Source organism: Varibaculum sp. C0165D1 (assembly GCF_056590355.1).
On record NZ_JBWPVY010000004.1, the window covers coordinates 57672 to 173014 of the forward strand.

General features: G+C 53.0%; 101 protein-coding genes, 5 tRNA genes and 1 pseudogene (2 of these 107 cut by a window edge). 74 read left to right on the forward strand and 33 right to left on the reverse strand.

Annotation, left to right across the window (positions count from 1 at the left end; genetic code table 11):
• From AC1EKS_RS06650 to amrS, 4 genes are all read left to right on the forward strand, one after another.
• Positions 1-753: the 3' portion of a hypothetical protein gene (locus AC1EKS_RS06650; RefSeq protein ID WP_481008655.1), read on the forward strand. Its footprint begins 399 nt before the window's first position; the window shows 753 of its 1152 coding nt (coding positions 400-1152); the start codon falls outside the window, past its left edge; it ends in the stop codon at positions 751-753.
• A gap of 136 nt (positions 754-889) precedes the next feature.
• Positions 890-1732, forward strand: coding sequence for an AmmeMemoRadiSam system protein B (amrB, locus tag AC1EKS_RS06655; RefSeq protein WP_481008654.1), 843 nt, complete (start codon positions 890-892; stop codon positions 1730-1732).
• Positions 1733-1734: 2 nt separating this feature from the next.
• Positions 1735-2289, forward strand: coding sequence for an AmmeMemoRadiSam system protein A (amrA, locus tag AC1EKS_RS06660; protein WP_481008653.1), 555 nt, complete (start codon positions 1735-1737; stop codon positions 2287-2289).
• Positions 2289-3374, forward strand: coding sequence for an AmmeMemoRadiSam system radical SAM enzyme (amrS, locus tag AC1EKS_RS06665; protein ID WP_481008652.1), 1086 nt, complete (start codon positions 2289-2291; stop codon positions 3372-3374). The genes amrA and amrS overlap by 1 nt, the downstream gene beginning before the upstream one ends.
• Before the next feature lie 128 nt (positions 3375-3502).
• Here amrS and AC1EKS_RS06670 read toward each other — a convergent pair whose 3' ends face one another.
• The 4 genes from AC1EKS_RS06670 to AC1EKS_RS06685 all read right to left on the reverse strand — a co-directional run bounded on the left by AC1EKS_RS06670 (position 3503) and on the right by AC1EKS_RS06685 (position 7288).
• On the reverse strand, positions 3503-4186 hold the full coding sequence (locus AC1EKS_RS06670; protein WP_481008651.1) for a YPYG domain-containing protein: 684 nt from the start codon (positions 4184-4186) through the stop codon (positions 3503-3505).
• A gap of 358 nt (positions 4187-4544) precedes the next feature.
• Positions 4545-5390 carry an amino acid ABC transporter ATP-binding protein gene (locus AC1EKS_RS06675; RefSeq protein ID WP_481008650.1) on the reverse strand — a complete coding sequence of 282 codons (846 nt, stop codon included), beginning with the start codon at positions 5388-5390 and terminating at the stop codon, positions 4545-4547.
• Entirely contained in the window at positions 5387-6343 is a 957-nt protein-coding gene (locus AC1EKS_RS06680) for an amino acid ABC transporter permease (protein WP_481008649.1), read from the reverse strand. Before AC1EKS_RS06680 ends, AC1EKS_RS06675 begins: the two co-directional genes overlap by 4 nt.
• 24 nt (positions 6344-6367) lie before the next feature.
• On the reverse strand, positions 6368-7288 hold the full coding sequence (locus AC1EKS_RS06685) for an ABC transporter substrate-binding protein (protein WP_481008648.1): 921 nt from the start codon (positions 7286-7288) through the stop codon (positions 6368-6370).
• A 195-nt stretch (positions 7289-7483) separates the two neighbouring features.
• Between AC1EKS_RS06685 and AC1EKS_RS06690 the strand changes: the two genes are divergently transcribed.
• From AC1EKS_RS06690 to rpmG, 5 genes are all read left to right on the forward strand, one after another.
• Complete coding sequence (locus tag AC1EKS_RS06690; RefSeq protein ID WP_481008647.1) at positions 7484-9775, forward strand: hypothetical protein; 2292 nt, start codon at positions 7484-7486, stop codon at positions 9773-9775.
• 102 nt (positions 9776-9877) lie between these two features.
• Positions 9878-9959 (forward strand) — tRNA-Tyr (locus AC1EKS_RS06695).
• Between the two features lie 94 nt (positions 9960-10053).
• Positions 10054-10126, forward strand: a tRNA-Thr gene (locus tag AC1EKS_RS06700).
• Between the two features lie 29 nt (positions 10127-10155).
• Positions 10156-10229 (forward strand) — tRNA-Met (locus tag AC1EKS_RS06705).
• A gap of 68 nt (positions 10230-10297) precedes the next feature.
• Positions 10298-10468 (forward strand): 50S ribosomal protein L33, encoded by a 171-nt coding sequence (rpmG, locus tag AC1EKS_RS06710; protein WP_481008646.1) that lies wholly within the window; start codon positions 10298-10300, stop codon positions 10466-10468.
• Positions 10469-10880: 412 nt separating this feature from the next.
• Here rpmG and AC1EKS_RS06715 read toward each other — a convergent pair whose 3' ends face one another.
• Entirely contained in the window at positions 10881-11150 is a 270-nt protein-coding gene (locus AC1EKS_RS06715) for a cell division protein CrgA (protein ID WP_481008645.1), read from the reverse strand.
• Positions 11151-11303: 153 nt separating this feature from the next.
• Here AC1EKS_RS06715 and AC1EKS_RS06720 point away from each other — a divergent pair, with 153 nt between their 5' ends.
• Complete coding sequence (locus AC1EKS_RS06720; protein WP_481008644.1) at positions 11304-12056, forward strand: class E sortase; 753 nt, start codon at positions 11304-11306, stop codon at positions 12054-12056.
• Positions 12044-12238 (forward strand): hypothetical protein, encoded by a 195-nt coding sequence (locus tag AC1EKS_RS06725; RefSeq protein WP_481008643.1) that lies wholly within the window; start codon positions 12044-12046, stop codon positions 12236-12238. Before AC1EKS_RS06720 ends, AC1EKS_RS06725 begins: the two co-directional genes overlap by 13 nt.
• An 87-nt stretch (positions 12239-12325) precedes the next feature.
• On the opposite strand, the gene pknB is transcribed toward AC1EKS_RS06725, so the two are convergent.
• The 7 genes from pknB to AC1EKS_RS06760 form a co-directional block, all read right to left on the reverse strand.
• Positions 12326-14137 (reverse strand): Stk1 family PASTA domain-containing Ser/Thr kinase, encoded by a 1812-nt coding sequence (pknB, locus tag AC1EKS_RS06730; RefSeq protein WP_481008642.1) that lies wholly within the window; start codon positions 14135-14137, stop codon positions 12326-12328.
• Entirely contained in the window at positions 14113-16038 is a 1926-nt protein-coding gene (locus AC1EKS_RS06735; RefSeq protein WP_481008641.1) for a serine/threonine-protein kinase, read from the reverse strand. Before AC1EKS_RS06735 ends, pknB begins: the two co-directional genes overlap by 25 nt.
• Positions 16031-17503, reverse strand: coding sequence for a penicillin-binding transpeptidase domain-containing protein (locus tag AC1EKS_RS06740; protein ID WP_481010333.1), 1473 nt, complete (start codon positions 17501-17503; stop codon positions 16031-16033). The genes AC1EKS_RS06735 and AC1EKS_RS06740 overlap by 8 nt, the downstream gene beginning before the upstream one ends.
• Positions 17487-18956: an FtsW/RodA/SpoVE family cell cycle protein gene (locus AC1EKS_RS06745; RefSeq protein WP_481008639.1), complete on the reverse strand. Its 1470-nt coding sequence runs from the start codon at positions 18954-18956 to the stop codon at positions 17487-17489. The genes AC1EKS_RS06740 and AC1EKS_RS06745 overlap by 17 nt, the downstream gene beginning before the upstream one ends.
• 75 nt (positions 18957-19031) lie before the next feature.
• Positions 19032-20216, reverse strand: coding sequence for a PP2C family protein-serine/threonine phosphatase (locus AC1EKS_RS06750; RefSeq protein WP_481008638.1), 1185 nt, complete (start codon positions 20214-20216; stop codon positions 19032-19034).
• The gene (locus tag AC1EKS_RS06755) at positions 20213-20704 is read right to left on the reverse strand and encodes an FHA domain-containing protein FhaB/FipA (protein ID WP_481008637.1); all 492 of its coding nucleotides are present in this window, start codon (positions 20702-20704) and stop codon (positions 20213-20215) included. The genes AC1EKS_RS06750 and AC1EKS_RS06755 overlap by 4 nt, the downstream gene beginning before the upstream one ends.
• Before the next feature lie 12 nt (positions 20705-20716).
• On the reverse strand, positions 20717-21412 hold the full coding sequence (locus AC1EKS_RS06760; protein WP_481008636.1) for an FhaA domain-containing protein: 696 nt from the start codon (positions 21410-21412) through the stop codon (positions 20717-20719).
• Positions 21413-21767: 355 nt separating this feature from the next.
• Here AC1EKS_RS06760 and AC1EKS_RS06765 point away from each other — a divergent pair.
• A tRNA-Leu gene (locus tag AC1EKS_RS06765) sits at positions 21768-21856 on the forward strand.
• 967 nt (positions 21857-22823) lie between these two features.
• Here AC1EKS_RS06765 and AC1EKS_RS06770 read toward each other — a convergent pair.
• The 8 genes from AC1EKS_RS06770 to AC1EKS_RS06805 form a co-directional block, all read right to left on the reverse strand.
• Positions 22824-23258, reverse strand: coding sequence for a hypothetical protein (locus tag AC1EKS_RS06770; RefSeq protein ID WP_481008635.1), 435 nt, complete (start codon positions 23256-23258; stop codon positions 22824-22826).
• A 105-nt stretch (positions 23259-23363) separates the two neighbouring features.
• Positions 23364-23630 carry a hypothetical protein gene (locus AC1EKS_RS06775; protein WP_481008634.1) on the reverse strand — a complete coding sequence of 89 codons (267 nt, stop codon included), beginning with the start codon at positions 23628-23630 and terminating at the stop codon, positions 23364-23366.
• A gap of 16 nt (positions 23631-23646) precedes the next feature.
• Complete coding sequence (locus AC1EKS_RS06780) at positions 23647-26142, reverse strand: AAA family ATPase (protein WP_481008633.1); 2496 nt, start codon at positions 26140-26142, stop codon at positions 23647-23649.
• On the reverse strand, positions 26143-26472 hold the full coding sequence (locus tag AC1EKS_RS06785) for a hypothetical protein (protein ID WP_481008632.1): 330 nt from the start codon (positions 26470-26472) through the stop codon (positions 26143-26145).
• A gap of 1 nt (position 26473) precedes the next feature.
• Positions 26474-26680 (reverse strand): helix-turn-helix domain-containing protein, encoded by a 207-nt coding sequence (locus tag AC1EKS_RS06790; protein WP_481008631.1) that lies wholly within the window; start codon positions 26678-26680, stop codon positions 26474-26476.
• 165 nt (positions 26681-26845) lie between these two features.
• Positions 26846-27370, reverse strand: a complete 525-nt coding sequence (locus tag AC1EKS_RS06795; protein ID WP_481008630.1) for a hypothetical protein — start codon at positions 27368-27370, stop codon at positions 26846-26848.
• 2 nt (positions 27371-27372) lie between these two features.
• Complete coding sequence (locus AC1EKS_RS06800; RefSeq protein WP_481008629.1) at positions 27373-28611, reverse strand: tyrosine-type recombinase/integrase; 1239 nt, start codon at positions 28609-28611, stop codon at positions 27373-27375.
• Between the two features lie 491 nt (positions 28612-29102).
• Positions 29103-29258, reverse strand: coding sequence for a hypothetical protein (locus AC1EKS_RS06805; RefSeq protein WP_481008628.1), 156 nt, complete (start codon positions 29256-29258; stop codon positions 29103-29105).
• A gap of 112 nt (positions 29259-29370) precedes the next feature.
• On the opposite strand from AC1EKS_RS06805, the gene AC1EKS_RS06810 reads away from it, so the two are divergent.
• Positions 29371-29805 (forward strand): hypothetical protein, encoded by a 435-nt coding sequence (locus AC1EKS_RS06810; protein WP_481008627.1) that lies wholly within the window; start codon positions 29371-29373, stop codon positions 29803-29805.
• A 380-nt stretch (positions 29806-30185) separates the two neighbouring features.
• Here AC1EKS_RS06810 and AC1EKS_RS06815 read toward each other — a convergent pair whose 3' ends face one another.
• On the reverse strand, positions 30186-31700 hold the full coding sequence (locus AC1EKS_RS06815) for a PucR family transcriptional regulator (protein WP_481008626.1): 1515 nt from the start codon (positions 31698-31700) through the stop codon (positions 30186-30188).
• Positions 31701-31794: 94 nt separating this feature from the next.
• On the opposite strand from AC1EKS_RS06815, the gene AC1EKS_RS06820 reads away from it, so the two are divergent.
• From AC1EKS_RS06820 to AC1EKS_RS06845, 6 genes are read left to right on the forward strand one after another with little or no spacing between them, the layout of a single operon-like run.
• Complete coding sequence (locus tag AC1EKS_RS06820) at positions 31795-32562, forward strand: oxamate carbamoyltransferase subunit AllH family protein (RefSeq protein WP_481008625.1); 768 nt, start codon at positions 31795-31797, stop codon at positions 32560-32562.
• Positions 32552-33988, forward strand: coding sequence for a hypothetical protein (locus AC1EKS_RS06825; RefSeq protein ID WP_481008624.1), 1437 nt, complete (start codon positions 32552-32554; stop codon positions 33986-33988). Before AC1EKS_RS06820 ends, AC1EKS_RS06825 begins: the two co-directional genes overlap by 11 nt.
• Positions 33989-33993: 5 nt before the next feature.
• Positions 33994-35367, forward strand: coding sequence for a YlbE family protein (locus tag AC1EKS_RS06830; RefSeq protein ID WP_481008623.1), 1374 nt, complete (start codon positions 33994-33996; stop codon positions 35365-35367).
• On the forward strand, positions 35364-36299 hold the full coding sequence (locus AC1EKS_RS06835) for an amino acid kinase family protein (RefSeq protein WP_481008622.1): 936 nt from the start codon (positions 35364-35366) through the stop codon (positions 36297-36299). Before AC1EKS_RS06830 ends, AC1EKS_RS06835 begins: the two co-directional genes overlap by 4 nt.
• Positions 36300-36301: 2 nt before the next feature.
• Complete coding sequence (locus AC1EKS_RS06840; RefSeq protein ID WP_481008621.1) at positions 36302-36973, forward strand: cysteine hydrolase family protein; 672 nt, start codon at positions 36302-36304, stop codon at positions 36971-36973.
• Positions 36974-36975: 2 nt separating this feature from the next.
• Complete coding sequence (locus AC1EKS_RS06845) at positions 36976-38925, forward strand: allophanate hydrolase-related protein (RefSeq protein ID WP_481008620.1); 1950 nt, start codon at positions 36976-36978, stop codon at positions 38923-38925.
• 398 nt (positions 38926-39323) lie between these two features.
• Here the strand turns inward: AC1EKS_RS06845 and AC1EKS_RS06850 are convergent, their stop codons facing one another.
• A complete protein-coding gene (locus AC1EKS_RS06850; protein WP_481008619.1) occupies positions 39324-39818 on the reverse strand; it encodes a PaaI family thioesterase in 495 nt (164 codons plus the stop codon).
• 161 nt (positions 39819-39979) lie between these two features.
• Between AC1EKS_RS06850 and AC1EKS_RS06855 the strand changes: the two genes are divergently transcribed.
• The gene (locus tag AC1EKS_RS06855) at positions 39980-41392 is read left to right on the forward strand and encodes a uracil-xanthine permease family protein (protein WP_481008618.1); all 1413 of its coding nucleotides are present in this window, start codon (positions 39980-39982) and stop codon (positions 41390-41392) included.
• Between the two features lie 42 nt (positions 41393-41434).
• On the opposite strand, the gene AC1EKS_RS06860 is transcribed toward AC1EKS_RS06855, so the two are convergent.
• Complete coding sequence (locus AC1EKS_RS06860) at positions 41435-42097, reverse strand: LytR C-terminal domain-containing protein (protein WP_481008617.1); 663 nt, start codon at positions 42095-42097, stop codon at positions 41435-41437.
• 105 nt (positions 42098-42202) lie between these two features.
• Between AC1EKS_RS06860 and AC1EKS_RS06865 the strand changes: the two genes are divergently transcribed.
• From AC1EKS_RS06865 to AC1EKS_RS06885, 5 genes are all read left to right on the forward strand, one after another.
• Complete coding sequence (locus tag AC1EKS_RS06865; protein ID WP_481008616.1) at positions 42203-44035, forward strand: ATP-binding cassette domain-containing protein; 1833 nt, start codon at positions 42203-42205, stop codon at positions 44033-44035.
• Entirely contained in the window at positions 44032-45945 is a 1914-nt protein-coding gene (cydC, locus tag AC1EKS_RS06870; RefSeq protein WP_481008615.1) for a thiol reductant ABC exporter subunit CydC, read from the forward strand. The genes AC1EKS_RS06865 and cydC overlap by 4 nt, the downstream gene beginning before the upstream one ends.
• A 350-nt stretch (positions 45946-46295) precedes the next feature.
• A complete protein-coding gene (gene rpoB, locus AC1EKS_RS06875) occupies positions 46296-49718 on the forward strand; it encodes a DNA-directed RNA polymerase subunit beta (protein WP_481010344.1) in 3423 nt (1140 codons plus the stop codon).
• Between the two features lie 27 nt (positions 49719-49745).
• Positions 49746-53645 carry a DNA-directed RNA polymerase subunit beta' gene (locus AC1EKS_RS06880; RefSeq protein WP_481008702.1) on the forward strand — a complete coding sequence of 1300 codons (3900 nt, stop codon included), beginning with the start codon at positions 49746-49748 and terminating at the stop codon, positions 53643-53645.
• Between the two features lie 178 nt (positions 53646-53823).
• Positions 53824-54939 (forward strand): hypothetical protein, encoded by a 1116-nt coding sequence (locus tag AC1EKS_RS06885; RefSeq protein ID WP_481008613.1) that lies wholly within the window; start codon positions 53824-53826, stop codon positions 54937-54939.
• A 58-nt stretch (positions 54940-54997) separates the two neighbouring features.
• Here AC1EKS_RS06885 and AC1EKS_RS06890 read toward each other — a convergent pair whose 3' ends face one another.
• The 3 genes from AC1EKS_RS06890 to AC1EKS_RS06900 all read right to left on the reverse strand — a co-directional run bounded on the left by AC1EKS_RS06890 (position 54998) and on the right by AC1EKS_RS06900 (position 58448).
• Entirely contained in the window at positions 54998-56770 is a 1773-nt protein-coding gene (locus AC1EKS_RS06890) for a S1C family serine protease (protein ID WP_481008612.1), read from the reverse strand.
• 155 nt (positions 56771-56925) lie between these two features.
• Positions 56926-57474 carry a hypothetical protein gene (locus AC1EKS_RS06895; protein ID WP_481008611.1) on the reverse strand — a complete coding sequence of 183 codons (549 nt, stop codon included), beginning with the start codon at positions 57472-57474 and terminating at the stop codon, positions 56926-56928.
• A 113-nt stretch (positions 57475-57587) separates the two neighbouring features.
• A complete protein-coding gene (locus tag AC1EKS_RS06900) occupies positions 57588-58448 on the reverse strand; it encodes a fructosamine kinase family protein (RefSeq protein ID WP_481008610.1) in 861 nt (286 codons plus the stop codon).
• Between the two features lie 84 nt (positions 58449-58532).
• On the opposite strand from AC1EKS_RS06900, the gene argS reads away from it, so the two are divergent.
• From argS to AC1EKS_RS06915, 3 genes are all read left to right on the forward strand, one after another.
• Positions 58533-60203: an arginine--tRNA ligase gene (gene argS / locus AC1EKS_RS06905; RefSeq protein ID WP_481008609.1), complete on the forward strand. Its 1671-nt coding sequence runs from the start codon at positions 58533-58535 to the stop codon at positions 60201-60203.
• A 15-nt stretch (positions 60204-60218) separates the two neighbouring features.
• Positions 60219-60713, forward strand: a complete 495-nt coding sequence (locus AC1EKS_RS06910) for an arginine repressor (protein ID WP_481008608.1) — start codon at positions 60219-60221, stop codon at positions 60711-60713.
• A gap of 232 nt (positions 60714-60945) precedes the next feature.
• Positions 60946-61021: transfer RNA gene (locus AC1EKS_RS06915), tRNA-Arg, on the forward strand.
• A gap of 120 nt (positions 61022-61141) precedes the next feature.
• On the opposite strand, the gene lepB is transcribed toward AC1EKS_RS06915, so the two are convergent.
• Positions 61142-62059, reverse strand: coding sequence for a signal peptidase I (lepB, locus tag AC1EKS_RS06920; RefSeq protein ID WP_481008607.1), 918 nt, complete (start codon positions 62057-62059; stop codon positions 61142-61144).
• A 382-nt stretch (positions 62060-62441) separates the two neighbouring features.
• Here lepB and AC1EKS_RS06925 point away from each other — a divergent pair, with 382 nt between their 5' ends.
• From AC1EKS_RS06925 to AC1EKS_RS07080, 32 genes are all read left to right on the forward strand, one after another.
• Positions 62442-64127 (forward strand): isopeptide-forming domain-containing fimbrial protein, encoded by a 1686-nt coding sequence (locus AC1EKS_RS06925; protein WP_481008606.1) that lies wholly within the window; start codon positions 62442-62444, stop codon positions 64125-64127.
• 135 nt (positions 64128-64262) lie between these two features.
• Complete coding sequence (locus AC1EKS_RS06930; RefSeq protein WP_481008605.1) at positions 64263-65261, forward strand: class C sortase; 999 nt, start codon at positions 64263-64265, stop codon at positions 65259-65261.
• Complete coding sequence (locus AC1EKS_RS06935; RefSeq protein WP_481008604.1) at positions 65258-66403, forward strand: Cna B-type domain-containing protein; 1146 nt, start codon at positions 65258-65260, stop codon at positions 66401-66403. The genes AC1EKS_RS06930 and AC1EKS_RS06935 overlap by 4 nt, the downstream gene beginning before the upstream one ends.
• Entirely contained in the window at positions 66403-73092 is a 6690-nt protein-coding gene (locus AC1EKS_RS06940; protein ID WP_481008603.1) for a SpaA isopeptide-forming pilin-related protein, read from the forward strand. The genes AC1EKS_RS06935 and AC1EKS_RS06940 overlap by 1 nt, the downstream gene beginning before the upstream one ends.
• 82 nt (positions 73093-73174) lie before the next feature.
• Positions 73175-74014, forward strand: a complete 840-nt coding sequence (locus AC1EKS_RS06945; RefSeq protein ID WP_481008602.1) for a sortase — start codon at positions 73175-73177, stop codon at positions 74012-74014.
• Positions 74015-74284: 270 nt separating this feature from the next.
• Complete coding sequence (gene rplN / locus AC1EKS_RS06950; RefSeq protein WP_022864701.1) at positions 74285-74653, forward strand: 50S ribosomal protein L14; 369 nt, start codon at positions 74285-74287, stop codon at positions 74651-74653.
• The gene (gene rplX, locus AC1EKS_RS06955) at positions 74654-75073 is read left to right on the forward strand and encodes a 50S ribosomal protein L24 (RefSeq protein WP_481008601.1); all 420 of its coding nucleotides are present in this window, start codon (positions 74654-74656) and stop codon (positions 75071-75073) included. It begins immediately after the preceding gene.
• The gene (gene rplE / locus AC1EKS_RS06960; protein ID WP_481008600.1) at positions 75073-75639 is read left to right on the forward strand and encodes a 50S ribosomal protein L5; all 567 of its coding nucleotides are present in this window, start codon (positions 75073-75075) and stop codon (positions 75637-75639) included. Before rplX ends, rplE begins: the two co-directional genes overlap by 1 nt.
• Complete coding sequence (locus AC1EKS_RS06965; RefSeq protein ID WP_022864704.1) at positions 75639-75824, forward strand: type Z 30S ribosomal protein S14; 186 nt, start codon at positions 75639-75641, stop codon at positions 75822-75824. Before rplE ends, AC1EKS_RS06965 begins: the two co-directional genes overlap by 1 nt.
• 59 nt (positions 75825-75883) lie before the next feature.
• On the forward strand, positions 75884-76282 hold the full coding sequence (gene rpsH, locus AC1EKS_RS06970; protein ID WP_481008599.1) for a 30S ribosomal protein S8: 399 nt from the start codon (positions 75884-75886) through the stop codon (positions 76280-76282).
• A gap of 13 nt (positions 76283-76295) precedes the next feature.
• Positions 76296-76832, forward strand: coding sequence for a 50S ribosomal protein L6 (gene rplF, locus AC1EKS_RS06975; RefSeq protein ID WP_481008598.1), 537 nt, complete (start codon positions 76296-76298; stop codon positions 76830-76832).
• Positions 76833-77204 carry a 50S ribosomal protein L18 gene (gene rplR / locus AC1EKS_RS06980; protein ID WP_022864707.1) on the forward strand — a complete coding sequence of 124 codons (372 nt, stop codon included), beginning with the start codon at positions 76833-76835 and terminating at the stop codon, positions 77202-77204.
• Positions 77205-77219: 15 nt separating this feature from the next.
• A complete protein-coding gene (gene rpsE / locus AC1EKS_RS06985; RefSeq protein WP_481008597.1) occupies positions 77220-77909 on the forward strand; it encodes a 30S ribosomal protein S5 in 690 nt (229 codons plus the stop codon).
• Complete coding sequence (gene rpmD, locus AC1EKS_RS06990; RefSeq protein WP_022864709.1) at positions 77909-78091, forward strand: 50S ribosomal protein L30; 183 nt, start codon at positions 77909-77911, stop codon at positions 78089-78091. The genes rpsE and rpmD overlap by 1 nt, the downstream gene beginning before the upstream one ends.
• Entirely contained in the window at positions 78091-78588 is a 498-nt protein-coding gene (rplO, locus tag AC1EKS_RS06995) for a 50S ribosomal protein L15 (protein ID WP_481008596.1), read from the forward strand. The genes rpmD and rplO overlap by 1 nt, the downstream gene beginning before the upstream one ends.
• Positions 78589-78869: 281 nt before the next feature.
• Positions 78870-79502, forward strand: coding sequence for a VldE C-terminal domain-containing protein (locus AC1EKS_RS07000; protein ID WP_481008595.1), 633 nt, complete (start codon positions 78870-78872; stop codon positions 79500-79502).
• 289 nt (positions 79503-79791) lie between these two features.
• Positions 79792-81084, forward strand: a complete 1293-nt coding sequence (gene secY / locus AC1EKS_RS07005) for a preprotein translocase subunit SecY (protein ID WP_481008594.1) — start codon at positions 79792-79794, stop codon at positions 81082-81084.
• Positions 81081-81647 (forward strand): adenylate kinase, encoded by a 567-nt coding sequence (locus AC1EKS_RS07010; RefSeq protein WP_481008593.1) that lies wholly within the window; start codon positions 81081-81083, stop codon positions 81645-81647. The genes secY and AC1EKS_RS07010 overlap by 4 nt, the downstream gene beginning before the upstream one ends.
• 34 nt (positions 81648-81681) lie before the next feature.
• Positions 81682-82575 carry a type I methionyl aminopeptidase gene (gene map / locus AC1EKS_RS07015; protein WP_481008592.1) on the forward strand — a complete coding sequence of 298 codons (894 nt, stop codon included), beginning with the start codon at positions 81682-81684 and terminating at the stop codon, positions 82573-82575.
• Between the two features lie 128 nt (positions 82576-82703).
• On the forward strand, positions 82704-83246 hold the full coding sequence (locus AC1EKS_RS07020) for a type II toxin-antitoxin system PemK/MazF family toxin (protein ID WP_481008591.1): 543 nt from the start codon (positions 82704-82706) through the stop codon (positions 83244-83246).
• A gap of 233 nt (positions 83247-83479) precedes the next feature.
• Positions 83480-83701, forward strand: a complete 222-nt coding sequence (infA, locus tag AC1EKS_RS07025; protein ID WP_072510294.1) for a translation initiation factor IF-1 — start codon at positions 83480-83482, stop codon at positions 83699-83701.
• Positions 83702-83746: 45 nt separating this feature from the next.
• Positions 83747-83860 (forward strand): 50S ribosomal protein L36, encoded by a 114-nt coding sequence (rpmJ, locus tag AC1EKS_RS07030; RefSeq protein ID WP_481008590.1) that lies wholly within the window; start codon positions 83747-83749, stop codon positions 83858-83860.
• 128 nt (positions 83861-83988) lie between these two features.
• Positions 83989-84366: a 30S ribosomal protein S13 gene (rpsM, locus tag AC1EKS_RS07035; RefSeq protein WP_481008701.1), complete on the forward strand. Its 378-nt coding sequence runs from the start codon at positions 83989-83991 to the stop codon at positions 84364-84366.
• 46 nt (positions 84367-84412) lie between these two features.
• Complete coding sequence (gene rpsK / locus AC1EKS_RS07040; protein ID WP_481008589.1) at positions 84413-84811, forward strand: 30S ribosomal protein S11; 399 nt, start codon at positions 84413-84415, stop codon at positions 84809-84811.
• 162 nt (positions 84812-84973) lie between these two features.
• Positions 84974-85975, forward strand: a complete 1002-nt coding sequence (locus AC1EKS_RS07045) for a DNA-directed RNA polymerase subunit alpha (protein WP_481008588.1) — start codon at positions 84974-84976, stop codon at positions 85973-85975.
• Positions 85976-86032: 57 nt separating this feature from the next.
• A complete protein-coding gene (gene rplQ, locus AC1EKS_RS07050; RefSeq protein WP_481008587.1) occupies positions 86033-86611 on the forward strand; it encodes a 50S ribosomal protein L17 in 579 nt (192 codons plus the stop codon).
• 208 nt (positions 86612-86819) lie between these two features.
• Complete coding sequence (locus AC1EKS_RS07055; RefSeq protein ID WP_481008700.1) at positions 86820-87578, forward strand: ROK family protein; 759 nt, start codon at positions 86820-86822, stop codon at positions 87576-87578.
• Positions 87575-88447: a tRNA pseudouridine(38-40) synthase TruA gene (truA, locus tag AC1EKS_RS07060; RefSeq protein WP_481008586.1), complete on the forward strand. Its 873-nt coding sequence runs from the start codon at positions 87575-87577 to the stop codon at positions 88445-88447. Before AC1EKS_RS07055 ends, truA begins: the two co-directional genes overlap by 4 nt.
• A 301-nt stretch (positions 88448-88748) precedes the next feature.
• On the forward strand, positions 88749-89195 hold the full coding sequence (rplM, locus tag AC1EKS_RS07065) for a 50S ribosomal protein L13 (RefSeq protein WP_481008585.1): 447 nt from the start codon (positions 88749-88751) through the stop codon (positions 89193-89195).
• A 27-nt stretch (positions 89196-89222) separates the two neighbouring features.
• Entirely contained in the window at positions 89223-89714 is a 492-nt protein-coding gene (gene rpsI / locus AC1EKS_RS07070) for a 30S ribosomal protein S9 (RefSeq protein ID WP_481008584.1), read from the forward strand.
• A gap of 198 nt (positions 89715-89912) precedes the next feature.
• Complete coding sequence (locus tag AC1EKS_RS07075) at positions 89913-90218, forward strand: type II toxin-antitoxin system RelB/DinJ family antitoxin (RefSeq protein WP_481008583.1); 306 nt, start codon at positions 89913-89915, stop codon at positions 90216-90218.
• Positions 90218-90547, forward strand: coding sequence for a type II toxin-antitoxin system RelE/ParE family toxin (locus AC1EKS_RS07080; protein ID WP_481008582.1), 330 nt, complete (start codon positions 90218-90220; stop codon positions 90545-90547). Before AC1EKS_RS07075 ends, AC1EKS_RS07080 begins: the two co-directional genes overlap by 1 nt.
• Position 90548: 1 nt before the next feature.
• Here the strand turns inward: AC1EKS_RS07080 and coaA are convergent, their stop codons facing one another.
• Together coaA and glmM are read right to left on the reverse strand one after the other, a co-directional pair.
• Positions 90549-91553, reverse strand: a complete 1005-nt coding sequence (coaA, locus tag AC1EKS_RS07085; protein ID WP_481008581.1) for a type I pantothenate kinase — start codon at positions 91551-91553, stop codon at positions 90549-90551.
• A gap of 109 nt (positions 91554-91662) precedes the next feature.
• Entirely contained in the window at positions 91663-93003 is a 1341-nt protein-coding gene (gene glmM / locus AC1EKS_RS07090) for a phosphoglucosamine mutase (protein WP_481008579.1), read from the reverse strand.
• 158 nt (positions 93004-93161) lie between these two features.
• On the opposite strand from glmM, the gene glmS reads away from it, so the two are divergent.
• The 10 genes and pseudogenes from glmS to tsaD all read left to right on the forward strand — a co-directional run.
• Complete coding sequence (gene glmS, locus AC1EKS_RS07095) at positions 93162-95126, forward strand: glutamine--fructose-6-phosphate transaminase (isomerizing) (protein WP_481008578.1); 1965 nt, start codon at positions 93162-93164, stop codon at positions 95124-95126.
• Between the two features lie 27 nt (positions 95127-95153).
• Entirely contained in the window at positions 95154-96776 is a 1623-nt protein-coding gene (locus AC1EKS_RS07100; protein ID WP_481008577.1) for a bifunctional ADP-dependent NAD(P)H-hydrate dehydratase/NAD(P)H-hydrate epimerase, read from the forward strand.
• 18 nt (positions 96777-96794) lie between these two features.
• Positions 96795-97952, forward strand: coding sequence for an alanine racemase (gene alr / locus AC1EKS_RS07105; RefSeq protein ID WP_481008576.1), 1158 nt, complete (start codon positions 96795-96797; stop codon positions 97950-97952).
• Positions 97953-97960: 8 nt separating this feature from the next.
• A complete protein-coding gene (gene tsaE / locus AC1EKS_RS07110) occupies positions 97961-98503 on the forward strand; it encodes a tRNA (adenosine(37)-N6)-threonylcarbamoyltransferase complex ATPase subunit type 1 TsaE (protein WP_481008575.1) in 543 nt (180 codons plus the stop codon).
• An 8-nt stretch (positions 98504-98511) separates the two neighbouring features.
• Positions 98512-99207, forward strand: a complete 696-nt coding sequence (gene tsaB / locus AC1EKS_RS07115; RefSeq protein ID WP_481008574.1) for a tRNA (adenosine(37)-N6)-threonylcarbamoyltransferase complex dimerization subunit type 1 TsaB — start codon at positions 98512-98514, stop codon at positions 99205-99207.
• 7 nt (positions 99208-99214) lie between these two features.
• On the forward strand, positions 99215-99709 hold the full coding sequence (gene rimI, locus AC1EKS_RS07120) for a ribosomal protein S18-alanine N-acetyltransferase (protein WP_481008573.1): 495 nt from the start codon (positions 99215-99217) through the stop codon (positions 99707-99709).
• 233 nt (positions 99710-99942) lie between these two features.
• A complete protein-coding gene (locus tag AC1EKS_RS07125) occupies positions 99943-100704 on the forward strand; it encodes a succinate dehydrogenase cytochrome b subunit (RefSeq protein ID WP_481008572.1) in 762 nt (253 codons plus the stop codon).
• 15 nt (positions 100705-100719) lie between these two features.
• Complete coding sequence (locus AC1EKS_RS07130) at positions 100720-102705, forward strand: fumarate reductase/succinate dehydrogenase flavoprotein subunit (RefSeq protein ID WP_481008571.1); 1986 nt, start codon at positions 100720-100722, stop codon at positions 102703-102705.
• The gene (locus tag AC1EKS_RS07135; RefSeq protein WP_481008570.1) at positions 102702-103463 is read left to right on the forward strand and encodes a succinate dehydrogenase/fumarate reductase iron-sulfur subunit; all 762 of its coding nucleotides are present in this window, start codon (positions 102702-102704) and stop codon (positions 103461-103463) included. Before AC1EKS_RS07130 ends, AC1EKS_RS07135 begins: the two co-directional genes overlap by 4 nt.
• Before the next feature lie 159 nt (positions 103464-103622).
• Positions 103623-104669 (forward strand): annotated as a pseudogene (tsaD, locus tag AC1EKS_RS07140) (tRNA (adenosine(37)-N6)-threonylcarbamoyltransferase complex transferase subunit TsaD); the annotation flags it as partial.
• 569 nt (positions 104670-105238) lie between these two features.
• Here the strand turns inward: tsaD and AC1EKS_RS07145 are convergent.
• Positions 105239-106528, reverse strand: a complete 1290-nt coding sequence (locus AC1EKS_RS07145) for a class I SAM-dependent methyltransferase (RefSeq protein WP_481008569.1) — start codon at positions 106526-106528, stop codon at positions 105239-105241.
• 405 nt (positions 106529-106933) lie between these two features.
• Here AC1EKS_RS07145 and groES point away from each other — a divergent pair, with 405 nt between their 5' ends.
• Both groES and AC1EKS_RS07155 read left to right on the forward strand, forming a co-directional pair.
• A complete protein-coding gene (gene groES / locus AC1EKS_RS07150; RefSeq protein ID WP_122820632.1) occupies positions 106934-107230 on the forward strand; it encodes a co-chaperone GroES in 297 nt (98 codons plus the stop codon).
• Between the two features lie 276 nt (positions 107231-107506).
• Entirely contained in the window at positions 107507-108580 is a 1074-nt protein-coding gene (locus tag AC1EKS_RS07155; RefSeq protein ID WP_481008568.1) for a glycosyltransferase, read from the forward strand.
• Between the two features lie 49 nt (positions 108581-108629).
• Here the strand turns inward: AC1EKS_RS07155 and AC1EKS_RS07160 are convergent, their stop codons facing one another.
• From AC1EKS_RS07160 to AC1EKS_RS07170, 3 genes are all read right to left on the reverse strand, one after another.
• Complete coding sequence (locus AC1EKS_RS07160) at positions 108630-110657, reverse strand: acyltransferase family protein (protein ID WP_481008567.1); 2028 nt, start codon at positions 110655-110657, stop codon at positions 108630-108632.
• A 98-nt stretch (positions 110658-110755) separates the two neighbouring features.
• A complete protein-coding gene (locus tag AC1EKS_RS07165) occupies positions 110756-111697 on the reverse strand; it encodes an aldo/keto reductase (protein ID WP_481008566.1) in 942 nt (313 codons plus the stop codon).
• 120 nt (positions 111698-111817) lie between these two features.
• Positions 111818-112960 carry a glycosyltransferase gene (locus tag AC1EKS_RS07170; RefSeq protein WP_481008565.1) on the reverse strand — a complete coding sequence of 381 codons (1143 nt, stop codon included), beginning with the start codon at positions 112958-112960 and terminating at the stop codon, positions 111818-111820.
• A gap of 93 nt (positions 112961-113053) precedes the next feature.
• Here AC1EKS_RS07170 and AC1EKS_RS07175 point away from each other — a divergent pair, with 93 nt between their 5' ends.
• Both AC1EKS_RS07175 and AC1EKS_RS07180 read left to right on the forward strand, forming a co-directional pair.
• Complete coding sequence (locus AC1EKS_RS07175) at positions 113054-114292, forward strand: hypothetical protein (protein ID WP_481008564.1); 1239 nt, start codon at positions 113054-113056, stop codon at positions 114290-114292.
• A gap of 539 nt (positions 114293-114831) precedes the next feature.
• A protein-coding gene (locus AC1EKS_RS07180; protein ID WP_481008563.1) for a glycosyltransferase family 2 protein crosses the window boundary here: on the forward strand, positions 114832-115343 show its 5' portion. Its footprint extends 589 nt past the window's final position; only the first 512 of its 1101 coding nucleotides appear in the window; it begins with the start codon at positions 114832-114834; its stop codon lies off the right edge, out of view.

Here is a 115343-nt window from a genome sequence, read left to right on the forward strand (position 1 = left end):
CCTGGTAAAACTAATCTGAAGTTATTGGCTGGTAGTTATCGGTTGCTGCTGGAGGCGTCTCCGATTTTGGATGATGGCCGGATTTTTGTGGTGCCGAAGGATCCGGTTCCGTTGCAGGTTGCGGTTCCGGCTAAGAAGGCTGCTGGTGGTAAGCAGGCGGGTGAAGGTGCGAAGTCTGGTAAATCGGGTAAGAGTGGTGAAGCTGTTGGTAGTGGCGCTAGCAGTTCTGCTTCGACAACGGTTTTTAAGTTGGATCCCATCAGTCCGGAAAATGTTAGTGATGAGCAGATTGCCCAGTTAAGAAAGATTTATAAAGAGTACGGTATGGATGATGCTCAGATTGAGCAGTGTATTAAGAAAGTGACCGACGCGCGTGAGGCGAAGAAAGCTGAGATCGCTAAGGCCAAAGCCGAAGCTGAGGCCAAAAAAGCCGAAGAAGCCAAAAAAGCGCAAGAAGCCAAAGGTTACAGCGATAGCCAATTGACGCAAGCAGCCAGGGCACTTGAGTTGAAATACGTTGGTGGTGAAGAAGGATTAAAGGGCACTGGCGAGGTTTTAAAGGTTACTATCTACCAGCAACAAGGGGATCAGGTAGCTATCAGGCTCGACTGGTACAAACCGTCGGAAGATACTCAAAACCACACTTATTACACCGTTGATAGAAAAACTGGCGTGGGCTACGTAGGCGACAGGGCATCCCCATTTGAGAGATTACAAGGGGGGCCATCGGTAGATCTTCGCCCATATCTATAACTTTTATCCTGATAACGCCGGGCAGGAGGAAAAATCTGGCCTCCGTGCCGAATACCGGGGTACTCGATAAAAGCAGAACGGTAACCCGGATTACCAGCTAAAATAGAGGTAATCTACCTGCGATGAGGGAGGGATTATGGGCGAGCATCTGCGACGGAAACCGGCGGTGGCCGGGATGTTTTATCCGCAAGCGGCCACGGCAATCAAGGCAGAGGCACGTACTCTCAATGAAGCTGCTGCGAAATACCTACAGGTACGCTCGGATTTACCACCCGATGATCCCCAAGTAAGTGGGCAGGTCAAGGCAATTGTGGCACCTCATGCCGGGTGGGTATTTTCCGGAATGCTAGCTGCCGCTGCCTGGCGCCGAGCGGCTTTAGGGCGCAAAGCGACCAAACGGATACTGCTACTGGGACCCACTCACCGGGTAGCGATTCGGGGAGTGGCTTTACCTGGTTGTGACCAGTTCGGAACTCCGGCGGGGATGCTGGCGGTACCCACTCAAAAGGTGCTGGAGCAAACCCAGGATTTGCCGCTAAAAGTAACTGTCCATCCACTTACCCACCGGGAAGAACATGCTTTGGAAGTGCAGGTTCCGCTGATAATCGAGAACTTTGGTGAGGATGTGGAACTGATTCCGCTCAATGTGGGGGAGGCAGCCCCCAAGGAGGTAGCCGCAATCATCTCCGCCCTCGCCGATGAACAAACCTTAGTGGCGGTCAGTTCTGACCTTTCCCACTATCACCCCTATGAGCAGGCAGAACTCATAGATGAGGCAACGATTACGCAGATAAAAAATCTGGAGCTTCCGCTCACTTCAGAGCAAGCCTGCGGGGTGCGTCCGCTCAATGGGCTGTTAGAACTGTGTAAGCAGTGGGAGGTCTATCCGTGTCTAATCGGAAACTACAACTCGGGTAACACCCCCTATGCGGGCAGGGATCGGGTAGTGGGGTACGCCGCCTTCGAGGTAAGGAGCTAGCCATGACAGTTCCCGCAGATGCCGGAAAAATATTATTACCCCTGGCACGCGACGCTATCCAGACCGCGCTATTAGAGCAGGCAGACCCGGTAATTACAGATGCGCCCTCCTGGTTGCAGGAAGAAGGTGCCAGTTTCGTTACCCTCACCGAAAACGCGAATCTGCGCGGGTGTATCGGCAGCCTGGAAGAATACCGTCCCCTGGGGCGCGACGTGATAGCAAACGCGCGCGCTGCCGCCTTTCAAGACCCTCGTTTTCCCGCGGTGACTCGGGCGGAGCTGTCCGATATCAAGATTGAAGTCTCCGTATTAAGCCCCCGGGTAACTTTGCAGGCAGGCAGCGAGGCAGAAGTAATTGCCCAACTAAAACCCCAGGTGAGCGGGGTAGTGCTTAATGCCGGATATGCCCGCGCTACCTTCCTACCCCAAGTGTGGGAACAATTGCCCGAACCTAAAGAATTCCTGGCGCACCTGAAAATGAAAGCGGGGCTACCTCCTTCGTGGTGGGATCCGCGTGCGCAAGTGCAAACCTATACGGTGACTGCCTGGAGCGAATAATGGGTACCTCGGCTATAGCGGAAGAAACCGATCTTCCGGGAAAATGGTTTCACCGGCTAGAGGACGGCAGAATCCAATGCAACCTGTGTCCGCGAAACTGTCGCTTACGGGAGGGACAAAAGGGATACTGTTTTGTGCGGGAGCGGCGCGGGGAGCGAATCGTGCTTGCCACCTGGGGCAGGTCGAGTGGATTTTGCATTGATCCGGTGGAAAAGAAACCGCTAAATCACTTTTACCCGGGAACGCCCGTGCTTTCCTTCGGCACCGCCGGGTGCAACCTGGGCTGTAAGTTCTGTCAAAACCATGAAATCTCGGCGGCGCGGCAATGGGATCGCCTGGCGCAATCCGCATCCCCGACGCAAATTGCGACGGCTGCGCAAGAAATGTCGGTGCGGGCAGTGGCTTTTACCTACAACGATCCGGTAATTTACGCGGAATATGCCATTGATACCGCCCGCGCCTGCCGCGCCCTGGGGATTCACCCCATTGCGGTAACTGCCGGTTATATTTCCCCCGAGGCTCGAGACGAATTCTTTTCCGTCATGGACGCCGCAAATATCGACCTAAAAGGCTTTAACGAGGACTTTTACTGGCATTTAACCGGGGCACACCTGACCAACATCTTGGACAATATTGCCTGGGTAGTCCATAACACCGCTACCTGGGTGGAGCTGACTACGCTGATTATTCCCGGCTATAACGATGACCGAGCACAGCTGCAGGCAGAATGCGAATGGATAGCGCGCGAGCTAGGCACAGAGATTCCCCTACATTTCACCGCTTTTCACCCCGATCATAAAATGCTAGACACTCCGCCTACGTCTTTGCGGACGCTGCGCACTGCCCGCGAGATTGCCCTCGAGGCCGGATTAAAGCATGTCTACCTGGGTAACGTGCACGATCCGCAGGCCGACACCACCTATTGTGCCGGTTGCGGTAAGGCGCTGATTAGCCGCGACTGGTATCAATTGCGCGAATATAACCTGGTGGCCGGCAAATGCCCTGATTGTGGAAAAGCCCTAGCGGGACATTTTGATTCTCGCCCCGGCACCTGGGGGCTGCGCTCCTACCCGGTGCGGCTTTAGTTGTCGAGGTGATGTGGGCAATCCCGCGCCAAATCCATCAGTCAAATCTAGCCAAATCCATCAGCATGAAAGAAACTTCCCCCACCAGTTTAGGATCGGGAACGAAAGTGGGGCTGCGCGCCTCGGTTTTAATAAACCGCAACCATATCTACCTGCGGGTTGTCACGGTTACCCGATACGGTGCATTCCACGTTAATGGTGCCCCCATTTACGCTGCCCTCTAGCTTAACCTCAAAATTATCGCCCACTTTTTCCGAACGTAGAACCCCAGTTATACTATGAACTTTTACTTTTGATGAGGGGTACTTGAGGCGTAACGCGTTTTTCCATGCTTCCCCGCAGGCTTGATTAGCTCCAATTGAGTCCAGACCAGCGGAGTTAGTGGTTGCCTTTCTTTGCTCTTCTAGTTTTTTGTTTTCGGCTTTCTCTGCGGCCTGTTTTGCTTTTTCTTCTTCCTGCTGCGCCTTTTCAATCCGCTCATGGGATACAGCCAGTTCGATTTCTGTGGCTGGTTTGGTTTTTTCTCCTGCCTTCGGGGACTGTGAAACCACGTCCCAATTATTTTTAGCTATAACGATTTTGCCATCTTCAGATTTTAGTTTTATGTTGGTAAAACCTGCATCTTTAAGAGTTTCTTCGGCTTGGGCTGCAGTTTTTCCGACTACGTTAGGAACCGCCTTAGCAGGGGTTAACGCGTTGACTATTAGTCCCAAAATAAATAGGGCGCCAATAACGATTACCGCAATTCCCCACCAGCGTTTATACCAAGGTTTTTTGTTGTTTTTATCTTTTGTTTGAATATTTTCAGACACAGGAACACTCCTAAGTTAGGTTGTGATGCCAATTTATGAGGGTGGGGAACGTAAAAGCAACTATTAACTTTAAAAACATTAAAATTATCCGTGCTTGAAGAAATAGAAATATTTAGTTGTGATAGCTCATTAAGTTGATACCCATGGGGTGAAGGAAAAGTTTAGGAATTTGACGTTCGCATTCCCACTTTCCGAGAAAAACTCACTTTTGCGTTTATTTGTAAAGCTGGAAAGATCTCCAAACCCGTCAGTGGAACACCGCCAAATCCATCAGAATGGAATATATGTGCTGGTAGTAAGGTTTTCTAATTTGATAGATTTCTACGCTAAAAGTCTAGCAACCGAAGAGTTTTCCCAGCTAAAGCACCTTGGAGAAAAAGTCTTGGGTGCGGGGATTCTGGGGGTTATTAATAACCTGGTCAGGAGTCCCTTGCTCCACGATTTTACCTTCGTCCATGAACACCACATGGTCGGCGACTTCCCGGGCAAAGCCAATCTCGTGGGTGACCACAATCATGGTCATCCCTCCGCGCGCCAGATCTTGCATAACTGAAAGCACTTCCCCCACTAATTCGGGATCGAGGGCGGAAGTAGGCTCGTCGAATAGCATTAACTCCGGTTCCATAGCGAGGGCGCGGGCGATGGCTACTCGTTGTTGCTGTCCACCAGATAGCTGAGCAGGGTAGTGGTCGGCGCGATCTGCCAGCCCGACCCGCTCTAACAGCTCCAGTGCCTTCGCATGTGCCTCATCTTTAACGATTCCCTTCACCTGCATAGGGGCTTCCATCACGTTTTCCAGTGCGGTCTTGTGAGGGAACAGGTTGAAACGCTGGAACACCATTCCTACTTGGGAACGCTGACGCGCGATCTCCTTATCGGTCAGGCGGCGCAATACGGTCCCCTGCTCGGTGAGAGACCCACGGCGACGATCTAAATACGCGCGGATGGGATTTTTCGAGGGCGCGCCCTCTTCCATCCCCAACAGTTCTCCATTGAGGTAAACGCGCCCTCCAGACACCTGTTCCAGCTCGTTTACGCAGCGCAGCAGGGTGGATTTTCCGGAGCCAGAGGGTCCGAGAAGCACGCACACTTCCCCCGGAGCCACTTGCAAAGTTACGTCTCGAAGCACGTGAAGATCGCCAAAGAACTTGTGGACGTGCTGCAAGTCCACCATTAGAGGTTGATTTTCTGGTTGTGAGCTCATGGGGTGTACTCCAAGAAAGGATCGTCTTTAGTAGTGCCAGACTCGGTTATGGCGCGTAACTTACTTGGTCCGGAGGGTTTCTTATCCCCACCGGTACGCTCATCAAAACCGCGACCGAAATAGCTTTCAATATGGCTTTGAACCACCATCAGAATCGAAGTAATAGTCAAATACCAAATCGCTGCCACCAGTAACAACGGAATCGGCAGGAATAGGCGCTGCCCGATGGTTTGCGTTGCGAAAGTAATCTCCAATGTAAAGGGCACTGCCAGGACCAGGGAGGTGGTCTTCAACATGGAAATGGTTTCATTGCCGGTAGGCGGAATGATTACTCGCATCGCTTGCGGAAGAATAATTCGCCGCAGAATCTGACTGCGCCGCATTCCTAGGGCGCGCGCCGCCTCCTCTTGCCCAGCATCCACCGCGTTCAAACCGGAGCGCACGATTTCTGCGAGGTATGCGCCCTCGTTAAGCCCCAGCCCTAAAATAGCGGCCACCGCGGGACTGATTACCGTGTTGGTATCGAAAGTTAGCAGTTCCGGACCGAAAGGCACTCCCAGGGAGAGGGTGGAATAAAGGGTGGGCAGCATTCCCCAAAACAGCAGCTGGGTGTAGATAGGAGTTCCCCTGAAGAACCAAATATAGGTCCAGGACACCCCCTTCATAATCGGGTTAGGGGACTGGCGCATAATCGCCATAGTCACCGCCAGGAATACCCCGATCAGCATGGAAACTACGGTCAGAATCAGTGTCCACATGATGCCGCGCATCACCGTGGGGTGGAACAGATAAATCGCGACCTGATCCCAACGGAACTTTTCATTACTAACCAGGCCATGCACTAGCATGGCGGCCAGAATTAGTACTACAACCGCGCTAACCAGGCGGCCCGGCGAAAACACCGGACGCGGCCTGGTTAGCGTAGCGCCATCTTTAATTTGTTGGCTATTCATAGTTAAAGGTTAAGTCCTTGGATGTTACTCGGAAACTTTCGGGTTAATCTCGGCCTTTTCGAGGACGAAGTTATCGGAACCGTAAACCGCGAAAATCTTCTTCAAAGTACCGTCATCCATCAGCTTCTGCAGTGCTGCCTGTACCGCTTTCGCCAGCTGATCGTTATCTTTGTTAACGACCACGCCATGCTTGGCAGTTTCAAAAGCGTTACCGATAAGCTCCAGTTCCCCGCCGCTCATCTTGACTGCATAACCTACCACTGGGGAATCCGCTAGCACCGCGTCATACTGTCCGCCGGTAACCTTGGGAACAATCTCGGTCTGCATCTTGTGCTCTTTTACAGTGATTGCGGGTTTGCCGTCCGCCTCGCACTGTTTAGAAAGCTCTTTAATGGTGTCCTGCTGGGCGGTCCCGGTCTGTACCCCGACGGTCTTGCCACAGGGGTTCTTAGGATCGAATTTCTTGGGATTGCCTTTGGCTACCCCGTAAGAGAATCCCAGTTCCGCATAGGAAACCATTTGGGTCTCAGCTTCCCGTTCTTTAGTGATGCTGAAACCGGAGACTCCGATATCGTATTTTGTGCCGATTTGGGGGATCAGAGAGTCGAACTCGCCGTGAGTAGTGGTGCCGTCCTTTAGCCCCATAACTTTAGCGATCGCCTTGACCATATCCACGTCGTAACCCGTGGGAGTCTTGTTATCGGATTTCATATATTCGGCGGGGGCGTAGTCCACTGAGGCGCCGTTCTTTAGCACTCCGGCTTTCTTGATGTCTGCCGGTACCAGCTTTTCTACGGCGGGGTCGGCTTTAATAGTTGACACGTCGAAGCCTTTTTCTCCCGGATCAGCTACCGGGTCGGCGGCAGTTCCGCTGCCGGAGCTGCAGGCTGCCAGGCCGAGTGAAGTTAGGGAAATGGCGGCGAGCGCCGCAAGTTTGCGTTTCATGATATCTCCAATCACTAGGTATGTAGAAAGTATGCAACACAATGTATAACTATGCAAAATATTTAGGGGATTTTGTGTTCGGCATCTCTCTGGTTTTCCAGTTTTCCTTAGTTCCCCGGGGTGGGATTTACAAATGTTTGCGGATAGGCAGGGGCTTCGCTGCTCATTCGAGCAAAACCCCGATATGCTAGGGACGTGAACAAACGCTGCTCCCGCAGGTCGCGACGCGCTATCGGCCTATTGGTTTTTTCCTTAGTGGTAGCGCTGTTTTTCCCTTTGCACGCTCAGGCTCGTGCGCACTCCCGCGTGCTGGTGCTGGTCACTTCCGGTCTATCCTGGTCGGATGTCAACCCAGAAGAAAAAGAGGGTAAAGAATTCCTAGACACCCTCGGGGTGGCGAGTGTAGCTAACTTAACTCGCCACAACGCCGCCAAAACTACCTGTCCTTTAGATGGCTATGTCACCTTATCGACAGGGATGCGGGTAACCCCTACCAAGGCTCGCGCCCAGGGGCATTGTCCGGAGATTCCCTCCCTTGTAGACGGAGCTTTCCCCGCCTCTTATCTCAAAGAATGGCGACAGGACGCTGCCCGGCAAAATGAGCAAGCGCTTCCCGGCACTTTAGGGAAAAGTTTGGCTGATAAGGGTAAAAAGGTGGCGGCTATCGGTTCAGGAGCCCGAGTGGCCGCCATGGACACCTCTGGGAAAGTGCTAAACTATCGGCCTCGCGCTGCCACCTCTGCCTTAACTTCGCAGGTTAAAGCGGTTTTGCGCGATGCAGAGGTAACTATCGTCGATGTGGGCTCGATAAGTCCGAATACCTCTATTAAAGTTTCTCCCACTTCCTTGAACGCCACTCCCGCAGATGGTTTACCAGGGGCAGACAGGACGAACAAACCCCGCACTAAACAGGTTTTAGCGTCTCTTACTGCTGCCCTAAAAGCAGCGCAAGACTCCGATATTGTTTTCGGCCTGGACGTTGCCGATCATTCCGCCACCCCCCACTTAGGAATGGCGTTTACTCGCGGCCCCGGCGTAAAAGCAGGGATCATTCGTTCATCCTCTACTCGCCAGCTAGGGCTGGTCTCCACCGTTGATTTCACCAGCCGTATTCTCGCGGCAACCGGTATTACCGGTCCTGATTATTTGGTAGGCGGAACCTTTAGCGTCGATCGCAACTATGGGGTAACGGAAAATCTTGACTGGCTTAGGAATCAGTCTCTGCGTTCCGATCAGGCAAGCATCCTGCAGGCACGGTTTATTGTGCTAACCGGGATTATCTTGCTGGTGGCTGTGGGGCTTTTGGTATTCCTATTGCGGCAAGACAGCCTCCGGTTTTCACGTCGTGGGCGTACCCTAATAGCAGGAATATGTCTAAGTGCCAGCCTGCTGGGGCCGGCCAGTTTTCTAGCTTCAAATATTCCAGCTGGAGCTTTGGGAGGCACCGGGGGCAATTTCACTGCTAACGCGCTAAAAATGTCGGTTCCGCTTCTCACCGTGCAGTTCTTGTTGTTACTAGTCGCGATGGCCCTAGTTTTGGCGGCGTTTTGTATAGCCGCAGCTAGGGTTATTTCTCGGCGCTGGCCATACCTGCGCTTTTCAGCGCCGGTACTGGTAGCTGCGGCCCTGGTGATCTTCTGGTTAATTATCAGCCTGTTAACCGGTTCTCCAGATCAAATCTCTGCCATGTTTTCTTCTGCTGCCACTGCCGCTACCCGTTTTTACGGACTCAACAACAATAAATATTCTTTCTTATTTTCGGCGGTTTTGGCCCTAGAATGCTTGGTTTTGGCCCCCTTAGTGGCACGGTTTCCCGCGCGGCGCCGCCGCTACTTTACCTACGGTTTTGCCTTGCTTGCGCTAGCCGTAATCCTAGACGGCTTCCCTTGGCTAGGAGCCGATGTAGGTGGTCCGCTGGCGATGGTTCTGGGGGTGGGGATCACCTTGAATTGGGTACTAGGCAGGAAAGTGGGGCCGGGGAAAGTAGTAGCTCTAATAGTGTCCGCATTCTTTGCTTCCACGATATTTGTAGTGGTAGACAAGCTAGCTAGCCCCTCCGCACGCACCCATTTTGGGCGTTTTCTTGCCGAGGTCGCAAATGGGGGCGGTGCGATTATTGTTAAACGCAAAGCCGAAGCGATGATAAATACTTTTGGTGGCCCCATCATTTTCACGGTTTTATTAATCCTGGGGATGGGGATAGCTATTTTCTATATTTTCAAACGCAAACGTAAACAAACCGAACATCGTCCTCGCCGCCTGCAGAAATCTGGGGGAGGTTTTACTGCCTGGAGCCGTATTCCGGGAGCCGCCTATTTTGCCCAGGGGGTGCTACTTACCTCCGTATTAGCGGCCCTAACTAATGATTCCGGAGCCCTGATCCTAGTATGTGCGGGATTATTTACCCTTCCCGCTCTGAATGCGATGCTAATCCTCAGTGCCGGGGAGCAAGGGAGTGTTAAAGCGGAAGTGAATCCAGGAAGTTAGGCGCGAAAAAATCCAAATTCGGTGAAGTCGGTAACTTTCTTTCGCAGAGTTTTTGTATGCTCAACTCCGTTTGATAGTCTTTTGGGGTGCCTGAGTGCACGGGGCGGGTTACCCAAGCGGCCAAAGGGATCTGACTGTAAATCAGCCGGCGTAGCCTTCGGGGGTTCGAATCCCTCACCCGCCACGGTGCTAAGTCTTCGGACTTGGCGGCAAAGAGGTAAACTGCTTACTGGCAGAGCGGAGTAAAATCCGTTTAACCAGCAGGTTTGTTTGCTGTTGCCCCGATAGCTCAGTAGGCAGAGCGTCTCCATGGTAAGGAGAAGGTCCAGGGTTCAAATCCCTGTCGGGGCTCTGAGGTTTGTTTTGGCAAATACTCAAGCGGCGGGGTAGCTCAGTTGGTGAGAGCGCACGACTCATAATCGTGAGGTCGCGGGTTCGAACCCCGCCCTCGCTACTTTTCAATTTAGGTTGAAATAGAAAATGCCGCTGATCGGGCGGCCCGAGACATAGAGGTAAATAAGAATGGCCAGCAAGTCGTCCGACGTCCGCCCTAAGATCACCTTGGCGTGCAGCGAGTGCAAAGAGCGTAATTACATCACCAAGAAGAACCGCCGGAACAACCCGGATCGTCTGGAACTGATGAAGTACTGCCCGCGTTGCCGCAAGTCCACTATGCACAAGGAGACTCGTTAAGGTAGGGGCTCGCTGATGGCGGTGACCGTCAGTTGATTGCAGATACTTTCAGTAGTGGTACGTGGTGAGTCAGAAAACCAGATAGGTGCCCGCTGACTTACGCCGAATAGCGGGAAAAAGACTCAGCTTCGACGCCGAAAGTGAAAGCAAAAGTAAAAACTCGATATTAGTAAATGGTTGGGGGTCGCAACTTTCGCGACCCCCAACCATTTATCTTTAGGTATAGACCCGGGTACGTGGGCAAATACTCGAATCTTGCGAATTATTAAGGCACATTTATGGTAGTCAAGGTGCTGCTCAACCTAGGTAGAACTGATAATCAGCGGATCAAATGATCCCAGTTATTTTGGGTTCTCCCGCGGCAGAAGTATTCCTAAGTAGAATACCTGCCGCACCATAACGAAGGTAAAAACTACTTCCAGCGCAGGAGCATCAAAAAACCACCGAAGGCCACGCCCAGGCCCAAAGCCAGGTTCCAGTTCCCGGCGCCTGGAATCGGGTAGCCACCTGAAGTGATGTAATAAACCACTACCAGCACCAGTCCCACGAGCATTAACGCCACCGAAAGTGGTGCCCACCAGCTGGGAGAAGGCTTCATATCAGCAGCCCAAGACTTGTTTAATTCTTCTGGCTGCTGTTCGCGGTGGGGCTTAGCGCCTTTACGCTTACGTGACTCCGGCACGAGGTGACCTCCAAAAGTAGGATTTAACTAGCTAGGTTTATTCTAATGTTAATGCGGCTGCAGACCTAGTTAGATCTGTTTTCCGGTAAATTGAGTCTAGGATAAAACCAGGACCAATCGTCCCAACTTCACATTAGTCGAACTCGGAAGAATATGAGTAGGAAAACCAAGCAAGCGCGGCCCGCGAACAAGAAACGCCGTCACCGCTTTGATCCCATCGCGGCTTTCGGGGAGCTATTAATTATCGTGGGGTTGCTCGCCGGGTTATTCGCCTTCTGGGACGTTTTTGTCACCGACTGGCAAGTAGCCGACTATAACCAGAAGGCCTTGTCCTCGTTCCAGCAAGAAAACAAAGCCTGTCCCAATCGTATTTCCAAGGATGAACGCACCAGTCCTCCCCCCAGTATTGGGATTAAGCAAGAGAACGAAACCCTGGGAGCGCTGCACGTTCCGAAATGGAACTATATGGTAATTCCGGTTAAGGAAGGTACCACGCAAACTATTTTGAATACCGGAGCTGCCGGGCACTATGAAACTACCGCGTTGCCGGGCCAAATCGGAAACTTTTCGGTTGCTGCCCACCGTCGTTCTTTCGGTTCTAACTTCCGCCGCATTGACGTGTTAAAACCCGGGGATACCGTGGTTATGGAAACCGCAAATGAGTGGCTAATCTACAAGGTTAAAGAGCACAAGATTGTGCTGCCTACCCAATCGAATGTGATCTTACCGGTACCAGAAAAACCGGGAGTCCAACCCACCGAACGACTGATGACTATGACCACCTGTAACCCGGAGTACGGTAACTGGGAACGTTACATCGTGCATCTCAACTTCGACCATTGGGTACCTCGAGCTAGCGGTATCCCCAAGGAACTGGCAGAAGGAGGCAACGCATGTGCGGGCTAATCTGGGATTTACTTCCGGGCCCCAAGTGGGTGAAATTCCTGCAGGTGGTGCTGATAATCGCGCTAATCATTATGGCTAGCTTCTGGTGGCTATTTCCCTGGATCTCTCAGACCCTGGATTTAACCGGTACTACGGTCGGCAGCCCCCAAGGCTATAGCGTCAACCCGGCAGGCTGGCTTTAGGGCACTGACTAGTTAGTGCGCTGACAGCGACGGCATACCCTTCTCATGCCCTCCTCGGGGCGGGCATTGCGCGGGATAACGCTATGTTTAAGGGGTAGAAGTCGCCGGGGGAGGCTCTGGGCTCTCAGTATTTCCCCCTGCCGGTGCAGACGGGCTAGCCGGGGAGGGCGCTGTAGGAGTCTTTGCCACTTTTACCGTTACCGAAGTTCCCACCTTTACTCGTCCCGCAGGCTCCACAGAAATGATTTGTCCATTGGGAGCCTGGGTGGTTTCCTCACTGACGGTATTGGTCTGCAAACCTAAACCAGCCAGGTACTGTAATCCCTGTTCCTGTGTTTTACCCACTACCTGCCCGGAATCGATCGACACATAACCAGAAGATAGCACCAGAATAACTTCGTCACCTTTGCTAGCGGCACTACCAGCTTCCGGTGTAGTGCGAATAACTCGATCAGCGGCAACTTTTGAATCGTCCTCGTATTTGACGGAGCCCACCTGCAAGCCCGCATCCTCCAAAGTTTTACGGGCCGCATCTTGTGTCTGTCCCGAAACATCAGGAACGGTAATCTCGGCAGCTCCGGAAGATAGCTGAATAGTTACCGTGGATCCGGGATCCACCTTAGTCCCGGGTTTGGGGTCGGTAGCTGCGACTTTACCTTTTTCTACGGTGTCAGAAGCTATCGTCTGCCCCTGCTCCACATTTAATCCCAAGCCTTCTAGAGTGCGCTGTGCCTCGATAGAGCTCATCCCGATAATATTTTGCGGAATCGCAACTTGCTCCGGTTCTTGAGCCCTATTAGAAGCGATTAACCACCAAACTACAGCGATTAAAGCTATTGCAACTAGTATCCCGATTACTACTGCCCAAATAATCTTCTTCTTTTTCTTCCGGGCAGCCTCTTCGGCCTCATGGTCAGTTTCGGGGTCCTCTTCCATTACCTGTGACCACTGGGCGGGGGCATAAGAAGTCTGTGGGGCAGCAAACCCTTCAGTCGGGGTACTAACCGGCAGGGGAGGCAATACTGGGGCAGAAATTTCAGCTCCAGCAGCCGCCCTCACCATGTCCGAACGCATCGCAGCTGCATCCTGGTAACGATCCTCGGGCCGCTTAGCTAAAGACTTCATCACCATGCGATCAAGTTCGGGACTAATATCGGAGGCAATCGAGGAAGGCAGGGGAGGCATTTCCGCTACGTGTTGGTAGGCGACTGAAACCGCAGAATCACCTTTGAACGGTGCCCTTCCGGTGAGCAGTTCGAAGAGCATACAGCCGCAAGAATACAGATCAGAACGGGTATCGACCGTCTCGCCGCGTGCCTGCTCCGGGGATAAATACTGCGCGGTGCCTACTACCGCATCAGTGCTGGTCATGGTCTGTCCAGAATCTTCTAAGGCACGGGCAATCCCAAAATCCATGACCTTGATTTTCCCGCTGTTGGTTAGCATCACGTTGCCCGGCTTAATATCCCGGTGCACCAGGCCTCGTTTATGGGAATATTCGAGGGCGTTAAGCACCCCCGTCATAATCTCGATGGCTTCGTTAATGGGAACCGGCTGTCCATCGGTAAGCAGCTGATGCACCGTGTGCCCCTCTACCAGCTCCATCACGATATAGGGAACATGTACCTCGGTGCCGTCAGGGGCAGTGACTATCTGCTCTCCAGTGTCATAAACCTGAACAATGTTTTCATGATTTAAGGAAGCAGAAGCCAAAGCCTCCCGCCGAAAACGGGTCAAAAAGACGGTGTCCTTCGCCAGGTCTATACGCAGCATTTTTATCGCTACCACCCGCGAAAGCAGGGTGTCATAGGCTTGGTGTACTTCCGCCATTCCCCCTCTGCCGATGAGGGAACGGATTTCGTAGCGTCCTCCGCCTATGCGGTATGGAGATTCTGCCATGGGTCTTCCTTTTGTTCCGAAACTACCATTATTACAGCTTTTTGGTTACCGGTCGCAGGTGAGGGGGCAGCGGAGTAAACCAGTCCGACTCCCAGGCTCAATGCGGTTACCAGCATCCATAAAATTAGGGTCACTAAAACCAGGTAAAGCGTTGAGCGATGCCCTGCGTTTCCGTGTCGAGCTCGAGAAATATCTTGGTTCCACCATTTCCGGCTCAAGAGGGGGACTCTTTCATAGGGGCGGCGCAATCTAGCGACCTCCGCCGCTAGGGGGTCAGCAGGCCGCAAACCGATCTGGGATTCCAGCCGGCGGCTCCAAGCAGCTAACGGTTCCGTGAGGGAAGGGGAAGGAGCTTGCGAGGATGGGGAGGCCGGGGTGGCATAGCGAGGGGGCGCAGGTGCTTTACGCCAGTTAAATACCTGAGGTAATGACCGTAGTCGTTCAATTTGGGAGCGCGGCCTGGAAGCGGAAACAGGAGGGATGAGCGCCGCGAACTCGCGAGGCCTCTCGCGCAGTCGCACGCGTTGTTGCCAGGCTTCCTCGGGGAGGGGGACCGAATTCGGCAGGATCTGGGGGGCCGGGACAGTTCCTCCAGAAAGATAGAGCATCGGAGAACCATCTTCTTCCGTGGGAGTGGCAGAAGCAGACAGAGGCTGCCAGGCAGCAGACTTTGTGCTCGCGGCAGCTAGCGCGGGTTCATCAGACGGTGCTGAATACGCCTCGGCGGAGGTCGCGTTCGCTTTAGCGAAGGTAGTATCCACTGGGGATTCTGGCGTTTCCTGATCTAGCTGTGCTAGCTCTTCCAGATCTTCTTGCAGATTCTCTAGATCGGCGGCCTCCCCAGCTGCCGGCTCTTTCACTTGTCCCACCAGGGCTTCGGATTCTTCTTGGGCAGCGGGTGCCGCTGGGGCCTTTTGAACGCTAGCTTCCTCAGGGGCGACAGCACCCGACGGGCCGGTGGAGGTAAGGGCCTGCTGTACTTCCTCTAAGCGTTGCATCAAGTCAGTGGCACTGGCGAGACGCTTTTGGGGTTCTTTTTCTAATAGCTGCATTACCAGTTCGCGCAGACCGGGAGAGACCGAATCCGGCAAGGGGGGAACCGGTTTATTGACGTGGGCAAAAGCTATGTCCACCGGCTTTTTACCGCTGAAGGGGCGCCTGCCAGCGAGAGCTTCATAAGCGATAACCCCCAGGGCGTATAGATCGCCAGCGGGAGTAGCCGGCTGCCCCATTGCTTGCTCGGGAGGTAGATATTGGGCGGTACCCATTACCATGCCCGCTTGAGTTAAGTTAGCTTGTCCGGGAGCCTTAGAAATCCCGAAATCAGTTAGTTTTACTTCTCCCGTGGGGGTGACCATAATGTTGCCCGGTTTAATGTCCCGGTGCACAATCCCGGCACCATGCACTGCGCTGAGCGCATCAGCGGTCTGGTGCAAAACCGATAACAGAAAATCGGTTTCTAAAGTGTGTTCGCGATCTAGGATTTCAGTTAAAGAAACCCCGTCAACCAGCTCCATGCTGATCCATCCCAGCCCGGCGTCCTCTCCCGATGCCTGGACAGCTGCCAAATTCGGGTGGTGAACCCGGGAGGCATTGTAGGCTTCAATGCGCAGTCGTGACAGGAAAAGTTTCTTTCCCGCCAGTTCCGGGCGCAGAATTTTCAGCGCTAGTCTTTCCCCAGTTTTCTCGTCTAGCGTCTGCCAAACCTCTCCCATACCCCCGATAGCCAGGCGGGAGAGGAGTAGGTAACGCCCGGAAATCTTCATTCCCACTTTTAGGGCGGCAACCGCTTTTTGCGCATTGGTCGCCTGCCCGCTAGAGGCAGCCACCGGGTCTAGGGGAGTGGACATTTCAGCTTCCCCCGCGCGTGGCGGTACGGGTAGTACGCGACTATCAGCCATGATTCACCGCCGCCTGGATTACCTGTTTTGCGATTGGCCCGGCCACCGGTCCGCCGTGAGGAGCTGGATTGGAACTATCGCCTTCGACTACCACCGCAAAAGCCAGCGGCAGGTTGGGGGTATCTGCCCAGCCCACATACCAGGCATCGGTCCGATTAGCGCCGGTCTGCGCGGTGCCGGTTTTAGCTCCCATCTCAACTCCGGCAACCCGACCAGGCTCCCCGGTTCCGTCTTCAACGGTTTGGATCATCATTTGGCGCAGCTGTGAGGCGACCTCTTTGGAGATCGGTTTACCGAGCTTACCCCCGGAACGATAGGTTCTGGTGACTTTCCCATCTGGCCCCAACTCGGCTGCCACCAAGAAGGGACGTACCTGAGTACCTTGGTTCGCCACTGCTGCGGCCACCGTAGCCATCATTAAAGGTGAAGTGCGCACCTCGTACTGTCCGATCGCGCTCATCATGGTGGAAGCTAGTCCCGGGTCGGAGGAAGGGAAGTGCGACTTTTGTACTGGCAGCGGAATCTTTAATTCGGTTTTGGGGTCAAAACCGAAAGCTGCGGTTTTGTCTTTTAATGCCTGATATCCCAAGTCTTGACCGAGCTTCGCGAAGGGAGTGTTACAAGAATAGGCAAAAGCGTAAGCAAACGTGGGGTGACCGTTTCCGCAGCTAGTGGATTCAATATTGGAGATTCGAGCGCTCGATCCCGGCAGCGGTACCGATACCGGAGCTTCCACTTCCTCCTCGGGAGCACGAGTTTGCTGTTCTAGGGCAGCAGCTGCAGTAATGATTTTAAAGGAGGAACCAGGAGGGTATTCTCCCCGCAAAGCCCGATCTAACATCGGCTTTGACGGCTCTGCCTGTAGCCCCTTTAAGGTCTGTTGCGACTGTTTTTCGGTGCCTGCCGCCAAAGAGTTGGGATTAAAACGCGGGGTAGTAACGGCGGCGAGGATGGCTCCGGTTTGATAGTTGATAGCAACTACCGCGCCCCTACGGTCTCCTAGTGCTTGGGCTGCTGCCTGCTGAATCTGAGGGTCGACAGTAAGTTGGATGCCTCCGCCCTTTTGGTTTTCACCGGCTGCATATTTAAATAGTTGGGATAAAGCCTGGCTGGAAGCCTCTCCCATTAACACCGAATTTTGCAGCCGTTCCATCCCAGTGGCGTTGCCTCCGGGGGACAGGTAACCGGTCAAGTTAGAGTAAAGTGGCGCCTGCTCTGAGTAAACCCGGTGGTAGCGCTTGCGATAACCGGTAGAGTCGTTCGTGGGCTTTGAAGCCGCAACCGCGTTTTCCCCGACCATGATGGGGCCGCGTTCAATGTATTTGGATCGGTAAAAGGCACGTGAGTTCCGCCCGTCCGCGTTCAAAGAATCTGCCCCCAGGAACTGGATATAGGTACACGCCACCATCAGGGATAAAAACATTACAAAAACTATGAAGAAAAGTCTTCTAATCTGTGGATTCACGGCGTTCACCTCCCCGAATGCTCCGAGGCGGGTAAGGAGTGGCAGGGGCCGCGGGCGAGACAGGACGTTTTTCCTGCTGACGGGCAATAACTGCTTCCAGTTCAGCGGTATCAATAACCCCGCTCTCAGTAGTTACCGGCCGGCGTGCCTCATTAGATAGGCGCAGCAGTAAGGCCAGGATCACCCAGTTGGCGACCAGCGACGACCCTCCAGCGGCTACAAAAGGCAAGGTGAGTCCAGTGGAAGGTATTACCCTGGTAAGTCCGCCGACCACGACGAAAACTTGGAATCCGATGGTGAAAGCAAACCCGGTGGCCAAGAGTTTTCCAAAGCTATCGCGCATGATTAGGGCAGTCCGCATCCCCCGCTCCACGAAAATAAAATAGAGCGTTAGCAAAGCGAGTGAGCCGGTTAGTCCCAGTTCTTCTCCGAGGGAAGCAAAAATAAAGTCGGAGTTCGCGAAGGGAGTTAGGGAGGGGGAACCTTGCGCCCAACCGGTACCGAGAATACCGCCATCGGCCATCCCAAATAGCCCGGATACTAGCTGCCCAGAACCCCCAATGGGACGGGAATAGATTTCCGGGTCGAGGGCGTGAAGCCAGACATCGATACGCGCTTGCACATGCGAAAACAGGCGGGAAGCTAAGAATACTGCGGGCGCGAATAGGATTGCTCCGATTAGCAGCCAGGAAGTTTGGTTCGTGGCTACGTAAAGCATGGCAACAAATAAACCGAAGATTAGTAGGGAGGTTCCCAGGTCCCGTTCGAACACCAAAATCAAAATGGAGGCTGCCCATACCACCAGGAGGGGACCGAGATCCCGCAGACGCGGCAGACGCATACCCAATAATGATTTCCCGCCTTGGATTAGTGCTTCCCGGCGGGTGGTCAGATAGCCGGCGAAAAAGATCGCTAAACAAATCTTGGCAACTTCGGAGGGCTGGAAGGAAAAGCCGATATTAATCCAGATGCGAGCACCGTTGATGGTCCGCCCGATAACCGGCATCAAGGGGAGGATTAGCAGCACAATCGCCAGCAGCATCGAAAGATAGGTGTAGTTACGCAGCTTGCGGTAGTCGCGCACGACTGCCAGGGTAACCACCATCAAAATCACACCTAGCAGGGTAAATAATGCCTGTTTGAACCCGACATACAGGATGGAATCCGGCCCATAGGCCAAATCGAGGCGGTAAATCATTACCAAGCCGATGCCATTTAGCGCCAAAACCGCAGGCAAAAGTACCGGGTCGGCGTAGGGAGCGAGGAAACGAACCGCCAGGTGGGTCGCGAGGGCAAAGGCTCCCAGCACGCACATATGCAAAACGAAAGAAGTGGGGAGGGCGCCGGTGCGGTTAACGTTAATGGAGAAATATCCCAGGAAACATACCGCCAGGGCTACCACGATTAACAGTAGTTCCGCCAGACGGCCAGTGGGGTGTTTTATTTTTGCCACGAGTGCATTCCCTCCTTTCTTCTATCCGCTCGGTCACCTTAATGTTTCGACTTGCACTTATGGGTTTCAGACTGGTTAAGAGTTGCTAGCTGGGGCTGATTGCGAGGTTTCAGCCGGTGAGGGCGGCTGCGATTCTTGCTTGGTTTGCTCGGGGGAAGCGGCAGGGGATTGAACTTCAGAAATCGAAGTTGAAGTAGCTGGTGGAGTGGGGGTAGGCCGCCCCGACATCCCATACCACAGGGCCCCGGCAAATAGGGCGAGCAGGGCTATCAGTCCCGCAATCACACCAACGATTCTTCCCCAACGGTATTTTGGAGCCGGACTTTCCTCCACTAGTGGTTCCGTCGGTACTGCCGCCCGCGCCTCAGAAAAAGATCGATCCTCGTCCTCGTCCTTATCTTTGTCGGTACTACCGGTCACGCCCCTATCAGCAGTAACCGTGTCGTCAAGGGCATCTTCGGCCTGTTGGCTGCGCAGTTGGGCAAGCCGGTCGGTAGCTGCGGCCCCCACCACCTGGGGTTCGCTTTGTTGCGGGTCCTCGACAATATCGGCAATCACGCAGGTGATGTTATCGGGTCCGCCCGCTTTTAACGCCAGCTCTACTAATGATTCGCAGGCCTGCTGGGGGGTTTCGCTGCGGTAAAGGATTTTGCCAATAGTCTGGCCGGATACGAAGCCGCACAGTCCGTCAGAGCACAGCAGCCAGCGGTCACCTACCGTGAATTCGGGGTGGGACTCATCGAGGGTGACGTCCTCTTGGGAATCCCCAAGCACCCGTAGCAATACCGAGCGCTGGGGATGGTTCTCAGCCTGTTCGGAAGTGAGCTGTCCCGTATCTACCAGGTACTGCACAAAAGAATGATCATTGGTCATTTGCCGCAGTTCCCCGCCGCGCAAACGGTAGGCGCGCGAATCCCCGATATGGGTCATAGTTAAAGCATCTTCGCTACGACGGATAGCAATACAGGTAGTACCGAGACCTGCTAATGCGGGATCTTGGGTAGAGCGTTCGCAAAGTTCCTGGTGTGCCTGGGATATCGCTTCCCGTAGGCTCTCTAGAGCTTCCTCGGGATTATCAGCTTCAACGTCGAGGGAGCGTAAATGATCGATCGCTATTGAGGAAGCGATATCGCCCCCGGCGGGCCCGCCCATTCCATCTGCTAATACCAGCAGGTTAGGGCCGGCATAACCCGAATCTTGGTTAGATTGGCGGATCTTGCCGATATCAGAGAAGGCGGCATAGTTGAATCCGATGCTCATCTAGTTAGCTCCATTGTTGTTTGTCCAATCCGCACTACCATTCCCGGCTCCAGTAGCTGAGCAGTGCTAATGCGGTTGTTCCCAATGAACGTTCCGTTCGTTGAGTTTAAATCTTCGATAAACCACTGTCCGTCACTGTGGTAGATGCGGGCATGCCTATTAGAGGCATAAGAATCCCGAAGGGGAACCGTACAGTCTCCGGAGCGTCCCAACAGGATCGGTTGGCCATCCAGCTTTAGTCGGTTTCCTGCCAGGGCACCCCCCGTAAAAGCTAGGTAGCGAGGACGGCCCCCACGTTTGCTTTTGCGCGGCTTAGATTTTTTGGGCTGCCGGGTGGCTTTGCGGGAGCGACCGGTCGGGGTTTTAGCGGAAGCGGTAGCCGCGAGGGAAATATCGCGGCGCAGCACTAGTACCAATCCGATTACTAGCAGCCATAACAGGGCTACGAAACCGAATCGTAAAATAGTGTATAAAAGTCCAACCGCCACGATTATCGCCTACTATTCATCCGCGCTCGAGGTCCAAAATAGCAGGTGGGTGCGGCCGATCGTTAGTTCGTTGCCGTCTAGAAGGGTGGCGGCGCTGATGCGATGGCCTTCCACATAGGATCCGTTAGTCGAACCCAGATCAGTGGCGATTACCCCCTGGGGAGTAATCCGAAGTTCTAGGTGACGGCGGGAAACCCCGGGATCGTGAACTACGATATCGGCTTCGGATCCGCGGCCGATCACGGTGACCGGCTCGGTGAGCAGCCACTGTTGTCCCTCGATATCAATAATCGGGTGGGAAGGGCTGGCCCCCGCGGTAGTCACCGGTGCGGCCGGGCCGCGTCGGATGGAGTTCTGAATTTTCAGCTCTCCTAGTGGGTAGTCGCCGGCAGAAAACCCTACCTCTACCGGGCCCACGAATACGTAGCTTTGTTCGGTGGCATAGGCGGTGGCGTCTTGGGCAAGTTCTTGAGAAAGTACCTGCGAGTTAGCGTCCATCACCGATTGGAAGTCTTTTTGGTTGAGTAGCACCTGGTACTCGTTCGGTACTACTACCCGGCCGTCACTTAAGGTGGCCCGGGAGTTGTCCATGCTCTCGCGAATCGCCGTCTTTACATCCACGGCTTTTATCGAGCTGGCGAACATCTTCGAAAAGGGGGCATTCACCCCCTGAGACACGGCTTTTTCGAAGCGGTCAACCACTCCCATGTTTTCGTCCTCTCTTGTAAGTCATCGAATCTGCGGCCAATGCCCGGGCTCGCTGATTTTAGCTGCCGGATAGTGCCGGTATAAACAGCGGGCAGTAGACATACCTAAGGTCAAGGTTAATCGAAAACTTGCCAATAAGTATTATCCCAGGGTTAATAGGGCGAATTTGCAGTAACTTGTTAGCTTCTAGGTAGCATCCAGGAACTACGGGTGGGGAACAAAAATTTCCTGGCAGCGGGGAATTTACGATTTCGAGTTGTGAAACGTGACGCCTTTTGTCTGTGGGCTTGCTCCCGCCTTTGGTTTCAGGGTAGATTTCTATTCGTTGGTTAACGCTTCCCAGCGTTAAATCCAAGCGCAAGTGGCGGAATTGGTAGACGCGCACGGTTCAGGTCCGTGTGCCCTTTACCGGGCATGGGGGTTCAAGTCCCCCCTTGCGCACCAAATAACTAGGCTCTGACCAGTAAGAATGAGATTAGAAAGTTTCATAAACTCGTTTCGTTGTGTCTGCGTTGTGTCCAGAAAATAAAACGCGCCTTAACTGCTGGCAGATTTAACCCACTTTCCCGGCTAAAAACACGCGGGGGCGGATCACTCGCGGGCGGGTTATATGGGGGTCGCAAAACACTATCCCCTTTTTTGTAAGGATCACTCGCGGGCGGTTTTTTTGGGGGGGTCTATTTCGTTCCCTCCTTAACAATGATCGCGCGAGATACCCCGGGGCGGGGTATCCCCTCCCTGTCTGTCGTGGTGGCCACAACGTAAGCAGACCAAGGGGCGAAAAATAAAAATGCCGGGGGGATATATCGCTAAGGTTCCGGGTGCGCGTATCTCTAAGGGGCGGGTATGGTGGCCGCGAGCGCGAGCGACAAATAAACGGGTTTCAGTAAGCAATAGGCGCGGGCGCACGTATCGCGGCTAAACGGGCTTAGCGGGTTTCTAGTACCCACATAGCGGAAGGGGCTATTAGTGGCTTCTAGCGCACCTGCGACACGCGAGAGACGGGGGCGTGAAACGCTACCCCATAGTTAGGCGGGGTGGTGGTTTGCCACCTCATCACTTACCCCGTTAAGGGGGGTGGCGTTTTACCACTACCTTTAAACTTTGGTTCTACGCGCGCGCGTGCGCGCGGGCGCGCGATAGGGGGGCTATCTTGCCGGGGGGTGAAACACGGCCACCCGAACAGTGTTTCTCTGGATCGAGTGGCCGTGATTAAAACGCCCTCTATACCTTGCCTTGCCTAGTGGGCGGCGCGATATCTCGTTATTAAAGCCGTTAGTGTCTGACGCGTTGCGTTCTTGACGGTGCAAGGGCTTGGAGTTCTTGAGTTTTCGCGGCGTCCCTATTGGGGGGCGTTGGTTTTATTATATCGCACTAGTTAGCGTTTAGTGCGAGCTGTGGATAAGTTGCGTTAGCGTTGCATGATCGCGGCTTGCCGTATCTCATCAGCTATAAAATCTAACGGGTCTAACGCGCCGCGCGCACCCTCTGGAACGGTCGAACATAACGCCGCGTTCCATTGATCCGCGAGCGCCGGAATAATACATACCGCTATTTCGCCGCCGCCGTCTGCCTCAAAATGAATCGTAGGTTCGCGTTCTAGCTCGCTTGCCTCTGCTGATATGTATTGCGTTAGGATCGCGCGGAAGGTTTCACCCGCAAAAGTTGCGGTAAAGGTTTTCTGGTGGATCGCCGCCGCTGGCGCGTTTAACGGTGTTGCGGCCGGGGTTAGATAACACTCGCTAGGGTTGCACCATGCGCGATGATTAAGCGCGCCTACTGGCAGGCTCTCTAAGGTTAGGCGTTCTGCTTCAAGCATGGCGGCGGGGTCGTATAGGTTGCTCATTTTCTGGTTTCCTTTCTAGTGGGTTATTGCCGGCCTACCCCATGAAACGGTTTGTGCCTCATGGGGTGGCCTAGTTTTTTTGTTGTCTGTTCAACCCGGGCGGGGTTAAAACTCTTCCATTTCCGCTATTACTTGGCTTAGCGGTGTGTCTGGAAGTAGTGCGCGAGCCTGTTTAAAGCCGCAATAGTGATCCAAACGTTCTTGCGCTTTAAGGATCGCGGACGCTAGTTGCGCGGTTGGTTTTTCCTCATACGCTTGTTCTAGCCCGGCTATTACTTTCTTCAAGCGTGCGCGAGCCGCGGCCGTGTATTCGTCATAATCCAGTTTTTCGGTTTCGTTGTTCATCGTGTTGTTCCCCTCGTTGTTTTTCATCGTGTTTTTCCTTTCGTTATGCGGCTTGCTTGTTATCGGTTTTAAGGGGGGTCGTACCGTGTGGGTTTTGACCCTGCTGGAATAAATCGGGGTGTTTTGCCTGGTCATTGCAGGAAGGTCTAGCGGGGTCAGGTGACCCTCCTTGACCTTGCTGGGTTGACCTGGTGTTATAGGCTGTTTTTGGCCTAGCGGGGTCATTTTCTGGTTGTGACCCGGCTGTGTCCTCCTCAGCGCTTTCTAGGTACCAAACCGACTTAGGCGGGGCTTCTCTAGTCCGCTTGTATTTAATGCGCGGGTAGCTTGTTCTACGTTTCCTAACGTTCTTAAGTTGATCCTCGCTAAAGCCGTTCGCCCTGCCTGCCTTCTTCAGATCGGCAAATAAGCATTCGCCGCCTGCGTTCTCTAGGTAGTCAATAGTCCAAGCCTCTGCGTCTGGTATTTCGGTATCTCTTTCGCGTCCCATCAACTCGGAAACAGTTAGCGGGCTTGTACCCGTCCACTCAAGGCAAGAAGTGTTAATAACCTGGTTCCGTTTATTCCTTAACTGTTTTTCGCGTATCTCGTAAGTTAGGCCGCCTTCTGGTATCTTCCCTAAGTTGGACTTAACCACGCTCGCGAGCCGTATTTTTGGTTCTTCCTCGTTATCGGGGTCTTTAACCACAAACCCAATAATCTGGCGTGCCAGGTTCTTAAACGCACCAGACCCAACCATTCCGTTAGCTAAATCGCTTGTCCCGGTTTTGTTTTGGTGACTGATAGCTAACGCGGTTAGATCGCCTGCCTGTAAAGCAGATATTAACGGCTCTAAAACGCTTCTGACCTCGCTTTCTTTATGCGTATCAATCCGCATGCCTCCAACTGCTGACAAAAGCGGATCAAAACAAACTAACGCAACGTTATTAGCCTTAGCGGTTTCTACTAGCTCGCGGGTCTGGTCTGCTGACGCTAAACATAGGGGGGTTTCGTTGCCGTCAATACATATATTGAACTTAAACACCCGCGCCATGTTCGCGCCTGCTGCCATAAACCGGGGCGCTAGGGTTTTACCCCAATTGTCCTCTGTCGCAACATAGACAATGTTTCGCGGTTTACCCTCATAACAACCCGGCAAGGTTCCGTTAGTTACCTGTGAGGCTATCCAGATAGCGGCCTGAGATTTGCCGGTGCCTTCCCGGCCGGTAATAAACGTTAATTCGCCTGCTGGCACCATAGCGGGCGTTATATCAAAATCGCTGCCATCTGCTTGCGCACCCCATAGCCAATAAGTCGGTTTTATCTCGATATTAGACGCGGCGGTTAACCTTCCCTCCACCCTCTTAGCCTTAGCCTTATTGCCCGTTTTTTCCTGCTTGCCAGATACGGGCGGGTTAGTAGCGGTTAGATCAAAATCAATCCCTAACCCGTGGTTATGACCTCCTAGCTCTGCTCTTAGCTCACTGTCGGTCTTACCGCGTGTTTTAGTCCTAGCGTCCGCGAGTGCTCGCGCGAACTCGTCAGGCGGTGACGGTGGTCTATCTCCTGCTAGGGCGTTCATAAACGCGTTTTCTAACGTGTTTTCTGCCTGCCTTACCTCACTACCTAGACAACCTAATTGTTCTGCTGCTGCGAGCCGGTAGGCTTGCGAGATTAGCCAGTTATGGCGGCCAGTAGCGGGCGCGTCACTACCCCACGCGTTAACCATGCGGTCAACATACTTACACGGCTCTTGCCTGCTGTTAGGTTCCCACTGATCCGCTTCTACTCGCGGGCGCGGTGCTGGTGCTGCCTGTTTGCTTACTGGCTTAACTAGCGCGGCGGTTATAGCCCGTTTAGCGTCCGCAATATCCACGTATTGCAACCTATCGGCTTTAAGCGTGAAGGTTTCCCGGCCTGGTTGTTGTTTTAGGTTGTATGATCCGGGGGCGCGTAACACTCGCGGGATATCGTGAACATTATCCGGGGTCTCTAACCCTAGCTTTGCGGCTTGTTGATTAACTAGCTGGTGCCATTGTTTTAGAATCCCATCGCATAGCGGGCAATCTTTTTCCCTGTGCTCGTGCCTGGTCTGTTCACTAGGCTTTAACGGCCATATCCAATGCTCACCGTTACCGGAATAGGTAATAAACCCGGCGGGCGCACCTAACAGCGTTTCTAGCCGGCTTCTTAGCTCGCCTAACAGGTCTTGCGCGCCTTCTGGTTCTTCGCCTGGTTTCCAACCGGTTAACTTATAGTCCGCGTCCACCCACAGGGCGGCAAGCCGGGTGTAATCCTTCTTCTTGCCGCGTCCGCGAGCAGGTACGCACCCTAACGGGTTAACCGCATAGTACAGGGCGCGGCGCGGATCGCGGTTTAACTCCTCTTGTAGCTGTGAGGGTGTACCCGTCCAGATACGGGGCGGGTTGAACTCGGTTAACGCCGATATTTCCCCGCCTGTTCTTAGCGCTGCTAGTAGTTCCGTAAGCGTTACCCGTTTAGGGTGTTTTATTCCGGTCTTGTTTACTGCTTGCCGGGGGGTCGTGTTTAGTGTTGTCATTTATGCCACCGCCTCGTTAATGGTTGTAGCGGTGCTTAACCCGTGCGCAAGCTCTAACGCTTCTTGAATATCTAGGGGGTCTAGTCCGCGAGCGTTCGCGGCTTCCTCCCACTGATCCAGCGCGTTAGGCCACAGCCCGGCGGCCACGGCAAGCCGCGCGGTCGCTGTTTGATCGCAAGGCGCTAACTTAATACCTCTTGCGGCGTTTTCGCGTTTAAGTAGGAAACGGTAGCCGCGCGGGTTGCTATAATGGCTGTTACTGGTGTGTTTAGATTTTTTGCCCCTCGGTTGCTGTTCAAGTAGCCGGGGGGTCTGCTTTACTGGGTTCACCTTATGCCACCGCCTTACCGTAGGTTTCGGCGCTTTCGGCGCGGGTTATCAGTTTTTCAAGATCGCTGAGTTTAACCCGCTTGGTTCGTCCGACTTTGTAAGCCGGTAGTTTGCCCTGGTAAGTCCAGGCATAAAGCGTTTTTTTCGTTAAACCTAGCAGGTCAGCGGCTTTTGGAATAGATATTAGTTTTTCATCTAGGACGGTCATTTTATCCCCTTGTTCAGGGGCTACCCGTAAAAAGAAAAAGGGTAGCCAGTATCACTGACTACCAAGCGAACGCAATGATAGGGGCGCTGTCAGCCCTCTAGTAACCGAACAAAGGTTCGGACAGGACAAGGCTAACACGGTACGGCTAAGGACGCAAGGACACAGCTAGGCGCGGTTATTATCCGTTGTTTCATCTTGTTTAGCGCGCAAGATTTCAGCCTGTATCGCCTCTAGGTGCGCCGCTGACACCCTGGTCTGTCCAACGTTCATTAGATCGTCTAGGTAAGGTTCTAAAATCTTCACGTTCAACTGATAGACGCGTTTACAGCGCGGACACTTCCAAATAAAACTACCCGAGTTCTCAGGTATCCACCTAGGAACACTCGCATAAAACGACTTTCTTGCCTGCTGTGACGCATAATAATACTCGGGTGAACTTAGACTAAACACGGCATATGGTTGCCGTTTATCCAGGCGGTTTTGGAATTTCTGCTTATATCCAAATCCCCAAGTCAGTTCATCTATCTCGGGGCGAAAGCCATAGCTCAGAAAAAAATAACTTTTCTTGCGGCTATCCCAGTTTTGGCGGTGTTCTAGCGCGTCATTATTCCCACACCAAACGGCTATATGGGTAGCTATCCCAGCCTTTGTTAGGCTGTCCTGCTGTCGCCTCTCCTTGTATCCTCCCACGGTTACGCGCCTTTCTCTCTATGTAGCTGTAGCACATTATCGCGCCCGCTCGCGGCGGCTGTGAAGGCGTTATCTAGCCCGGTTAGTGCTTTCGCGGTCTGCTCTTGGAAGGCGTGAGTATAACGCCTGGTTATTGAGCTTTCGGCGTGTCCTAAGACCGCTTGAACAGTAACCGCCGGTATCCCGCCTTCTGCCAGCAAACTGGCGGCGCTGTGTCTCAAATCGTGGCTTGTGCGTTCTTCTATTCCTAGCCGTTTACACGCCCGGCGCATGGCTTGACCTATGCCGGTTGGATCGCGGGGGCGTTCTGGATTACGCGGGGAAGGGAACAATAAGCCATGTTTACCAAACGCCGCGTAAGCGGCTAGGTGTTGTCTTATTTCGCTTTCCAGGGCGGGCGGTAACGGTAACACCCGGAAAGATGTTGCAGTTTTCGGGCGGGCGTCTTGATCCAGGTATTGACCAACGCCGGTAGCGGCGGCGTTTATCGTTACTTCGTGTTTTTCAAAATCGAAAGATGAGCGCCTAAGCCCTCTAAGTTCGCCAGCGCGTAAACCTAGCAGACCGCCTAGCAATATCCATAAGCGCAAGCATGGCGGGGTTATTTCGTCCGCGAGTAGAACTAGCTCGTTCATGGTTAGCGGGGCGGGGGCGCTTCGCTGTGACCGCGTACCTACACCCTTACCGGCTTTGCGTAGCTTCTTTATTGGCTTAGCCGCCGGGTTGTGGGGGATAAGTTCAAAATCATCACACGCTGATTTAAGAACTTGATTGAAAAACGCAAGTTTATTGATCCAGCCGCGCTTAGAAAGATCAAGACCAGCTAGCCAGGTGGAAACGGACGCGGTAGTTATTGACCTAATCGGGACGTTCTGCCAATCTTTCTTTAGTATGTTCCACCTAGACGCATCAACCCTATATGTTTCGGTAGATACGCGGGGCTTACGCATCGCTTGGTACTGTTCCACGAACTGACCAAGGGTTAAACTATTTTCTTCAGCTAGCCGGGCGGCGGCTTCTTTTTCCGCCGCGAGCTGTTCGGGGCTTTTCCATTCGCCGGTTTGAATCTGGTTTGAAACTTTTGATAGCCAGGCGCGCGCGGCGCTTTTAGTTGTGAAGGTATGCGGGGCGGATATTCGGTAACGCCTGCCTCTTGCCCTCGGGTAGCGGGGGTCTTGATAATCGGCTCTGTAAGTTCCGGAAGGAAGTCTAGTTACTGATCCAAAAACTGACCTAGCCATTATTGCCCCTTGGTGGTTGGTTTACTTTTCGCCACTGTGTCGTTGTGTCTGCGTTGTGTCTGCGTTGTGTCCAGAATGTTAAAACTAGGGTACAACAAGGCATAGGAAGGCGCAAGGAACTCGCAGATGAAGAAACTAAACCCGCTGGTCAAAGCGATTAAGATCGCAGGTAGCGCCATGATTATTAAAAATGCTGGTGACGGATTTCAGTAGGTTTCAAGTCCCCCCTTGCGCACCAAACATTAAGGCTCTGACCAGCACAAAAGATGCAGGTCAGGCCTTTTTTAATTTCGCTTAAGCATATCTGAAGCATATCGTTACTAACCTGCGGGATATATGCGTTGTGTATACGTTGTGTATTGAAAAGAAAAAGCTAAAGTTTGCTAGCTTATTTCTTGCCTTTATCCCCGACCTTAAGTTTTTACTTCAGAAAAGGCTCGGCGTTCCGTAAACGTTCCGTAGTGAAATCAGCGTACGTTGTCAGAACGTTGTCAGATGAAACTGCCGCGTGCCATATTGAAATGATTTTTCGATTCTCCAATACGGAAGAGGTTGCTGATATTACGACGAAACATTTCATAGTTTGATCGCTCACGAGCACGGAAATATAAAAATGCTACGACTAGCTGACGTACCAAAAACGCCATTAGGGGGCTCCTTCCGGGTATCGTAAAAGTTATGGTGGGTAAACGGTTAGTTGCGGTTTTAGTTGTTTGTGGCGTGGTTTTCGGGCTGTCCGGGTGTGGCCGGGTAGGGAAAATGAGTGAAGATGAAGCAATGAGCCTGTTTAAGAGCGAGCTTTCTAGCCCACCTGAGGGAGAACCTAATCAGATTTTGACGGCATCTAGTGATGTTTGCGAAGTAGTACGCGAAGCCGTTAAGGACGACCACACTATGAAGCTTGATGATGACACGTTGCTGGAGTATGTGCGAGCAAAATATGGTGCTGAACAGTCGGATGCTCTGGTTTTTTCGGATGTTTCGACGGGGACTGATTTAGTGATCCTAGGACAAGACGCGAAGAAATATGTTTACATTTCCAGGCAGTGGCTTTGCCCCGACACCTTACCTAAGAATAAATACCTGTTTTATTCGGGTAGCGCTGATAGCGCACGATATATGCGGGATTCAGTAATGTCGCATAGGCCGTACACTATGTTCCTAAACCAAGGCCACGGGGCATCAAAGATTTGATATTCACACAGACCGTAGTATTGCGCTAGGTCGCTCGTATGAGTTTTCAGGGGGGTGGGAGTTAAACCCAGGTGATGACCAACAAAATACTCGACTAGACTAGATAGCGTCGGAACTATACGCACATAATCCAACCTGGGAGCGTCAATTTCTACTCCATCAGCTCAGCTCTGGCCTCTATTAGTACAGTGGTGGTTTTGAAATACTCCTGTAATCAGGTTATCTGCGGACCGTGGCTAGGAAATGTTGTCACAGAGATTAACATTTAGCAGAACATAATAGTGAACTAGATCCCCACAAGGGCTTAAAGCAAATTAACGAGATTCATATGCAGGGGAACTCGACCCGATATGCGAGGGAATATGGTGGGCAATATGGTTTTATTTATTGTACAGTCTCAACAGTTCCAACGCGATTATGTACCTAATTCGATTGGTGCCCACCTCCCAATCGCTGCCAGTAATTTGATTAATTTTTCCAACACGATATTTTAACGTGTTGTAGTGGACGACTAATTCCTTTGCGGCGTCTAGTTTACTGCTATTTTCCAGCACTGCACGCATAGTCTCGACTAGCTGGCTTCCTTTTTCTTCATCACTCTTTATTAGTTTCCCTAACTGATTGTTAATAAAACTTTTCGCTTCAAATTCGCCTAGAGATAATAGTAAAAGTTCAAGAGATAATTGAGAGTAAAGCGCTACTCTTGTTCCGATTCGTTTAGCAATATTTAGGGCTTGTAACGCGCTTGCGTGGAGATCTGCCAGCTTTATGTCCGAATTTCCACTTTCTCCTATAGCAACAATAGAATCTGCTGGGAGTGATGTAAGCCATGTTCTTGCGCGATTTTCAAGGTTTTCTTTCCCAATTTCTTCTTCCAGGGCAATCACCACAGTGTCATTCCCGCGCTGCCATGAAAGAGCAGACTTCCCCCAGAGGGTCTTAACCTTTCTTTCTGCCTGAAGACCCGAGTTAGCCGCGACTATGACAAGATCTGCCGCTTCGAGATTCCAGCCAAATAAACCCACATGTCTTGATTGGTAGCCGCTCGGTGCACTTACTGCCTCCTCTAAAGCCAGAACTTTTAGGCCCTTATTGACTTCTGCAGCCGCACGCTGTTGCGCAATGTGTAGGCCCGCAGCAAAACACGCTTGCCTGATTAGCCGTTTTTGTCCTATTTTCAAAGGTTTATATGACAAAACAATTATTTCACCTTTACTATCGTCCCCTATTTTTATTTGATATCGATTCAACGCTGATGAATCTAAAGCGGATAGACTGATTTGATGTGCATGGTTCTGCAGCCAGGGAAAGTGTGATTTTTGTGGCGAATATGTGTTCTGCGGTATGTCAATCGACAAGACTCGTGAAGAAGTGTCGGTAATTAGAACCGGGCAAAGAATAGCTGAAGATAACGCTTTGCCGATTTCTTTTAGGCCACCACCCGATAGGGCGATGTTCGTTAACTTTTCTCGAATGGCGTCAGCTTGGCTTGGCTCGGGCCCATAGTCGGATAAGACAACTGCTAACACTTCACCAATGATGTCGTCAAACGCAACATCTGATTCAAGTTGTAGTAAAGGAAATTTTAAAGAATCACATAGCGAGAACAGGCCTTTTGGCCAGGAGTGTAGATATCTGCCTGGTTTAATTGCTAAGCCAGCCAAATTTTCCGCCGCAAAATATTTAACAAGCTGGGTTAGCTGCTGTGGATTAGAGCTGATCGGGTAGGTTGTGGTCAATAGCAAATCTCCCGATCGTACAAAATTTTCTACATCAGGAACCTCCATGACATTTACAGATTTAACCACTCTGTGTAATCCCTGAGCGCCAGCAATCACCTTGGTACCATGCATGGCTGGCAGCGAGAGGACATCTTCAATCGATAGCCCAGACATCTGATTCCCTTTGTTCATTTTGTACAAACAGTTGCTCTAAGTTTGGACACTATTGTTAGTGACCTCAATCGCAATGTACCTTAGCATAACCCTTATGGTTACGGATATTACTCAGATACCTGTGCAGAGACGGTGTGCGAGTGTGTCCTCTTCCGTCTACGAGTTAGAGCATCATGTTGTATATATCGGACATTCCTCAATTCTTCTGCTCCACGATCAAAACCACTTACTCCCGGTGACCTCTGAATCCCGGGGTCTCGTTCCATCAGGAATCACTGTACTGGACAAGGATTTCCCAGATTTATGCCGCTACATATATGGATTGACCAATCTCATACCTGCCGCTGCTCTACCAACAATTAATACGGCCTCGTCGTTTGATCTCGCAGTTCCCCAGTTGGGTAGCGACCAAGATTACTATCGCAGACTGTATGACTATGTTCAGGGAAATAACCCACAGGCGCACAAACTCGCAAAGTATGCGCTGGCAGAGGGGAGGTTTGATAGACTCCTGGGACTTGGAGAGGGGAGTACACCTACCGGCGATGACATCTTGAGTGGAATGCTCGCGGGCGCACAGTCTCTTTCAAATCCCCAGGAGGTTCACGCCATTTGGAACACTATAGCACCGTTGCTGTACCGAACTACGAGAATCTCAGCTCATCAACTTTATTACGCCTCGTTGGGGCAAGTGTCTTGCAGCCATCTGGATTTGTTCAAGGCAATATTACGAAAAGCGGGTCCGAGTGAGATCAGCTTGATAGCGGCAGATATCGGCCATACTTCAGGCTTGGATTTCCTTTACGGATTGTCTTATCAGTTGTACATCAATCAGTTGCAAAGGAGTAGCTATGTCATCTGATGTAGTGCGGTTTCAGATACACACCAACCTGTACCGAGATTCGGTCGCTTTAATGTCTATGGCGGCAGAGCTAGAACGTCGAACAGGTGTAGAAAAAGCAGGTATTGTAATGGCCACGCCCGCCAACCTAGACGTTCTGGCTCGATCGAAGATCCTTCCAGAGGATATTACCGCTAATCCGGATGATTTACTCGTTGTGGTCCAAGCGGATTCAGAAGAAACGGCACAGACAGCTCTGGAATCAGCCAAGATCGAGCTAACCTCAGATGTTGCGATAACCGAGACGAATTCGGTCACGTTTCTGCCGAAAACCGTTGATGAAGCGGTATCTGCGGTAGATGCCAAGATTGTAACTATTTCAGTACCGGGTGCGTATGCTGGGGCCGTTGCTGAGGATGCCTTACATGAGAGCTGTCATGTGTTTTGTTTTTCTGACAATGTACCGGTTGATGAAGAAAACCGTTTAAAAGAATACGCGGCAAAAAATGAATTGTTGTTTATGGGGCCTGACTGTGGGACAGCAATAATAGACGGTACGCCGCTGGGTTTTGCAAATGTTCTCCCTGAAGGAGAAGTCGGAATAGTTGCCGCTTCTGGTACAGGTGCACAAGAGGTTTCAACCCTGATCGGAGAAGCTGGAATAGGAATATCTCAAATCATAGGGGTGGGGGGAAGAGATTTATCGGGGAAGATAGATCATCCAGCCTCGTTAGTGGCAGTCAATCTATTGGAAAATGATCCCAAAACCAAGTTGATAGCGGTGATTTCAAAGCATCCAGACAAGAACACCATGCAGAAATTATTGACACGCTTGAGTTTAATAAAGAAACCTGTGATCGCTTGCTTCATGGGTGCAACGAATACCGACACTCCCTTTCCGATCAGAGGAACTTTACAAGAAGCAGCGATGGTAATCGCCGAAAAACTTAATAGAAAGCTGTCTATTGATCTCCCTGAAAAAAGTGGAGTAAAAGCGTACGGGCCAATTCTAGGGCTGTATACAGGAGGAACTCTGGCGCAGGAAGCTAGTGTCCTACTAAAAAGATTCGGAGTTGAAGGAAAAATCTTAGATCTTGGGGACGACAAGTTCACACGTGGGAAACCACATCCGATGATTTCCCCAGATTTGCGAGCGAAGATGATCAGTAAAGTAAGTGACACAGACTTGTTACTGCTGGATGTGGTTTTAGGATGGGGGTCTGCCATTGACCCAGCTACTCCAGTTGCCGAGGCAGTTGCTAAAGCGGTTGACGCAGCTAAGCGAGCTGGGCGGAATTTACAGGTTCTGGCGTCGATTACTGGAACTGCTCATGACCCGCAAGGATTAGCCTCTCAGCGCAAAATTTTGCAGGATGCAGGGATTGTCGTATTTCCCTCCAACGCTGCTGCCGTTACTTATGCCATCGAGTTAGTTAAAAAGGATTGACTATCATGCTATCTGATGATTTTTCGCTAGTAAATGTTGGACTCCCATTAATAGTACAGGCGGTGCCTGAAGACCGTGTGTATGACCTTAAATGGATGCCGCCTGCATTCGCAGATGCGAATGCAGCAAGCATGGTATCGCGATTAGACAACGAGGTGACCAGACAGGCTAATCAGAAAGCTATTGATTTGGTACATTCGGTACGCCCCAGCTTGGTTAGAATTCTCCCCGCCAGGGAGGCTATTGCTGAGTTGCAATCCAAAACTTTGCTACATTCTGGCCCTCCGATAGCGGTAGAAAAGATGTGCGGACCAATGATCGGCGGGTTGGTTGGTGCAGCACTATTTGAGCGCTGGGCTAAGACACCCGAACAGGCGCGAGAACTATTAAACAACGGAGATATTAACATCATGCCTTGCCACGAAGTTGGCGCGGTGGGGCCGATGGCGGGAATCATTTCTCCGTCCATGCCAGTGTTTGAGGTGACTGATGGAAAACGCAAGGCCTTTTCTAATCTAAACGAAGGTCTAGGTAAAGTGCTGCGGTTTGGTGCTTACGACCGTTCCGTAATCGACAGATTGGTCTGGATGCGTGATTACCTCGGACCTACACTTGATGCAGCGCTACAAGACCACGGCCCGATCGACACTACCTCATTATTCGTGCAAGCTCTTACAATGGGCGATGAATGTCATAACCGAAACATTGCAGCTACCAGTCTGTTCACTCGTCGGCTGGCGCCGAGTATATCTAAACAAAAGACCGCACAGGAAGTACTCGAGTTCTTAGCCAACAATGACCACTTCGCGCTGAATCTGTCTATGGCCGCAGCAAAGTTGTGCTTAGATGCGGCAAACGGTGTGGCCGATTCAACGTTGGTGACGGCTATGGCCAGGAACGGCGTGGAATTCGGGTTGAGAGTTGCGGGAGCAGCAGAAAAATGGTTCACTGCCCCGGTAGAGCCTGCTGATGGCCTATTTTTCCCCGGTTATTCTCGCGAGGATGCTAACCCAGATCTGGGTGACTCGGCCATCACAGAATCTCTGGGGTTAGGCGGTTTCTCCATGGCTGCTTCTCCAGCAATAACGCAGTTCATTGGGGGTACTCCGGAAGATGCCCAAAGAATTACGATTGAGATGACGCATATTACTATGTCGCGTCATCCTGTATTTCAAATTCCACAGTTAAATTTTGCCGGTATTCCATCTGGGATTGACTTAATAAAAGTAGCTCGAAGTAATGTCCTGCCAGTAATAAATACGGGCATAGCCCATAAAGAAGCTGGCGTGGGACAAATTGGGGCAGGAATAGTCCGTGCCCCGAGGCAAGTTTTCTTGCAGGGTATTTGCTATTTAGCAAAGAAGCGGGGAATAGCATGAGTCGTGTCTTAGTGGCGATAGGTGGGAATGCCTTGATTACGGGGCAGGCTGGCAAAATCACAAGTAGTCAATGGGAACAATCCTCGGCGACAGCTGCGGGAATTATTCCCTTAATTAGGCAAGGGCATCAAGTCTTGCTAACCCATGGTAACGGCCCTCAAGTTGGATTGTCCATGCAGAGGGCGCAGCTTGCGATTAATGCGGGCGCTCATCGGTTACCTGCTTTACCTTTGTGGACAGCCGTGTCTGAGTCTCAGGGATCGATTGGAACAAGTCTTCAGCTTGCAATGATGAGCGGATTGAGCCACGAGGGTATAGATAGAGAGGTTATAACCGTTATTACACATTGCCTGGTTGATCGTTGTGATCCGGCTTTCGCCTCTTCAGACAAGCCCATAGGGCTACCTGTACCAAAAACGCTTGCCCCGCGCGACTGGGATACCGTCCCGGTGGCAAAAGGAATGGTTCGACGTGTCGTTCCTAGCCCAGAGCCAAAACAGGTCATGGAACAGTCGGCAATATCGACATTGGTGGGTGAACAAAAGATTGTTATTGCGGGCGGTGGTGGCGGAATTCCGGTTATTCATCAGGCGGGTAAATATCTGCCTGTTGACGGAGTGATCGATAAAGATCAGACATCTGCCTTGATCGCGACCAATACCCAAGTTGAAATTCTTCTATTGCTGACTGCTGTACCACAGCTTTATTTGAACTGGGGAACCGCTGAAGAAAAACCGATAAAGAAAACCAATTGTCACGAGCTTGAGAGCTGGTACAAGCAAGGGCAGTTCCCCCCAGGAACGATGGGACCAAAGATCAATGCTGCATGTCGTTTTCTAAAAAATGGAGGAAAACGCGTGGTTATAACCAATATTGAATCCATGAGAGCTGCATTCGAAGGGACTGCAGGAACACAGATAACAAAGGAGTAACCGTGTTTACAACATCAGCCAACCCGTTCAATTTTCAATGGGATAGAAAACGGACAGCATTGCTGTGCATTGACTTCCAACGGGATTTTATGGAAAGCGGAGGATTCGGGGAAACTCTGGGTAATGACGTAACCAGCTTACGGGATACGATTACACCCACCCAAAAGGTATTATCGGCTCTCCGTGACCTGGGTGTATTAATAATCCACACTCGCGAGGGCCATAGAGCAGACCTAACGGATCTTTACGATGCAAAAAGAGATAGGGGGAAGCCCAGCCTGCGAATCGGGGATAACGGGCCTATGGGCAGGATTCTCGTTCGCGGAGAAAAGGGACATGACATAATTCCTGAGTTATATCCCCAACCAGGAGAAACGGTGCTAGACAAGCCCGGTAAGGATGCATTCTATGGGACGGACTTAGAGATAATTCTGCGCGCAAGAAAAATAGATTCATTAATAATCACTGGGGTAACCACAGAAGTATGCGTACAATCCACCGCTCGTGCGGCGAATGATCGCGGTTTCAATTGTCTTGTACTTTCTGATTGCACTAATTCATATTTCCCTGAATTCAAATCATCAGCACTAGACATGATTGCTGCACAAGGGGCAATTGTGGGATGGGTAGCTGATTCTAAAAACTTATTGAAATCGATAAAGGTAGGGCAGTAACGGTGGGTAAGACTGACGCTATCAATAAACCGAAACTTTGGGTTCGTGGCGATTGGAACGGACTTTTCGGACTTGGAACCAACGTATTATTGAATGTAATTGTATTGACAGGTTTATGCCTAGCTGTGGTTAAGATCCCAGGAAGCATTGTCTACGGTCGTCTGCTTCCGGCTTTGGCAATTGCCCTTCCTCTGGGAAATATATGGTACGCAATTTTGGCTTGGAACCTTGCGCGCAAAGAAAACCGCACTGATGTAACAGCCCTACCTTATGGGCCATCTGTACCCCACACTTTTATTGTTGTATTCGTGGTTATGCTGCCCGTTTATTTACAATCTAACGACCCCATTAAAGCATGGCGTGCTGGTCTTGCCTGGTGCTTTATTATTGGTTGTATTGTTCTACTCGGTGCAATTATCGGCCCATGGATTCGTAAAGCAGTGCCGAGGGCAGCTCTCCTAGGGGCGCTTGCAGGAATTTCCATAACCTTCATAGCGATGCGTCCCGTTTCGCAAATGTGGCAGGCGCCCTGGATTTCATTCATTGCGCTTGCATTCATTCTAGTGGGATGGATGGCTGGCAAACGTCTACCCTTTGATGCCCCGGTTGGATTGGTCGCCGTTATAATCTCTACCGCAGTTGCATGGGTGGCTGTGGCCGCAGGGTGGAGCGGTATTCTGGAGCCAAGCGATGTGGTTAAATCCTTCGCTTCTGTTGGTTTCAATCTTCCGGTACCTTCCGCTGACGTTATCATTGGCTTGTCGGATATTGCGCCTCTGTTGGCCTCAGCGATTCCCTTAGGGATTTATAACTTCACTGAAGGAATGACCAATATTGAGTCGGCTGCTGCCGCTGGCGACCACTATTCGATGCGGCAGGTTTTGACCGCTGATGGTTTAGGCGCGATTATTGGGTCTTTCCTCGGATCGCCTTTCCCGCCCGCCGTGTACATTGGACATCCCGGATGGAAGAAGGTCGGCGGTCGAATTGGGTATTCCCTTGTGACTGGCATAATGGTCGCTTTGGTATGTGCCACCGGATTGGTAGCTACCTTATTAGAAATATTTCCCATGCAGGCCTTGGTGCCTATACTCCTGTACATCGGTCTAGTAATCGGTGCTCAAGCATTCGACGCTTCACCTATGCGATATTCGCCCGCAGTAGTTCTCGCAATGATTCCTTCGCTAGCAGAGTGGGCGACAGGTCTAGTTGAAAACGCGTTAAATGCAGCCGGTAAAACTGTCGAGGAGGTAGGAATTCCTGCGCTGGTAGATGCTGGTGTAATTTACGATGGTATGAAGCTTCTAGGCCAGGGAGCTGTACTAGTCGGCGTTCTGTTAGGGGCGATTACCTGCTTTGTAATAGATCGGCGCTTTTACGCCGCATCGGCAGTTGCGTTAGTTGCTGCTGCTTTGAGTTTCATTGGTTTAATCAACGCTTATTCCGTTGGTGTCAATGCTGCACCAAGTGTAACCATTGGCTATATTCTACTCGCGGGAATTCTAGCTAGCTTTGGCTTCGCTTTTCGAAAGGACAAAAATACCAGTCTTCCTGATGAACTGCTGTTCGTGAATGGAACACTGATGAGAGGTTTGGACCTCCATGGAAACCTCGCTGGTGCAGAATTCCAAGGAGAGATAAAAACGGCTCCTAAATACCGGCTTCACTCAATAGACGATATTCACCCAGGAATGTTCGAGGTGAAAGACGATGGGGTAGCGATTAGCGGGGAACTCTACCAGTTATCTCCGGAGATACTTCTACACGTTATAGAGGGTGAGCCTGACGGATTGTATCGAGGCGCCATAACTCTCGAGGACGGTCGGGTAGTCCCGGGAATTCTATATCGAGAAGAAATGGCCCGAAAACATCTAGACATTTCTCGATACGGGGGCTGGCGTAAATATCTGGAGCACATTACTGAACCAGCAGATTCCTCACAAGCCGAATAGTTTATCTACCGTTCCGGCTTAAACTAAAATACATAGATGTCTGGAGGGCTTGGTAATAAGTTTACCAAGCCCTCCAGACATTGCTCCTTAACCCGGCGATGGTAGTTCTGTTGCAGAACTGAAAACCTTGAGTGAATTGACTTCAACCTTTTAGGGTTTTTCTCTTTGTCTTTTAGAGTAGGACTATTTTCTGTCTGGCAGGTTCAGTGCGCTTAGCTTCATTGCTCCCAATCGCTAGCTAGTTTCGCGGGGGATAAACTAAGCGTGCATATGTCGTTCTCGAGCTGGGCTTGTTCGTTAATGGTGGACGTGGTGAAACGACCGATATTCTCCAGAGCTAGGAGACAAAGGACGCTCGTGCAGGTTACGTAATAAAGAACTGGTCTAGGTCGCGAGTCCTAATCATCCACGAAGGCACAGGTGTGGGTGCCGGAGGCGGTGAGCTTGCCGTCCTCGGAAAAAATCCGCAAGAAATAGGTAGCGAGGGTGCGCCCGCTTTGCGCTAAAGTCGCCAGGCAATACACCCGTCCCGCGACCGCCGGACGATGGTGAGTAACAAAGATATTTGACCCCACTGCGTGTTTGCCTTCCGGAGCCGCATAGTTAGCAGCTAGGGAGCCGGTAGTTTCCCCCAGCACCGCGTTCGCTCCGCCATGGAGTACCCCTAAAGTTTGCCGGTTGCCCTCTACCGGCATCGAACAAATCATCTTATCCGCGTTCAAGTGGTGAAACCTTATTCCCATCGCCTCAATCAGTTGGGCGTGCGTAGAGGGACATTTGTCCGAAACATCCGGCAAGCTCGCGAGAAACTGCGAAACCTTCTCCGGGTCGCTCAGATCCGGCAGCGCAATCGGGTCATCAACTTCGTCTCGGTAAACCAATTTCTTCGTCATGTCCCCTAGTTTAAGGCCTGCCAGTTACCAGCTCCGGGAAGAGGAAAATCGCCTCAACTTTTAACAACCGGGCCTAGAGGAATAAAGTTAAGTTCTGACCGTAATACTCAAACAGACCCGCGCCCGGGAAAGGGCAGAGTCTCCTAGCTGATAGGGACGAAATGTCTAGTAACGATCAGAATCTTCAATCTGTATCCCCCCAGCAACCCCAGAAAAAATCTCTCCTGGGTTTCTGGAAACTTCATGGTGATGGCCGTTCCATCGGCCCCGGGGAAGTAGTAATGCCCCGTGAGAGGCTCTCCTGGCCGCGCACCGCAGGCATTGGCGCCCAACACGTAGTCGCCATGTTCGGTGCCACCTTCCTAGTGCCCTTGCTGACTGGCTTTCCTCCCAACACCACCCTGTTCTTCACCGCGATTGGAACCTTGCTCTTTGCATTGGTAACTGCGGGTAAACTGCCCTCCTATTTGGGTTCCTCCTTCGCTTTGATTGCCCCCATCACCGCGGTATCTTCCCAGTACGGGCAGTCAGCGGCGCTCGGCGGGGTCATCAGCGTCGGGGTTACTTTGGCGCTGATCGGGGTAATTGTTCATTTCGCGGGCATCGTGTGGATTGACCGCATCATGCCGCCTACCGTGACCGGTTGTATCGTGGCTCTGATTGGTTTTAACCTGGCGCCAGCCGCCTGGAACTGGTTTAAAGAGGGCGCGGTCACCGCGGTCATTACTGTTACCGCCATCGTGCTGATCACCGTCCTGTTCAAAGGAATCATCGGCCGCCTGTCCATTCTGATTGGTGTGGGCGTGGGCTACATAGCAGCGGTAATCCAACACGAAGTTGACTTCAAAGCCATCGGCAAGGCCGCCTGGATTGGACTCCCCGAATTCCATACCCCCTCCTTTGAGCCTTCCACCTTGGGACTCTTCATCCCGGTAGTCCTGGTTTTGATTGCCGAAAACGTCGGTCACGTTAAATCCGTATCCGCGATGACCGGAGAAAACCTTGACCACCTGACCGGGCGCGCCCTGTTTGCAGACGGGATTTCTACCGTATTCGCCGGTTGCGGCGGCGGTAGCGCCACCACCACCTATGCGGAAAATATTGGGGTAATGGCCGCTACCCGCGTCTACTCCACCGCCGCCTATATCGTGGCTGCGTTCGTAGCGCTGGCACTATCAATGTTCCCCAAGTTTGGGGCGGCCATCGCCACCATTCCTCCCGGGGTGCTCGGAGGCGCGGCTACCGTCCTCTACGGCATGATCGGAATGTTGGGCGTGCGTATCTGGGTACAAAACAAAGTTGATTTCGCGGACCCGGTGAATCTAAATACCGCCGCAGTCGCCATGATTATTGCCATCGCCGACTACACCTGGCAGATCGGCTCCCTGACCTTCAACGGTATTGCTTTGGGTTCGGCTGCGGCAATCGTGGTCTACCACGTGATGCGGGGGATTTCGAAGGCACGCGGTACCTTCCTCGAGCAGGCTTCCCCGGCCTCGGCCCCGGCAGGTACGGATCTAGAGTCCCGCTCCTATGAAAAACGGGTAGCATCCCAGGCAACGAATCTAGATTAGAAAGCTGCTAAGGATTCCCTCGGTAATCAAGAGGTCTAGGCTCTAAGCGATCCGCACCAGCTTGCAGTCGTCGATCTCCTCGAGATCATTTTGGGCTTCTTCCTGGAATTTTTCGGGGCTAACCATATCGGAGTAACGAGAACCAATAGTCACGGTCACGTCAGAAGTAGGACGAGGATCGAGAATGATCTCCGCGTCCTCGAAGGCGCGCGCCAAAGTATAGGCCACGTTAACCCCGGTGGGGCCAGTAACGATTCGGATATTGCCCTCATAGGAACCAGAACTGATATTTCCGGTATCTTTAACCGGAACTCCCCGGTCTTTGAGTCCTTTGGCTACTTTTCCGGCTAGGCCTGAAACGTCAGTGCCATTGACCACGTGGATTTCCATTTTGTCCAAGGGAACTGCTTTTTCCGAGGTTGGGCAAGGAACGTCTCCTGCCTGTGCGTATTGGGGTGCCTGTTTGAAATCATTGAAGAAGGGGAAGGGTAAAATCCCGAACCCAATCAAGATAGACAGCACCATCAGTCCGGCCATCACCGAACCGATAACGGTGAAAACCATGGTTTCGCGTTGCTGACGGCGTCGCACATAGCGCTGATAGGGCGTAAGATCTGCGAGCGGGTCAACTTTTTCAGGATTTGCTGCCAGATCTGGCTGTTTTGCGTCTTGACCACTGCTGGGGCTCACCTGGGTTTGATTCATGGTTGCTACTTTACCCCCTTATCGTGGGGACACTGCTGGCGGGTACGTTTTCGACGCGAAAACTAGTAAAGTAAAGCCAGAAAAACCACTGAGCTAGAGGACTTTATGGCGAAGAAACTGTCACTTTCCCGTCCCGCGGGGACAGTAGCGATTGTCACCAGTGTGATCCTCACCTTGGCCTCAGTTCTTTTGGCGGCCGGTTTCATGATTCTGCTGGGATACACTTTGGCGCAAGCATTTTCGGGGGAAAACCTGTCGGGGGCTTTCGGGGGGTTAATCTTTTTTGCGATTGCGCTCGGAGGATGCGAAGCAACCCGGATTAGCGTCGAGCAGCACTCGGTATATAAAGAACAGTTGGCCTTGCAGTCGCGGCTGCTGCGAAACCTTTTTGCGCAAGGACCGGGGGTACTGGCACGGCGCAGCGCCGGATCTTTAATCGATATGATGACTTCCGGTACCGAAAAAATTCAGCGCTACCGCCAAGCTTTCCTGGGGTCTATGATCGGGGCGATGCTTAGCCCGCTACTGGTGCTGGCGGTGATGGCGTTTTTCGTCGATTTTTGGTGTGCGCTGGTACTGCTAGTTTTTGTACCGCTGGTTCCCGCAATTATTTTCGGGTTCTCAAAAGTAACCCGCAAGGTCTCTAGCAGGTCCCGCCGGCGACGGAACCAGCTCGCTGCCTCCTACCTGGACGCCCTCTCCGGTTTAGAAACCTTGAGCCTCTTGGGAGCCACCGACTCGCGGGGGAAACAGTTAGCTGAGGTAGGGGAGAAAAATCGGCTGTCAACCATGCGTTTATTGGCTGCCAACCAGCTAGTCTTGCTGGCTATTGACCTGGGATTTAATCTATTGCTCTTAACTTCCGGGTTTGCGCTCACCTTGTGGAAAGTGATCAATGGTTCCTGGGGCAGCGATATTAGGGTGATTGCCCCGGTAGTTACCATGCTGGGGTTAACCCTGCTTTTGTTAGAACCTATGAATAAAATCGGCGCCTTCTTCTATGTAGGGATGTCAGGGATGGCTAATCAGCGCCTGGTACGTGCCTTTTTAAGCGGAAAATCACCTTCCCACGGTAAGTCCCACGGTAAAGATGCATCCCCGGTAAAGCCGTCTGCCTCCGAGGAATCTTCCTCCCCTGGCAAGGTCTCTGCTCGCGGCGAAGCATCCGCCCCCGCCGCCTCCTTAGCTCCGCAAGAAGCTAAAAAAATATCCCCCGCTTCCGAAAATACGGATAGTAACTGCGAGGGCGGGCAGACCCCGACGCAAAGTTCCGATTCCTTACTGTCACTGCAGAAACTCAGCTTTGCCTATCCCGGCGGCAATCCCGTCCTCAAAAACCTAGATTTAGAGGTAAACCCTAGGGAATGGCTGGCCATTGGCGGTGCCTCAGGAGCGGGTAAATCAACCCTAATTGAGGTACTTAAAGGCAATCTCTTGCCTAGCCAAGGTAGCTACTACCTGCAAGGACGCTCCTTGGATGCTAAAAGTCGCAACTGGTTTAGAGACCAATCGGCGCTAGTGCAACAGCACACCTGGATTTTCACCGGTACTATCCGCTCGAATCTGATGATGGTGGCTCCGCGTGCGGGAGAAGACCGCCTGTGGGAATGCCTGGAAACAGTGCGCCTGGCCGCAGAAGTGCGCGCATTCCCGCAGGGACTAGATACCCCGGTAGGCGAGGATGGCTACTCCCTGTCCGGTGGGCAAGCCCAGCGGCTATCTTTAGCGCGGGCGTTACTGTCCGAACGAGAACTATTGCTCCTAGATGAGCCAACTTCGCAGATCGATTTAGAGTCCGAGGCGGCGATAATCCAAACGCTCGCCCAGGTGGCGAAAGAAAAAACTATCGTAGTGCTTAGCCACCGCGCTAGCGCCCTGGCCCACGCGGACCGCGTCCTCTACCTCAAAGATGGGGCCTTAACGGAGGTAGAGCGGTGAAAAAATTAATTCAGCTGCTGAAGTATCTGCGGCCCGCCAAAGAGGATCCCGAAAAGTGCAGCCAGATGCAGGCAGCCGGGAACGACGCAGACCTGCCGGCGGTGGGAACCCGCCAACTGATTAATTGGTTATTACACCTGGCCCGTCCGGTGCTAAAACCCCTCTACATATCGGGGGCGGCGCGCCTACTGGACCAGACCCTCGGCATCGCCCTGATTGCTTTCGGGGTTTACCGTATCGGCGACGCAGTCATAGAAATCGCTGGTGGTGCCACCTTGAGCCCCTCTTATCTGTGGGTGAGCATCGGGGTGATGGTGGCGCTAGCATTCCTGAAGGCATTTTTCCGTTACTTAGAACAGTTCGCCGGACATTACGTGGCCTTTAAAGCCCTAGAAATTTTGCGTCAGGAAATGTTTGCGCGTCTAGCACCCCAAGCCCCGGCCTGTATGGTGGGGGCGAAAAGCGGGGATTTACTGGCGCGGATCACCGCAGATATTGACCGTATCGAAGTGTTTTTTGCCCACACCCTGGTTCCGGCGTTTAGTGCCCTTATTATCCCGCTAGGGGTTTCGATTCTTACCGGTTTTTTGGTGACTCCGCTAAGTGGCGCCCTGCTATTTTTCGTTTACCTGGTAACTTTGGCGTCTTTAGCCCTGCTGGGTGGGGGAGAAGGAAACCGGGCTGCCGATGCCTCTGCCAGCGCCAAAGGACAGGTTGCACAGTCGGTAACTGACTCGGTTAACGGGATTAGTGAGGTCACCGGTTACGGTTTGCAGCGCGCTCGCACTACGCAACTCGAACGCTATATGTCGATTGTGGGTGCCAATGCGCGTCCTTTGACCTCTTTACAAGCGCTGCGCCGCGCCCTGACCCAAAGCGGAATGTACCTGGCAGCGCTGGCAGTGATCTGGGTGGGAATGCCGGCAACTACCGATTTGACGGCGGTTCCCTCCGTCTTGGCCGCCGTATTTGCGGTACTGCGCTCCTGGGAAGTGTGCCACGGGGTAGAAGATTTCTCTACCCACCTGGCAAACTCTTTCGCTGCGGCCCGCCGGGTTTGGCAGGTTGCCAAGGCAGTTCCGGCAGTTTCCAGTGGAGAAAAGAAGCCGCCAGAGGCGCCTTTCCCAATAGCTTTCGAGGACGTGTCTTTTACCTACCCTCAAAGCGGGGAACGGGTTTCTTCCCAGGCGGCTCTCCAGAATATTTCCTTTACCATCCCTGCCGGTTCCTGGACCGCTATTTGCGGGGCCACCGGGAGCGGAAAATCTACCTTGGCCCGCTTGCTACTGCGCTACTGGGATGTAGATAGGGGACAGATTCTTTTGGGAGACCTCCCGCTATCGCAGCTTAATCCGGCAGCTATTCGCCGCGCCCTCCCCCTGGTTACCCAGCGGATTCATATTTTCTCGGCTTCGATTGCCGATAATTTGCGGCTCGGGAAACCTGATGCGAACGATGAACAGCTCTGGCAAGTGCTGAAAACCGTCGAACTCGACCAGACGATTTCCGATTTACCTGCAGGGTTAGCTACTCGAGTGGGGAGATATGGCGGGGCGCTTTCGGGGGGACAGCGGCAAAGGCTGTCTTTAGCGAGGGCGCTGCTATCTGATTCCCCGGTGTTGGTGTTGGACGAGTTTACTGCCCATTTGGAGCCAGCTTTAGCGGCGCGACTGCGCCGCCGGGTGCGCGAGCTTCGCCCGCAGGCCACCATTATCGAAATCACCCACACTTTGCGGCAGGTGGAGGAAGCCGATCAGGTGCTGGTGCTTTCCCAAGGAAGATTGGTACAGCAGGGAGATCCGGGGGATTTGCTAACGCAAGCTGGGGAACTGGCGAAGTTGGCGGCCCATGAACGCGAAGCCGAATTTATGCTCGGTGGGGAATATGAACGCCAGGAAACTGAGGGTTAGTTAGAGGACGAAAAGCTAGGAGAATTCCTAAAAACCGGCACGAGATCAAAAAATTTCCCCAGAAAAGCTCGAAAAGCTGTGAAAATGCGCACGTCCTCGCCCTCAATGTGGCATAACATCCGCTTTCAAACTAGCATTAATACTTGCGTTTGCCGTAGCCCGATGTGGTCTGGTCTGCTGATTCGCCTTTAAAATGCGCAGGGCGATCGAAGGAGCAACCAGCGCCCGGAAGGGGCCGGAAACCTAGAATACGCGCGAAGTTACGTCGTCCGAAAGGAATCCTTTTGGCTGCTGAAACCGCATCTGCCAATAAGCCCTCTCGCCTGTCGTTTGCAAAACTACAGGAAGTTATGGCCCCCCCGAATCTGCTGGACATTCAAAGGAAATCTTTTGAATGGCTCCTAGGCACCACCCAGTGGCGCGAAAATGCAGAAGAAAAAGCGAAAGCGAGCAATCGCACCGATCCGGTACTTTCTGGGTTAGAGGAAGTTTTCGAAGAAATTTCTCCCATCCAGGACTTTGCCGGCTCCATGTCGCTGTCATTTTCCGATCCCAAGTTTGAACCCCCGAAGTATTCCATCGAAGAATGCAAAGCCAAGGATTACACCTATGCGGCTCCTATCTTCGTTACCGCGGAATACATGAATGAAAACACTGGCGAGATTAAATCGCAGACCGTTTTCATGGGCGATTTCCCGCTGATGACTCCGCGGGCTACTTTCATTATTAACGGTACCGAGCGGGTAGTAGTCTCCCAGTTGGTCCGCTCTCCCGGTGTTTACTTCGAGAAAGCCGCCGATAAGACTTCTGACAAAGACATTTACGGCTGCAAATTCATTCCTTCGCGGGGAGCATGGCTAGAGCTCGAGATCGACAAACGCGAAAACGTGGGGATCCGTATTGACCGGCGTCGTAAACAGTCGGGCACGATTTTCCTGCGCGCCCTGGGCATGACCGCGGAAGAAATCCGCGAAGAGTTCCAGGACTACCCGATTATGCTTTCGACCCTGGAAAAGGATTCGGACAATATTCAGTCCACCGATGATGCCCGGGCCGATATTTACCGCAAGATCCGCCCCGGCGAGCCGGCAAGTGCGGAAGCGGGACGCAACTTGATTGAAGGCTTTTACTTCAACCCCAAACGCTATGACCTGGCCAAAGTTGGTCGCTACAAGGTCAACCGCAAACTGGGGCTCAGCAGCGATATTCACACTTCTACTTTGACACTGGACGATATTGTTGCCGGTTTCAAATATCTATTGGCGCTGCAAAAGGGCGACCAAACGGTTTCTGCTACCAACGAGGACGGCGAAATCGTCGACCTGCGGGTAGAAACTGACGATATCGACCACTTCGGCAACCGCCGGATTCGCGCGGTTGGGGAACTAATCCAGGCGCAGATTCGCACCGGACTTTCCCGCATGGAACGCGTGGTACGCGAACGCATGACCACCCAGGATGCTGAGGCAATCACTCCGCAGTCACTGATTAATATCCGTCCGGTAGTAGCCGCCATCAAAGAGTTCTTTGGTACTTCGCAGCTGTCCCAGTTCATGGACCAAAACAACCCGCTATCGGGGCTAACCCACAAGCGGCGTTTGTCGGCGCTAGGTCCGGGCGGTCTTTCTCGTGACCGTGCGGGCATGGAAGTTCGTGACGTGCACCCCTCCCACTATGGCCGGATGTGCCCGATTGAATCTCCGGAAGGCCCGAACATTGGTCTGATCGGCTCGCTGGCAACCTATGCCCGGTTGAACTCTTTCGGTTTCATTGAAACCCCCTATCGGGTGGTTAAAGACGGAAAAGTCACCGACGAGGTTCACTATCTAAGTGCTGATGAAGAGGCTGGCTACAACATTGCCCAGGCTTCGGCTCCGCTAAATGATGATGGTTCTTTCGCGGAAGAGCTGGTGCTGTGCCGGATTGCCGGGGAAGACCCGCAAGAAATGCGGCGCGAAGAAGTTGACTTCATGGACGTTTCGGCGCGGCAGATGACTTCGGTTGCCGCCGCCCTGATTCCGTTCCTGGAACACGATGACGCCAACCGCGCCCTCATGGGTGCAAACATGCAGCGCCAAGCGGTTCCGCTACTTACCACCGAGGCTCCGCTAGTGGGTACCGGCATGGAGCGTCGTACCGCTATGGATGCTGGGGAAGCAATCGTCAGCGAACATGCCGGAGTAGTCGTAGAGGCCGATGCGGCGCACGTCCAGATCATGTGCGATGACGGCTCCTACTTCACCTATAAGCTGGACAAGTTCCACCGTTCCAACCCCGGTAACTGCTATAACCAGCATGTACGGGTGGCCGCCGGTGACCGGGTAGAAGTCGGGGATCTAATCGCCGATGGCCCGGCAACCGATCATGGTGAACTGGCTTTGGGTAAGAACCTGCTGGTTGCCTATATGTCTTGGGAAGGCCTCAACTACGAGGACGCGATCATTCTTTCTCGCCGGGTAGTTCAAGACGACGTGCTCACTTCTATCCATATTGAAGAACACGAAATCGATGCCCGCGAAACCAAGCTGGGTCTAGAAGAAATCACCCGCGATATTCCGAATATTTCCGAGGATGCCCTCGCGGACCTTGACGAACGTGGCATTATCCGCATCGGCGCCGAGGTGCAGGCTGGCGATATCTTGGTCGGGAAAGTAACCCCCAAGGGTGAAACCGAGTTGACCAGTGAAGAGCGCCTGCTACGCGCCATCTTCGGGGAGAAAGCCCGCGAGGTGCGTGACACTTCGCTGCGCGTTCCTCACGGTGAATCCGGGATTGTGATCGGAGTTCGCGAGTTTAACGACGAAGACGACGAACTACCTCCCGGGGTAAAACATATGGTGCGCGTATACGTAGCGCAGCGCCGTAAGATCACCATTGGCGATAAAATGGCTGGTCGTCACGGTAACAAAGGTGTGGTTTCCAAGATTTTACCGATCGAGGATATGCCTTTCTTAGAGGACGGCACTCCGGTTGACATTATTTTGAACCCCATGGGTGTACCTGGTCGTATGAACATCGGACAGGTCCTGGAGTTCCATTTGGGCTGGATTGCTCACCAGGGTTGGGATACTTCCCTGCTGGCAGAAGAAGGCGCCAAGTGGATTGAGAAACTCCCCAAGGAAGGTTTGCAGGCACCCGCAGGTCAAAAGGTGGCCACTCCGGTATTTGACGGTGTGGAAGAGGACGTTTTGACCGGACTACTCGGTTGCACCCGCCCGAACGCGGACGGGGATCGCCTCATCAATGCTGACGGTAAAGCCCAGCTATTTGATGGGCGCAGCGGGGAACCGTTCCCCTACCCGATTTCGGTGGGCTACAAGTACATGTTGAAGCTACACCACCTGGTAGATGACAAGATTCACGCTCGCTCTACCGGACCGTACTCGATGATTACGCAGCAGCCCTTGGGTGGTAAAGCCCAGTTCGGCGGGCAGCGTTTCGGTGAGATGGAAGTGTGGGCGATGGAAGCCTATGGTGCGGCCTATTCGCTGCAGGAACTGCTCACCGTGAAATCGGATGATATTACCGGCCGCGTGAAGGTCTATGAGGCGATTGTTAAAGGCGAGGATATTCCTCAGCCTGGCATTCCGGAATCTTTCCGCGTCCTCATACAAGAAATGCGCTCCCTCTGCCTGAATGTGGAGGCCTTAGACGCCGAAGACAATGTGGTGTCTCTGGCTGAAGACGATGAGGGTGCTGAGCGCGCCAGCGAAGAATTGGGGATCAATATTGGCTCGCGGCCAAACCCCAATGTTTCTTTGGAAGAAATCTAGGCAGCAGGGAAGAGAAGGTAAGAGTCGATTATGGATGCAAATAAATTCGATCAACTACATATCGGCATGGCGACCGCCGAGGGCGTGGCTGAATGGTCATTCGGGGAAGTCAAGAAGCCGGAAACTATTAACTACCGCACCCTGAAGCCCGAGAAGGACGGCCTTTTCTGTGAGCGGATTTTCGGTCCCACCCGGGACTGGGAATGTGCCTGCGGTAAATATAAGCGGGTGCGCTATAAGGGCATCGTTTGTGAACGCTGCGGGGTGGAGGTAACTCGCTCCAAGGTGCGCCGCGAACGTATGGGTCATATTGAACTGGCCGCCCCGGTTACCCATATTTGGTATTTCAAGGGCGTTCCTTCCCGCTTGGGTTACCTGCTGGATCTGGCGCCTAAAGACCTGGAAAAAGTCATCTATTTCGCGGCCTATATGATTACCGAGGTCGACGAGGATGCCCGTCACCAGGATCTGCCGAATCTAGAAAACGAGCTTAGCCTGGAAAAACAGCGTTTAACGGAACGCTTTGAGGCCCAGATTGCGGCCCGCCAGGAAAAGCTGGAGAAAGATCTGGCGGCGTTAGAGGCCAAGGACGCCAAGAACGCCGAAAAGGAAAAGGTTCGTAAAGCCGCCGATAAAGAGGTATCTCAGATGCGGCGGAAGATGGATCGCGAGCTGAATCGCCGCGACGAGGTCTTTACCCGCTTTAAAGAACTGCAGGTTGGAGACCTGGAGGGCGACGAGCGGCTCTACCGCGACTTGGAGATGCGTTACGGCATTTACTTCAAGGGCGATAAGGGCGCGCAAGCAGTGCAAACGCGGCTGCGGGACTTCGATCTGAAGGCCGAAGCCGAAAAACTGAAAGAGGAAGTGGAAACCGGTACCGGTCAGCGTAAGACTCGTGCCCTCAAACGGCTGAAAGTGGTTTCTGCCTTCTTGCAGACCGGAAACAAGCCGGATTCGATGGTGCTAGATCGCATCCCGGTGATTCCGCCGGATCTGCGCCCCATGGTGCAGCTGGACGGTGGCCGCTTCGCGACCTCTGACCTGAACGATCTTTACCGCCGGGTTATTAACCGCAATAACCGCCTAAAGCGACTGCTGGATTTGGGTGCTCCCCAGATCATCGTGAATAACGAAAAGCGGATGCTGCAAGAGTCGGTGGACGCCCTATTCGACAATGGTCGCCGCGGGCGTCCGGTGACCGGTCCGGGTAACCGTCCCCTGAAGTCGCTGTCCGATATGCTCAAAGGCAAGCAGGGACGTTTCCGCCAGAACCTGCTAGGTAAACGGGTTGACTATTCCGGTCGGTCTGTAATCGTGGTAGGCCCGCAGCTGCGGCTACACCAGTGCGGTCTGCCCAAGCAGATGGCTCTGGAACTGTTCAAGCCGTTCGTAATGAAACGGTTGGTGGAACGCCAGGAAGCCCAAAATGTTAAGGCCGCCAAGCGGATGGTGGAACGCCAGCGCCCGCAGGTGTGGGACGTGCTCGATGAGGTCATCACCGAACATCCGGTGCTGCTAAACCGCGCACCTACTTTGCACCGTCTAGGTATTCAGGCTTTCGAGCCGATCTTGATTGAGGGTAAAGCGATTCAGTTGCACCCGCTAGCTTGTGGGGCGTTCAACGCGGACTTTGACGGTGACCAGATGGCAGTGCACCTGCCGCTGGGGGCAGAAGCTCAGGCGGAGGCGCGGATTTTGATGTTGTCCTCCAACAACATTTTGAAGCCTGCCGATGGCCGTCCGGTAACTATGCCCTCCCAGGACATGGTAATCGGCATTTACCACTTGACCTCGGATCCTGATCCTTCCCTTCCGGTTCTGACCGGTAAGGACGGAAACCCGATCACCCCGAAGTTCTCTTCGCTAGGTGAAGCCATTATGGCTTTCGATCAAGATCGCCTGGATATTAACGCTACTGCTTTGATTCGTTTCGAGCCCGGTACGGTGCCGCCCAAGGATTGGCAGGCTCCGGAAGGCTACGAAGAGGGCGATCCGGTAGAGTTTGAAACTTCGATTGGGCGTTGCTTCTTCAATGAGGCGTTGCCGGTTTCCTACCCGTTCGTCAACGAGCAGATTGACAAGAAGGGGCTTTCTCGGATTGTCAATACTTTGGCAGAGCGCTACGACAAGGGTAATGTGGCGGCCTCTTTGGATGCTTTGAAAGAGACCGGTTTCCACTGGGCAACTTGGTCCGGAACCACTATCGGCTTCGCTGACGTAGTGGAACCGCCGGCGAAGGCGAAGATTCTCGCCGAGTACGACGAAAAAGCTGCCCAGGTGCAAGAGGATGCGGATCTCGGTTTGATTACCGGCCAGGATCGTTACAACGAACTGGTGGATTTGTGGACCGAATGTACTGCCAAAGTTGCCCAGGCGATGCGGGAGAACTTCCCGGCTCGCAACCAGGTGAACCGGATGGTTTCTTCTGGTGCTCGTGGTAACTGGGATCAGATCCGGCAGATTTCCGGTATGCGTGGTTTGGTGGCTGACCCGAAGCAGAAGCTGATTGAGCAGCCAATTAAGTCGAATTACCGTTCTGGTTTGTCGGTGCTGGAATACTTCATCGCTACTCACGGTGCGCGTAAAGGTTTGGCTGATACCGCGTTGCGTACTGCGGACTCGGGTTATTTGACCCGCCGCCTGGTGGATGTGTCTCAGGACGTTATCGTGCGAGAACAGGATTGTGGTACTCGCCGCGGCCTAGTAATGCCTATTGGTGGCGTTACCGAAGATGGTCACGTTTACAAGCTGGATATCGTAGAGACCACCGCTTATGGGCGTACCTTGTCTAAGGACGTTACCGATAAGGACGGGAACCTGGTATTTGCCAAGGGTACCGATGTGGGCGACGCCGAGATTGATGTGTTGATCGAGGCGGGGGTCACCGAGATTCCGGTGCGTTCCGTTTTGACCTGTGAATCTGAGGCTGGTACTTGTGCGTCTTGTTATGGACGCTCGCTGGCGACCGGAAAACGGGTCGATATTGGTGAGGCTGTCGGGATTATCGCTGCCCAGTCGATTGGGGAGCCTGGTACTCAGCTCACGATGCGTACCTTCCACACCGGTGGTGCTGCTGGTGCGGCTGATATTACCCAGGGTTTGCCGCGCGTGCAGGAGCTTTTCGAGGCTCGTACCCCGAAGGGTGAAGCTCTGATTACGGAGGCCGCGGGGCGCGTCAAGGTGGTTGATGAACCGGGTGAGCCGCGACATCTGGTCGTGGTGCGCGATGATGGTCAAGATGATCTGATTATCGACGCTCCTCGCCGCATGAAACTGATTGTGTCTGATGGCGACCATGTTGAGGTTGGCGAGCAGCTGACTGAGGGTCGCCTAGATCCGAAGAAGGTGCTGCGCATTTTGGGTGTGAATTCTACCCAACGGCAGCTAGTGACCGAGGTGCAAGAGGTTTACCGTTCGCAGGGCGTGGATATTCACTCCAAGCACATTGAAGTGATTGTGCGTCAGATGCTGCGACGGGTAACCGTGCTCAAGTCTGGTGACACGGAACTGTTGCCGGGTACTTTGGTGGATTCGATTCGATTCCGCTCGATTAACCGTAAGGTTGTTTCCGAGGGCGGGGAGCCGGCTGCGGCTCGTCCGGAACTGATGGGGATTACCAAGGCTTCGCTAGCTACCGATTCTTGGTTGTCAGCGGCTTCCTTCCAGGAGACTACTAAGGTGCTAACCGATGCGGCCATGGCTGCAAAGAAGGACCCGTTGGTAGGCCTGAAGGAGAACGTGATCATCGGTAAGTTGATTCCGGCGGGTACCGGACTGTCAATGTTCCGTGATGCCAGCGTGGAGCCTACCGAGGAAGCGATGGCCAAGATGGGTTGGTCTGCTAATGACTTCAAGATTCCCGATAGTGATGACGACTTTTTGGCCGGCATTAGTTTTGAGGACTCTTTCGGTCTGAATCTCTAATCTAAATAGTTCAGTTCCCATGGGGGGCTTGTCTAGCTAGAAAAGCTAGACAAGCCCCCCATGATTTTTACCTGCGGGTTTAAGGGTCGGCATGCACTAACTGTCAGTTATGACGAAGCTCTCAATAAAAATTAGATTATCACCTTGCTTTAATCTTACCGCTTGGTAGAATTTCACCATGAATATGAGTCGGAAAAAGAATATATTGTTGGCCACCTTAACTATGGTGGGCTTGGCTCTGGGGGGACTGTTTGCGGTCTCTGGTAGCCAAAATGTGCAGGCAGCAGACCGCACCCCCACGGTGCGCGAATGCCGGGTAATGCATAACCAGGTAGCTAAGGGACAGCCGATCACCAATGTGGATACCTTTTTGATTGGTGCCACCAGTGCTGACTCCTATACTTTGTCGCTGTACCTGGGCAACACCAAATTCCGCCCGGCAATTGAGGCCGCCACCAAGATGTGGACCGAACGCAGCGGCGGGAAGATTAAGTTCAAATTCGTGGATTCGATGGATAATCGTCCGGTACGGGTAATCGATTCCCCCTATGCCGAGGGTAAGGCATTAGGCACCGCCTATGCTGCGCAAAGACTCATGTACCTGCGTCTAGATCGCAGCGGTTGGCTCACCCAAGTTTCAACTGTCACCCACGAGCTGGGACACCTTTTGGGTGTCGACCATACCTGTAGGGGTGATTTGATGGCGTCTGGTATGGATGGGGTTAAAGATTTCAACAACCCGATTCAAGATGCCGATGTGGCTTTGGCGTTGCAGGCCTTGGAGAAGCATTTAGGTTACCCGGCTGGATCCGAACCGGCTCAGCCCAGCGTAGATCCGACCACTGAGGCTCCCCAGCCGACCTCGGATCCGCAACCCAGTGAAACCGCTCAGCCTAGCGTAGATCCTACTACCGCAGCTCCCGAGCCCGGTCAGGAGGAAAAGCCCACCACTAAACCTACGACTGAACCGGCTGAACCTGCGGTTCCTAGCGAAACCGCGCAGCCTAGCCCGGATCCGACTACTGCGGCTCCTCAGCCCAGCGTAGATCCGACTACTGCGGCTCCTCAGCCGACCTCGGATCCGCAGCCCAGCGTAGAGCCTACTACCGCTACCCCGGAACCTACCTTTACTGAGGCACCGACTCCGGATGATCCGCCTACTGCGGTACCGGAGCCGACTACGCAGCCGGATAACCAAGCTGATAATTCCAATAGCTTTGTGGTTAAGGTACGGGTGTTCTTTGTGCGCGTGTTCTCTTGGATCGGCGGATTATTCCGCTCGATCTTCTCCTAAATCTCTATAACTAAGTTGAGCCCGCTGGATTCCAGCGGGCTCAACTTATAGCAGTTATCTAGCGGCTATACTTTCTGTCGGCTTCCTGGGCGCCGAGCTCGGCTTCAATCTCGTGAGAGCCGTCCTTGCGCAGCACCGTGAGTTTTACTTTGTCTCCCGGGTTATACCAGCGGACATATCCCGTCAACGCTACCCCGGAGCCCACCTGATGATCATCAATTTTGGTAATTAAATCGCCCTCTTTTAGGCCGGCCCGATCCGCGCCCGATCCGCGAACTACTGTGGACACCCGGGCCCCCATCCGGGACTCGCCCCCGATCTGGGCAACTGCCGTGTCAATGGTGACTCCCAGCATCGCATGAGTGACTTTCCCGGAGGTGATGATTTGATCAGCTACGTTACGCACTAGATTCACTGGAATAGCGAAACCGATTCCAATCGACCCGGCTTGGCCCCCATTTCCAGATCCCAGGGAAGCAATCGAGGAAGTAATGCCAATAACCTTCCCCGAGGCGTCGAAGAGGGGGCCACCAGAATTACCGGGGTTGATTGCGGCATCAACTTGGATAGCGTTAGTAACTACCTGCTGACCAGCACCGGAACGCTCGTTTAGACCGGGAATTTGCACTCCCGAACCTTCTTCCGATTGCGTAACCACTACGGGGCGATCTAGGGCAGAAATAATCCCGGTGGTGACCGTGTTTTCCAGCCCCAAAGGCGAACCAATGGCCGCTACCGGCTGAGCTACCCGCAAACCGGTAGAGGATCCTAACGCTGCCATCTGCAGATCCTTGGGAGGATTCACGAACTCTAATACCGCCAGGTCAGTAGAAGTATCGGATCCTAAAACCTTGGCGTCATATATTTTTCCGTTAAATAGCTCTATCTGGACCTTTGCCCGGCCTGAAATAGCAGAAGCTATTACGTGATAGTTGGTAATTACGTGTCCGGCCTCATCAAAGATCACCCCGGAACCGGTCTCTCCAGAATTGCCGGAAGCCACTTGGATGGCTACCACCGAGGGCTGCACCGCTTTGGCTACTGCCTCCCAGTTAGTGTTCTTGGCACTGGCTTGAACTACCGGAGCCTCGGTCGCCACTTTCACTGGAGATTTACCCAGTGAGGTAGTGCGGGACCCAAATTCGGAAGGCAAAAGCCATACACACAGGGCAGCAGTCACCGCGATCGCAATAGTTGCCAGCCATCCAGGGCCGCGTTTAGTTTTTTCTTTACGTTTGGTGGGCATGGGGGAGGGTTCCCAGGCGGGGTGCTCTGCGGATAAAAATGCTCCCTGCGGGGAGGCGGGGTAGGGAGTATCGCCATAAGGATTCGCCTCGAAGGCAGCGCTAGTTCCGCTCCCGGACTCGAAAGAGCTATTTGGTGCGAACTGGGGCGGAAAATCAGCGGTATTTCCTGCCTGTTCGGGGCTAAAGTCGTTGGAGAAGAAGTTTTCGTTTTGCGAGGAAGATGGCTCACCAACCCCGGAGTTATAAGGGGAGGAATATTCCGTTGACTGGGCAGCGGCAGCGGAAAAACCGGTACCGGCCTGGGGACTGGCGTCACTAGGGGAGGAGGTAGCCGCGCCGCTAATCGGCGAGGTGCCCGGTTGAATACTGGTGATTCTACCGGTTAGTTCCGGTTGCCCGTCCTCGCCCGCGTCCGCGCGGTTATTAATATTGTCGTGGCTCCCATAGCTGCCTGCCGGAAAACTGTTATTACTGGGCTCGGGGATTTCTCCGGGCCAACCTGCGCTTTGCCAGTCGTCCATCTCCCAGTCGTCCAACGGGTTAGTACCGTCTTGGGGTCGGGTCGAATCATTGCTGTTGGTCATGAATCTCGATCTCCTCTTATCTGCTGTGTCCCCATATTGACACGATGAACTGTTGCGACTCTGGATGTTTTCTGGGTGTTTTCTGGATGCCTAACTGGTTCCTATGTTGAGCCGGTATGTTAACTGCAGCCTGCAGCTATCAGCAGCTACTGGTTTTAACGCGGGCGCCGCTTTTTGCGATTCTGCTGGTTGGGGCGGTTCTTTTTCGGTTTCTTTTTCTCTTCCTCCATCGGTTCCTGCCCTTTTCGATTCCAGCGGGGATTCTCTAAATGCCTATCCTGCATCTGCTCGCGATACCAGGTGGGAGCCAAACGGGTACCCCGGGAGGGCGAAAATCCCAGCTGGCGATAGTAGGCGCGCAGCCAAGCCGGACGCACGCCCTCCGGATAGTAGAGGTTAGTCAACCCCCAAATAATTCCCACCAATCCGATAAGTGCGCCGACTAAAGAAACAGTGAGTAGCAGGTAATTCCAGGGGCGCGGGCTGGCGCTCGCCGGCAGACTCGCTCCGATCATCAAGAAAAACAGCCCCAGTGCCGGTAGGAACACCAACATCCAGCGCTCATCCATAATCAGGATGCCAGAGCGAGAAACATCCTTCTTTTGTTTCGGGATCCAAAAACGGGCTCTTGCGCTGCCGAGACGAACCCAGACGGAACCGGCTAAGAGCAACACGCCCATAAGTAAGGCAATAATGTGATTCATGAAACTAGCCTAACCCGTTTGGAGGCTTTGCAAAGATCCCGGCCAAAAGCGCCCGCGAGATTTATTCCTAATCTGCGCGAATGTAAAAACCGCCAGCGGGCTTCCCCGAGGTATTAGAGATACTGGCGAGCCAGTTGCACCGTGTGGGGGCCGTAGGAACCGCCAAACAGATTGGCGTGTACTGCCAATATATGGAGCTGGTGCAAACCGATGCGTTCTTCCCACCCCGCAGCTAAGGGGGAAACCTGGTTATATCCCTGGTAGATTTCCTCTAGATAGGGCTGCCCGAAAACTCCCAGGGCCGCCAAATCGGTTTCCGCGTGTCCGCCTGCCGGAGCCGGATCTATCAGCACCCCCACCACTTTGGGAAGGGGCTGCTCCGAGGCAGCGCCCCGTCCTGCCAGAGCAGGAAAATGTTTTAAAGCTCCCGCGGGTGCCCACATTACGTTCCCGGTCCACAGATCACCGTGAATCCGCGCCGCCCGCGAGTTTACTAGCTCCGGTTCGGGAACATCGAAGATTCCATCGCGTAGGCGCTCAGCTAGCCGTTCTAAAACCGCGGCCCCCGCGCTGTCAATAGAGCCATTAGCGAGGGCAGGCGGCAGATTCGGCAAAATCCGGTGATCAGCGAAAAACTCGCCCCAGCTTTGCCCATCGTCCTCGTAGATTAAATCCATTCGGGAGCGTCCCATAAAGCCGGGACCGGAATAACCCAGAGGCGGCTGCCCGAACCAATCTGCTCCGCCCGCGTGAGTAATCGCCAAGGCTGCCCCGAAAGCCCTCGCTGCTTCGCTGGTGATAGCGGTAGAGGGAATCAGTTCGGTATCTAAAAATCCGGGTCCGGAAGCCGCGACTTTCACCACGTGCGCCCCGCCTTTATCCATCGGCTCAGCCAGCCACTTTAACCCCAGTTCTTCTAGTTCCAGAGCCTGGGGATGGCGATTATCAACCTTGTGGTAAACCTGCTCACTCATAGCCCTATTGTGCCAGCCAGGTACCGGTGTGGGCTAGCTCGCCAGATTTGGCGATAAATACGCCTGGCAGTCTAGGCTTAAAGCATGACTCCAGAAGAACTAAGTGCCCTTATCCGCCAGATTCTTGTCACCCTGGCAGCCGACACCGGTTTAGATCCGGATGCTATCCCGGAAACCGTGAAAGTTGAGCGTCCCCGTTCGCGCGATAATGGCGATTGGTCAACAAATGTGGCTATGCAGCTGGCAAAGAAAGCAGGTATGGCGCCGCGCGACCTTGCCGCCAAGATTACTGCCCAGCTTGACCAGGTAGCAGGCATTTCGAAAACTGAGGTGGCCGGGCCCGGGTTCGTAAATATCTGGCTGGGAGCCGCCGCTGCCGGGGCGCTAGTGTCAACGATTTTGCAGGCCGGGAAAGACTACGGGCACAGCGAAGTTTTGAGCGGGCAAAACATCAACGTGGAATATGTGTCTGCCAACCCTACTGGCCCCATCCATTTGGGGGGAGGACGCTGGGCGGCAGTAGGCGACACCCTCTCCCGGATTCTGGCGGCCAGCGGGGCAAAAGTTACTCGCGAATACTATTTCAATGACCACGGCGCCCAGATCACCCGGTTCGCCAAGTCGCTTTTGGCGCGGTGGCAAGGCAAAGAGGTGCCGGAGGATGGTTACGGCGGGCAGTACGTCCTCGATATTGCGAGTAAAGTAGCAGCGCGCGCCGCTAAAGAGGGCGTGCAGCTAGCGGAGCTGCCGGAAGCGCAGGCGGAAGAATATTTCCGGGAAGCCGGCACCACCTTGATGTTTGCCGAGATCAAAGAGTGTTTGCATGATTTCCGCGCCGATTTTGATGTTTTCTTCCACGAGGACGAGCTACACACTTCCGGGGCAGTTACTGACGCGATCGAAGAACTGCGTTCCCGCGGCGTCATCTATGAAAAAGATGGCGCTACCTGGCTGAAGTCCACTAAATATGGGGATGATAAAGACCGGGTGATATTGAAGTCGGATGGCGAACCCGCCTATTTCGCAGCCGATATTGCCTATTACCGGGACAAACAGTGCCGGGGAGCCACCCACGAAATCTTGATTCTGGGCGCTGACCACCACGGATATATTGACCGCATGTATGCCATGTGTGCAGCCTTTGGGGGCAAGCCGGGTCAAAGCCTAGAGATCATTATCGGGCAGATGGTGAATCTGAAAGAAAACGGCGTGGAAGTGAAAATGTCGAAACGCGCCGGCACGGTCATTACTCTAGATGACCTGGTAGATGCGGTAGGAGTCGATGCTGCCCGCTATTCGCTGGTGCGAGTCTCGATGGATTCCACTGTCGATATTGATCTAGATTTGCTGCGCTCCCACACCAATGAAAACCCGGTTTACTATGTGCAATACGCGCATGCCCGCACCTGTTCGGTGGGGCGCAATGCCGATGAAGCCGGAGTGAAAGCTGATGGTAAATACGATGCGTCCTCGCTCTCTAGCCAAGCAGATAAGGATCTGCTAGGGATTTTGGCGCAATACCCGGCAGAGTTGAAACTGGCTGCGGAAGAGCGCGAACCCCATCGGATCCCGCGCTACCTGGAAAAACTGGCGGCTGGTTACCACACTTGGTACAACCAGTGCCGGGTGATTCCCCGCTCCGGCGAGGAAATAACCGACGCGCACGTGGCGCGCCGGCACCTGAATGAGGCCGTGCGACAAGTGCTAGAAAATGGCTTGGATCTTTGCGGAGTGGTAGCTCCCGAGCGGATGTAATGGGAAGATAGGGGCATGGCAACCGTACCGACCACTAAGGCTGCGCGCGAGGAAGCGATCCGTGAAATCCTCAGTCAACAGGAAATCTCTAGCCAGTCACAGCTGCTTACCCACTTGGCTGAACGCGGAATCCCGACTACCCAAGCTACTTTGTCGCGGGATCTTTTAGCTTTACGAGCCACCAAAGTGCGTGCTACCAGCGGTAAAACTATCTATATGCTGCCGGAGCCCTATCCGGTGCGAGTGCGGCGGGGACAGGAAGATCCCGGTAATGAAAAGTTGGCGAAATGGTGCCAGGACCTGCTGGTATCTTCCGCAGTGGTGCATAACCAGGTAGTGCTGCGCACCCCGGCGGCAGGCGCCCAGTTGCTCGCAGGCGCGATCGATATGGCGTGGTTTGATACTGTGCTCGGCTGCATTGCCGGTGACGATACTATCTTGGTCATCTGCAAAACTGACGAAGATGCTAATGCCCTAAACGAGCTGTTCATGCAGTTCGTTACCGATTAGTTTGCGATGCAATGAGCGTGGGGTCTGGGTTTTATCCGAGTGGGTGCGGTGGGCATAAGAATTCGGAAAACGTCGCTACGTTTTCCGAATTCTTGGGCGGGAGGAAAAATCCAGACCCCGCGCGTTCCCACCGCGAGGCTAGTGTGTGAATCACATTAAATAAGCTGTCTCGGATTTGGAGGGCTTATTGGCTCTGTCTTAGACTGGGATAGTTGCTAAGGCAACGGCAAATGCGCTCGTGGCTCAACGGATAGAGCATCTGACTACGGATCAGAAGGTTGCAGGTTCGAATCCTGTCGAGCGCGCCAAACCCCGTCCTCGTTGCGACCCAGCGGTGACGGGGTTTTTCCAATTCCTAAAACATGTTTCCAACCCTATTTCGTGGTTAATACCCGCATCAATGCCGGGCATCCAGCGGACGAGTGAATCTAATGGACTCCGCCGAAGTTGGTTAGGGGCCAGACGATCAGCAGGGCTTTGCCGACGATTTGGTCTTCGGACACGGTGCCGATGGCTTTGGTGCGTGAATCTACCGAAATAGAGCGGTGATCGCCCAGTACGAAGTAGCGGTGTTCGGGCACTTGGTAAGGGAATTTGATATCGGTTTTACCGATTTTGCTACCTTTGACGTAGTTTTCGCGTAAGGGTTTCTTGTTGACCACAATGGTGCCGTCTTCACGCATATCAATCCAGTCACCCGGCTGCCCGATTACCCGTTTCAACAGCACTTTGTTGTTGTAATAAAAAGCGATGATATCGCCACTGTGGAAGCTGGAGTGGCGACTGGCAACCACCAAGTCCCCATCGTGCAGGGCGGGGGTCATGGATTCGCCCCGGATTTGCAGCACCGACATAAAGAAGGTGGCAACCAGGATCCCGATGGCACTCACTACGATGATCACTTCCGCTATCCGCACCAGCAGCCGAAAAACCGGGAGGACGCGTAGCTTTTCCCACTGGGCTTTAACGTTAGAAGCGGCCTTGGCTAATTTTTCGCCGTGGTCAGCGTGATTAGAAGTTGACTTAGCCTTTGGCTGCGGGGAGGCCTTATCTACCTGGGGAGGGCGACTGGCGGGGTCTAACTCCTTTTCCCCGATATCTTCCTGATCTTCCGGGTTTTGGCTCAAAGTAGAGCCGTCAGCATCTGAGTGGTCGTGGCGATTTTCCTTCAGGGTGCGGCGCGGCTCAAAATGCCGAGGCCTAGCTGGCTGTTCGGTTACTACCAGCGGCTTTCCGGGGTTCTCGCTGGGGATCTTGAGGTAAGAGGAAACCGTATCGCTGGTTTCGCCACGTTTGCGGCGTGCAGAACGTTTGGGCAGGCCAGAGGCGGGTTGAAAATCACCCATCTGCTACCTCCGCTTAGCTTGCTGCCTATTAGTGTACTTTAGCGCTTGTTTCTTTGATGCTACGGCATCTTTACTGCTGTCCGCTTCGGGCATCCCCTAAAACCAAAGAATTCTGTTTCACCGGGGCAGGAGTTTTTAGTTTACAACTCGCCATTTACTTTCGGGAGTTGATTCTTCTTCCGCGGGTAACCGCAAATTTTTGGAAGTCCGGCAAAATAGGACTGCGGTTCTAATGCAAAGAAAACATTAGATTGATACCATGTTCATGTTGCTTTAATTGAAGAGGGTTAATGCAACTGTGTCCCAGTTTGAGGTTTATTTTAGTGCGGCGTAGCACGGGAAGTGAGGAATAATGGGCACTCGTATTAGAAGCAATTCGCGCGTGGGGGGGGGTAATCGAGTTCTTGCCGGCATCTTCCTGCTATTGGGTTTGATTGCCGCATTTTCACTATCCTTTGCGCAACTAGCATCGGCATCCCCCTTGCAGCCTGCGGGCTCGAACAAGGATGTACCCCATAGTGATATACCGATGCCTCCCTGTTCTCCGCAGATTACTATTACCGCCCCCGAAGGTGACCATACTTACGGTGCTTATCAGCTCTTTGATGGTGATCTTTCTGGCGGCAAACTAACTAACATCAAATGGGGCGGTGGGATTGATCATGCTGCCCTATTAACAGAACTTTCAAGCAGCAATATCGCAAAGCTTAAGGTAGTTACCGCAAGTACCACAGCCCCGGAGCTGGCAAAACTGCTGGAATCATTGACAACAGATTCCGAGAAAATGGACTTTGCCAAAGCGGCAATGAAGCACATTACTGGTACTCCTAAACCCTTCGTTAAATCTGGCGATGCTCCCAATTTCGAGTACACCGCCAAGTTGGGAGATAATGACCACGGCTACTACCTGGTGAAAGATACCACTAACACACCTGCGGCTCTTACTGCGCCGATAGTGCAGGTTTTGGGTTGTTATGTATCTGTTGCGGCCAAGGGCTCGGTGCCTAGTTCCACTAAGGAAATCAAAGAAGATTCCACTAAAGCATGGGGCAAGACGGCTGACTTTGAGATTGGGGAGAGCGCACCCTTCAAACTGACCGGTACTATGCCCAGCAACCTTGCGGACTTCACTACCTATAAATATGGTTTTACGGACTTTATTTCTAAGGGCTTTACTTTGCCCGCCGGCTTTGCCGCTAAAGATGTCACAGTAACAGTCGGAGGAAAGAAACTTACTCCCGATACTGTAACTGCCACTCCGATTACTAACGATGACGAGGGCGCCGAATATAACGGTGGCCAAAAGATCGAAATCGTGTTCAACGATCTGAAAGCCGCCGCGAAAGCCGCTACCGTTGACCTAACCGCAGACTCGGTAGTGACGGTGGAATACTCCGCGACTGTGAATGAGAATGCCGTGATTGGTGGAGTCGGTAACCCCAACAAGTCCCTGGTGGTCTATGAGAAGGACGTTAATGGCGGAGTTCTCGGGAAAACCCCACCTCAAGAGGTTTGGGCTTTCACCTATCAACTAGATACCACCAAGGTTGATTCTGCCGATGCGAACACGAAGCTAGCAGACGCGGGATTCGTTCTGTACAACTCGGACAAGAGCAAGAGCGCCGAGATTGATGAGAATGGCAAGGTTGTTAAGTGGGTTGCCGGCGACGGTGGTACCGAAATCAAATCCGGCTCAGACGGCGTTTTCAATATCACCGGTCTGGATACCGACACCTACTACTTGAAAGAAGTTACGGCTCCCTCGGGCTATAACCTGCCCGAAGGAGACAATGCCTTCTTCAAGTTCGTTATCACGTCCACTGTGAGCGTGGATAGCGGTACTAATAAAGGCAAGATCACTGACCTGACCATCACCGTAGGAACAAACCCTGCTACCAAAGGCGATACCACCAAGGGTTCAGTCGCGATGACCATTACTAACACCTCCGGCTCTACTCTGCCGGGAACTGGTGGCATCGGTACGGTCATCTTTACGGTGGTTGGTTTGCTAGTGATGGCGGGAGCAGCCGGCGGATTCGTCTGGCGGCGCCGTAAGCAAAACAGCTAAATAAAAACCCGATCATGGAGGACACATGGTCGTGTGGTCAGAGGATCTTTCTCTGGCCACACGACCGGCACCACTCACACAAATCTGTATGGAGTGAATGCCCTGCACCCAGGCAGGGTTAGAGAGGGAAAATAAGTGCAACAGTTGCAGGTAAATCCAGAAGTGGCTCCCACCACTGATTTCCTGGAAAAAATGCGCCAAAAATCCCGGGCTCTCCTTCATGAACGGCAGCAAGCGCACCCGGACGGTGGCAGTCCCACCCCGGATGCCTCCGGATCCCCGGAGGGTGCTAAGCGGTCGCGAATCCCCGATATTGCCTTCGTAGTAGTATTCCTGGGCGGGATGTTGGTGTTCTTTTACCCGGCTATCAGCAACTACTGGAACACTCTGCTCCAAGGACGCGCGATCGCGGAATACACCCAAACCGTAAATAAGATGCGTCCCGCAGAAATCCAGGAAGCCTGGGATGAGGCCGAAGCCTATAACCGGGAACTGCTTTCTAACCAGGCGCGCTACCATCTCTCCCATTCGCAAATGCAGCGTTATCTTTCCTTATTAGATATCGGGAAAACCGGGATGATGGGGCATATCGAAATCGAGAAACTGGGGGTAGATTTACCCATCTACCACACCACCGAGGATGTGGTGCTGCAGATCGGCGCGGGGCATGTGCCCGGCAGTTCGTTACCGACCGGCGGGGCAGGCACCCACACGATTTTGTCTGGGCATCGGGGATTGCCCAGTGCCAAACTATTTACCAATCTTGACGAGCTAGAGGAGGGCGATCGTTTCGTGTTACACGTGCTAGATCGGGACCTGGCTTATCAAGTTGACCAAATCCGGGTAGTCGAACCTAAAGAGCTATCGAATCTACAGATTATTTCTGGTCAAGACTACGCGACTTTAGTAACCTGCACGCCCTATGCGATTAACACCCACCGCCTGCTGGTGCGCGGTCACCGGGTTCCCTATGGAGGGGACGCCGGCTATGTGCCTGCCGATGCGGTCGCGATGGATCCGGTGATGATTTCGCTAGCCATCTCGGTGCCGGTGTTAGGAATCATTTTGGCAATCACCGTAACTCATGTGCGGCGTCGCCGAAAGCAAGCGGGAGAAATGACGGAAGTACTATGAGCAAAGCATTAAAGTTCACCCGCTTATTAGGGATGTTTGCTGCTACCGTCTTGGCGGCACTGCTGGGAATCGGGATGCTCGCTCCTGCGTTAGCGCAAGCCGAACCCTCCGCTGATTCTTCGGAGGCAAGCGGTGAAACCAGCGCCTCCTCCGGTGCTATCTCCCTGGATTTAGTAAATCTGGAAAAGATTGATCAAAACGCAAAAGGTACGATCACTCTTGATTTTCACTATGAGGGCGCGCCTTTGGTAGGGGTGAAAGTCTCCGCCTATCGGATAGCGCAGGCTAAGCGTCATTTCCCTGCTCAGCCGGCCTATCAGCAGTATTTGCGGGCTTTAAAGTGGAATGATTTCCAAGATAAAAGCGGGGCGATTCCCGCTAAAAGGGGCAGCGCTAATGCTACCCAGTGGGCGGACTTAGCAGATAGTCTTGCTAACCATATCCATGCTGACCAGGTGAAACCGGATGCGGTGGCGTCCTCGGATAGCAACGGGAAAGCAACCTTTACTGACCTGAACGTAGGCGTGTACCTGTTACTGGCTGACCCCTTTACCAATGCGGGTGCCGGCGGGGAAACCTATATGTTTAGCCCCGCGATAGTTACCCTGCCGAATATGACAGACGGGAAACTGCAATACGCAGTAAACGCAGTCGCCAAGTTATTAAGAGTGGTTCCCAAGCCAGCGGAATACCAGGTGGTTAAACACTGGCAAGACGGCGGCAACCAAAAATCACGCCCGCGGGCAGTAAAAATTCAGATTCTGCGAGACGAAGAATTATTTAAAACCATCGAGCTGAACAGTGAAAATAACTGGTCCTATCGCTGGGAGGACAGTAAGGGACACCGTTGGGCGGTAGCTGAACAGCTCAGCAACACCCCCTATACCGTGCGTTATGAGCAGGTGGGCAAGGTGTTTACGGTTACCAATACTTTGGTTCCCGAAAATCCCCCCAAGCGTCCTCCGCTCACTAAAACCGGAGCGAATCTAAGTTATTTATGGTTAGCCCCCTTGCTGATGGTCTTAGGGGCAGCCGGAATCGTCTTGCGGCGCGGGCAGCTAGCGGCAGCCAGCGGCCGTGGCCTCACAGCGGATAGGGCGGTAAAAGCTAAGCAAAACCGCGCAGATGGGGAGGCGAAATAGTGTTTAAGCAACTCTATAGAGACCGCACTCGGTTACTCGCTATTCTGGCGGCGCTTTCTTTCTTCGTAACCACCCTGTTACTGGCGATTCCCTCCTACTCTTTGGGCATCAAAGAGGCCAATAATCTGGGCGCAGGTGAGGTTGCCCGGCCCATGGGGGCGCCCATTAACTGCACAGTAGACCCCGGTACGGCGACTACTGAAACCTTAAAAGCCGGCGATGGGCAAGTGGCGATAGTAAATACCCAGCCCGGAGAAGATAATCCCGAAACTGAAAAAACCGAGGCGATTAACTCCGATAACGTAAGTCAGCGTTGGACTGGGGAAGCCTTTAGTCAGATTATCGGGATTTCGAATAAGGCGGCCGCTACGGGCAATCTTTATCGGGTTTATTTCCGTTTCGATAATAAAACTGCCGCTGCCCCCGGCTATGTTTTAGGCGGAAAAGCAGACAATAAACTCGAGGTAGGCAACACCTATTATCAAGGGGAGGGAAATAAGAACCCCTACACCTTTAACCAGGTACAAGATAGTACCGGCAAGGATATTCCCGGCTACTATTACATTGAGGTTGCCGGTTCTAATATCGGGGATGCCTTCTCACTTCCGGTGAAAGCCAAGCATGATTCCCCGACTTCAGCCGGGGGAGATCTGAAAGTTTGGATTGAGGAACTTTCTCCCGAGGAGGCGACGGCTTTAGGTAAGAAAGGCCAAGAACCTACCTGTCGGGTACAGAAAACTACTTGGGATACTATCCGGCAAAATTATGAGGCTAAGAAAGAGCTGCTCAATAAAGACCCGGTTAATTGGTTGGGTAACCCGCGTCCGGATCCTGTGTGGGGATCGGCGACCGACCCCAGCATTGCCTATGATCAGGACAGCGGCAACTATTACATTAAGAACCTGCGTTACACCTTCCGTAATACCCCGGTAACTACTCCGGGCAAGCCCAGCGCTGAAATCGGTCAGGATCCGGCCACCGATTCCAGCTATGTGGATACTTTTACCCTGCCCGAAGGGGTAGAGTTTAACCCCGAATACCTAAACAAGGTGGGGAAAACTGGCACAATTCGGGAATGGTATACCAAGATCCCGGGGTGGACAATCAGACCGGGGGACACATATAGCAATGGCCTCTATACAACCGTAAATTTTGATAACAACGGTGAAAAAGTCCCGCTATTCGCCCTATCCGCCTCTGATATTTACCGCAGCTCACTTAGCTACGAGTTCGACACCGACAAGCGCACTCTAAAAATTACCTACGATTTGGCTGCCAATCAGAATAAACCTCGACTGGTTGGTCGAACTGTCGATATTCGGTTCGGTGACAATTTCTTGCTGGTCAAGAACCCGCAGCCAGATCAAACGTATAATCTGCACAATGAGTTTGCGGCAACTACCGAATACACCCACACGGGTCCCGCTAAATCTGAGGCAGCAGTTACTAATCCGGTAACCGTAAAAGGCCCGGTTCCTGAGTTAACTAAGACCCACGAAGGGAAAGGACAAAGCTTCTACCGGGGCGACCCCATTGACTTTACGATTACTGCCACTAACAAGGGAACTGGCCCCTGGAAGATTAATGAGGGGAAACCGGATGAGGGGATTATTGCGGATCACCTGCCGGAAGCCTATTACGTTGCGCCCGCGCAGATGGCCAAGATGTTTAGTGAGGACGGAGATGGGCTCACGATTAAGATCACCGGAGCCAAGATCTGTGATAACTACGTAGCCGCAAAACATACCACTACCAGTGGTAAAAAGGGTGACGGGCAGGCCTATCTGGATTGTGCTACCGCTAAGACTGCAGATTTGACCCTCACTAAACAAGCCAATGGCAAGATAGCGATCACCCAGTCCGGAACTACCACGGAAGTTGACAACGAGGCTACTGCGCTGCAGGCAGCCCTAAAAGATCTAATAGTAGTGCAGAGCACCCGCTATCAGGTGGCCTGGGAAGTTCCCAACCATTTGATTTACGGGGGTCAAAGCGTCAAACACGTAGTGCGAGCCACCGTTAAAGATGATTTCATGGCCGGGCCAGATTTCACCGCGGAACAAACCACCAACAAGGTGAATCTGAACGATGTAAATGTTCCCGACGAGGTAACTACGGTTAACTCTTTTAAAGTTAATAAAACCGCCTATGTGAAGAATAAAAAGGTAGAACAAAAGGGAACAGCGATTCCGATTGGAACCGTAGTTAAATATCAGCTCTCTCTGGAACGCAAAGGGGGGAAAGCTGAATATAACGCCCTGCCCTTCACCGATAAACTCTCAGGGGCGCAAGTGCTGCTAGTTCCGGTAACCGGGGAGAACGCTACTAACCCGACTCTGTTGGGACTGAAAAAATACAACTATAACGGACAAGATTATTACCTGCTAGATAAACCAGGTACCTATGAAAATGTCCATTTCAGCGCCACCGAAACCGTAGGTGAATCCTCCCAGAGTAAGGACTTTATTGCTGACCGGATCGTAGTGAAGAAACTTGATAATGGGGCGGGTATTAGCACCTCGACCTATTGGTTTATGGCCAGCCAAGATTTCGCTAACCCCTCTACGGTCAGCGTGGACTATCTGACCCTAACCGATCCGGAAAAAGCTGGATATACCAAGGTAATACCGGGGCAACCCGATGCCTTAAATATTGGCGGGGTAGAGCCGCCTGAATACACCATTACCGATAGAACGGAGATGAGTATCTCCAAGCTGGGGGCCGACAAGAAGATTGTCACCAAGCGGGGCGCAAGTTCTGGGGAGGACTCTCTGGTGAGCCAAAGCCCCCTGAAACCCGGGGAACAAGTTACCTATCGCCTGGGTCTGTCCGTATTCGGGGATCAGCCTTTTAAGCTAACTGGCAATCAGATATATGATGCCCTGCCGCCTAGCTTGCCCGGTAAACCCTGGACTAAAAAGGACTTGACCCTGGAGGTTCCAGCAGGGCAAACCGGGCTAAAAGTAAAAGCCGGTGATTTGAATAGCTGGACGATAACCAATGCTAATCCAGCAGGTGGCACTCCCAGTGACACCCAGCAATACCTTGTTTGGGATCAAAGCGTACAGCTGGAAGTATCCGGTTCGGTATATATGTATGTAACCTGGCAGCTACCTCAGGGAGCAGACTGGGATAGCTACCGGCAAAAATATCAACTAGACACCTTGTTTAACACTTGGCATGTACTTAATGACTCCTATGCGGTGAGCCACTACCTGGGCGGGAAAGCCGGAGCCACTTTGCAAAAAGGGGTAGCCGACACTGGGGTAGTCGGGAGAGAAAACTACAGGGTAGAAACCGAAACCAAGTATTCATGGGGTGGAACTGGTTCTGGTAGCAGAACAAGAGATTACACGGTCCTAAAACCAGATGAAACCAGCACGGGCCGGGTTACTTACAATAACTCTGCGCAAGATCCCTCTGCTAAGAACTACAAATATGTGCGCTACTACAACGTGTTGCATAACGATGGGGAATCCCGCCTGTACATTAATGACATTCAAGACGTCTTACCGAAAGGGTTCCACTTCATCGCCGGCATTGATGATCAATCAATTTTGAAAAATGGGAAAAGCCACAAGGACGAAGACGGAAACGACGTCTATACTAACTACAAATACAGCAAAACCGGTAAACCCGCGCCCGATGGTATCGGTTTTGAGCTAGACAGCCGGGAGGATACCTATTATGACCAGGTGTTTCGTGATGATTCACCTCGTACTAGCTACTTGCCTATACACAAAACCTGGAAATCCAGTGCCGAAAATACTCCGGTAGATTTCCCGGGAGAAAAACCTAAAGTTGCTTCCTTACGCGCGATTGTGGATTCTCAGAACCCGCGCCGCGTAACTTTCCGCCTCGATAACTCCCAGGCAGGTTCCAATTTGGGATATGACGCCGAGCGGGATAAATACTATTTGAACCCCGGGGAAACCGTAGGGTACAGCTACCTGGTGGTAGTCGGCGAAGAAATCAAAACCGAAGATTTAAGCCGTAACCAGATTGTAATGCCCTACGACGATCAGCAAGGTCAAAAAATCCAACTAAATCCCGAGGTGAAGATTACTTCGCAGCCCTTAGGACAGGCGCCAGCAAATGATGGGGATCGCCAGATAATTGATACCAACACCGCCAATCAAAGCGGTTTTGTAGGAGGAGACGATAACACCCAATGGTTATCCTCCCAAGTGGATGTTACTCGCGGAAAAGTCTTGCCGGGAGTTTCTAAAAAGCTAATCTCCAAGAAAAATGCGGCCGGGACAACTACTACAGATCCCAAGGCTGCCGCCTACCCTGATACTTTAACTTGGGAAGTAACCGCCCATAACGATGGGAAACAGCCAATCACCGACTATGTAATCAGTGACCGTCTGGATCCCAATTATCTGTTTACCGGTAAGGTTATTTACACCTGTGATCCTCCCAAGTTAGACAACAGTGGCGGGACTACCTGGTCAAGTGACAGATGCACCGACGGTTACGATTTAGCTACCTTTGTTGATAATTCTTGGGAATATGATGCAAATGGCACTCCCAAGAGTGTAAAAATCAGTTACTTTGCCCCTCACTACAGCACAGCCACTTCCACTTTGCAGGTAAATGGGGCTCCTATAGCCGTACTGGGAAGCAATAATGTATTTCACCTTTCGCTCACTTTAAACGAGGGAAAGCTGCAGCTGAATGTACGTGTCATTCCCGGCACGGACGACAAGAAGTGTCCACAGCTTGGATATGCTGTAAAGGGCAATCCCCTATTGCCGGATGGAAGGGCCACCTTAAAGCTCTCCAGCAGGAATCCGAAGCAAAAGGGTGAGTATCGGATGGTGTACAACAGCGCCTACGTAACTCCTATCGGGAAAAATTTTGACCAGAGTGCCCTTAAGCATGGTTCTAACGCCGAGCAGGATTTGACGTTATCGACCACCACCAGCACGAACCAGAATAAAGCAGGACAGCCGGATTCTAGTACTAACCCCTACTATTGCTGGGGCAACGGTTACACCAGCTACCTTTGCGCCAGCGAAAACAAAACTAATCTGCCCAGCGTGCAGGCTGACGCCTTCGTGCCGATTGCGCAAGACGCCTATACCTCTTCGATCCAGAGCGTAGAAGAAAAGGTGAAGCCGGATAACAAGGTGACTTCCAACGGCGAGACCAACTATATTAGCCTGCCCACTCAAAGCTCGCTATTCACCTACACCTTAGAGGTTAAGAACAACACTGATAACGCCATCCCGCGTATGACCCTAATTAATAACCTGCCGCAAACCAAAGATAACTATACCTTTGAGGAAGGCCCAGGGCGGGGATCACAGTTCCAGGTAGATTTTGCGGATGAACCCAATTTGACCGTGGAAGTGAATAACGGGGACGGAACCTGGACAGCCGTAGATCCCAGTAAATATACGGTGGAATATTCCGATAAAGCTATCGGGTTCACCAAAGAGGAATGGAACGGCAGTGCTACCACCGGTTGGGGAACTGAACGGAAAGCTAGTTCGCGCTCCTTGCGCGTTAATTTGAAAGACAGTGCCGACATCCTCAAGGGAGGCGCTTCCATGCGGGTGCGTTTCGATGCCAAGATCGCTGGCGGGGCAAATCCCAAGCCCGGCGAGATTGCCTGGAATACCTTCGGCTATAACTACCGCGCACCCGGACCCGGAGGCTTGGACTTGGAGGCCATCCCCCTCAAGGTCGGGGTGAAAGTACCAGCAGAAATGCAATTGCAAAAGCAGGTACAGGACGAAAATAAGGAGCCTTTGCAGCTCAGTGAGAATACCGCATACACCTTCGTGGTCTATACCGGGGAAAAACTAACCCCCCAAGAAATGACCGAGAAAAAAACTTTGATCGAAAACCTCGAGAAAGCGGGGCGCAGCTATATTCAGGTGACAGTGCCGGTAGCCAAAGGCGCCTCGTCCTCGGCAAAGATTTCCCTGACTTCCCTGGCAGGCCAGCCCGCCAGCCCCTCGGGAACCTGGTCCTGGCAGGACGGGCAGCGCTACACTCTGGCGGAGCTACCTCCCACCGATGGGACGGAGTTCTCTAAGTACCAGGTGACCACGAGCAGCACGGAGACCCCGGTTGAGCACGAGGGAGATTATTCCTTTAGCTATGACGCCAATGAAAACGTCACGATTACCGGTACCAACATCCGCAGCAAGTGGGAAATCAACCTGTTCAAAGCGGATGGAGATAACTGCGGTGAAGGTGGCACCTGCACTAAGGGGCTGGCCGGAGCGGTGTTCGGGTTGTACTCCCCGGATCAGTCCCAGCAGATTAAGCCGGAGAAGCTGCAGGAGGCTGGTCTCGGCGACCTCGCTGACAGCGCCAAGACGGTCAAGCAGGGAGAAACCACCTACTACCTATCGCGCGTGGTTACCACCGCTACTGATGGCAAAGCCCAGTTCAAAGACTTGAATAAGCAGGAGTATTTCGTAAAAGAACTGAAAACTCCCGACAAGTACACCGCAACTTGGGAGGGGCAGCTATTCCAAAAGCCTGCTCCCGAGGTGGCGGGCACTCAGCTAGGGAGTGCCGATAACCCGGTGATGGTCAAGAACTATCAGCCCTATGAACTGCCGAAGTCAGGAGGCATCGGCACCCTACCCTTCACGCTGTTCGGCTTGCTGATCTGTGGGGGAGCTGTCTATGGCTGGTTGCGTTATCGCCGCCGCCTGGAAGCCTAGGCGCTCGGGTGCGGTTTTAGCGGGGACGTCTGGTTAGCTCGCCGGGTTGGTCACCAAGCCAACTTTTCATAAAGTGGATTTTATGAGGAACAGGAATCGGCAGGCTATACCGGGGTCTCAGGACGCTGGCTCCAGCTCGGCCGATGCTCCTCATAATCGCGCTCATAATGCTGGGAAGGATTCTCGCGAGAATAACGGAACAGTAAGCGAGGCTGCGAGTAAAGCTCGCCGGACCCGCTGGATACGGTGGCTACAGGTTATCTGTATTGCGCTGAGCTTGCTGCTAGTGGCGCTGCTGGGGTTCTTCTGGTGGCAAGGGCACAGCGACAATAACGAAATAGATAACCTCCTGACTAAAACCCAGGAAGTTATTCCCGGCTCCCGCCAGGTGGGAGTAATCGCCACCCAAACCCCCGAAAACGCGAAAAAATCCGGCGCGTCCTCCGGGAAAGTCGCTGATAAGCGTAAAAAGGGTGCCACGGAAGATACTTCTGCCCCCGGTAACGCTAACGCCTACCTCGAGACTGTGAATCTTTCCGGGTATGAGGTTACCGGGATATTGCAGATCCCAGACCTGAATCGAAGCTGGCCGATTATCGCGAGTGGGGATCCGGCGGCGACCGCGAAAATCCCGAGTATCTATGGAGGTAACCCGGCCAGCGGGAATCTGGTGATCGCAGACAGTCCGGACAATCAGCAGTTTGCGGGGCTTAAAGACCTGCCAGATGACTCCGAAGTAGTATTTACCGATATTTCCGGACGTGAATACCGCTATCAAGTGGCAACCGTAGAAACTGTTCCGAGCAGTAAATTAGCCGCGATTTCGCGACACCGGGAAAGATGGGATGCGGCAATCTTTACCCCCAACTTTTCGGGCCGCGGGCAAATAGTAACCCGCCTAGTAAAATCCGAAACTAGGTAAGTATTTCAACTCAAGTGAATAGTTCTTTCCCGGTCAGGTGAGGAAACTTACAGCACAAATAGGGCTATCAACTTTCTTTTAGCTGCGCATCTGCACTAAGCTAAAGGGGTTGCGTTCCGCCCTGGAAAGTCACGGCAGAGACCTGGTGACCTGCAAAAGCAGATCATTTTGAGTCTGCCACTTTAGTGGCCAACTGGGGAGCCGGCCTCGCCGGGCAACAGGAAGAAACAACCTAACGGGTGCATTGTGCCCAGGTTTTAGGAGAACACGATGATTCAACAAGAGTCGCGACTGAAGGTCGCCGACAACACCGGAGCAAAGGAATTGCTTTGCATTCGGGTGTTGGGCGGCTCCGGGCGGCGCTTTGCAGGTATTGGTGACACCATTGTTGCCACTGTAAAAGACGCTATTCCCGGCGGCAATGTCAAAAAAGGCGAAATTGTTAAAGCGGTAATCGTGCGCACTCGTAAAGAGCGTCGCCGTCAGGATGGTTCCTACATCCGCTTTGATGAAAACGCTGCAGTTATTTTGCAGCCAAGTGGAGAACCGCGTGGCACGCGTATTTTCGGCCCTATCGGTCGGGAACTGCGTGACAAGAAGTTCATGCGCATTATCTCTCTGGCTCCGGAGGTGCTGTAAATGGGAGCGAAAATAAAGAAAGGCGATCTGGTAGAGGTCATTGCTGGCCGCACCAGTGACGAAAAGAAACTGGCCAAGCGCAACGAGCGTCGCGCAGAAAAAGGCCTGCCCGCCCTCAAACCGGGGGACAAGGGCAAGCAGGGTCGGGTACTCGAGGTTTACCGTTCCAGCGACCGGGTATTGGTCGAGGGCGTAAATATTCGTACCCACCACTCTCGCCAGGGTCAAAACCAGCAGGGACAGGCAACCGGCGGTATCGAATACCGTGAGGCACCGATTCACATTTCCAATGTGGCCCTGGTTGATCCCAAGACCAAGAAGCCTACACGGGTTGGTTTCCGTGAGGAACAGGCAGAACGCGGAGGCCGTCTGCGTACGGTTCGAGTGCGTTACGCGAAGCGTTCCGGGGAGGACATCTAATGGCAGAAGCAAAAACTGTGGCTCCGCGCCTAAAGGTGCGCTACCAGGAAGAAATCCGCAAATCCTTGGAAAAGGAGTTCGGATACAAGAACGTTAACCAGATTCCCGGCCTGGAAAAAGTGGTCGTGAATATGGGTGTAGGCGAAGCCTCGCACGACTCCAAATTAATGGAGGGCGCACTTCGCGACCTGACCGCGATTACCGGGCAAAAGCCGGTAGTTACCCGGGCACGTAAATCCATCGCGCAGTTCAAACTGCGTGCTGGCCAGCCGATTGGCGCTCACGTGACCATCCGCGGGGATCGCATGTGGGAGTTCGTAGACCGTTTGGTCTCCACCGCCCTGCCGCGTATCCGTGACTTTAGGGGACTAAGCCCCAAACAGTTTGATGGCCGTGGGAACTACACTTTCGGTTTAACCGAACAGGCCATGTTCCACGAAATCGATCAGGATTCGATCGATCGCGTGCGCGGCATGGATATCACCCTGGTTACCACTGCTAACAGTGATGAAGAGGGGCGGGCGCTGCTGCGCGCGCTGGGCTTCCCGTTTAAGGAGGAACGTTAATGGCGAAAACGGCGCTGAAGAATAAAGCGAAGCGTAAGCCGAAGTTCAAGGTGCGTGCCTACACCCGGTGCAACCGGTGTGGCCGTCCTCATTCGGTATATCGCAAGTTCGGACTTTGCCGTGTCTGCCTACGTGAGCTCGCTCTACGGGGCGAACTCCCGGGCGTCACTAAGAGCAGTTGGTAAAACTACTACGTTGCAGGTCTGAAAAAGAAACCGCAGCGAGGAAGGGTTAGAACCCCAAAATGACTATGACAGATCCCATCGCAGATATGCTGACGCGTCTGCGTAACGCCAATGCGGCGCATCTGGACAAAGTGTCTATGCCTTCATCGAAAATGAAGGCGGGAATCGCCAAGATTCTTGAAAACGAAGGCTACATTGCCAAAAGTGAAGTGACTGATGCCCGCGTAGGCAAGACCCTCACTTTGACCCTAAAATATGGAAGCAAACGCGAACAGGCGATCACCGGTTGCAAGCGGGTTTCCAAGCCGGGTCTACGTAAATACGTAAAATCTACTCAATTGCCGAAGGTCATGGGAGGCCTCGGGGTAGCGATCTTGTCTACCTCTTCCGGTCTCATGACTGACCGTCAGGCACAGGACAAGGGTGTAGGCGGGGAAGTCCTTGCCTACATTTGGTAAGGGGGAATAAGGAATGTCACGTATTGGCAAGAACCCGATCTCCCTACCTTCCGGGGTAGAAGTAAAGATCGACGGTCTGAATGTTTCAGTTAAGGGCCCTAAAGGCCAGTTGGAACGTTCTTTTAGCGGACCGCTGAAGATTCGGGAAGAGGACGGCAAAATCCTGGTGGAGCGGGAAGAAGATACCCGCGAAGCTCGCTCTTTGCACGGCCTTACCCGCTCGCTGATTTCCAATATGATCGAGGGCGTAACTAACGGTTACTCCAAAGAAATGGAAATCGTGGGTACTGGTTACCGCGTATTGACCCGCGGCAGCGATATTGAGCTGCAGCTGGGCTTCTCGCACCCGGTACCGTTCAAAGCTCCCGAAGGTATCGAATTCAAGGTTACTAGCGCGCTAACTTTCACTATCTCCGGCATTAGCAAGGAGCTAGTGGGCGAGACCGCCGCGAAGATCCGCAAGATTCGTCCTCCGGAACCCTATAAGGGCAAAGGTATTCGTTACAAGGGCGAATTCGTTCGTCGCAAGGCCGGAAAGGCGGGTAAGTAAATGTCATATACCCCTAAAGGTAAAGGCAAATTCGTCGCTCGCAAACGCCGCCATATTCGCGTCCGTAAACGGGTATATGGTACGGCGCAGCGCCCTCGTCTGGTGGTTACTCGGTCTAACCGCCACATGGTTGCTCAGGTCGTCAATGACGATTTGGGACACACCTTGGTTTCAGCTTCCACCCTGGAAGCGGAGCAGCGAGGCGAAAAGATGAAGAAAGTTGATGCGGCTCGCCAGGTTGGCGAACGTATCGCCAAGCGTGCCCTAGAGGCAGGCATCACGGCTGTCGTGTTTGATCGCGGTGGCAACAAATATCATGGTCGCGTCGCCGCGGTGGCTGATGGTGCCCGCGATGGCGGTCTGAAGCTGTAGAGGAGAGGGAAAATAATGGCTGAAGAAAATAAAAATGCCGATTCCCGGGAATCCCGTGGCAAAGGCCGCGAAGACCGGGGGCGTAAGGGCCGCCGCGACAATCGTCGTGAGCAGGAAAAGAATCAGTATTTAGAGCGCGTAGTTACCATTAACCGGGTCTCTAAAGTAGTTAAGGGCGGACGTCGTTTTGCTTTCACCGCGCTGGTAGTAGTCGGCGACGGCGAAGGTATGGTCGGTGTCGGATACGGCAAGGCTAAAGAGGTTCCCCAGGCTATTTCTAAGGGCGTCGAGGACGCGAAGAAGAACTTCTTCCAGGTGCCGATGATTGGGCGGACTATCACCCACTTGGTACAGGGTGAAGAAGCTGCCGGTGTGGTGCTGTTGCGTCCGGCTTCTGCCGGTACCGGTGTAATCGCCGGTGGCCCGGTGCGTGCAGTTATGGAATGCGCAGGTATTCATGACGTGTTGACCAAGTCTTTGGGCAGCGACAATGCTTTGAATATCGTGCAGGCCACGGTTGCTGCTCTAAAGATGCTGCAGCGTCCGGAAGAGGTAGCAGCTCGCCGCGGGCTTCCCGTTGAACGGGTAGTTCCGGAATCGATGCTGCGGGCTCAAGCCGAGGCACGGGCAGAAAAAGCCAAGAAAGCGAAGAAAGACGAGGCGGAAAAAGCCGCCGACGGTGTCGCTGAAGAGGTGAAGGCCTGATGAGTAAGCTCAAGATCACCCAGGTTAAAGGCCTGGTTAATACCAACCAGAACCAGCGGCGGGTTATGCAGTCGCTAGGTCTGCGCAAGATTCACCAGAGTGTGGAACACCAGGATAATCCGGCTATTCGTGGCCAGATCCGCAAGGTTTCTCACCTGGTGCAGGTAGAGGAGATTGGTTAATGGCTGAAGATACTAAGGTAACCGAAGCAGAAGACACTGCGAAAGAGGACGTAATCCGGTTGCATGATTTGCGTCCGGCTCCCGGCTCGAATAAGCGCCGCAAGCGCGTGGGTCGCGGTGAAGGATCGCAAGGTAAAACATCCGGTCGCGGTACTAAAGGTACTGGCGCTCGCAAGAATGTTCATCCTCGTTTCGAGGGTGGCCAGATGCCGTTGCATATGCGCCTGCCGAAGCTGCGTGGATTTAAGAATCCCTTCGCTACTGTTTATCAGGTAGTGAACCTGGATCGCCTGCAAGAACTGTTCCCTGAAGGGGGAGCGGTGACAGTTGATGATCTAGTTTCCAAGGGAGCAGTTCGCAAGAACTCTTTGGTGAAAGTTCTAGGTACCGGGGAAATCTCGGTCAAACTGGAACTGATCGTGGACGCTTGGTCCGCTAGCGCCAAAGAAAAGATTGAAGCTGCCGGCGGTTCGCTGAGCAAGCGGGAGCAAGACTAGTTTGCACCCAGCAGCCTGGCTGCAGTTTTAAAATCTAGATAGCTAGAAGTCTGGGGCGGGGAGAAAATCTCCCCGCCCGAGACTTTATTTTATTGCTGCCAATGGGCAGGAATACCTAAAATACTGTGCTGTCTGATGGGACTAGTGATTAAGTGTCTCTGGTCACCAGGCTTGACACCCAATACGGCCGAGCCGTTATACTCTTAATTGCTTTGTTACAAAAACGTTATACGGGGATTGCTGATTGTTCTGCCTCTCCCCGTTAAGACTCAGGAGATATTGTGCGAAAAACCTGGTTGATGGCACCAATCGTGGTTATGGCGTCCTTTGGATTAGTGGCAGCCGATTCTGTTCATCCCTCTACGGCAGCAGCTGGCCAAACAGTTAATGTTTCTAAACTGGCTAACAATATGCTGCAGGAAAATCTTTACAACCAGGCAGTGTCGGTTGATGAAGCAGTAAAAGTATCGACCACTAAGGTCTCTGCTATTTCTGCAGGCGCTACCGCATCGAAATCAACAGCCGAGGCGCTGCCAGCCGCGGAAACTCCTAATTGCGCACCGCCCAGTGGGGATAGCGGGGTTCAGCCTTGGCCGCGCCAGGTACGCACTATGGTCACTCAACGTTTTGGGGTAACCAATATTGGGGGCTTGCGTCCCGGTGACCCTCGCGATCATGGAAAAGGGCTCGCCCTCGACGTGATGGTACCGATTTCTAGTGCTTTGGGAGATTCCATCGCCAACTGGGCGATCGCCAACAGCGGGGATCTGAACATCAAATATGTGATCTGGAAACAGCGCATTTGGATGCCTGGAAAACAGTGGAAGAAGATGGAAGATCGCGGATCTACTACCCAAAACCACTACGATCACGTACATCTGAGCTTTAATACCGGATCCGGCCGCTGCCTATAAACTGAACCGGTGAACCGGCGCGGCGTCTACGGAACTAACCAGATCCGCTACCGGCGCTTACGGGTTTAGACACCTTATTCTTAAAAGTGCTTTTGTACCCAGGTGCGCCTCTCGTTCCCGGGAGGGCGGCCTCAAAAATAGGGATAGCGATATAAGAATCCCGGAAGTCGCGTGAATATTACCCCAAAAAGCAGCTGCATGTGCTATCTAAGGGCTAAATTGTGTAGGCTTTTAAGGGTTAAAGAATTATCTTTTTTATGCCGTAAAAAAACATATTGCTGGAGGCAGCTTGCTTAGCGTATTCGTACAGGCGTTTAAGACGCCCGATCTCAGGAAAAAGCTCCTGTTCACCTTGGCGATTATGGCGCTCTACCGGATCGGATCGCATATCCCCTCCCCGGGGGTTAACTATCCGAACCTGCAGGCCTGCCTGAAGAACAACGAGCAAAACGGTCTCCTGGACTTGGTGAACCTGTTTTCCGGGGGTGCCCTGCTCTCCCTGTCAGTGTTCGCTATGGGAATCATGCCCTATATTACGGCCTCGATTATTATCCAGCTGATGCGGGTAGTCATTCCTCGTTTCGAGGATCTGCACCGTGAAGGTCAAGCCGGTAAAGCCAAAATGACTCAATACACCCGGTATCTGACTATCGGGCTGGGCGTATTGCAGTCAGTGACCATTATTTATATGGCGCGTTCCGGGCAGCTATTACAAGGTTGCGCTCCCAGCAAACCGATTATTCCTGACCAATCGGCGCTCAACTACCTAATCATGATGATCACCATGACCGCTGGCACCGGCCTGATTATGTGGCTAGCCGAGCTGATCACCGAAAACGGTATCGGCAACGGTATGTCCCTCCTGATCTTCACCGGGATTGTGGCTAATATGCCCGCGCACCTGCAGTCGATTGGTGCTTCTGGTGGCGTCTGGAAAGTGCTGATCATTATTGGCCTGGTGGCTTTGATTACTTTGGCGATCGTGTTCGTGGAGCAAGCCCAGCGGCGTATCCCGGTACAGTACGCCAAACGGATGGTGGGTCGGCGGATGTATGGCGGCTCCACTACCTATATCCCCATGAAAATCAATATGTCGGGGGTTATCCCGGTAATCTTCGCGGCCTCGCTGCTAGCCATGCCGCAAATGGTTGCCCGCTTTGGTAAACCCACTGCCGGCTGGGTCAAATGGGTAAACGACAACTTCCAACACGACTCCCTGATGTATCTAATCTGCTACGCGCTGCTAGTTTTAGGATTCGCGTTCTTCTACACTCAAATCACTTTCAATCCCGAGGAAATCGCCGACAATATGAAGAAATACGGCGGCTTTATTCCGGGGATTCGCGCCGGGGCTCCTACTGCCGACTATCTACACTATGTGATTAGCCGGATTACTACTGCCGGTGCTCTCTACCTGGTGATAGTAGCCATGGTGCCGATTGTGGCGCTGATTCCGCTCAAGGTTACCCAGATGCCCTTCGGCGGTACTACCCTGTTAATTATGGTGGGCGTGGGTCTGCAAACCGTACAGCAGATTGATGCTCAGCTTCAACAACACCACTATGAGGGATTCCTGAAATGAAAAAACGCCTGGTGATCCTGGGCGCCCCCGGTGCCGGCAAGGGTACTCAGGCGCGTAAGATCTGCGAACTGCTAGATATTCCTACTTTTTCTACTGGAGCGATGCTGCGCGCCCAAATGCAGGCGGGCACCGAGCTCGGGAAAAAAGCCCAAGAGCTCATCAATCGGGGGGAGCTAGTTCCCGATTCTGTGATTAGTTCCCTGGTAGAGGAGGAGCTAAAGTCTTCCCGTTATAGCCAAGGTTTTCTAGCTGATGGTTATCCCCGCAACCTCGAGCAGGCTCATTTCCTGGATCAGGTCCTCAAAGATATGGGCACCCCGCTAGATGCGGTGGTCAATTTGGATGTCCATTTAGAGGACGTGGTGGGACGACTGCTTAAACGCGCCGAGATCGAAAATCGCAGCGATGATACCGAACCGGTGATTCGCCGCCGCCTCCAGGTTTATCAGGAGCAAACCGAGCCGCTAGTACGTTACTATCGAGAGGCCGGCCTGCTAATTAATATTGATGGCAACGGCTCTATCGACCAAGTTTGGGATAATATTGCTGCTCAATTGCAGTAATAGCTAAATCGCAGCGGGAAGAAGATAGAGACCTATGCTATTTGGGCGAGGCATCGAATTAAAGAACCGTACCCAGCTGGGTTATATGCGGCAGGCGGCACTAATTGTTAACCGAATTCACGAGGCCGTCTGGGAAAATGCGCGGGCGGGGGTAACTCCTCGCCAAATCGATGAGATCTCCGCGCAGGTAATTGCGGATGGGGGAGCTAAATCTAACTTCCTGGGGTATTACGATTACCCCGCCACCATCTGTATCTCCGTAAATGACACCGTGGTGCATGGGATCCCGGGTGACGTTCCCTTCGAAACCGGCGACTTAGTTAGCTTTGACTGCGGCTGTTATCTGGAGCGAGATGGTAAACAGTGGCATGGGGATTCCGCGTTTTCTCTGATCATCGGGGAAGAACCGGCTCCCCAGCCTACGCCTTCTATCGCTGCCCACGCCTACCCCACATCCTCTGAAAAAGAGCAGCTCCTGGAGATTACCCGTTACAGCACCTGGGCGGGGGTGGCAGCAATGGCTGGCTCGCGGGCCCGGGTTAACGATATTGGCGGTGCCATTGAGGATGCGGTGGACTCTTTCGCGGAACGTTTCGGCTGGAAGGCGGGAATCGTAGAAGAGTTCACCGGGCATGGAATCGGGACCGCTATGCATCAGGCTCCGGATGTGTTTAATTTTCGACCCGCCGGCAGATCAGCCGCGATAAAACCGGGGATGGTGCTGTGCGTAGAGCCGATACTTACTCGCGGCTCTAATCAAGTGACCACTATGGCTGATGAATGGACCGTGAAAACGGTAGATCACGCCCTCGCCTGCCATTGGGAGGCGCAGGTAGCGGTGTTAGCAGGCGGCATCTGCGTGCTAAACCAGCCTGATTTTGGTGCGGCCGCCCTGGCTCCTTTCGGGATCGAGCCGGTGTTGCTGTAAGTAGCCACCTAAGGTAGCACTGCTGCAGCTACCTTAGAAGTTCCTGATTCCCTTTGCGATCGCGTCTTTTTATTCAGCGTTCCTGCCCCTCCACCTGGTACAGTCAGTTCTGAAAAGGAGGCGAGCCGATGCGTATTCCCTTTCGCAGACTTACTCGGATGTTATCGCAGCTAGGCGCCAGCCAGCTGGAGCAATCGACCTCGCATCCCAATCGCCGTCGGCAGCAGAAAAAATCTGTGCGTCCCCTAGGGCGGGCGCGTTATCTAACCAAAGGCGATAAGGTTCCTCCCTTTGCTTACGACCCGAAAACGGGCAATGGAGCGGCTGACCCGGGAGAAGTGATTTGGTGTTGGGTTCCCTATGAAGAAGAGGACGGGCGCGGGAAAGACCGGCCGGTGCTGGTCATGGCAGCAACCACTGACGCAGTTATTGGAACTCAGCTGACCAGCAAAGATCATGATAAAGATGCCGCCCAGGAAGCACATTGGGGACGCTACTGGATGGATATCGGCGCTGGTGCCTGGGACTCTAAGGGTCGCGAATCAGAAGCTCGCCTGGACCGGTTGTTGCTGATTCCTCGTCGGGAAGTCCGCCGGGAGGGTGCCCGTCTAGATCGCGAGCTGTTTAGCCAGGTTGCGGCGGCTATCCGTAAACGACAAAAACTAAAGTAGCGAACGACCGGTATCTTGCCATGGCTGGGGCGAAAAACCTACTTCTCGAGGACGTAATTTGCAACCTGCGACACGCTGATTACTGCGAAAAAGGCAAAGGCGTGACCGATTTAACCCTATATCGGCTTTAGGTTCACCCAGCAACTAACGTAAGGTTGATTATTGGGTTTGTGGCTAGTGGGGAATAGTATACCCGTTAGCCATCCTATGTGGACAAGGTTAGTGAAGGATAGATGGCTAAAAAAGAAGGCGTTGTAGAGGTCGAAGGCACCGTAGTAGAGGCACTCCCGAATGCATATTTCCGGGTGGAACTCGAGAACGGTCATAAAGTGCTAGCGCACATCTCGGGCAAAATGCGTCAGCATTATATCCGGATCTTGCCAGAGGATCGCGTAGTCGTAGAGCTCAGCCCCTACGATTTATCGCGCGGCCGAATCGTTTATCGATACAAGTAAAGCAGTATTGACGGCGGAGAAATTCGTCGCAGCTAGAGGGAAGTTATGAAGGTTCAACCCAGCGTTAAGAAGATCTGTGAAAAATGCAAGGTGATTCGTCGCCACGGCGTTGTCATGGTGATTTGCGATAACCCTCGGCATAAACAGCGTCAAGGCTAGCCGAGAAAAATAAAAAGCGTGCTACCAGCACCTTCTAGATTTGGAAGGTGACCCCAGGTCCGGAGGCCTGGGCCGCGAAAGCGGAAGGTGGCGCGACGGCCTCCGGAAACAATGTGGAGAGAAAATTAATGGCAGCACGTATTGCCGGTGTTGATCTTCCGCGCGAGAAGCGTCTGGAAGTGGCACTTACTTACATTTATGGCGTTGGGCGCACGCGCGCTCAAAAAACGCTGCAGGAAACCGGAGTTTCTCCGGATGTGCGCGTAAAGGATATTTCGGAAGAAGATCTGATTAAAGTTCGCAACTTTATTGAATCGAACTACAAAGTTGAAGGCGACCTTCGTCGTGAGGTCCAAGCCGACATTCGCCGCAAGATTGAGATTGGTTCTTACCAGGGACTGCGTCACCGTTTCCATTTGCCGGTGCACGGTCAACGGACTAAGACCAATGCGCGTACCCGTAAGGGGCCGAAGCGCACCGTTGCCGGTAAGAAGAAGGCTGTATAAGTAAGCGCAGGCACCACCTGCTGGATCTGAGGAAAAGAAGGAAGATATGGCTGTTAGTTCTATAAAGAGCCGTAAGCCGCGTCGGGCTGCGCGTAAGAACGTTATTCAAGGGAAAGCGTTCATTAAGTCCACATTCAATAACACTATCGTTTCGATTACTGATCCCTCCGGAGCCGTTATTTCTTGGTCGTCTGCCGGCCAGATGGGTTTCAAAGGATCACGTAAATCTACTCCTTTCGCTGCGCAGATGGCTGCTGAAGCTGCTGCTCGGCGGGCTCAAGAACACGGTATGAAGAAAGTTGACGTGTTCGTGAAAGGACCGGGGTCAGGTCGCGAGACCGCTATTCGTTCCTTGCAGGCTACCGGCCTAGAGGTCGGTTCCATTCAGGACGTTACCCCGCATGCCCATAATGGCTGCCGTCCTCCGAAGCGCCGTCGCGTATAACGCGCGTCCTAACTGAAGCAGAAAAAAGAAGATAGTAAAACACTTCTGTGAGTCTCCAGGCCGTCATTTGGGAGATTTCGCAGTCTTGTCTATAAAGCTGGCCTCAGGTCAGGACGTTCGTTCCAGTCATATGGCGGGCTGGACGACAGAAAGGACAACACGTTGCTTATTTCACAGCGACCCGTGCTATCAGAAAAAGCGGTTAACGATCAGCGTTCCCGCTTTACCCTTGAACCCCTAGAACCCGGATTCGGGCACACTCTAGGAAACAGTTTGCGGCGTACCCTACTCTCCTCCATTCCGGGAGCCGCTGTCACCTCCATCCGAATTGAGGGGGTGCCGCATGAGTTCCGCACTATCCCGGGAGTAATGGAGGACGTCTCCGAGATCATTCTGAACATTAAGCAGATTGTGCTGTCTTCCGAGAATGACGAACCGGTAGTGATGTATCTGCGTAAGGCAGGTGCGGGGCAGGTTACCGCCGGGGATATTACTCCTCCGGCGGGAGTCGAGATCCACAACCCAGATTTGTACCTGGCGACTCTTAACGAGTCCGGCAAGCTGGAAATTGAGCTGACGGTAGAACGAGGCCGCGGCTACGTTTCTGCAGATCAGAACAAGTCGGATGGGCATGAGATCTCTCGGATTCCCATTGACTCCATCTATTCTCCGGTAGTTAAAGTCCGCTACAAGGTAGAGGCTACTCGTGTTGAGCAGCGCACCGACTTTGACCGCTTGATTGTGGATGTAGAAACTAAACCGGGACTGGCTCCTCGGGATGCGCTGGCTTCGGCTGGCAAGACCCTGGTAGAGCTGTTCGGACTGTGCCAGGAACTGAATATTGAGGCCGAAGGCATTGAGATTGGCGCTCCGGAAACGGATCAGGCGCTAGCTCAAGACCTCGCACTTTCTATTGATGATCTGGATCTGCAGTCTCGTTCCTACAACGCTTTAACGCGGGAGGGAATCAATACGGTGGGGCAACTGGTTGCCCGCTCCGAGGCCGATCTTTTGGATATCCGGAATTTCGGCGCTAAGTCAATCGAAGAGATTAAGGCAAAACTTGCCGAAATGGGGATGGCGTTGAAAGATTCTCCGCTGCCCACTTCGGTCAGCCTGGATGATCTGGCCACCCCCAGTTCATTACAGTTCTCTGACGACTAAGTCGGGTTTTCTCGGCGCTGAAACAATAAAGTTTTTTAGGAAAGTAAAGGAAGAAACATGCCTAAGCCATCTAAAGGTCCGCGGTTAGGAGCCGGCCCGGCACATGAGCGCAAAATTCTGGCGAATCTGGCGAAATCGCTAATCGAGCACCGTTCGATTCGTACTACCGAAGCGAAGGCTCGCCGTTTGCAGCCCTATATTGAAAAGCTGATCACCAAGGCGAAGAAGGGTGATATCCACAATCGCCGTATGGTTGCCCGCAAACTGGGCACTCAGGTTGATAAGTACACTCGCGGTTTCGATGCAGTCTACACCTTGTTTGACGAGGTAGTTCCGGACCTGGACCCCAACCGTCAGGGCGGGTACACCCGGATCGTGAAGCTGCCGACTCGCCGCGGAGACAACGCTCCCATGGCTGAGATTTCTTTGGTCACCGAAAAGGTAGAACCGAAAGCCAAGGTGCAGCCCACCAAGGACGAAGCAGCTAAGCCGGAGAAGGCCGAGGAAGCTAAAGAGGCCGAGAAGGCCGAGGAAACCGTGGAAGATGCGGTTGAAACTTCGGACAATGGCGAAGAAAGCTCTGAAGCTGTAGAAGCTGAAGAGACTGACGAAGCAGCAGATTCTGAAGAAAAGTAACTTGGCAGCTACTAGCGCATAACAACGCTGGTAACTAGCAGCTACTTGATGCGGGCAGTTGGCATGATTATTGCCAACTGCCCGCATTATTTTTTGGGTATCACGCAAGTAAGGCCATACTCTTGATCAGAAAGGTTATCCAGGTCAGCAAGTATTCGTGGTAATGCCCGCCAGTATCTCCAGGTAAGCTAGGAACATGGTAAAAGAGATGAGAACCCCGCTCACGTTGTCAGTTGATTGCGGAGGTGGGGGGATCAAAGCCTCGGTGCTAGATAAACGCGGAACTATGGTGGCGCCTTCATTGCGGGTACCTACTCCTTACCCGTTGCCTCCGGAAAAATTAATCGAAATCGTTGAGGATTTTCGCGCTGACTTTAAAGCAAATACCGACCGGATAACGGTGGGGATGCCGGGCATGATTCGTCACGGAGTAGTCATCTCTACTCCCCATTATGTGTGCCGGTCTGGTCCGCGCACCCGGGTACTACCCGAAATGGTACAGGCTTGGAAAAACTTTGACTTGGCGGGGGCTTTAGAAGAAAAAACTTCCCTGCCCGCCCTAGTCCTCAATGATGCGGAAGTGGCCGGCGCCGGGGTAATCTCTGGTACCGGGATGGAAATGATTATTACCTTGGGTACCGGACTGGGGAATTCGATCTGGGATGGGGGGCGCTTGGCTCCCCATATGGAACTTTCCCATATGGTTGCCCGTTGGGGCTTGCTCTTCGACGACTATGTGGGGGAGCCAGAACGCGTCCGGATGGGGGATGCTCACTGGTCACGACGGGTCAGGCGCGTGGTGGGGGTGCTGCGAGAAGCCATTATGTGGGACCGGCTCTACCTGGGAGGGGGAAACTCGGCGCATATTGTGGAATCGGTACGCAAAACCCTCGGTGAAGAAGTGGTGATTGTACCGAATGACGCGGGTATTCGCGGCGGGGTGCGGGCCTGGGGGTTAACCACATGAAAGGCGAGTTGATTCGTTTGCGCCTGGACCTGGCCTATCGGGGCGAGCCGTTTCACGGTTGGGCGCGGCAACCGGGTTTGCTGACTGTTCAAGGTCGCCTGGAGGAGGCGTTTACTCTGATTACCCGGCAGCCGACGCAACTTACGGTGGCCGGACGGACCGATGCCGGCGTACACGCGCGTGGGCAGGTAGCCCACTTGGAGGTGCCGGCAGAGTTTTGGCTTTCCTTATCAAGAGGGCGCGAGGAGAGCGACCAGGTGCGCGGGGAACGGCTCCGGGCCCGGGTGGAAGGCCTGGCGGGACGGGGTTTAAATGGCGCCCTGGCAGTAAAGCAGATCAGGGTGGTTTCAGGGGATTTTGACGCCCGTTTTTCGGCGCTTTCTCGCACCTATCGTTACCTGATATGTGACGATCCGCGCGCTCAGGATCCTTGCCGTCTGGATATCACCCGCACGTCCTCCTCTCTAGATGTTGAAAAAATGCAGGTTGCAGCGCAAGCTTTGTGCGGGGAACATGATTTCTTGCCTTTCGCGAAGCCGCGCGAGGGTGCCACTACAGTGCGTACTCTCCATTCGTTTAGTGTTTCCCGTCCCGGGGACGGAATCGTGCAGGCGATGATTCGCGCCGATGCGTTTTGTCATTCCCAAGTGCGCTTCATGATGGGAGCCTTAATCGAGATCGGGCGGGGAAAATATGGCCCTGGCTGGATAGGGGAGCTGTTAGCTGCCGGAGTACGTGACCAACGGGTCCCCCTTGCCGATGGGCGGGGGTTAACCTTGTGGGAGGTGGCCTATCCGCCCGCCAGCCAGTACGCTTCCCAAGCCCAAAAAGCCAAAGTAGTGCGTACCCTTCCAGAAAACCCGGCCTGATAACCGGTGTTATTCCTGACGGTGGGCAGGGCTAATCTCGTCTATGTGGGCAGTTCAACAGGCTACTGCTTTGACCTGGTAGTTTTCGCCCCGTAAAATACTAAATGTTGTGTGTCCTGGAACAATCCAGGCGCAGGGGAACTACCTGCAGTTTTGGCAAAAACAGGACGCTAGACGGAAAGAAATACGAAGTCGGGTGTAGACACTACGGCGGCGTCCGCAACATTTTGGCAGTTGTTGCCACCCTGTTGCCGCGCTCTCGCAGTTCTCGCCCCTAAAGAAGAAACGAAGGCTTAAGCCCGTGCGAACTTATAATCCGAAAGCCGGTGACACCCAGGACAAGAAGTGGTATGTCATCGACGCTGAAGACGTCGTTCTCGGACGACTGGCGGCCGTTGCCGCCAAGCTGCTGCGTGGCAAGCATAAGCCGACCTACACTCCCAACGAGGATATGGGCGATCACGTCATTATCGTGAATGCCGCCAAGGTCGGACTTACCGGCAACAAACGTGAGCAGAAACGCGCCTACCGCCACTCCGGTTACCCCGGTGGCTTGAAATCTGTAACCTACGGCGACTTACTAGCTAAGAAACCGGAAGTTGCAGTAGAAAAAGCGGTGCGCGGCATGGTCCCCCACACTCGGTTGGGACGTGCCCAGATGAAGAAGCTGCATGTATTCGCAGGTCCCGAACACGACCATGCGGCACAGCAGCCAGAACCTTACGAAATTAAGAAAATCGCCCAGTAGCCCTGAGCCAAGACCCTGAGGAGAATTGTGGCTGATACCACCGAAAACGAAGAGCTGTTGGAGGAGAATGCCCCCAGCTCTTACACCACGGAAACCGAGTCGGAGCCGACCGGCTCCGGACAGTCCGTGACCGCTCCCGGCATCGGGCTGGGACGCCGTAAAAGCGCGGTTGCGCGGGTCCGGTTAATACCGGGCAGCGGCGAATGGAAGATTAATGGCAGAACTTTGGAAAACTATTTCCCGAACAAGCTGCACCAGCAGCTAGTACGGTCTCCGTTCACCCTGCTAGACCTCGAGGGACGTTTCGACGTTGTCGCTCGGGTCTCTGGTGGCGGTACCTCCGGCCAGGCCGGAGCGGTGCGCCTCGGCGTTGCCCGGGCACTAAACGAGATCGATCGGGAAGCCAACCGTGCGACCTTGAAGAAGGCGGGATTCCTAACCCGCGATTCGCGCGCTGTTGAGCGTAAGAAGCCTGGTCTGAAGAAGGCTCGTAAAGCTTCGCAGTACTCCAAGCGCTAAGCTTTTACGCTTGCTTATTTTGCCCGGTAAAGCTGGTTTCTACTGGCTTTACCGGGCAAAACTGTATTCAAATAACGCTAACGGCTATATAGCTGGAGATTCCAGAAAAGTGATTAATGCTTGCTATTGTTTGCTAAACGCTATACAAATTCTAGTATCTAGTGTTACCCTCGAAGAAGAGAGCAAGGAGGTAGTGTTATGGCGAATACAGCAGCTGTTTATGCCCGCATAGACCCGGAGCTCAAAGCAGACGTTGAAGACATCCTTTCACGCCTAGGGGTTACGCCCTCTTCAGTGGTGCAAATGCTCTACAGTCAGATCAAACTGACTAGAAGTATTCCGTTCGGGATAAAACTTCCTGCAAAAGCGCCTCTTTCGCTGGCGGAACTCACTACTGAGCAGCTAAATGCCGAGCTGCAGAAAGGTTACGATTCTCTTCTCGCGGGAAAATCCTATTCCGCAGAGCAAGTAGATGAACTCTTAAGTAAAGAGTACGGAATCTAATGGCTAACTATCTGATCATTTATTCAGATGAGGCCCTACAAGATTTAAGAGAAATCTTTGAATACATTGCTGGAGAGCTGCGGGAACCGGCGATAGCGGCTGCTCAAGTAAACCGGATTCGAGAGCAGATACGTAGCCTTGGGCATTTCCCTGCTCGCAATAAAAAGGTCGCCTGGGAACCCTGGCTCAGTATCGGAATGCGACAGATGCCGGTCGATAATTTCATTGCATTTTATACCATCGACGATATCCAGCCCGCAGTTCAGATTGTTCGTATCTTCTACGGTAAACGAGATGTTCAGAGCTATATTCGACAGCCGTCCGGATGAGTTAGATTTTGCGTAGGAATACGTTTTCGAGGCGGTGTTGGGCATCTTTGCGCAAGATCAAAGTGGCACGCCCTCGGGTAGGACGAATCTGCTGCTCCAGGTTAGGTAGGTTTATAGAGGTCCAGATATCTAACGCGATTTGGCGCGCCACCGAATCAGAGATCCCGGCATAAACCTGGAAGTAAGATTCAGGATCCTGAAAAGCAGACTCTTTGAGTGATACGAAACGATCGACGAACCATTGTTCAATATCGCGGGTGCGGGCATCAACATAGATCGAAAAATCAAAAAAATCACTGACCGCCAGGGATTTGTGATCATCGAGCCCGCTGCGTCCATCATCTTGATCTAGTTGTTTTTCCAGGTTGGGAAGATCTTGGTGTCCCCGGTAGAGCCAGGCGGGCTGCAGCACATTGATGCCCTCTAAAATCAAAATATCGGGGCTGGCAACCGTAATATATTTATCGGGCACCACGTCATAGGTGACGTGCGAATATACCGGCGCCTTGACCTCTGGTACTCCCGCTTTCACCTGGGTAACAAAGTTTAGGAGGGCGCGACGGTTATAGGATTCAGGGAATCCTTTGCGAGCCACCAGTCCGCGCCGCTCTAGCTCTGCATTCGGATACAAAAACCCATCGGTAGTCACTAGCGCCACCCGCGAAATTTCCGGCCAACGACTAAGCAGGTTTTGGAGAATACGGGAAGTAGTAGATTTTCCGACTGCCACCGAACCGGCTACCCCAATAATGAAGGGGATTTTCCTTTTATGTGGACGCCCAAAAAAATCTTGTTGATCTTGGGCGAGGGCGCGCGAATGCAAAACCCGGTAGCGGAGCAGTGCCGAGAGGGGACGATAGACCGCGTCTGCCTCCTCAACGTCGATGGGGTCGCCCAAAGCGGCAAGAGAACGCAAATCAGCTTCGGTTAGCGGCATCGGGGTTTTAGCGGCGAGGGCGCGCCAAGCATCCCGATCGAACTGTTCATAAATCGATTTTTCCGCCATATATTTCTGGCTCCATAATAGGGCTCCGCGCAAGAGCTATTGCGCTGATATTGCAAATCTGGCTTCCTGCCAGCATCAAACGCACTGGCAGGAAGTCAGAAAATAAAACCTATAAAGACAGGCGTTCTTTCACTTCGCCGGCCAGGCGCTGACAAACCGCGTCGGCTTGTTCTTGGGTAGCGGCCTCCACCATTACCCGCACCACTGGTTCGGTTCCCGAGGCGCGCAACACTACCCGCCCGGTATCGCCTAGCTCTTCCTCGGCCTTAGCGATTTCTTCCCGCAGTCCGGGATCATCAGTCCGATTCTTGTCCACGTCTCGCACGTTAATCAGGGTCTGCGGCAAGCGCTTTACAAACTCGCAAATCTTCTCTAGGGGCTGACCAGCATCTTTAACCGCGCGCGCGATGCACAGGGCAGTAAGAATCCCATCCCCGGTAGTGGCGTGATTGGCATTGATTACGTGACCGGACTGTTCCCCGCCCAGCACGAATCCTTGCTCCCGCATTTTTTCTAGGACGTAGCGGTCACCTACTGCAGTCTGTACGGTGTTAATACCTTTTTCTTTCATCGCCAAAATCAAACCCAGGTTCGACATAATCGTAATCACCAGGGTATTTCCCGCTAGTTCGCCCTTTTCTTTAAAGGAGGCAGCCAGCATTCCCATGATTTTGTCGCCATCGACCAGGTTCCCTTGGGAATCTACCGCCAGGCAGCGGTCAGCGTCCCCATCGAAAGCCACCCCAAAGTCGCAGCCGGCGGCCACCACTTGGTTCTGTAACTGTTCTGGGTGGGTGGAGCCACAATTGTCATTGATATTGCGTCCGTCCGGGGAGGCGTTAATCACTACGGTGTCGATTCCGGCTTCCTGTAGCGCCTCTGGCCCCAACTCGGAAGCTGCCCCATTGGCGCAATCGACGGCTACTCGCAGCCCAGAAAGATCCCCGGCCGCCCGCACCAGGTGTTTAATATAAAGCTTCTCGGCGCTTTCGCGTTCTTCCTCGATCTCGCCGACCCCATCGCCAACAGGACGGTCAGTTTCGTCCCCCAGGAGCTGCTCAATCTGGTCTTCAATCGCATCAGGTAGCTTATATCCGCCGTGCGCAAAAAACTTAATCCCGTTATCGGGCATCGGGTTGTGGGAGGCAGAAATCATTACCCCCAGATCCACATCGGATTTCGCGGTCAGATAGGCCACGCAAGGGGTGGTTACTACCCCGATCCGGTTAACATCTACGCCCTCAGAGGCTAGACCCGCAGAAATCGCGTGGTCCAGGAAATCACCGGACATTCGGGTATCGCGAGCCACGATTGCCCGCAGCTTGCGTCCTTTTGGCGCATCTTTGCGCACTTGCTTAGCGGCTGCTCGGCCCAATTCCAAAGCCAATTCCGGGGTTAGCTCTTTATTTGCTAGACCGCGCACTCCGTCGGTTCCAAAAAGTCTGCCCATTTTACCTGTCTTTCAACTAGCAGAATCTGACGTTCTCAGCCTACCGCACCAGCAGCTCTTAATTTTCCCTCGCCACCAGCTAGCGGTGATATTTCCTATTTATGCTGCTTAGGCGCGCGAGATAGCAATGCGGCGAAAGACGTGAAAAAATCTATTTTATGTGTGGAATCTTAGGAATGGTAGGGCTGGCGCCCACTAAAGATGCAGAAGAAGTCATTATGGGGGGCCTGGCCCGCCTGGAGTATCGCGGCTACGATTCGGCGGGGATTGGGCTTTCTACCCCCGGCGGGATCCAAATCCGCAAGAAAAGTGGAAAACTAGCGAATTTACGAGCAGTTTTGCAAGAAGATCCGCTTCCCGCGGCGATCGCGGGGATCGGACATACCCGCTGGGCCACGCATGGGGGACCGACCGACATTAATGCTCATCCCCATGCTTCCTCCGATGGGCAACTCGCGGTAGTGCACAACGGGATTATCGAGAACGCCGATAACCTGCGCCGCGTCCTCGAACAGCAGGGATTTAGTTTCGTTTCTGAAACCGACACCGAGGTAATTGCGAATCTGCTGGCAGCGTCCTATCTAGCTGACAAGGGCGAAGGCACCACCCTGGGGGAGGGGGCAGCAGAGATACCAGCTCCCGTCCTAGATGACGCACAGGTTTCTGCCGAGGTCGCTAGAGGGGCCCACCAGGCAGCGGCGCGGCTATCAAGGGCGCTACTGAAGACTATGGAGCAGCTCAAAGGAACTTTCACGATTTTGGCGATCCACCGGGACGCTCCCGGGATAGTGGTAGCTGCCCGGCGTTCCTCCCCGCTGGTTATTGGGGTGGGCCAGGATTGCAACTACCTAGGTTCCGATGTTTTAGCTTTCGCCGATCACACCAAAGACTGCCTGGAGATCGGGCAAGACGAACTGGTGATGGTGACTGCCAAGGAAGTAAAAGTCGCCAACAGTGAAGGTGGGGCGGTTACCCCCAAGCAGTTCACCATTGATTTTTCGGTAGACCGCACCTCAAAGGGTGGGTGGGGAACCTTCATGGAAAAAGAAATCCATGAACAACCTTCCGCGGTAACTGCCACTTTGCAAGACCGGACTGATGCGCAGGGCTACCTCACCCTAGATGAGCTGCGCATCAGCCAAGACGTACTGCGGCAAGTAAACAAAATGGTGATTATTGCTTGCGGCACCTCTGCCTATGCCGGGCAGATTGCCCGCTACGCGATTGAGCATTGGTGCCGGATCCCGGTAGAAGTAGAGCTGGCCAGCGAGTTCCGTTACCGCGACCCGGTAGTTGATCAGCGCACCTTGGTGGTGGCGATCAGCCAATCCGGGGAAACCATGGACACCATTATGGCGGTGCGGCATGCCCGGGAACAAGGCGCGAAGGTACTGGCGATTGTAAATACTCCCGGCTCGACGATTCCCCGCGAATCCGATGCGGTACTACTAACCCATGCCGGCCCCGAAATCGCCGTGGCCTCCACCAAGGCTTTTACCGCCCAAATCACTGCCTGCTATTTGCTGGGGCTGTATTTAGCGCAGGTGCGGGGCAACAAGTTCATTGATGAAATCGCCGATTACCTGGAAAAACTGGCGGCGGTTCCCCACAAGATGCAGACTCTGCTCAACGAAATGGAGCCGGTGGTCGAGGTTGCTAAACGCTACGGGAAAGACCTGAAATCCACGATTTTCTTAGGCCGTCACGTGGGTTATCCGGTGGCCATGGAAGGGGCGCTCAAACTTAAAGAAATCGCCTATGTACATGCGGAAGGTTTTGCCGCCGGCGAGCTCAAACACGGCCCGATTGCCTTGATCGAGCCGGGACAGTTCGTGTTTATCGTGGTGCCCACCCCGCGCCGGCCGGAGCTACACCAAAAGGTGATCTCGAATCTGCAGGAGGTGCGCGCTCGCGGCGCGATTACTCTGGTAGTAGCGGAAGAAGGCGACGATAAAGTCGATAAATATGCCGACCATATTTTCCGGGTGCCGCGTACTCCTACCCTCTATATGCCTTTGCTAACTGTGATTCCCTTGCAAGTGTTTGCCTGTGAGGTCGCCAAGAGCAAAGGCTATGACGTGGACCAGCCGCGGAACCTGGCCAAATCGGTGACAGTGGAATAAAAGGCAAGTTCAAAGGGAACCGGCGGCATGATTGAGGCATTCGAGAAACAAACAGTTAGGCAAGCTGAAGCCAAAGTAGTAGCCGAGCATCCTCACGGGGCGTTGATGAAAAAGGCTGCCGGCGAAGTCAGCGACACCACTGTGGAGTTCTTGCTTGCCCGGGGTGCCAAAGTTGAGGAAACCCGGATCCTCGGGTTAGTCGGCGGCGGCGATAACGGCGGGGATTGTCTATATGCCTTGTCCTATTTGGCGAAATTGGGATACCCCTGTCTTGCCTTGCTGCTTTCGGATAAGCCCCATGAAAAAGCACTGGCGGCGGCCAAAAAAACCGAGGTAACCATCGAGCGGGTAGATTTAGCGGGCAGTGCTCGCCAGATTGCGCGCCTGGCTGCCCGCCGCGCCCGCGCCGCCCAGGTGTGGATTGATGGCCTGGTAGGAACGGGTGTCAACGGTAAACTACGTGAACCATTAGCGCAGGTAGCAACGGAGTTAACTCGCCTGTATGAATCTAGGGGCTCCAAGGTGCTACGAGTGGCGATCGATATTCCCTCCGGGATTTTCACCGATGATGGTCGCCTACCCGGGCCTTTCCTAGGGGCGGACGTGACGGTAACTATGGGAGGACGCAAATCCTCCTGCCTATTGCCGCCGGCTGCCTATCATTTTGGGCAAGTACGGCTAGTAGACCTGGGTTTGCAGATGAAAGAGCCGCGCCTAGCCCGCCTGGAGGCAGAGGATGTGGGTGCTATTTGGCCAGTGCCCGGTCCGGAAGACCACAAATATACTCGCGGGGTAGTGCAGATAGTCGCCGGTTCCTCCGCCTTCCCCCTAACCGGAGTGATGTGCGTAGAAGGTGCGGGTAGAGCCGGAGTCGGAATGGTGCGCTATGTTGGCCCCGAGGACGCGGCTTTCGCGATTCTTTCCCGTTTCCCGGAAGCAGTTTCCGGTGCGGGCAAACATCAATGCCTGCTGGTAGGTCCGGGCATAGATCCCAAAGATACTTCCCGGGTACGCGAAGCAGTCAACCAGGCAGTGCAAGCTGCTACCAGCGGGATTCCTCTGGTACTAGATGCGGGCGCCGTCGACCTCTATCCCCAAATCATTTCCCACGTTCCCGGCGGAACCCTTAGCCATCGAGCAGTACTTACTCCCCACGCGGGCGAGGCGGCGCGTTTGCTTTCGACACTCGGAGCCGGGGGAGGCCGCGGTGGAGTTAGCCGGGCAGAAGTGGAGGCATCGCCAGCAGCTTGGGTGCAGTATTTAGCGGATAAAACCGGTGCCACGGTGCTGCTAAAAGGAGCAGTGACCCTAATCGCCAGCGCCGAGGGGACAATGTTCAGCCAGGCCGGAGCGCCTTTCTGGACCGGGACAGCTGGTTCCGGTGATGTGCTGGCGGGAATCACCGCGGCGGTGCTGGCTCAACATCAGGCGCGCGCAGAACAATCGGGACACCAACTGTCTACCTCGCAAGTCTCAGCTGCGGTTGCCTCCGCCGCTTGGGTGCACGCCATGGCTGCTCGAAAAGCGGCCGAACTCCCCTTTGCCTCCGCAGATCCGCAAAGTGCTAATAGCCTGGGTGCACCGCTGGTGGCTACCGATATTGCCCGCGCGATTCCGCAGGCTATCGCCTACGCTTTGCAGCAAGCTTAGGACGGTATAGTCATGGTCATGAATACTGATTTTCCGGCGCGCGCGATTATTGACCTGTCTGCACTGGAAAAAAACTTGCAGCAGCTGCGCAAATGCGATCCGAAAGTTCAAGCGATGGCGATCGTGAAAGCCAATGCCTATGGACATGGTGGAGGGCAGATCGCCCGTGCCGCCTTAGAGTTCGGGGTGAATTGGTTTGGGGTCGCGCAGCTGGCAGAAGCTATGCAGCTACGGGAGGCACTGAAAGATTTTCCGCAGGCGCGCATTTTCACCTGGATTTTCAGCCCAGACGCCAATCTGGAAGCGGCGATTAAAGCCAACTTGGATATTGCGGTATCTAATCCTGAAACTCTGCTGCGCGTGGCTAGTGCCGCCCGGGCGGCAGAGAAAAAAGCCCGCATTCACCTGGCGGTGGACACCGGGATGGGACGCGAGGGCGCCCTGCCCGAAAACCTAGCTCCTTTACTTTCGGCGGCAGAGCTGGCCAGCGACGAGAGAACGGTAGAAGTTGTCGGAATCTGGTCGCATCTGGCGCGCGGAGATGAAGCGGGCGCGGGCGAACAGGCTACTGCCCGACAACTTAGCGACTTCCAACAGGCATGCGCAGCAGCTGAACAGCGCGGATTTACGGGGCTGGTGCGCCACCTATCGGCTTCTTCGGGACTGCTGTGGCATCCGCAGGCACATTTTGATTTGGCGCGCTATGGGATCGCCATGTACGGCCTCACCCCGAATCCGGGCCGCGCCACTACCTCCAGCTTGTCTCTTACCCCGATTATGCGACTAGAAGCTGATCTGATCAGCGTAAAGAAACTGCCCGCGGGGCATCCGGTTTCCTATGGAGGCACCTGGGTGGCGCCCCACGATACCTATATCGGGATCGTGCCGCTGGGATATGCCGACGGGATTGACCGTCATGCCTCCGGAAAAATCTGGGTAGCTGCCAATGGGCGGAAATATCCGCAGGTAGGACGGATATGTATGGATCAGTTCATGGTGGATTTAGGTAGCGGTGAAGATGGGAAACCGCCGCTGGCTTCCGGAGCGACTGTGCGGGTCTGGGGAGATGGCTCCCAGGGCGAACCCACTGCCGATGATTGGGCGAAGGCCGCCGGAACCATAAACTATACGATTGTTACTGACCTTAATCCGCGGGTGCCACGGGTCTATATCTAGGAGGAAACGTGCCGTTTACTATTACCGTTAACTCACCTGACCAGACGCGCGCGGTTGGACAAGTGCTGGCTGCCCAGCTGCGCCCCGGAGATTTAGTAATGCTCTCTGGTGGATTGGGAGCCGGCAAAACTACTTTTACCCAGGGAATTGGTGCGGGACTGCAGGTAAAGGGGAGGGTATCTTCCCCCACTTTCATCGTCGCCCGGGTGCACCCGTCCTTGGTGGGGGGCGCCGATCTGATTCACGCCGATGCCTATCGGATCAAAGATTTGACGGATCTAGAAACCCTGGATTTGGATTCTACCTTAGACGAGGCGATTACCGTCATTGAATGGGGGGAGGGGAAAACCGAGCAGCTGTCGGCTGACCGCCTGGAGATTGAGATTCATCGGGAACACGGCGGGGTTGCTACCAGCAGTAATGGGGTAGTGGATCTCGCGCAGATGGATGACGGCAAACGCACGATCACTATTCGCCCCCTAGGAAAGCGTTGGAAAGAAACCGACTGGGGACAGGTGTTTTCCGCTTTTGAGCACAGCCAAGAAAAGTAGGTAAAAATATGCGGATTCTATGTATCGACACTTCCTTGGGGGCATCGGTTGCCCTGTGGGATAGCGAAGCTAAGACCCAGGTGTTAGCCAGTCGCTCCAGTAGCGACTCTCGCTCCCATGCCGAACACTTAACGGAGCTGATTAGTGAGGTAGTGCAGGAGGCTTGCGGATGCGCTCTTTCGCAGGCGGGTATTGAGGCGGTGGCGGTCGGACGCGGTCCGGCTCCCTTTACTGGTTTGCGCTCCGGGCTGGTTTCGGCTCGCACTATCGGATACGCGTTGGGAGTTCCGGTAATCGGAATTTGTTCCCTAGACGCCCTCGCACGCGCGGTATTAGACCTGGTGCCACCCACAAAGGAAGTGTTCATAGCTACCGATGCGCGGCGAAGGGAAGTCTATTGTGCCCAGTACCGCGCGGACGGTCCCGATGAGGTTTGCTGCCTGTGGGGACCAGAGGTGGGACGACCCGCAGATTTTGCGAATCGGGCGGCCACACCCGGTTTGATGGTAGCCGGGGCGGGCGCGGAGCTATATCCCCAGGACTTTGTGTTAAATCCCGGGCTGCCTACCGAGGTAGAGGCAGCGGTACTCGGTAGGATCGCACAGGTGCGCCTAAATGGGCAATCCGCTGATCAGCTATTAAGCACGGTGTCTCCGCTTTATCTGCGCCGCCCGGATGTGCAGCCGCCTAGCCAGAAAAAATAGGGGTATCGTGACTGGCTGCGTTCTTTTAAGCATTGAGGACGTGTCGGCGCTGCTTGCCCTAGAACAAGCCTGTTTTGGATCCGAGGGGTTTAGCGCCGCGCAGCTGCAACAAATGCTAACCGCTCCCTACGGTTTAGCTTTAGGAATCTGGGAGGAGGAGGCGCTGGTGGGGGCGGCTCTGCTAGAAGTCTTAGTGCCAGAATCTGAGCTGCAATCCCTGGCAGTTCTGCCGGCTAAACGTCGCCACGGCCTCGGCGGCGCCCTCTTAAAATCCGCCCTCACTGCGGCCCGGAAACGGGGAGCTACTGAAATGTTTTTGGAAGTGCGCAGCTCCAACCAGGCGGCGATTAGGCTTTATGAACGCGCGGGATTCACTCCTTTGAGTGTGCGGCGGGGATATTATTCCCAACCCCGCGAAGACGCATTGGTAATGCGCAAGCGCCTGGCTAGCCCCTCTCCCGGTCCCGTCGGGGCGGAAATCACCTCCTCTGACCACCGCTGAAAGGTATTTTGAAACTTTTAGCTTTCTCAATTGCGGGGAAATTTCTAGGTTAGCGTCCCCACAAATAAGAATTCGTGTTGACGATTTTTTTCATCATCTTTTTTAACTAATTGACTATTAATGCAGGTAGATATCGCTTTAAAAGTATAGAATACCGTAACCTTTTTCTTTATCATTACTGCCTAGACCTAAACTCCTAAGTCTGCAAAAACCCTTGGGATAGCCTGTGAAACGTGGCCAATACAAAAGAAATTCAGAAGAGGCGAAGCTGGAACACCCTGGTCTTCGCGAAACAGTGCATGGCCGTTACCGGCATATTCTTTGTACTGTTTGTGTTAATGCATTCCTACGGGAACCTGAAGATTCTAGCGGGGGCTGACGCCTATAACGGTTATGCCCACCACTTGCGGGTCTTCGGTGCCCCTATCCTGCCTTATGAAGGTCTACTTTGGATCCTGCGCGTCGCGCTCCTGGCGTGCGTCCTGATCCATATGATCTGCGCCTTCTACCTCTGGTATCGCGCCAGTGTAGGACGAGGCAGCGAGAAATACGTAGTCAAACAGAACGTGGTTAACAACTACGCGACCCGAACCGTACGTGTCGGCTCGGTGCTGCTAGCGTTGTTTATCGTGTTCCACATCCTTCACTTCACCACCAAGTCGGTGCAGATTGGTGCAGCTGGTGCCTACTGCTCGAAGACCTACGAGGTAGGTGGGGAACAGATTCCGATGGCACCGTGGAACATGATGGTAACCACGTTCTCAGCAGCTAACTGGTGGACGCTGATTATTTACCTGGGTGCGGTCGCAATTGTGGCTTTGCACGTGGGACACGGCGTATGGTCCGCCCTGCAAACTATGGGTTGGATCCGGGAAAACACGCATAAAGCGACGGTTTATATCTCCGGGCTTGTGGGGCTATTGCTGTTCGCCTTGTTCGCCATCCCGCCGCTTTATTTGGTAATCACCAGCCCCAATTTAGTGCCGGGTTGTTAGGGAAGGATGCGTAAGATGACTGAACAAGAAAATCTCATTGACGGTCTCTACACCGTTGGCGAACCGATCGCTGATCAGAAAGCACCCCTAGAGGTGCCGATTGAAAAATGCTGGAAGCAGCGCCAGTTTGATGCGGCGCTGGTTAACCCGGCTAACCGTCGTAAAATTAAAGTGATCGTGGTAGGCACCGGCTTGGCAGGGGGCGCAGCTGCTGCTTCGCTAGGCGAAATGGGCTACCACGTCGATGCTTTCTTCTACCAAGATTCTGCTCGCCGTGCACACTCGATTGCGGCTCAGGGCGGGATCAACGCGGCGAAGAATTATCGCAACGACAACGACTCTGACTACCGGCTGTTCTATGACACGGTCAAAGGCGGGGACTACCGGGCTCGGGAAACTAACGTCTACCGGCTAGCGGAAGTATCTGCCAATATTATTGACCAATGTGTAGCTCAGGGCGTGCCTTTTGCCCGCGAATATGGCGGCCTGCTAGATAACCGTTCCTTCGGTGGGGTGCAGGTTTCCCGTACTTTCTATGCGCGAGGCCAGACGGGGCAGCAGCTCCTGATCGGTGCGTACCAGGCGTTAGAGCGTCAGGTTAACGCGGGCACCGTAGTTTCTCACTCCCGTCATGAAATGGTAGAACTCATCGTTTCGGACGGTCGGGCGCGCGGGATTGTGGCCCGCAATATGGAGACTGGTGAACTGGAAACTTTCACCGCTTCGATTGTTATTTTAGCTACCGGTGGTTATGGGAACGTTTTCTTCCTGTCCACTAACGCTATGGGGTGTAACGGTACTGCTGCTTGGCGTGCTCACCGTAAGGGTGCTTATTTTGCTAACCCTTGCTACACCCAGATTCACCCCACCTGTATTCCGCAGCATGGTGACCAGCAATCTAAACTCACTTTGATGAGTGAATCCTTGCGTAATGATGGACGTATTTGGGTTCCCAAGAAGAAAGAGGATTGCAAGAAAGACCCGCGGGAAATCCCGGAGGAAGATCGCGACTACTACCTAGAGCGTATCTACCCCTCTTTCGGTAACCTGGTTCCGCGCGATATTGCATCGCGTCAGGCCAAGAACATGTGTGATGAGGGTCGCGGGGTAGGTCCGGAAATCAACGGAGTTGCTCGCGGAGTTTACTTGGATTTCGCGGACGCGATTGAACGTATGGGTAAGGAAGCTGTTTCTGCTAAGTACGGCAACCTGTTCGATATGTATAAGCGGATTACCGATGATGATCCTTATGAGGTTCCGATGCGGATTTACCCGGCGGTGCACTACACCATGGGTGGGGTTTGGGTTGACTATGACCTAGAGACCACTATCCCGGGTCTGTATGTGGGCGGGGAAGCTAACTTCTCTGATCACGGTGCTAACCGCTTGGGCGCCTCGGCTTTGATGCAGGGACTATCTGATGGCTATTTCGTGTTGCCGAATACGGTAAATGATTACCTGGCACATACCTTGGATTGGCATGATTTGCCGCAGGATCATCCGGATGTTTTGGCCGCGAAACAGCAGGCACAAGAACGCATCGATCGGATGATGGCGATTGAGGGTACGCGTTCGGTGGACTCTATCCATAAAGAACTCGGCCACATTATGTGGGAGTACTGCGGTATGTCCCGTACCCGTGAGGGGCTGAAGAAAGCTATCGGCTTGATTCGGGAACTGCGGAAAGAGTTCTGGACCAATGTGCGGATTCCGGGCAAGAAGACTGGCGAAATGAACCAGTCGCTCGAGCGCGCCGGCCGTTTGGCTGACTTCCTAGAGTTGGGCGAGTTGATGTGTATCGATGCGCTGCATCGTGAAGAATCCTGTGGCGGTCACTTCCGGGAAGAACACCAAACTCCGGAGGGTGAGGCTATGCGTGACGATGAGAACTTCATGTATGTAGCCGCTTGGGAATGGAAAGGTGAGAATCAGCCCCCTGTCCTGCACAAGGAGGATCTGATTTACAACAATATCGAGGTCAAGACAAGGAGCTACAAGTGAACATCACTTTGCGAATCTGGCGTCAGGCTGGCCCAGACGCCGAGGGAGCTATCCACGAATATAAGCTCCACGGAGTTAGCGAGGATTCCTCTTTCCTGGAAATGCTGGATATCCTCAACGAGGATCTATTTGCTCGCGGGGAAGAGCCGGTCGCCTTTGACTCGGACTGCCGCGAGGGAATCTGCGGTATGTGCGGTCTGGTGATTAACGGGGTTCCGCATGGAAACCATTCCCCGGATCCCAAAGACAACACCACTACCTGCCAGCTACATATGCGCTCTTTCAAGGATGGGGACACGATTACTATTGAGCCTTGGCGCTCAAAGGCGTTCCCGATCATTAAGGATCTGGTGGTTAACCGGAACGCTTTGGATCGTATTATTCAGGCGGGCGGATACATTTCGGTTAATACTGGTGCGGCTCCGGATGCTCATTCGACTCCGGTTCCGAAGAAAGATGCGGATCGGGCTTTCGAGGCCGCGGCCTGCATCGGTTGCGGAGCATGTGTGGCTGCCTGCCCGAACGGTTCGGCGATGCTATTTACTTCTGCGAAAGTGACTCACCTGGGTCTTCTGCCGCAGGGTAAACCAGAGAATCTACGCCGGGTTACCCAGATGCTTAACCGGATGGGCGCTGAGGGATTCGGTGGATGCACCAACTTCGGTGAATGTGCGGCGGTTTGCCCCAAGCAGGTGCCGCTGGACTTTATCGCGGTGCTCAACCGGCAACTCGGCAAAGCTGTTCTTGCTGGAGTGTAAATCTGCAGCTAACAGCGAAATAGCCGTTCTTTTGCATGGCCAAGGCGGGCTCGGAGAATAATCTCCGAGCCCGCCTTCCATGTTCTTAAGTTGAACAGTTATTCCAGCTGAAGGCGGTACCGTTAGGTCGCAAATCCGGGGTATGGGTAAAATGAATACATGAGTGAACCGCTGATCCTGGGAATTGAGTCTACCTGCGATGAAACCGGCGTGGCGTTGGTGCGCGGGGGAGAACTACTGGCAGATCGCACTGCCACCTCTATGGATGAGCATGCCCGCTACGGGGGAATCATTCCCGAAATCGCTTCCCGCGCCCACCTAGAATCCTTCCTCCCCACTTTGCAGGCGGCCTGCAAAGAAGCCGGGGTTACTTTGAGCGAGGTAGACGCCATCGCCTGCGCGGCAGGGCCGGGGTTGGTGGGCTCGCTGACGGTAGGGATTTCTGCGGCTAAGGCCCTGGCACTGGCCTTAGATAAACCGCTGTACGGCGTAAACCATGTAATCGGACACCTCGCGGTAGATGCCCTGGTAGAGGGGGAGTTTCATCCGCCTTTTATTGGGTTGATTTGCTCAGGGGGGCACTCCAACCTGGTGCTGGTGCGGGATCTGGCAAGTGATATTACCGAACTGGGGGGCACTTTGGATGACGCCGCCGGGGAAGCCTTCGATAAAGTAGGGCGCCTGCTGGGCACCCCCTACCCAGGCGGCCCCCACGTAGATCGGCTGGCGCAGGCCGGGGACAAGAAAGCTATCCGTTTCCCGCGGGGATTGGCGGCCGGTAAAGACAAAGAACGTCACCGTTACGATTTTTCATTTTCCGGATTAAAAACTGCGGTTGCCCGCTATATTGAGGGGCTAGAGGCGGCCGGAGAAAGCGTTAACCGGGAAAATATTTGTGCCGGTTTTTCGGAGGCCGTGAACGATTCGCTGACTAAGAAAGCGGTGCAGGCTGCCCAGGACTTTGACTGCCACGAAATCGTAGTGGGCGGTGGTTTTTCTGCGAATTCGCGTCTGCGGGAACTTTTGGCACAGCGCGCTGACTCGGCGGGGATCACCGTGCGCATCCCGCCCATTCGTTTTTGTACTGACAACGGCGCCCAAATCGCCGCCCTCGGTGAGGTGCTGGTGAAAGCGGGGATGCCGCCCTCGCCCAAAGATTTTGGCCCGGATTCCCAGATGCCGCTCACCGAGATTTATATGGCTCCCAGCCTGGAGAATACCGGGAAGCCGCAGGATAATAGCAGTAATGCCCAAGAAAAAGAGGTAGATGCGGAAAGCATCTACCAGAAGGTGAAAGAAAATATGGCGAAATCATTTGATCAGATGCGTCCCGGATTGGAAAAGGCCGCTGACCGGATTAAACCTTTAGTAGAACAAGGGCGGGAGTACGCGGAAGAAACTGTGGAGAAAGCCCGCCCCTACGTGGAGCAGGCAGTCGAGAAGTCTCGCCCCTACGTAGAGCAAGCGGTGGAGAAGTCTCGCCCCTACGTAGAGCAGGCCGCAGAAAAAAGCCGGGAATATGCGGAAGAAACTGTGGAGAAAGCTCGCCCCTATATGGAGCAAGCTGCCGAACGCGGGCGCGAATACGCCGAGCAGGCGGTTGAAAAGGGGCGCGAATACGCGAAGCAAGCTCAGCAGCGTTTACAGGAGCGTTCGCAGGCGCGTAAAACCGATCCCAATGAGCCTTCGGTGACGGTAGAACCTCCCGATGACGTGGAGCCCCGCCCCTAGTCTCACCTTCCACTAGCGGGGTTACTAGCCCGCGGCATAGAGCCCTATTTTATGGGGCGCAACACTAGACAGCGGTGCGCCCCACCTACCCGGGTCAGCGCTACGGTCACGGTGCGCGGTGACCAGTCCCGGTTTTTCTTGGGCATCACCTTTTTTCGCCAAGCTGCAATGTCGAGGGCGGCTCCCCGCTTGAGTACGTCCAGCCGGGTGGCCTGCAAAGAGCGTAAATAAGAGGTTACTACCTTGGGTTTCAAGGGCAGATCTTCCACTATCTGGTAGCAGGAGAGCGCCGGTGAATCCTGTTCGTCGGGAAGGGTGTTTCCGGTCAGATAGGCAATCCCGGTTGATACTGGCGCCATTTCGAGGCGTTCACACAGGTCAGGAATAATCCCGGCGCGAATAATCGCGGGATCGGGATCGAAAAGATAGCTGCCCAAGTTCTCGGCCTGCGGAACTTGTAGATGACTTTCACCCGGGTTGCGGGCGGTAGCACAGCGATAATGTTTCACCTGCCTACCGCAGATAACCAGCGCGGATCGTCCCGCACCCTCAGGAGCTAAGCCCGGCGAATAGAGGGCGCACTCCACCAGGTTTCCGTCGACGCTCACCCACTGGGCGTGATAGCCCTCCGGCAGATTCGCCAGGTCAATCCCGGGCGCCATTTTCACCGCTAGATGAGGTGCGCGCCTTCCCCATTCCAGGACTTTTCCCAGGGGAGGTGACCAGGCGGCAGGAAAGAGGACTCGTCCGGTGGCTCCGCGGCGGGCCGGATCTACAAACAGGGCAGGCAGAGTTTTTTGGGCGGCAATATTTTCGGCACTTTCGCAAATAACCTGTGCTTTCGGAATATCGGAAAGGTTGATTGCAGCGCAGGTGGCAGCGGCTGGGCTCAGGTCTACTGCGAGAAAATCTTCGCAGGTGCGTGCCAGTTCCATAGAGTCGGCACCGATCCCGCAGCCAAGATCCATCAAGTGAGTGACGCCGGCGGTCGCAAAACGTTTAGCCCGCTCAGCGGCAACTATTTTCCGGGTGGCCTGTTCGATTCCATCGCGGGTAAAGAGTTTAGTCGCCGCCTCGGCTCCCATTTTTTCCCGCGCTTTTTCCCGTAGTTTCCACTGGGTTTGCAAAGACGCAACCAAGTTTGCGGGGTGGTGTTTGCGCAGATTGCTGACGATATCTGCCGCCTGGGAAGGTGGGGGCGCTGGATATTCTTGCAGTAGTTGCCAGCCTTCCTCGGTGGTAAGCGTGGCAATCATGGGATCTTCAGGAGGTGGAAAAGAGGAGGTCAACTGTTGCATCTGCGTGAAGCTCAGTTGTATTTTGCTGCTTGGCATAGATCTATCCCCCTGTATTTTTAGTTTAACTGAGCATTGCCAAGCGGGAGAGGTGGCGCTAGGGGGGGGAGTAGCAACACCAGTAGGAAAAGCGGGAATGGTAACGGGGAAGAGGCAGCGCTAGTAGGCAAAGCCAGATGGAGCAGCAACGATTGAGGGGAGAGAGCGTTAGGGAGAAGAGGAAGCGGTAAAGCTAGAGCGACACCTTGGTTACCCAAATCAGGATTCGCGGAGGGCGTAAGCAATAACTGGCACTCAGCTTGCTTGAGTGCCAGAATAGCCCTAAGCTAAATAGTGCATTTGGAGTCGCAAGGCTCCAGACCGTGCTGGAAATCTGACAACCCGCGACGTCATAGTTCCGGTACTAAAACCGAAAATTTTTGGAAAAAGAAAGGGAGGTCTGCAGTGTCAGTCTCCATTAAGCCGTTAGAAGATCGCGTCGTGATTCAGCAGGCAGAAGCGGAACAGAAGACCGCCTCTGGTCTGGTTATTCCCGACGCTGCCAAGGAAAAGCCGCAGGAAGGCAAAGTAATCGCAGTGGGACCAGGTCGCATCGATGACCAGGGTAACCGGGTTCCGATGGACGTTGCCGAGGGCGACAGCGTGATTTACTCCAAGTATGGCGGTACCGAGGTCAAATACGGCGGGGAAGAATACTTGATTCTTTCCGCGCGTGACATTTTGGCAAAAGTTGAGCGCTAGACAATAGCGCTGGCTGCGCGGTTTCGCGCACGTTAGCCGTAAAGCAATCGGCGGGGTCGGAGAAATCCGACCCCGCCTTTTGTATAGGTTCATTTCGTTATCAATGTTTCCAACTCTTGACGCGCAGCCCCTAGCTTGGCCAGATCCCGAACCGGGGTGCCGCGCTGAATGTTACACTAAAGTTCCACCCATCCTCGTTGACCTAAGTTTAAAAGCTGTGGATAGAGGTAATGAGGATGGGTAGATAAGCCGAGATGAGGTTGATTGGGGATCGTCGTGAAAATTTTCTACGTTACTGCATGGTTTCCAAGTACCGAAAAGCCTGAGGTAGCTCCCTTTGTGAAACGCGATGTCACCGCTTTAAGCAGGGATAACGACCTCCTGCTTGCCCATATTGATCGGTCTTACTCTGGTAAGCCCTGCCGGTTTTTTGCTGCTGACCGGGTTAAAGCCATCCGATTACCTGCCCGCACCATTGTCGATATCTTGAAACTGCCTTTGAGGTTAAGAAAACTAGCTAGAAGCAGCCAAATGTTACATTCGACGGGAGTATTTGCCCTGCCCGTTGTCTCACTTTCTTTTATTCCCCTTCCTTGGGTACATACCGAGCATTGGTCTAAGTACATGGAGAATGGGCTACTGCCCCTATTAGTTTCGCTTTTCGAGCATTTTCCAGACAAGGTAGTCACCGTTTCAACTTTCCTAGCGAAAAAACTTTCCCGCTACGGGGTGGGACAGGTGGTTACGGTGCCTAATATAGTTCCTCTGCCGAAATCACTAACCCCACTCGCAGATCTAAAATCGTTGCATTTAGTTTCAGTTGGGGCATTGAACTCGAGAAAAAGCCCCGATATCGCGGTGCGCACTTTGCGAATACTCCTGGATCGAGGAATCGATGCTTCGCTGACTTGGGTTGGTGATGGACCCTTACGTGCAGAAATAATCAGGTTGATTGATGAGCTTAACTTGAATTCGCGGGTTAATCTTGCTGGCAGTGTCAAGCCCGATGAGGTTCCCAGATATCTGTCTAATGCGAACATGTTCCTATTGCCAACCCAGGCAGAAACTTTTTGTTTGGGGGCGGCAGAGGCGCTGGCAGCAGGACGCCCGGTGGTCTTAGGCGGAAACGGCGGTCAAAGAGATTTTGTTAAACCACCCTACGGTCTATTGGTAGATGATTCGCAGAACCCGGAAGCCTACGCCGATGCGATTATGGAGCAAGTAGGTAATAGCCAGGGAAAGCGGGCGGATTTTTTCCAAGGCGCGATAAGAAAATTCTCCGACAAAGATTTCGCGAGGCGCATGAATGCGCTTTATCGTGAATTAGCTTCGAAACAAACTGCATCATGACAGTGTGAGACTGCCTATCTGCAGTGGGGGTGGAACGGGGATTACGATGCTATGGTTCCAGGATCCCTGCGGTTTGCTGGGCGAAGAAATCTTCTAAGGTCTGGGAATAATACTTGGTTAGGTGGTCTTGATCCATATAGACGTAAAGATTTCCTACCAGGGGACTGCAAGCATCGTTGGGACATATCTGCGGCGATAAATCCACGAAATGGAAACCAGAGTTTTCTACAGGCAGACCGTTAAGGGTCTTCGAATATACCTGCCCATAGGGCACGCCACAGGACTGGGGATTAGCGGCAGAAACGGCGCACTCATACATATTGTCAGAAAAATTCGGGGTGTCGCGCATCCCGATTACCTTTATCCCCTTCGCCAAGAACTCGGAAACTACCTCTGGGTGACCAGTTAATACTTGATCGGGGCTACCGGGTTGCGTAAGCGTGGAGACCATTATCACCGCATCTGGGTTTGCCTTATTTAACGCCCAATCCAATCCGGCTTGTACCCATTTTTTGCAGGTATCGTCATGGCCGTTAAAGTCACGGGAGATCTTGCAGCCACCCATCAGCAGCGCAGCTAAATTCCAGTTGCGTTTCTCTGCCGTTTTTTGGATGGCAGGCAGATACTGCTCGGCATGGGAATCACCAAATACCAACACGTTGGGGCCACCAGTTGCTTGCTGGTGCAGCTGACGGCAAGAGTTGTTGTGACCAGCTGTCTTTCCAAAATCTGGCGCCCCGGCAAAGGCGCCGATACATTGGTACGGCAGGCTTGCCCACTGTTTATCTAGCTCTCCAGCAGCGGGCAGGGGATCTTCCTTGAAACTGCTAGGAGGATTTTTCTCTAGGAGGACGCGGGCTCCGGGGTGACTAGACACAGTAACGTGTTTTGCGGGAGAAATCCGTTTATTTATTTGCCAAGAGGCAGTAGTAATTCCGGCAGCTCCTACTGCTAATGCCAAGATAATGACGGCCGCTTTGCGCCCCCAATCTTTGTTGAATAGTTTAAGCGAACGTACCGGGTTATCAACCAGCTCGGTAAGTAGAACAGCTAGTCCCAAGGAAACTAGGAAGAGGAATCCGCCCTCAAAAAGAGAAAGGTTGGCCTGATGGCGCGCCCCCATATACACCGCGAAGATTGGCCAGTGCACCAGGTAAAGCGCATAGGAGTTGTCACCGATATAGACCAGAGGACGCCAGAATAGTAGCCGCGCGGAAGTGGAGTTAGAGTCACTGCGAACAAATAACATCACCAGACACGCTGCCACAATGGGCAGGACACAGATGGGGCCAGGATAGGTACCCACGGAGAGCAGGCCGAAAACTACCACGATTGCAATAGAAATCCACCCTAGGGCATCATGCCATTTAGATCCCGCTTTAACTTTTTTGACAGCGAGTGCCGCCAGGACTCCGATCGCAAACTCCCAAAATCGGATGCGAGTATCAAAATAGTATTGCGAGGCGGTGCCATCGAAAAACTTTACTAGTAACCAGCCAAAGGAGACGAGGGCAGCGAGAGAAAAAACAGCGAAAATCCCTTTACGGACAGAGATGTTTATTCTCCGACAGATCAGAGCAGTTACCGCAAAAACTAGCGGGAAGATCAAAAAGATTTGTCCTTGGACTGCTATGCACCACATATGCATGAGCGGAGAAGACAGGGAATGATCGGCCGCAAAATAGTCGACTAGCTCTGACTGTAAATACCAATTTTGGTAGTAAAACAAGGACGGCCAGGACTGGTTGATAATCTCAGTCCATCTAGTCTTAGGCAGATATTTGATGGTTAGCACAATCGCCAGCAGGATGGTGATCACCAGGGGAGGAAGCAGCCGCCGGAATGTTTGAATCCACCGTTTGATTACTGAATAGCTCTTACCGGCATCGGATCCGCGAATAAAAGAATCAGCCAAAAGGAAAGCGGAGATCATGATGAAAACATCCACCCCAATGGGGGAGCCGACCTGCCAGGCGTGAAACACAATAATCTGCAAGGCACAGAGGGCGCGCAATCCCTGAATCTCAGGGCGGAAACGACGGGTCTGGTCATTTACAGCATTTGCAGGAGAACTCATATCGATGATCTTTCGCTTAGTGAACCTGCTAAGGATGTTATGGCAGTTCGATAAATGTTTGCAATCTTCCCGCCCAACCCATTAGAGCAATGATTGATTTAGGAGAAAGGCTGCGACTTTTCATCTAGGACGGCAATCGCTTCTGCGGGCAGGGTCAGGCTGGCGGAAGCCGCCAGATCCTTTAGTTGCTGAGGGTTACGCGCGGAGGCAATCGGGGCAGCTACGCCCTTGGCGCGCAGCCAGGCGAGAGAGACTGCAGTGGGGGTAGAACCAAGTTCTGCGGCTACCTTTACCAGGGCATCCACCAGTACAAAAGATTCTGGGCGGTTATATGCTGACAAGAAGTCGCTGCGTTCTTTACCGGCAAGGTCTGCTGCTTTGCGGTATTTTCCGGTCAGGAACCCGGATGCTAGCGAGAAGTAGCTGAACTCGGCAACTCCGAATTCTTCACAAATCGGCTGGTAGCTCTGTTCGAAATCTTTTCGGTAAAGCAGATTGTATTGATTCTGGATCGCTACCGGTGTTGCCAGACTAGCCTCCGTAGCGACCTGGAACCATTCGCGCATCCGCTCGGGAGAAAAGTTAGACATGGTCACGTAGCGAACTTTTCCTCCTTTTACCAGACCATCAAACGCTGCAGCCATATCCGCAATTGGGGTCTTATCGTCGTCGAAATGCGCATAGTAGAGATCGATGTAATCGGTTTGTAGCCGTTTCAAGGAGGCTTCACAAGCAGCCTTAATATTTGCTGGGGCTAGACCGGGAAAATCAGGGTGCTGGCTGACCTTGGTAGCGATTACAACCTGGTCGCGTGCTTTGCGCTCACGCAACCATTCGCCAATTACGGTCTCGGATTCTCCGCCTTTTAACCCTTTGCCCCAGGCAGAATAAACATCGGCAGTATCAATGAAGTTTCCGCCCGCCTCGCAGTAAGCATCCATGACTGCAAACGAATCTGCTTTGTTGCTGGTCCAACCGAAAGTATTAGCGCCTAAAGCCAGTTCAAAAACTGAAAGCTCCGTGCCTTTTACCTGGTACATTAGCCTCCCATAAGCAATTTTGCTGTTTATAGGTATGGTACTAGATTAGTAGATCTTCGTTCTATTCTTGTTGATCTAAACGATTCAGATTTTCAATATTCAGACAGTCCGGTTGGTGTTTCACGAGCCTGAATTCGCAATCTTGCCGACCGCCTGATACCACCCATTCACCTGTTTTTCGGCGCACAGTTCGGGTGCGGCACGGTTTGATGCTGCTTTAAACTGAGTTACGTTTTCTACAGTCAAGGTTTCAATTGCTTGGACTACATCGTTGACTTCAAAAGAATTAGCGACTACACCGTTTTGGCACTGTGCTACCAGATCTGTCATTTCTGGAGAGGGCCCGACTAGAATTCCCAGCCGTGCCTGAATGAAATCAAAAACTTTGTTCGGTAGAGCCCACTTATAACTAAAATTGACGGGAGGTAATATAAATATTCCTACGTCGTAGCAGTTTAGTGTGGAAACGAGCTGAGAATAGGGGACTGGATCGTGGAAAGTAATTCGCTGTGAGGTGTATCTCTTACGAAGTTCTGATATATAAGCTGGATTATTTGCTGTCAAGTACAGATCCAAAGTTATATTCTTTGATGTAGCTTCCACAGCATCAAGCATTATCTCCATTCTCCTGCGCGGTAGACCAGCGCCGGAATGAACAAGTTTTATTGGTGGAATGACTTCTTTAACATCGAGATTTGCATATGGAGTTGCATTAGGTACGAAACTTGGCTCTAGATTAAATTGGTCGCGATATGCCTGTTCTAACCCATGCGAGACTGTTGTAACTGATTGTGCCCGAGCTACGTAATGACTGATCAACCAGTTAATCCACGGCTTAATAACCTTCACCCAGGTGATATTTTCATCGTGCAATGCTGGAAAATACTCGTGTAAATCCGCATGAACCCCCAACCTGGGCTTGAGTCGGAGGGCAAGCGGCGCGGCATCAAGATCATTAGAAAGGATGACGTCAAACCTACCGCGTTGTTGAGCTAGCACTCTCCATGCCTTCTTAATGGTAGGAATTCGCCAGTACGCAAGGCGGTATTGCTTCAATACGATGTAACGTCGATTTACTGAGCCCAGAGTATTGCCCACAGGGAGCTGGATGTGGTTAGTGACGCCCTCGGGTGGTTCTCCGAGCGATGCTGTTGTAACGGCGTAATCTCGCTTAAATAGCCGTACTTGTTTTAACACCCGCGCATCAGAATTGATGTCAGAGAACGATAGAATGAGCAGTTTTGGTTTATCATCGCTTTTCATATGTATTATCAAACCTCCTTAACCCAGACTATCCAAAATGGAGACTTTAGCGATTCGACACGATGCCTTGAGCATTCAGAAATAAATGTATCAATGTATCGTGGAAAAAGAGTATTCATTCTAAGAAGAGGATCTTCCTATATGACATCCTTGTACCCACTGCGGAAAGCATATGGAGATGCTATAAGATTTGGGCGCGCACTAAAAATACGGCTTATATCGGCAGTAAAAGCTCCTGCAGAGATAAGGGCAATCAAGAATGAGCCCAGTTTTAGTTCTGATTCCACGTATCGAATTATCGTTGGGCCAAAAAACTCTGCCGGTGCATCGTTCCAATGGGCGCGTGCGCTGGAACAGTTTTCACTCCCGAGCGGCAAAAAGGTAGAAACGAAGGTGGTGCAGGTAGATCGCGGTGGGGGGGGGAACCCAAATTTTAATTTTACGGCCGACATTAATATTGGCGCACATGCATATGCGGGTAATCTCCGGTCCTGGAGGAACAGGGTTTTATCTCGTGCCACTCATGTCGTACTGGAATCTGGGGGGCGTATTACAGGTAATTTTCTAGCTGGAGAGCCCGAGGACGAGATTCGTGATCTACGAGAAGCAGGGATTGATGTTGCTTTGCTCTTCCATGGTTCAGATATTCGTCAAGCATCCCTGCACCAGCGAACAGTTGTAGATTCGCCACTCAAAGAATCCGGAGCATACTGGGATGCCGTACGAAGGAATGCAGAGTCAAATTTGCGGCTGGCTCAGTCATTCGATGGTCCGATATTCGTTTCCACTCCAGGGTTATTAGCTCATGTACCCGGTGCTACCTGGTTACCTCTCGTAATTGATGCTAATCGATTTTCACCTCATTGCCCCCTAATGGAAAGAAAAAGACCAATCGTTATTCACGCACCCTCAAATCCGAAGATGAAGGGGACAAAACAGATTGAACCAATACTTGAAAAACTTGATCTGGAAGGACTTATAGAATACCAACGATTGTCCAACATTCCGCACGCTGAGATGCCAGATTTTATTTCCAAAGCCGACGTTGTGGTGGACCAGGTTGTTCTTGGCGACTATGGAGTGCTCCAATGTGAGGCAATGGCAGCAGGCCGATTGGTTCTCGCAAGCGTGAACATTGCCCAAAAATTCGTGCCAGATTTACCAGTAGTTCACACCACTGCCGCTACCCTGGAAAAACTGCTTCGTGCGGCTGTATCTACGCGGCGTGCTGATTTTATCCAATTAGCCTCCAAGGGGCCTGGCTATGTGGCGACTCATCATAGTTCATCATCAGCATCAAAAATACTCGCTGAACAACTTAATTTGACTTAAAACGACCTTTTTAGTTCTTGAGAAATCACGGGATTATTTAGTTCCATCTAATTGGAAGCACCCCTCTTATTTTGTTGTTTTTCAGATTGGGTTCTGTCCGGGCAGTTTAATGAATGCGTCTGTGAGTACGCGCCATTCCCGATTGCACCACCACTGTCGCGGTGATTATTGGTTTTAGATGAGCGCAGTCGGAATCTATGGAAATTGCTGGTGGGTATGTAGGGGGGCGTATTTATATGGAAGTGAAGCGCCGTCCACACTACATCGTAGCCACCGAAGAAAATTTTTGCAGATAATTTAAACTGCGTAAGAGAGCGTAGTTGAAGGTACTTGGAGTCTTTTGGAAACCGTGAAACCTGATTTTTAGCAAGTCTAGCTTCCAAATGGTTTGGAAGTAGGTAGCCTATGACGTAGGACAGAAAATTCGCCAATTGTCATGCAACTAGCTGGACTCTAATGCCGGGGGAAAGTTTCTAGAAATGTTACGAGTGTTTTCAGTACATCTCGAAACTGCAGGACAGATTAGGAGAGGACGCTAGATGAACCCGCTGGTATCAGTATTGATCCCTATCTACAACGTAGAGAAGTATTTGCCGGAATGTTTGGGAAGTTTGGCGGAGCAGGACTTCAAGCAAGCTGAGTTTATCTGCATTAATGATGGATCAACAGACAGTTCTCGGGCCATTATCGAAGAATTTATGAACCAGGATTCACGATTCAGAGTAATTGATAAAGAAAACTCTGGATATGGCGCGTCTATGAACCGGGGTCTGGAAGCAGCTCAAGGTGACTATATAGCGATTTTGGAATCGGATGATTTCATGGAGGCAGACACGCTTAGCAAACTGCACCACGCTATTAGCAGCACCGGAGCAGACGTGGTAAAAGCTAACTTCTGGATGTACTGGTCTATCCCCACGAAGCGAAACGATTTTTTTGAGGCAATACCAGGTGGGAAGAGCGAAAAAATAGCTGATCCCGCACGGGATCCATTTATTTTTTATACCAAGGCTTCGATTTGGTCTGCAATTTATCGGAAGTCTTTCCTAGA

What these genes read in the sequence shown, in the direction of transcription:
- amrB (WP_481008654.1), top strand. Translation starts at nt 890, where the DNA reads ATGGGCGAGCATCTGCGACGGAAACCGGCGGTGGCCGGGATGTTTTAT.
- amrA (WP_481008653.1), top strand. Translation starts at nt 1,735, where the DNA reads ATGACAGTTCCCGCAGATGCCGGAAAAATATTATTACCCCTGGCACGC.
- amrS (WP_481008652.1), top strand. Translation starts at nt 2,289, where the DNA reads ATGGGTACCTCGGCTATAGCGGAAGAAACCGATCTTCCGGGAAAATGG.
- AC1EKS_RS06675 (WP_481008650.1), bottom strand. Translation starts at nt 5,390, where the DNA reads ATGAGCTCACAACCAGAAAATCAACCTCTAATGGTGGACTTGCAGCAC.
- AC1EKS_RS06680 (WP_481008649.1), bottom strand. Translation starts at nt 6,343, where the DNA reads ATGAATAGCCAACAAATTAAAGATGGCGCTACGCTAACCAGGCCGCGT.
- AC1EKS_RS06685 (WP_481008648.1), bottom strand. Translation starts at nt 7,288, where the DNA reads ATGAAACGCAAACTTGCGGCGCTCGCCGCCATTTCCCTAACTTCACTC.
- rpmG (WP_481008646.1), top strand. Translation starts at nt 10,298, where the DNA reads ATGGCCAGCAAGTCGTCCGACGTCCGCCCTAAGATCACCTTGGCGTGC.
- AC1EKS_RS06720 (WP_481008644.1), top strand. Translation starts at nt 11,304, where the DNA reads ATGAGTAGGAAAACCAAGCAAGCGCGGCCCGCGAACAAGAAACGCCGT.
- AC1EKS_RS06725 (WP_481008643.1), top strand. Translation starts at nt 12,044, where the DNA reads ATGTGCGGGCTAATCTGGGATTTACTTCCGGGCCCCAAGTGGGTGAAA.
- pknB (WP_481008642.1), bottom strand. Translation starts at nt 14,137, where the DNA reads ATGGCAGAATCTCCATACCGCATAGGCGGAGGACGCTACGAAATCCGT.
- AC1EKS_RS06735 (WP_481008641.1), bottom strand. Translation starts at nt 16,038, where the DNA reads ATGGCTGATAGTCGCGTACTACCCGTACCGCCACGCGCGGGGGAAGCT.
- AC1EKS_RS06750 (WP_481008638.1), bottom strand. Translation starts at nt 20,216, where the DNA reads ATGAGCATCGGATTCAACTATGCCGCCTTCTCTGATATCGGCAAGATC.
- AC1EKS_RS06760 (WP_481008636.1), bottom strand. Translation starts at nt 21,412, where the DNA reads ATGGGAGTGGTTGACCGCTTCGAAAAAGCCGTGTCTCAGGGGGTGAAT.
- AC1EKS_RS06770 (WP_481008635.1), bottom strand. Translation starts at nt 23,258, where the DNA reads ATGAGCAACCTATACGACCCCGCCGCCATGCTTGAAGCAGAACGCCTA.
- AC1EKS_RS06775 (WP_481008634.1), bottom strand. Translation starts at nt 23,630, where the DNA reads ATGAAAAACAACGAGGGGAACAACACGATGAACAACGAAACCGAAAAA.
- AC1EKS_RS06780 (WP_481008633.1), bottom strand. Translation starts at nt 26,142, where the DNA reads ATGACAACACTAAACACGACCCCCCGGCAAGCAGTAAACAAGACCGGA.
- AC1EKS_RS06790 (WP_481008631.1), bottom strand. Translation starts at nt 26,680, where the DNA reads ATGACCGTCCTAGATGAAAAACTAATATCTATTCCAAAAGCCGCTGAC.
- AC1EKS_RS06800 (WP_481008629.1), bottom strand. Translation starts at nt 28,611, where the DNA reads ATGGCTAGGTCAGTTTTTGGATCAGTAACTAGACTTCCTTCCGGAACT.
- AC1EKS_RS06805 (WP_481008628.1), bottom strand. Translation starts at nt 29,258, where the DNA reads ATGGCGTTTTTGGTACGTCAGCTAGTCGTAGCATTTTTATATTTCCGT.
- AC1EKS_RS06810 (WP_481008627.1), top strand. Translation starts at nt 29,371, where the DNA reads ATGAGTGAAGATGAAGCAATGAGCCTGTTTAAGAGCGAGCTTTCTAGC.
- AC1EKS_RS06815 (WP_481008626.1), bottom strand. Translation starts at nt 31,700, where the DNA reads ATGTCTGGGCTATCGATTGAAGATGTCCTCTCGCTGCCAGCCATGCAT.
- AC1EKS_RS06820 (WP_481008625.1), top strand. Translation starts at nt 31,795, where the DNA reads ATGGTTACGGATATTACTCAGATACCTGTGCAGAGACGGTGTGCGAGT.
- AC1EKS_RS06825 (WP_481008624.1), top strand. Translation starts at nt 32,552, where the DNA reads ATGTCATCTGATGTAGTGCGGTTTCAGATACACACCAACCTGTACCGA.
- AC1EKS_RS06830 (WP_481008623.1), top strand. Translation starts at nt 33,994, where the DNA reads ATGCTATCTGATGATTTTTCGCTAGTAAATGTTGGACTCCCATTAATA.
- AC1EKS_RS06835 (WP_481008622.1), top strand. Translation starts at nt 35,364, where the DNA reads ATGAGTCGTGTCTTAGTGGCGATAGGTGGGAATGCCTTGATTACGGGG.
- AC1EKS_RS06850 (WP_481008619.1), bottom strand. Translation starts at nt 39,818, where the DNA reads ATGACGAAGAAATTGGTTTACCGAGACGAAGTTGATGACCCGATTGCG.
- AC1EKS_RS06855 (WP_481008618.1), top strand. Translation starts at nt 39,980, where the DNA reads ATGTCTAGTAACGATCAGAATCTTCAATCTGTATCCCCCCAGCAACCC.
- AC1EKS_RS06860 (WP_481008617.1), bottom strand. Translation starts at nt 42,097, where the DNA reads ATGAATCAAACCCAGGTGAGCCCCAGCAGTGGTCAAGACGCAAAACAG.
- AC1EKS_RS06865 (WP_481008616.1), top strand. Translation starts at nt 42,203, where the DNA reads ATGGCGAAGAAACTGTCACTTTCCCGTCCCGCGGGGACAGTAGCGATT.
- rpoB (WP_481010344.1), top strand. Translation starts at nt 46,296, where the DNA reads ATGGCCCCCCCGAATCTGCTGGACATTCAAAGGAAATCTTTTGAATGG.
- AC1EKS_RS06885 (WP_481008613.1), top strand. Translation starts at nt 53,824, where the DNA reads ATGAATATGAGTCGGAAAAAGAATATATTGTTGGCCACCTTAACTATG.
- AC1EKS_RS06890 (WP_481008612.1), bottom strand. Translation starts at nt 56,770, where the DNA reads ATGACCAACAGCAATGATTCGACCCGACCCCAAGACGGTACTAACCCG.
- AC1EKS_RS06895 (WP_481008611.1), bottom strand. Translation starts at nt 57,474, where the DNA reads ATGAATCACATTATTGCCTTACTTATGGGCGTGTTGCTCTTAGCCGGT.
- AC1EKS_RS06900 (WP_481008610.1), bottom strand. Translation starts at nt 58,448, where the DNA reads ATGAGTGAGCAGGTTTACCACAAGGTTGATAATCGCCATCCCCAGGCT.
- argS (WP_481008609.1), top strand. Translation starts at nt 58,533, where the DNA reads ATGACTCCAGAAGAACTAAGTGCCCTTATCCGCCAGATTCTTGTCACC.
- AC1EKS_RS06910 (WP_481008608.1), top strand. Translation starts at nt 60,219, where the DNA reads ATGGCAACCGTACCGACCACTAAGGCTGCGCGCGAGGAAGCGATCCGT.
- lepB (WP_481008607.1), bottom strand. Translation starts at nt 62,059, where the DNA reads ATGGGTGATTTTCAACCCGCCTCTGGCCTGCCCAAACGTTCTGCACGC.
- AC1EKS_RS06935 (WP_481008604.1), top strand. Translation starts at nt 65,258, where the DNA reads ATGAGCAAAGCATTAAAGTTCACCCGCTTATTAGGGATGTTTGCTGCT.
- AC1EKS_RS06945 (WP_481008602.1), top strand. Translation starts at nt 73,175, where the DNA reads ATGAGGAACAGGAATCGGCAGGCTATACCGGGGTCTCAGGACGCTGGC.
- rplN (WP_022864701.1), top strand. Translation starts at nt 74,285, where the DNA reads ATGATTCAACAAGAGTCGCGACTGAAGGTCGCCGACAACACCGGAGCA.
- rplX (WP_481008601.1), top strand. Translation starts at nt 74,654, where the DNA reads ATGGGAGCGAAAATAAAGAAAGGCGATCTGGTAGAGGTCATTGCTGGC.
- rplE (WP_481008600.1), top strand. Translation starts at nt 75,073, where the DNA reads ATGGCAGAAGCAAAAACTGTGGCTCCGCGCCTAAAGGTGCGCTACCAG.
- AC1EKS_RS06965 (WP_022864704.1), top strand. Translation starts at nt 75,639, where the DNA reads ATGGCGAAAACGGCGCTGAAGAATAAAGCGAAGCGTAAGCCGAAGTTC.
- rpsH (WP_481008599.1), top strand. Translation starts at nt 75,884, where the DNA reads ATGACTATGACAGATCCCATCGCAGATATGCTGACGCGTCTGCGTAAC.
- rplF (WP_481008598.1), top strand. Translation starts at nt 76,296, where the DNA reads ATGTCACGTATTGGCAAGAACCCGATCTCCCTACCTTCCGGGGTAGAA.
- rplR (WP_022864707.1), top strand. Translation starts at nt 76,833, where the DNA reads ATGTCATATACCCCTAAAGGTAAAGGCAAATTCGTCGCTCGCAAACGC.
- rpsE (WP_481008597.1), top strand. Translation starts at nt 77,220, where the DNA reads ATGGCTGAAGAAAATAAAAATGCCGATTCCCGGGAATCCCGTGGCAAA.
- rpmD (WP_022864709.1), top strand. Translation starts at nt 77,909, where the DNA reads ATGAGTAAGCTCAAGATCACCCAGGTTAAAGGCCTGGTTAATACCAAC.
- rplO (WP_481008596.1), top strand. Translation starts at nt 78,091, where the DNA reads ATGGCTGAAGATACTAAGGTAACCGAAGCAGAAGACACTGCGAAAGAG.
- AC1EKS_RS07010 (WP_481008593.1), top strand. Translation starts at nt 81,081, where the DNA reads ATGAAAAAACGCCTGGTGATCCTGGGCGCCCCCGGTGCCGGCAAGGGT.
- map (WP_481008592.1), top strand. Translation starts at nt 81,682, where the DNA reads ATGCTATTTGGGCGAGGCATCGAATTAAAGAACCGTACCCAGCTGGGT.
- AC1EKS_RS07020 (WP_481008591.1), top strand. Translation starts at nt 82,704, where the DNA reads ATGCGTATTCCCTTTCGCAGACTTACTCGGATGTTATCGCAGCTAGGC.
- infA (WP_072510294.1), top strand. Translation starts at nt 83,480, where the DNA reads ATGGCTAAAAAAGAAGGCGTTGTAGAGGTCGAAGGCACCGTAGTAGAG.
- rpmJ (WP_481008590.1), top strand. Translation starts at nt 83,747, where the DNA reads ATGAAGGTTCAACCCAGCGTTAAGAAGATCTGTGAAAAATGCAAGGTG.
- rpsM (WP_481008701.1), top strand. Translation starts at nt 83,989, where the DNA reads ATGGCAGCACGTATTGCCGGTGTTGATCTTCCGCGCGAGAAGCGTCTG.
- rpsK (WP_481008589.1), top strand. Translation starts at nt 84,413, where the DNA reads ATGGCTGTTAGTTCTATAAAGAGCCGTAAGCCGCGTCGGGCTGCGCGT.
- rplQ (WP_481008587.1), top strand. Translation starts at nt 86,033, where the DNA reads ATGCCTAAGCCATCTAAAGGTCCGCGGTTAGGAGCCGGCCCGGCACAT.
- AC1EKS_RS07055 (WP_481008700.1), top strand. Translation starts at nt 86,820, where the DNA reads ATGAGAACCCCGCTCACGTTGTCAGTTGATTGCGGAGGTGGGGGGATC.
- truA (WP_481008586.1), top strand. Translation starts at nt 87,575, where the DNA reads ATGAAAGGCGAGTTGATTCGTTTGCGCCTGGACCTGGCCTATCGGGGC.
- AC1EKS_RS07075 (WP_481008583.1), top strand. Translation starts at nt 89,913, where the DNA reads ATGGCGAATACAGCAGCTGTTTATGCCCGCATAGACCCGGAGCTCAAA.
- AC1EKS_RS07080 (WP_481008582.1), top strand. Translation starts at nt 90,218, where the DNA reads ATGGCTAACTATCTGATCATTTATTCAGATGAGGCCCTACAAGATTTA.
- coaA (WP_481008581.1), bottom strand. Translation starts at nt 91,553, where the DNA reads ATGGCGGAAAAATCGATTTATGAACAGTTCGATCGGGATGCTTGGCGC.
- glmM (WP_481008579.1), bottom strand. Translation starts at nt 93,003, where the DNA reads ATGGGCAGACTTTTTGGAACCGACGGAGTGCGCGGTCTAGCAAATAAA.
- glmS (WP_481008578.1), top strand. Translation starts at nt 93,162, where the DNA reads ATGTGTGGAATCTTAGGAATGGTAGGGCTGGCGCCCACTAAAGATGCA.
- AC1EKS_RS07100 (WP_481008577.1), top strand. Translation starts at nt 95,154, where the DNA reads ATGATTGAGGCATTCGAGAAACAAACAGTTAGGCAAGCTGAAGCCAAA.
- alr (WP_481008576.1), top strand. Translation starts at nt 96,795, where the DNA reads ATGAATACTGATTTTCCGGCGCGCGCGATTATTGACCTGTCTGCACTG.
- tsaB (WP_481008574.1), top strand. Translation starts at nt 98,512, where the DNA reads ATGCGGATTCTATGTATCGACACTTCCTTGGGGGCATCGGTTGCCCTG.
- AC1EKS_RS07130 (WP_481008571.1), top strand. Translation starts at nt 100,720, where the DNA reads ATGACTGAACAAGAAAATCTCATTGACGGTCTCTACACCGTTGGCGAA.
- AC1EKS_RS07145 (WP_481008569.1), bottom strand. Translation starts at nt 106,528, where the DNA reads ATGCCAAGCAGCAAAATACAACTGAGCTTCACGCAGATGCAACAGTTG.
- AC1EKS_RS07160 (WP_481008567.1), bottom strand. Translation starts at nt 110,657, where the DNA reads ATGAGTTCTCCTGCAAATGCTGTAAATGACCAGACCCGTCGTTTCCGC.
- AC1EKS_RS07165 (WP_481008566.1), bottom strand. Translation starts at nt 111,697, where the DNA reads ATGTACCAGGTAAAAGGCACGGAGCTTTCAGTTTTTGAACTGGCTTTA.
- AC1EKS_RS07170 (WP_481008565.1), bottom strand. Translation starts at nt 112,960, where the DNA reads ATGAAAAGCGATGATAAACCAAAACTGCTCATTCTATCGTTCTCTGAC.
- AC1EKS_RS07175 (WP_481008564.1), top strand. Translation starts at nt 113,054, where the DNA reads ATGTATCGTGGAAAAAGAGTATTCATTCTAAGAAGAGGATCTTCCTAT.